The following is a 115,343-nucleotide window of genomic DNA, read 5'->3' as shown; positions in this document are numbered from 1 at the left end:
ATGATTCCATAAAGGTGTCGAAAGTATCGGTTTCACGTAGAGCCGGTTGGCCGTTGATAGTGGTTTTTGCCCACTCAGGGTCAGCTGTAATTGGGCTGGTAATGCCATCCATCACTACATCTTCTGGCAGGATCACTGGCAGTTGATCTTCAGGAACAGGTACAACAGTACCATCTTCCAGTGTTGCCATTGGAATTGGTGCCCCCCAGTAACGCTGACGGGAAACACCCCAGTCACGCAGACGATAGTTAACTTTGCGTTTGCCAACTCCCATTTCAACCAGCTTATCTGCGATGGCATTGAAGCCTTCTTCGTGGCTCAGGCCACTGAACTCACCGGAATTAACCAGAGCATTTTTATCGGTGACGGCAGCCTCCTGAACTGTTGGTACGTTACCATCGTTATCCAGAATAACTACTTTCATTGGCAGGTTGTATTTAGTAGCAAACTCCCAGTCGCGTTGGTCATGGGCTGGAACTGCCATAACAGCACCTGTGCCGTATTCCATTAGTACGAAGTTAGCAACCCAGATAGCGATTCGTTCATTGGTTAATGGGTGGATAACGGACATACCGGTTGACATGCCTTTTTTCTCCATAGTTGCCATGTCGGCTTCGGCAACTTTGGTATTACGGCATTCATTGATGAATTCAGCCAGCTCTGGATTATTTTCCGCAGCTTGTTTTGCCAAGGGATGACCTGCGGCTACGGCAACATAGGTCGTTCCCATAAAGGTATCTGGGCGGGTAGTATAAACGGTCAGTTTTTCTTGGTTATCCGCGACATCAAAGGTGATTTCGACACCTTCAGAACGACCGATCCAGTTACGCTGCATGACCTTAACCTGTTCAGGCCAGTCTTCCAGCTTATCCAGATCATTTAACAGTTCTTCCGCATAATCGGTGATTTTAATAAACCACTGTGGGATTTCTTTGCGTTCTACCTGGCTGTCACAACGCCAGCAGCAGCCATCAATAACTTGTTCATTTGCCAGAACTGTCAGGTCATTTGGGCACCAGTTAACAGCAGAGGTTTTTTTGTAAACCAGTCCTTTTTCATACAACTTAGTAAAGAACCACTGCTCCCAGCGATAATATTCTGGTGTACAGGTTGTGACTTCACGATCCCAATCATAACCGAATCCCAGCTTTTTCAGCTGACCTTTCATGTATTCGATGTTGGAATAAGTCCACGGAGCCGGGGCGGTTTTGTTCTTAACCGCAGCGCCTTCTGCTGGCAGGCCGAATGCATCCCAACCGATAGGTTGTAGTACGTTTTTGCCAAGCATACGCTGGTAACGGGAGATCACATCACCAATAGTATAATTACGAACATGGCCCATATGTAGTCGGCCAGAAGGATAAGGTAGCATAGACAGGCAATAGTATTTTTCTTTGCTGTTGTCTTCGGTCACTTTAAAAGTTTGCTTCTCTTGCCAATGAAGCTGGACTTGTTGCTCTATGTCTTCTGGACGATATTGTTCTTGCATGGCACCGATAATCCTATGGTGAGTAATAAAGCTACGCTTTTAGCGAGCGGGTTTGTTTATGAAATTTAGGATGACATAGCATAGCGGATAGGAATTGGGGCAACAACACTTGTTATAGGAAGAACACGGAAAATTACTGAATTTAAAGTCGGCGGTAAAGTATTATCCGCCGACAGAGGTAAATTAGTGTAGGATTTTCGCCAGAAAATCGCGGGCACGTTCTGATTTAGGGGTGGCGAAGAACTCTTCTTTCTCGCTGTCTTCGACAATAGTGCCTTCATCCATAAAAATCACGCGATGGGCAACTTTTTTAGCAAATCCCATTTCATGGGTAACAACCATCATGGTCATCCCTTCGTTAGCCAGTTCAACCATAACATCCAGGACTTCATTGATCATTTCTGGATCAAGGGCGGAAGTTGGTTCGTCAAACAGCATGGCGATGGGATCCATGCAAAGCGCACGGGCAATGGCGACACGCTGTTGTTGTCCACCGGAAAGTTGGGCAGGAAATTTATTGGCGTGATTTGCCAACCCAACACGCTCTAATAGCTTTAAGCCTTTTTCAGCCGCAGCTTGTTTATCACGCTTTAAGACCTTGACCTGAGCCAGTGTCAGATTGTCTATGATGGACAGATGGGGAAACAGTTCAAAATGTTGAAACACCATACCAACTTTGGAACGTAGTTGAGCCAGATTTGTGCCTTTATCATTTACTTTTGTTCCGTTTACCCAAATTTCACCTTGCTGGACAGCTTCAAGGCCATTGACTGTTTTTATCAGCGTGGATTTACCGGAACCAGAAGGCCCACAGACTACCACTACTTCGCCTTTTTTGACTTCAGTTGAGCAGTCATTCAGAACCTGAAATTGGCCATACCACTTGGATACATTTTTCAGGGAAATCATTAAATAATCCTTTTTTTCAAATAGTTAACCAGCATGGAGGCGGAAAAACTAATCACAAAATAAATAAAACCGGCAAACAGAACCATTTCAATCTGTGTACCATCACGCTCACCGATATTGGCTGCTGTACGGAAAAAATCGGCCAGACTCAATACATATACCAGAGAAGTATCCTGAAATAATACAATGCCTTGTGTTAGCAGTAATGGGATCATCGCACGGAATGCCTGTGGCAAGATGACCAGACGCATGCTTTGCATATGCGTCATTCCCAGTGCCAATGACGCAGATGACTGACCCCGGGAAATACTCTGAATACCTGCCCGAATAATTTCGGAATAATAGGCTGCTTCAAAGAGCGAAAACGCTACCATTGCAGAGATTAAACGGATATCAGTTTTTGGTGATATGCCTAGAACATTTTGCACTAAGCTAGGCACAATTAAATAAAACCATAACAATACCATTACCAGCGGCACAGAGCGGAAAAGGTTGACATATAAGGTGGCAAACCAGCTCAGAACCTTAATGGAAGAAAGTCGCATAACTGCCAGAGCCGTTCCCCAGGCAATACCGATGATAATGGCTATTATGGTAATTTCAGCGGTGATGATTAACCCGTCCAACAGCAGGGGCAGGCTGGGAATAATGGAACTCCAGTCAAATTGATACATTTTTATCGTCCCCCCATGTTGCCCGGTAACCGTACTTTTTTCTCAAGCATACTCATTGCAAGCATGATAACGAGATTGATACCAACATATGCCAGAGTGATTGCTGTAAATGTTTCATACGCATGCGCTGAGTAATCCAGTAATTTTCCGGCTTGTGCTGCCATATCTACCAAACCGATGGTTGAGGCAATCGCAGAATTTTTCACCAGGTTAAGCATTTCTGATGTCATTGGTGGCGTAATGACACGATAGGCATTAGGTAGTAGGACATAACGGTAGGTTTGTGGCAGGGTCAGACCCATTGCCAACCCTGCGGCTTTTTGTCCTCGTGGCAGCGATTGAATGGCTGCACGAACCTGTTCGCATACACGGGCCGCAGTGAATAGTCCCAGACAAATTACCGAGGAAAGGAAAAATTGGATATTGGGATCCAAATCCATCTTGAACCAGTTACTCAGGTTCTTAGGCAGGAATTCTGGTACAACCAAATACCATACAAAAAATTGGACGATAAGAGGAATGTTACGGAACAGTTCAACGTAACAGGTTCCTAACCCTGCCAGAAATTTATTCGGAACAGTACGAAGAATGCCGAAAAATGAGCCGACAATAAATGCAATAATCCAGGCGCAGATAGAAAGAGCAATTGTCACCTGCAATCCAGAAATGATCCACCCAAGATAGGTGGTATTACCAAAAGGGGCTTCTTGCAGAAAGATGCCCCAATTCCAATCAACTGACATACACATGCTCCCTGAAGCATAAAAAAATGAGGTAGGGAACGACTACCTCATACCCGTCGTGCCAATAAAATCGGGATCTTCGGTTTATTAATTTAGAGACTTATCATTTGGTGATTTAAACAAAGCTTTCATTTCGTCTGACAGAGTGAAGTTCAGGTTCAAGTTCTTAGGTGGAATTGGCGCTTTGAACCAGCGATCAAACATTTTTTCTGCCCGGCCAGAAGTTTGTATTTCTGCAACAGTGTCATCCAATAACTTTTTGAATTGAGGATCGTCTTTGCGCATCATACAACCGTAAGCTTCTTTAGATTGGGGTTCACCGACGATAATCCACTGATCAGGTTTTTTCGCTTTTGCACGTTCGCCTGCCAGTAGTGCATCATCAACCATGAAGGCAACAGCACGGCCTGATTCCAGTGTACGGAATGAATCGCCATGATCTTTTGCACTAATAATGCGCATTTTCATTTTCTTTTCGTCATTGAGTTTATTCAGCAATATTTCAGAAGTTGTGCCTGCACTTACAACGACATTTTTGCCAGTTAGATCGTCAAATCCTTTGATCCCTGAATCCTTATTGGTCAGCAGGCGAGTGTTGACGATAAAGATGGTATTGGAGAACGCAGCTTGTTTTTGGCGCTCAGGGGTGTTAGTGGTTGAACCACATTCAAAATCAAAAGTACCGTTTTGTAGCAATGGAATACGGTTTTGAGAAGTGACAGGGATCAGCTTAACTTGCAGGTTGGGCACATTAATTTTTTTCTTAATCGCTTCCACAATTAAATTGGAATAGTCTTGGGCGTAACCGACAACATTCTGTTTACCATCATAGTAAGCAAATGGAACAGAAGATTCTCTGTGTCCGACAGTAACAACACCACTGTCTTTGATTTTTTTTAATGTTCCAGTCAATTCCTCAGCATGGGCAGCCCCTACTGCGCTAAGCAACATCATGGTTAACATCAACTTACGCATATATAGCTCCTTCATTTGGTTGTTTTGCGCAACTTATTTTGTATAGTTTGTTGTGTACAACGGGTTTTCTACAAACTGCTTTGCGCAAAGTTGGGTTTGCTTGCACATATTGGTGCTTCTGTTTTTTATAGAAACGATTTTTTGAATTATTTTGTGTATGGGTTGTAAAAAAATAATTCATAATGTTATTTTTTTTAAACCATATGTTTTCATTTCGCGAGCTACTTCGCACTAAAAATAAACAATTTTTGATTAAGCGTGATTTTGAGGTGAAAAATTTTTAATCTTGTTCACAGTTTGTACGTTTTAGGATTAACTATTTTATTTTGGTTATTATTTGACTTTTTCTTTTATGAAAGCATTTATATTTTGATATTAATTATGATGGGTAATATTTACTGAGGTTATCAAAGTGAGAAAGTGAAAAAAATATAAGTCCAGGTAATAAATTAATCCTCTGGACTTATATTGGTATTTTCTGGAATATCGCTAAATGACTAGCTAGATTTGGCGACGATTGCTTATCAATCCGAATAAAATAAACAATACAGTTATTCCCCAAACTGGCCAATTACCGAAGCGGAAATAAGGTGTAATACCACTGGCTGGCGTGACTTTAGTTTCCAAAACTTGACGAGTAAATTGGGGAATTTCGGCTTGTATTGAACCATCTGGTTTGATTACCGCTGTAATTCCGTTATTTGTCCCTCTTAACAGAGGACGACCCAATTCAAGGGAACGCATACGCGCCATTTGGAAATGTTGCCACGGCCCAATAGAACGTCCAAACCAGGCATCATTGGAAACAGTCAGCAGAAACTCTGTATTGGGTTTGAAGTTATCACGGACTTGCTCGCCCAAAATAATTTCATAGCAGATTGCGGCAGTAATTTCGTGTCCCGCAACAGAAAGCTGAGGTTGTATATAATTTCCCTGGCTGAAAGAGGACATTGGCAGGTTAAAGAAAGGCGCCAATGGGCGCAGTAATGATGCCAGAGGAACAAACTCACCAAATGGAACAAGGTGATGTTTGTCGTAGCGGCTAATCGCCGGATATTGGTAAGGGGTATTTTCTCCCAACACAATGATACTGTTATAGAACTTGTATCCATCTAGTGTAGGACGCGCATCGGGAATACCTGTAATCAGGCTGGTGTTATGTTGCCTGAGCAGAGTATCCAGGTTGGTCAGAAAATTATTCTGATTGTGTTCGTAATCAGGTATAGCCGCTTCTGGCCAGATAATAATAGGGACTTTACCAATAAAAGGCTGGCTATGATCCAGATAAATATCCAGGGTTTTCCCCAATACAGAGGGCTCCCATTTTATTTCCTGAGGAATATTGCCTTGTATCAGTGCTACATCGGTTGATTTTTCCGGCATCAGGGTATACCACTGATAATGTCTCATTGGCCACGGCAGCAGTAATAAGATAATAGCAGCGATGGCAGATGAGAGTTTTTTATGAACGGCAGCAAAAACTAACAAGCCACTGCTCATCATTAGCAGGAAAGTGATACCTTCTACTCCGAAAATCGGGGCAACTGCTTTCAAGGGGCCATCAATCTGGCTATAGCCAAATTGTAACCACGGAAAACCCGTTAATACCCAACTACGCAAAAATTCAGTGCATTGCCATAATGCAGGGCTGGCGATGATTAACCTCATCCTATTTGAGGTTGGGAAAAAGCGGTTAAGCAGCCCGGCAAACAGAGCGGGATAAAGAGCAAGATAAGCGGAAAGCAGGATCACCAAAAAGATATTAATGGCGGTTGGCATACCTCCGAAATTTGCGATACTGACATAAACCCAGTTTATTCCACTGCCAAACAAGCCAAGGCCCCAGCAGAAACCAATAAAGAGCGCTTGTCGGGTAGTCCGGTTAAGTGTCAGGATTTGCAGGCCACAGAGAGAAACAAGGGCTGTGGGCCAGAAGTCGAAAGGTGAAAAAGCCAGTGTTCCACTGACTCCAAAGAAAAGTGCCAGCAAAGCACGCAGCCGCTGGCAACTCATTAATGAGGCTTTGTTCATCCAGATCCTATTAATCTTTATCAAGGCCAGGAACTTCAGCATCATTCGGTATTTTGACATGAACCTGAATGATTTTCCGGCTATCTGCCATTGCTACTTTGAAGTGATAGCCATTGATGTTGATGGATTCTCCACGGGAAGGCAGATGTCCAAATGCCTGCATAACCAACCCGCCAATGGTATCAACTTCTTCGTCACTGAAATTAGTACTGAAAACGTCGTTAAAGTCCTCGATTTGAGTCAATGCCCGCACTGAATAAGTATGGCGGCTCAAGGCACGAATATCGTTATCTTCATCATCATCGTATTCGTCCTCAATTTCCCCCACAATCAATTCAAGTATATCTTCAATCGTGACAAGGCCAGAAACCCCGCCGAATTCATCGATAACAATTGCCATATGATAGCGTTGAGAACGGAATTCTTTCAGCAGTCGGTCAACCCGCTTACTTTCCGGCACCACGACAGCCTGACGCAGCACTTTATCAATGCTGAAAGGCTCTGCATTCGTACGCATAAATGGCAGAAGATCTTTTGCCATCAAGATGCCTTCAATGTGATCTTTATCTTCACTGATCACAGGGAAGCGAGAGTGGGCCGAATCGATAATCACATCCAGACATTCGTCCAGAGATTGATTGCGTTTTAGGGTAACGATTTGTGAGCGTGGGATCATAATGTCACGCACGCGTTGGTCAGCAATATCCATTACCCCTTCGAGCATCTCTCGGGTATCGGGGTCAATCAGGTCGTTCTGCTCAGAATCACGGATCAGTTCAACCAAATCGTTACGGTTTTTTGGCTCACCGTGAAAAATCTGATTAAGAAGTGCAAAAAAGCCTTTCTTAGGACTAGGGTTATCGTTACTAGAAGGATGGTCGTCGCTCATGGCGTTTTAATTAAAATTCCTCATTAATTAAAGTGAGATGCCTGTCGTCTTTCAGATGGCAGCTTTGTTGGCTGCATACTGAAATCTATAGGCTACGGATCGTAATGTTTAACATAAAAATGTTCTTAGGGGTTATTCTTTTTCCGCAAGATAAGGATCAGGATAACCCATTTTTTTTAGGATTTCTGTTTCCAGAGATTCCATTTCTTCCGCTTCTTCATCTTCAATATGGTCATACCCAAGTAGATGGAGACAGCCGTGAACTACCATGTGTGCCCAGTGCTCTTCAACAGTTTTTTGTTGTTCTTTCGCTTCTTTCTCAACAACCTGACGGCATATAATCAAATCGCCAAGTAAGGGCAGTTCCACTTCGGGCGGAGCTTCAAATGGGAAAGATAACACATTGGTTGGTTTGTCTTTCCCGCGATAAGTGAGGTTTAATTCGTGGCTTTCTGCCGTATCAACCACACGGATTGTCACTTCACTTTCAGCCTGAAATTGTGGCAAAACGCCTTCCAGCCAGCGTTGGAAAAGGACTTCCTCAGGAAGTCCTGTTGGGCTTTCACACGCGATTTGTAAATCTAATATAACTGAACTCATTGCGCTTCCTGTCTACGTTTTTGCTCTGTAGCTTCCCATACTTCATAGGCGATAACGACTTTGGCAACTACAGGGTGGCGAACCACATCTTCGCTATGGAGGAAATTAAAGCTCAGCTCATTAACTTCCGACAAGACTTCCATTGCATGGCTCAGACCAGATTTCTGGCCTCTTGGCAGGTCGATCTGGGTTACGTCACCAGTAATCACCGCCTTAGAGTTAAAGCCAATACGAGTCAGGAACATTTTCATCTGTTCGATGGTGGTGTTCTGACTTTCATCAAGAATAATAAAAGCATCATTGAGTGTTCGTCCACGCATATAAGCCAATGGCGCGACTTCAATAACATTTCTTTCGATCAGCTTCTCAACTTTTTCAAAACCCAGCATCTCAAATAGGGCATCGTAAAGTGGACGTAAGTAAGGGTCAACTTTCTGGCTCAGATCGCCGGGTAAGAATCCCAGTTTTTCTCCGGCTTCAACCGCAGGACGGGTCAGAAGTATCCGGCGAATTTCTTGCCGCTCCAGTGCATCAACTGCTGCGGCAACGGCCAGATAGGTTTTACCTGTTCCTGCTGGCCCGATCCCAAATGTAATATCATGGTCAAGTATATTAGCAATATACTGTGCCTGATTAGGAGTACGGGGTTTTACAATACCCCGTTTGGTTTTGATATTCACGGCATTGCCGTAGGCAGGTACGCTTTCTGCTGATTGTTCCAGTACGCGACTTTCTGTGATTGCCAGATGGATCTGTTCAGGTTCAAGATCCGGTATCACGCCACGCACAGGTGCGGTTTCGACATAAAGATGGCGCAATATGCTTGTTACTGCACTGACGCACAGTGGTTTGCCCACCAATTTGAAACGATTGTCGCGGCGGTTGATCTCGACTCCCAGGCGACGTTCAAGTTGTTTCAGATTGTCATCAAGTGGGCCACACAGGCTCATTAGTCGCTGATTGTCTGCGGGTTCCAGAAAAATCTCTTGTGTTGCTACTTGTGGGTTTATCTGTGTCACTGATTATCTCTATATTAGGGCCTGTCAAGACTGGCCTATTTGTTAAAGTTGACCTATTTTTTAGGGCTGATAAATGCCAACGCCGATTTCGTCTTCCTTACGGGTACGGGCAATCACTGACGCAGGCGATTCATGGATACGTAAATCCATTTCATCTTCGGTACGGATCACCTTACCACGCAGGGAGTTGGCATAAACATCAACAATGTCGACATCAACAAATTTACCAATCATATCAGGTGTACCTTCGAAGTTAACCACACGGTTGTTCTCAGTACGGCCAGAAAGCTCCATGATATTTTTGCGGGATGGGCCTTCAACCAGAATGCGCTGTGTGCTGCCAAGCATGGCGCGGCTATAGCTCATGGCTTGTTGGTTAATGCGCTGCTGGAGCAGGTACAGGCGTTGTTTCTTCTCTTCTTCACTCACGTCGTCTGGCAAATCAGCCGCAGGTGTTCCCGGACGTGCTGAATAAATGAAGCTGAAACTCATGTCGAAATTAACTTCGGCAATCAATTTCATTGTTTTTTCAAAGTCGTCTTGTGTTTCGCCTGGGAAACCGATGATAAAGTCAGAACTGATGAGAATATCAGGGCGTGCTTTACGCAGGCGGCGAATAATGCCTTTGTATTCCAGCGCGGTGTGGGCGCGTTTCATCAGGGTCAGAATACGATCAGAGCCACTTTGGACAGGCAAATGCAGGAAGCTAACTAATTCCGGTGTATCTTCATAAACGGCGATAATATCGTCAGTAAATTCGATTGGATGGCTGGTGGTGAAGCGTATACGGTCGATACCATCAATAGCCGCAACCAGACGCAGTAATTCCGCAAATGTACAGATATCCCCATCAAATGTTGCTCCACGGTAAGCGTTGACATTCTGGCCGAGTAAGTTAACTTCACGCACGCCTTGGGCTGCAAGTTGGGCAATTTCAAATAGAATATCATCGCAAGGACGACTGACTTCTTCCCCGCGGGTATAAGGAACAACGCAGAATGTGCAGTACTTATTACAGCCTTCCATGATAGAAACGAATGCAGTCGGACCTTCCGCTCGTGGTTCTGGTAAACGGTCGAACTTCTCGATTTCAGGGAAACTAATATCAACAACAGGGCTGCGGGTGCCTTTTACATGATTAATCATTTCTGGCAGACGGTGTAGGGTTTGTGGTCCGAAGATAATATCAACGCTGGGTGCACGCTGGCGGATGTAATCTCCTTCTTGAGAAGCGACGCAACCACCGACTCCAATGATGACTTCAGGGTTTTTGTCTTTCAGCCCTTTCCAGCGTCCGAGTTGGTGGAAGACTTTTTCTTGCGCTTTTTCACGAATTGAACATGTGTTTAGAAGTAAGATATCTGCTTCTTCGGCGACATCGGTTAACTGATAACCGTGAGTGGTTTCCAGCAGGTCGGCCATCTTGGATGAATCGTATTCGTTCATCTGACAGCCCCAGGTTTTGATATACAGTTTTTTTATCGTCGACATTTTGTGTATCCGGTGTTTTCAGTGAAATAATGCTTCAACACTGAAAAGCGTAGTGTATTGAACCTGCGTATTGAATACAGTGTATTTAGCATCATAATGTTGCTGGCTATTGTAGTCATTTGAGACACCAGTGACCAGACTGTAACACCGGATATTCACAGCCGGAAAGGGAAAATTCCGGTACACTTTTAATCAAGAGGTTAATAATGTGATGAATATGAATAATCCACAACAAAAATTCGATATTGTTGTCGTTGGTGCAGGCATGATTGGTGCAGCAACGGCATTGGGATTGGCACAAGAAGGCTGGCGTGTTGCATTATTGGAACACCAGGCACCACAACCTTACAATGCAGCTCATGAACCGGATGTTCGTGTCTCTTCGGTTAGTTGTGCTTCTGTGAATTTATTGAAACAGTTAGGGGCATGGAAAAATGTTTTACAGATGCGTAGTGCACCTTATCGGACTTTGGAAACGTGGGAACAGAATGACTCCAACGTGATTTTCGATGCAGAAAGTCTTGGTTTACCGGAATTGGGGTACATGGTAGAAAACCGTATCTTGCAGCTGGCATTGTGGCAAGAATTTGAACGGCATTCCAACCTCTCACTTTTCTGTCCAGCGGCACTGAAATCGATGCATCGGCAACATGAGCATAAAACATGGCAGGTTGAATTGGCTGATGGTACGGAATTAAACACACGTTTAATTATTGGTGCTGATGGTGCCCGCTCGCAGGTTCGGCAATTAGCTGGTATCGGTAGCAGGGGATGGCAATATCGTCAGTCGTGTATGCTGATTACAGTCAAAACTGAACAGCCTCAGCAAGATATAACATGGCAGCAATTTTTTCCTTCCGGCCCTAGAGCCTTCCTGCCATTGTTTGAACAATGGGCTTCATTAGTGTGGTATGACTCTCCCGCTCGCATTCGCCAGTTACAGGCGATGTCAATGACACAACTTGAACGAGAAATATTTCAGGCATTTCCAGCCCGTTTAGGTAAAGTAACGCCGGTTGCCACAGGGGCGTTTCCTCTGATGCGCCATCATGCCAGCGATTATGTACGCGAAGGTTTGGTTTTACTGGGAGATGCCGCTCATACTATTAACCCATTGGCGGGGCAGGGGGTAAATTTGGGCTATCGGGATGTTGATACTCTGCTTAATGTATTGATCAATGCTAAGGACTTGCATGAAAAGTGGGATTCTTTGGCAGTTTTGAAGCGTTATCAATGTCGCAGGATGCCGGATAATTTGGTCATGCAGGCGGGAATGGATCTCTTTCATACGGTATTCAGCCATGATTTGCCGGGATTGAAAACCATGCGTAATCTGGCATTGATGGCAGCACAACGTTCAGGTGTGATGAAAAAACTGGCGCTAAAATATGCGTTGGGCGTGTGATTGTTGTTTTCAATAAGATTTGTATATACAAAAATTATAATATAGAAATTTATCCATCTATTAATTACATGGATTATAATGTTAAATTAGAGTGTTTCAGTTTTTTGAAGCTATTTTATGGTATATCTTGTATATACAATTGGCTATGTTTAAAGACGTTGTCACATGAAGCTCTTAATATCATCAAACATCAGATTGAAGTTGGCAGGCAAAAATCCTTTTGTTAATGAAGAAGATATACTCCAGTATTTTTCTAATCGGGTTGGACGTTTTCTTGAGGACACAAGAGAAGACAACAGAACTGAGCCACCAACTAAATGGTTTATATCTGAAATTGATTACGGGGTTAAATTAAAGATAGTTTTTATTTATTACCCTGAAAAAGGGGTAGCGATAAGAACAGCCTATGCACCTAACGAAGATGAATTGAGAATTTACAGAAAATACGGTTTGGGAACAGAGAAATGAGCAAACATCCTGATAAGCGAACAAACCTTGTGGCTTCCACTGATGAGGCATGGGAGAATGGTGAGCTTGGTCGTAGTGCAGCTCACGTTAAAGTATCTGATGATATAACCGACGATCTGATTAACGAGGTATTGGATTTACAGCCAATTTCAATCAGATTGAATAAGTCTCTGATTGAAGACCTAAAAATGATAGCTGACCTTAATGGATTAGGTTATCAACCGTTAATTAGGCAAGTTTTAAACCGCTTTGTCGATAGTGAGAAAAAACGGGTTCTGACAGAGACTCACAGTAAGGTGATGAAAAGAAAAAAAAAGAAAATCAGCGAATAAGCGCCACAAGGTAGCTTAACTAAAGCAACAACGATTAATTTAACCCGCTTCGGCGCTGAGAACAACAGAATGCCTGGTTTCGCCATATAAAATCACTCGGTTGGGATTTTATATGGCGAGTACGCGGGAATACTCAGCTTCGTCTTGAAGCAAAAGGTGAACTCTGGTTTAAATGGCAAGCATTACAAGCCCGTAGTCAGCCAGAATATTTGGGACCCGGCATGCTATCCCGTGCCAAATATGCTCAGTGTGATGGTCATTTTACCTGCATAAAACGCGCCCAAGGGTCGGAAAAATAAGCGTTCTCGTGTCGTATCGTGCGTAAATCACAGGTGCGTGATGGCTATGCTGCCGCAAAAGAGCCGTGGCTCATTTTCAGTAGTACAAATGAATTTAAGCCGAGACAGATTATGAAGTTATACAGTCGCAGAATGCAGATTGGACAGAATTTTCGGAATGAAAAAAGTGAACGTTTTGGCTTCGGGCCTGTTACAGCCACTCAGCCGGACGTTTACTTGTTCTGTGTCTGTTAGCGACACTGAGTACGATTGCGCTTTGGTTATATGGTGTTTATTTATTACTGCTGATTTCTGGGGATCACTCAGCGCTTCGGTGGGTTTTCTGTTTGCAGAAAATTTAGAATTTGCGACTCATCAGATCAACTTTTCGACAAACAAATAGATTGTACGATGTCCAACTATGTTTTAATTGCTATTTGATGGAAATATGGGGAGATGATTTTGTGACTGGAAATGAAATAACCCACCTTTGAGATGGCTTTTACATCAAAGGATATTTTTCCTGTATATTCCTTTTTTGTTCTTTAGGAATAGGCCATTCAATGTGATATTTTGAAAAATCTGGCTGGGGTACCAGGATTCGAACCTGGGAATGCCGGAATCAGAATCCGGTGCCTTACCGCTTGGCGATACCCCACCTGAATTTTAAATGGTGGCTACGACGGGAATCGAACCTGTGACCCCAGCATTATGAGTGCTGTGCTCTAACCAGCTGAGCTACGTAGCCATTTACGTTAACCGTAAGCTTTATGAAAACATTCAGGAATATGGCTGGGGTACCTGGATTCGAACCAAGGCATGCCAGGATCAAAACCTGGTGCCTTACCGCTTGGCGATACCCCACCTGAGTATTCTCATTAAAATCTTGCTGTTACCTGTTCGTTATTTCTGGTTATTCACGCTTTAGTTATTGTTGTTTTCAGGAATATGGCTGGGGTACCTGGATTCGAACCAGGGTATGCCAGGATCAAAACCTGGTGCCTTACCGCTTGGCGATACCCCACCTGAAGACAACACACTAAAACTTAAACCCAAAACAACGTTAGTTCAACTCGATTTAAGTACAACCGAAGAAGTAAATGGTGCGGGAGGCGAGACTTGAACTCGCACACCTTGCGGCGCCAGAACCTAAATCTGGTGCGTCTACCAATTTCGCCACTCCCGCAAAGATGGTGGCTACGACGGGAATCGAACCTGTGACCCCAGCATTATGAGTGCTGTGCTCTAACCAGCTGAGCTACGTAGCCATCTTTTTTCGCTTTGCCTTCATCGGCGGTGCGGGGCGCATTATGCGTATATCAGACAGATGCGTCAACTGCTTTTTTAAAAAAATATGCATAATATCGCTTGTTTGTTTGGCTTGTAATCATATTGATGATAAAAACAACGAGATTGCTGAAATTATCCTCCAAGAAGATGTTGTAACAGTACACCATTGAGCATCGCACGCTTTGTTAAGGCAAATGCACCAATTGCGGAACAGTGATTTAGTTCAGAAACAACGACGGGGAGATCTTCACGGAAGGCTTTTAACGACTGTGTGTTGATGCAGCTTTGAATAGCCGTAAGCAGAACTTGCTCAGCTTCCGTAATATCACCAGCAATAACTATTTTCTGGGGATTAAAGAAGTTAATGGCGATGGCAATAGCTTTACCAAGATTGTGTCCTACCTGCCTGATAACTTCGACTGCTAGAGGATCTCCCTGATTAGCGGCGAGGCATATGTCACGAATAGTGCAGCTATTTAAGGTTAATTTACTTGGAAATCCCTGCCGTAATTGATGCTGTACTTTAGCCTCTATTGCTGAGTTAGATGCAATAGTTTCCAGACAGCCAAAATTTCCGCAATGGCAACGTTCACCCAGTGGATCGATTTGGATGTGACCTATTTCTCCCAGATTACCACGTTTATTGAGCAAGATATTATTATTGACGATAACTCCCGCTCCTGTACCACGGTGAACGCGTACCAGAAGTGAGTCTTCACAATTGCGGGTGGCCCCGAAATAGTGTTCTGCCAATGCAAGGCTGCGAATGTCATGCCCGGTAAAGCAGGAAATATTGAAATGTTTCCGTAGGTTTTGCACCAATGGCCAATTGCTTACTTTTATGTGTGGCATGTAGCGAACGATGCCGTTATCGGGATCCACCAAGCCGGGAAGAATGATTGAAATTGCGATCAATTCACGGATCCGCCGCTGATTTTTGGCAATGAAATTCTCAATGGCGCAGATAATCCGTTTTTCGATTTCCTGTTGTGTACTCTCCTGTACGGAGTAGTGCTCTTCGGCTAATTGTTTCGCACTCATATCAAATAATGCAATTGTCGCATCATGGCGTCCGAGCCGTATGCCAATAGTATGAAAGCGGCTGGTTTCTGTAACGATAGAAATAGCCCGACGCCCGCCAGTAGAAGCTTGCTGGTCAATTTCTTTTATCAGGCCGCGTTCTAATAACTGACGTGTGATTTTGGTGACACTGGCGGGCGCAAGCTGGCTTTCTTCTGCAATTTGAATACGGGATATTGGGCCATGTTGGTCTATCAAACGATAGACCACCGCACTATTGAGCTGTTTAACCAGGTCAATATTACCGATTTGCTTTTGTGCATTATGGTTACTCATCAGACTCTATGCTCACGGTAGTTCGGCTTCATTTGCATTAGCGAAGTTTCCATTATCAATATCTTTGTTGGCTATGTTTCCGTTAACTATGGTCTTGCAGATTTTGAAATTATGTGTGAATGCGGTCAGGTTTGCGACTTTGCCGACTTCAATCGTACCGAGGTGTTTATCAACACCGATGGCTTTGGCTGGATAAAGAGTTGCCATCCGCAATGTTTCATCCAAAGCGATACCGACATGTTCAACACTATTCTTGATGCTCTCTATCATTGTGACTGAGGAGCCGCTTAGTGTGCCATGTTCATCGACACATAATCCATCACGATAATATATTGTTTTATTAGCAAAAGTGAATTGTTCCAGAGTATTTGTCGCTGAATCAAGACCGGCAGGGACGATGGCATCTGTCACAAGAACTAATTTCTCATTTTTCAATCTCTTGGCACTACGGATATTTGGCCATGATACGTGCATGCCATCACAAATAATGCCGGCATAGACTTCAGAAGTATCATAAATAGCGCTGATTAATCCAGGTTGGCGGCCGGAAATGGCAGGCATGGCATTATATAAGTGGGTAGAAAAAGTAATGCCATTACGGAACCCTCGCCGGGCTTCTTCATAAGTTGCATTGGAGTGACCAGCAGAAACAATGATACCCGCTTCAGTTAATTGGTGAATGCATTGCTCTTCGACCATCTCAGGAGCAAGAGTAATCTTGGTGATCACATCAGCATTAATACACAGATAATTAACCATCTCAGATGTTGGTCTGCGTATGTAGGCTGGATTGTGAGTCCCTTTTTTTACCGGATTGATGTAAGGCCCTTCCAGATGTAGCCCAAGTGCCTGATTAGGATGATTGGTTAAGTAGATGCGCATCACTTCAATGGCTTTAATCATCAGTTCATCAGGGCTGGTGATAAGTGTAGGCAGAAAACTGGTACAACCATGACGCTGATTGGTTTCCTGCATGATACGCAGCGTCTCTTCCGTAATGTATTCCAGCCGTTCATTATATTGAACCCCCCCACAGCCATTGACTTGCAGATCAATAAATCCGGGGGAGAGATTTGCACCGTGTAAATCGTGTTTTTCAATATTTTCCGGTAATTCATTTTCTGGGCAGACTTGCTTAATCAAACCATCTGCAATGATGACAGCATGTCCGTCCAGTCTTTCGTGCCCGGTATAAATAATACAGTTAGTTAAAGCGTACATTCTGCTCTCCTAATCGCCTGAATGAGTACTAACTGGCGAACTCATTAAGAATTTCCGCCTCTAGCTGGTGAAAATATTTTACTGTTTTTACTCTTAACTCCATCGTTGCAGGTTCATCACAGACGATGATCGCTTTTGGGTGTATCTGTAAACAGCTTACTGTCCACATATGGTTAACGTTGCCTTCAATTGCAGCTTGCAGGGCCAAGGCTTTTTGGGCCCCCGTCGCCAAAATCAAGATCTCCTCGGCATCCATTAATGTACCTACACCGATGGTTAAAGCATATTGGGGAACTAAGTCCACATTATTATCGAAAAAACGAGAGTTAGCTGTTCGCGTTTCCAGCGTTAACGTTTTAATCCGGGTACGTGAAGAAAGGGAGGACGCAGGTTCGTTAAAGGCGATATGACCGTCATTACCTACACCCCCCATAAACAGATGGATTTTTCCATACGACTTGATCTTATTTTCATAACGTAAACACTCGGCATCAACATCTTTCGCATTGCCATTGAGTAAGTTTATGTTTTCTTTTTGTATATCGATGTGATTAAAGAAATTCTGATGCATGAAAGTGTGGTAACTCTGGGGATGATTTGCAGGAATACCGACATATTCATCCATATTGAAAGTGACGACATGCTTGAAACTGACTTTTCCTGCCTGATATAGCGCGATGAGTTCTTTATAGGTCGCCAGTGGTGTACTGCCAGTGGGCAGGCCGAGAACAAAAGGGCGCTCTGCTGTTGGATTAAATTCGTTGATTTTACTAACAATGTAGTGCGCAGACCATCGACCTACATCACTTGTATTTGTTAGGGGAATCAGCCTCATGATGACCTCTTTAAGTATTATTCATGATTAAAAATGGAACCATACAAACCGTTGTCGAGGAAAGCCGTCTATCATACCTGTTCTCTTTGCGATGGTTCTACTTGTCGAAAGTTGTAATGTTATTTTTTATGGTAAAATAAGGTTTTGATTAAGGCCATATTTTGATTAAAAAAATATCAATTTTGGTGATTTTTATCACATATCAGATGGTTTTAATTTGTGATAAAAAATAATTTTTTTAGAATAAAAATGTTTTAATAAGAAACACATAAGTGATGTCATTACATCATTCATTAAATAAAAGACTCCATTAATGGAGCTTTAAGGGGGCGTGAGTGAACATTCTAAGTTACTTACAACGGATTGGCCGGGCATTGATGGTGCCCGTGGCAACATTGCCCGCAGCGGCAATACTAGTTGGAGTTGGATATTGGATCGATCCAACGGGTTGGGGGGCCGATAACCCTCTGGCAGCGCTGCTTATTTCATCAGGAAATTCCATTCTCGAAAATATGGCAATATTATTTGCGATTGGGATTGCTTATGGTATGTCGAAAGATAAGGATGGTGCTGCCGCATTGACCGGATTAGTCGGATTTATGGTTGTCCTTAAACTATGCTCTCCCGCAGTAATCGCAATGATTAAAAATATTCCGATTGCTGAAGTGCCAGTCGCATTCAGTAAGATCAATAACCAGTTTGTTGGCATCTTAGTGGGCGTTATTTCAGCCGAACTTTATAACCGTTACAGCCATATTGAATTGCCTCAGGCATTATCATTTTTCAGTGGCCGTCGTTTAGTGCCTATATTGAATTCCTTCTTGATGGTCCTGCTCTCTTTTATCTTGATGTTTATCTGGCCTGTGATTTATAGCTGGCTGGTGGCATTTGGTGAAAGTATTACTAATCTTGGCTCAACGGGGGCAGGGCTTTATGCCTTCTTTAACCGTCTGTTAATACCGATAGGTTTACATCATGCCTTGAATTCAGTTTTTTGGTTTGATGTTGCGGGGATCAATGACATCCCTAACTTCTTGGCAGGAGCAAAATCTATTGCTGAAGGGACAGCCATTCCCGGTATTACCGGGCGTTATCAGGCAGGTTTCTTCCCCATTATGATGTTTGGTCTGCCGGGAGCGGCATTAGCGATTTACCACTGCGCGCGTCCTGAAAACAGAGCAATGGTTGGCGGTATTATGATGGCAGGCGCATTTGCTGCATTCTTTACTGGGGTAACGGAGCCACTTGAATTCTCTTTCATGTTTGTTGCACCTGTACTTTATGTCCTGCATGCCATTATGACGGGGATTTCAGTCTATATTGCGGCGACTATGCACTGGATTGCTGGTTTTGGTTTCACTGCTGGCTTTATTGACCTTCTGCTCTCTTCACGCAATCCGTTGGCCGTTCACTGGTACATGCTTATTCCACAAGGTTTGGTCTTCTTCTGTCTCTACTATGTGATATTTCGTTTCACGATCAAAAAGTTCAACCTGTTGACACTGGGACGTGAATTGTTCTCCACCGGACAAACGGATGGTTATGATATCGATATGGCTGCAAAAACCATTGGCCCAGGTAATATTGAGGAAGAAGCGTATAAATATATTGCAGCAGTAGGCGGTTCAGGCAATTTAACGGGTATTGACTCCTGTATTACCCGTTTACGCTTATCAGTAAAAGACTCAGGTTTGATTAATGAACAAGCAGTCAAGCGGCTTGGTGCTTCCGGGATTATCCGTCTGAACAAAGAGAGTGTTCAGATTATTATTGGAACCCGCGCAGAATTGGTTGCCAATGCCATGAAGAAAGTTATCACCAAAGGGCCCATTGCGGCTGAAACGAAACGCCAGGATCTAGAGCCTGACACTCAGATAAAAAAAGATCGTAAGTCGCAGGAAAAAGCCATTTTAACCTTAATTGCTCCTGTAACAGGTGAATTGGTTAAATTAGAGGATGTCCCGGATGAAGCTTTTTCCAGCAAATTAGTGGGTGATGGGATTGCTATTAAACCGACCTCCGATACTGTTTTTTCACCGATTTCAGGTACGGTGGTGAAAGTGTTCGATACTAATCACGCACTGTGTATTGAGGCAGATGACGGCGTTGAAGTGATTATCCACATGGGTATTGATACTGTTTCTTTACAAGGTAAGGGTTTTGAGCGTTTGGTTGAAGAAGGTGTGAAAGTGACAGTAGGGGAGCCATTATTGAAATTGGATCTTGAATACCTGAACACTCATGCTAAATCAATGATAAGTCCGATTGTTATCAGTAATATTGATGACTATGCAGGTGTCAGTATCATGGCTGAACGTCATGTTATTGCTAAAGAATCAAATTTATTTCAGGTAATGAAATAGATTAATGTATTTCTCCTTCCAAGCTAACGGTGATCGTTTCGGCGATCACCGAATTATATAAAAATACTTCATTTGAATAGTTCTAATTTATTGGACAGGTGAAAGAGGAATGGAGTTTGAAAATAAATTTGCCAATTGCACATAATTCATTGTACATAAATCGTTTTTTAGCACTAACTTTGCTCTTTCCGTCCATTTCCCATTAACTAATTGTTGTTTCTCGGTTCAGCTTAATAGATTATAAAGGGTTTATTGAAGCGCTTTTTGCATTAAGGATTAAAACGATGAGTGAGGCAGATGCTCGCCCGACAAACTTTATTCGTCAGATAATTGACGAAGATTTAGCAACTGGTAAACATACATCCGTACATACCCGTTTCCCGCCTGAACCTAATGGCTATCTGCATATTGGACATGCGAAGTCGATCTGCCTGAATTTTGGCATCGCACAAGATTACCAGGGCCAATGCAACCTGCGTTTTGACGATACGAACCCGGTTAAAGAAGATATTGAGTACGTTGAGTCGATTAAAAATGACGTTCAGTGGCTAGGATTTCAGTGGAGTGGTGATATTCGCTACTCTTCTAACTATTTCGATAATCTGTATGAATACGCGCTTGAATTGATCAATAAAGGTTTGGCGTATGTCGATGAATTAAGCCCAGATGAGATCCGCGAATATCGTGGCACGTTAAAAGAGCCGGGTAAAAACAGCCCGTACCGCGATCGCAGTGTGGAAGAGAACCTTGCTCTGTTCGAAAAAATGCGTGCTGGTGAATTTGCTGAAGGTAAAGCCTGTCTGCGGGCAAAAATTGACATGGCTTCTCCATTCATTGTCATGCGCGATCCGGTTCTGTATCGCATTAAATTTGCAGAACATCACCAATCCGGTAATAAATGGTGCATCTATCCGATGTACGATTTCACCCATTGTATTTCTGATGCTCTGGAAAGGATCACTCACTCTATATGTACGTTAGAGTTTCAGGATAACCGTCGTTTGTATGACTGGGTATTGGATAACATCACAATTGATTGTCACCCACGTCAGTATGAGTTTTCCCGCCTAAATCTGGAATACACGGTAATGTCCAAGCGTAAACTTAACTTGCTGGTGACAGAAAACATTGTTGATGGCTGGGATGACCCACGTATGCCAACGATTTCCGGCTTGCGTCGTCGTGGCTATACTTCTGCTGCGATCCGTGAATTCTGCCGTCGTATCGGGGTGACTAAACAGGATAACAACGTTGAAATGGCCGCGTTGGAATCTTGTATCCGTGATGATTTGAATGAAAACGCGCCGCGTGCTATGGCAGTTCTTGATCCGGTAAAATTGGTGATTGAAAATATGCCGGAAGGTGAAGTCATTCTGACAATGCCTAACCATCCAAATAAACCAGAAATGGGTAGTCGTGAAGTGCCTTTCAGCCGTGAAATTTATATTGATCGCGCAGACTTCCGTGAAGAAGCAAACCGTCAATATAAGCGTTTGGTACTCGGTAAAGAAGTTCGCTTGCGTAACGCTTATGTGATTAAAGCTGAACGTGTCGAAAAAGACGAAGAAGGTAATATCACCACTATTTACTGTCACTATGATGAGCAGACGCTGAATAAAGATCCGGCTGATGGTCGCAAAGTGAAGGGGGTTATTCACTGGGTAAGTGCCGCACATGCTGCCCCTGCGGAATTCTATTTGTACGACCGTCTGTTCAGTGTACCGAATCCAGGGGCGAAAGAGGATTTCCTGTCTACGATTAATTCAGAGTCATTAGTGGTACGTAAAGGTTTTGTTGAGCCGGGACTGGCAAAAGCACAATCGGAAAAAACGTATCAGTTCGAACGTGAAGGGTATTTCTGTGCTGACAGCAAACTCTCAAGTCCTGAACGTTTAGTGTTTAACCGTACTGTAGGCTTGCGTGATACTTGGGCGAAAATCTCTAAAGAATAATGTCAGTTGAATACACGAAAAGCGCGATTATTATCGCGCTTTTTTTATGATTAAAAGTCTCGTAATGAAAATTAACTCCTCCTGCCAAGATTAAAAATTGCCTTATAGTCACATTTTGTATAGGGTTATTTCGCATTGATGCTATGTTGTACAAAACTGTTGTACAAAACCGTCGTACAAAACCGTTTTGTGATATCAAAGACAGCCTTCTGTTCTGGGCCAAAATAAGAAACTCGGACGAGGTCATTAATGAAAAGCATTAAATTACACACTTTAGCAGCAATTATCATAGCGGCTGGGTTCACGGCAGGTACTTATGCGGAAAATATTCATGCGAAAATGTTATCACAGCAGATAGTGGATTCACTTAGTCAGTTAAATGTGAATTTCAGCATCGTAGACAACCAGGCCGGATCACATGGGACTGATTGTGCCATCTTAGGTGCAAATGGGGCCGCTTGTAATCGGGTTAATATCACATTGACCAATGGTGATCAGGCAATTGATTCCGCCGATTGGGCACTTTATTTTCATAGCATTCGCCAAATTCTGAAAGTTGATCATGAGCAATTCAAAATCACGCATATCACAGGTGATTTGTATAAATTAGAACCGACAGAAAAGTTCACGGGGATCAAGGCCAAAGAAAAGGTCTCATTGCCAATTATTGGCGAATACTGGCAGATTTATAGTACAGATTTTATGCCGCGCTGGTATGCCACTTCCGGTGATGCTATTCCCAAGGTATTGACTAATACTGATACTGAGGATCTGAGTGCGTTTTTATCTGATTTTAAAGGGGAGCAGTGGAAACGAACGACGACGGATAACAATATCCTGATGACACCTGAAAGCCGTTTTGAGAAAAACAGCCAGATGTCATTAATGGATGAGGATAAACTGCGTGGGCAAATTATCCCGACGCCCAGAAAATTATCCATTCATTCACAGGATGTCAATTTATCTCATGGAGTGAGATTGGAACTGGGAGGGTTGAGTGACGCTTCAATTCGGGTTATTCGAGAGCGTTTTGCTGATTATAACATTAAGTTAACCGACAGCGGTTATCGGGTTGTAACTCAGATTAATGCTGACAATTTTACCGGTGATTGGCGGGTTAAAGGGGCTTATTCCCTGAATATCACTACTAAGGGAACACAAATTGTTGCTTTTGATGAGTCCGGTGTATTTTATGGCCTGCAATCACTGTTTTCCCTTCTTCCGGCCAATGGTGTACCGAAAATAGCCACATTAACAGCAAAAGACGCACCCAGATTTGAGTATCGGGGGATGTTTCTTGATGTCGGACGGAATTTCCATAGTAAAGAAGCTGTCTTGCGTCTGTTCGATCAAATGGCGGCTTATAAACTGAATAAATTCCATTTCCATTTGAGTGATGATGAAGGCTGGCGCCTGGAAATTCCCGGTTTACCGGAATTAACAGAAATTGGCAGCAAACGTTGTCATGATTTAACTGAGACACAATGTTTGTTACCACAATTAGGCTCAGGGCCAACAAGTAATAATATGGGAAGTGGCTATTTTAGCCGTCAGGATTACATTGATATCTTGAAATATGCTAAGGCTCGTCAGATAGAGGTGATCCCGGAAATTGATATTCCGGCCCATGCTCGTGCAGCGGTAATGTCTATGGAAGCCCGTTATAAGAAGTTGATGGCAGAAGGAAAGGTACAGGAAGCCAATGAGTACCGTTTGCTCGATCCGACGGATACCTCAAATACGACATCTGTACAGTTTTACGATCGCCATAGCTATCTGAACCCGTGCATGGATTCTTCCAAACGTTTTGTTGACAAAGTCATCAGTGAAATCGTTGCCATGCACAAAGAAGCCGGGGCGCCACTGAAAACATGGCATTTTGGCGGTGATGAAGCGAAAAATATTCGTTTAGGGGCGGGTTATCAGGATAAAGATGGCCCAATTGAACCGGGTAAGGGGATTATAAATAAAAAAATCGAAGACAAACCATGGGCAAAATCTCAGGCTTGTCAAAAAATGATTACGAAGGGCATTATCAAAGATGTTGATGAGCTGGCCAGTTACTTCGCAATTGAAGTGAGTAAGATTGTCAATGCTCATGGTATTGAGACAATGCAGTCATGGCAGGATGGCCTGAAACATGCGAAATCGGCTAAAGACTTTGCTACTCAGCATGTTACGGTAAACTTTTGGGATACGCTCTATTGGGGAGGTTATGATTCCGTTAATGACTGGGCAAACAAAGGTTATCGTGTCGTTGTTTCCAGCCCTGATTATGTTTACCTAGATATGCCGTACGAAGTCAATCCGAAAGAGCGGGGCTATTATTGGGCATCCCGTTTTAATGATGAAGCCAAAATCTTCAGTTTTGCACCAAATAATATGCCACAAAATGCCGAAACTTCGGTGGATATCAATGGTAACTATTTCAATACCACCAGTAATAAACGTTGGCCAGGGGCGTATGGCGTATCAGGGCTGTTATGGAGTGAAACGGTGCGTACTGATCAGCAAATGGAATATATGATTTATCCGCGTTTGCTGCCGCTGGCGGAACGTGCGTGGCATCAGGCTGAATGGGAACAGAATTACCAACAGGGCAGGGAGTATAAAGGCGGAGTCACACGGTATGTTGAAACCGATAAACTCAATAATGATTGGCGTCGTTTTGCCAATTTAATGGGGCAACGTGAAATGGCAAAACTGGATAAAGCGCATGTTGCATATCGATTACCAATACCGGGAGCAAGGATTGTGTCAGGGACATTGGAAGCAAACATTGCCTTGCCGGGGTTGGCAATTCAGTATTCATTGAATGATGGCAAAACTTGGGAAATTTATGATGACAGACAAAGACCGCACGTTGAAGGTAATGTGAAAGTCCGTTCTGTTAGCACTGATGGTAAGCGTTTTAGTCGAATTGAAGACGTATATCAAAAATAACCACCTGTAAAAAAAGCAACCTGCCGATTAGCTTAAGCTAATCGGCAGCAGCTCCTTTTGACAAGAGCAGATATTGGAAGTGAGTAGCATGTATCACTTCTTATCGTGTCTTCTTATCATGCTTTCTCATCATGTAACGTACTATCTTTACGGCAATCACCTGTAGTACAGTGACCATACAAATAGAGACTATGATTTGACAACTTGATTCCATGACGTGCAGCAATATCTTTCTGACGTTCTTCAATGGACTCATCGCTGAACTCAATCACTTTACCACAGTCGAGGCAAATCAGATGGTCATGGTGATGTTGCTGAGTGAGTTCAAAAACCGATTTACCGCCTTCAAAATTGTGGCGAGTGACAATGCCGGCATCATCGAACTGGTTCAACACGCGATAGACAGTGGCGAGGCCAATCTCTTCACCGATATCAATCAGTTTTTTATAGAGATCCTCCGCACTGACATGATGGCATTCTGGGTCCTGTAGCACTTCCAGAATTTTCAGGCGAGGAAGTGTTACTTTAAGTCCAGCATTTTTCAATGCTTTATTGTTGTCGGTCATGCGGATTCAGTCCTGTAACTTGAGTTTAGTGAACTTGTGATACTTGGGGTATCGTGAGAGAATTATGATTTAGTTTCACGCTGTAAATTATAGGCATGGATATTGAAAATGAAAACCATGCCCACTTCGCTATCATGACACATAATTTAAGAATTATCCCGTGTAAAAGGTAATTGTTTCCTTAATACACACACGAGGGTATCTTTTATGCGCCGAGGATCTCTGATAGGCTCATTTCAGCCTTAATCTGCTGTACCCAAGCATCAACACGCTCTTCGGTCAATTCTGGTTGGCGATCTTCATCAATAGCAAGACCAATGAAGTGATTATCGTCAGCCATACCTTTAGATACTTCAAAGTGATACCCTTCAGTTGGCCAGTGTCCAACAATGATTGCACCACGAGGTTCGATAATATCGCGGATGGTGCCCATAGCATCACAGAAATATTCTGCATAATCTTCCTGATCACCACAACCAAACAGGGCAACTAACTTCCCTTCAAAATTGATCTCTTCCAGAGTTGGGAAGAAATCATCCCAGTCACATTGAGCTTCGCCGTAGTACCAGGTTGGAATGCCTAGCAGCAGGATATCGAAGGCTTCAAGATCTTCCTTGCTGCTTTTGGCAATATCGTGAACTTCCGCAACATCAGCACCGCCCAGTTTTTCTTGGATCATTTTGGCAATGTTCTCTGTGTTGCCAGTGTCGCTGCCGAAGAATATACCTATTATTGCCATAAAGTAGATTAACCTCTTGTTCTATTAGTGTATTAAATCTATACACGTCACGCTGAAATCAGCAGGAAAAATAGCAGTTTTATTAAAATGAAAAACGTTATTTTGACCAAACATCAGTGACAAGTCTGTCAGATTTGTGTGGTGACGCCGCTTCATTCTGTTGAATTAAAGCCGTTAATTGGTAAGGCGATTCTCTGTTGCCAGTTGAGCCAGCAACATCTGTTCAATCAATTCACTGCGGCTGATATTGCGCTGTTTTGCCAGATGGTTGAGAGCACCAACAGCATCTTCATTGAGTTTGAGTTCCACCCGACGCAGTCCTTTGACTTTATCCCGGCGCAACTGGTTGCGTTTATTGATCCTAAGCTGTTCATCTCTGGACAGCGGATTTGTTTTAGGTCGCCCTGGCCTGCGTTCATCTGCGAACAAATCCAGTGTGGTGCGATCAGTTTGTTCTTTTGCCATAAATTCGATTGATAAAGGGCGTGTACCAATAATATAGCGGGCAATGATACCTTAGCTGGACGCGTGTCGCTACTGGTTGATGGGAGAGATTGTTGGTTGATAAGAGAGATTGTTGGGTTCAGCCAAAATTCAGACATAATAATGCCGGGAAAGTGGTGTATAGCGTGATGTATAACAAGTACGGTGTGAAAAGAAATAAAATGGAGAAAAAAGAGTTGTGTTGGTCTGATTAAGGCAAATGCCTTAATCAGAAAACGGTTGTAAGAGTTATGGAGTAAAGGCTTTTCGTATTAAATAAATAAGAGCATCAAGGCTTTCACGCCATTTAAAATCAGAGCCCATGATTTGCCTTCCGATAGCGCCATCAACGACGATCATTAACCAGGAAGCAGTCTGTTCAGCATTAATTTTTTGATCAATTTCCCCATTTTCAATGCCTTTATTGAGTAGTATCGCAAAACGCTCTCGGACTTTTTTCTCATTCTCGATAAATATCTTATTAATAGCAGGATTCCGGCTAGCCTCAGCGATAATCTCAATACTGAGGCGCGCATAGCCGGGTTCGTTATAGAGCTGTATCAGCTTTTCCAACAATTTTTCTATTGTGGCAACCACTGAATTTTCATCATGACAGGCAGCCAAAATTTCGTCATAGTCGTGGCTGTCTTCTTCTGCAATTGCTTCAATAATGGCACTCTTGGTTGGATAATAATGAAACAGGTTTCCGGGACTCATACCTGCTGCTTTGCAGATTTCTGCTGTTGATGTTGCATGAAATCCCTTCTCGATAAAACAGGAGATAGCCGCATCAATAATATGTTTACGTTTGGCTCGCTGTTTTTCGGTCTGTTTTTTCACCTTATATTCCTCCAAAGGCTAGATACAGAATCAAATTGATTCATCTATCAATGATAATTGAGATCGTCTTTTGTTACCGATGACAATTTTCTAAGATATGGAATGATATAGTTTTTAAAATCATCCACATAACTGTAAATAACGGGCACAAACAGCAAACTTAGCAATGTTGAACTGAGTAACCCACCAATGACGGCAATCGCCATCGGCGCACGGAAACTGGTATCTGCGCCGCTGGTGACCACCAGAGGGATCATCCCGGCAATCATGGCAATTGTTGTCATGATAATTGGCCTGACACGCTCTCTTCCTGCCTGAATAATGGCGTCAGTTCGTGACATACCAGAGCGGGATTTTTCGAGAATAAACTCAACCAGTAAGATTGAGTTTTTGGTGACAATTCCCATTAGCATTAATATGCCGATAATAACGGGCATATCAATCGTGGCATTATAGATAAGTAAAGCGATAATGGCACCACCGATAGCAAATGGCAGGGCAATCAGAATCGTCATTGGTTGTAAGAAATCTTTGAACAGAATCATCAGAATAGCCAATACCATCAGGATACTAAGCATCATGGTGGTAGAGAAGCGTTCAAACATCTCATTCATGTATTCAATATCACCATATTGGATTCTTTTAACTTCTGGCGGCAATTTTTTCAATGTTGGTAATTGATTGATCTGCTCTAGTGCGGTGCCAATTGCGATACCGTTAAGATCAGCCTCAATCACAGCTTTACGTTGTCTGGAAATGCGTTCTATAGTGTCAGGCCCTGAACCAAAGGAGATATCAGCGACCGATTTTATAGGGACATTAACCCCAGATGTGCTGTTAACGTACATATTACTTAGCACGTTCAGATTATTCCTGTCCTCTTTGGATAATAAGACACGGATCGGAACCTGCCTGTCTGGTAAATTAAATTTAGAGACATTGGCGTTGATTTCACCGATGGTTGCGGTCTTGATCACTGCACCAATAGCATCTGTTGTGACTCCCGCTCTGGCAGCCTCAGCAATATTCGGAGTGATGATAATTTCCCGTTTAGGTAATGGTTGCAAAATTTGAATATTCTTTAATCCATTCAACTGCATCATTTCCTGACGTAACTTTCTTGTTGTCTGAGCCAGAATATCTGGATAATCACTGGCTAAAACAATCGAAACATCCCGGTTTCCATCACTGCTGCCAAAGGTATAGCGAATATCTGGTGTTGCATCTAAGATAGGCGTCAGTGACTGTTCAAACTCTTTTTGTGATAATTTGCGATCATTGATGGGCACTAAATTGACGATAATAGTGCTTTTGCTTTGATTAATATCGCCGGCTGTTCCTTCAACACCTGCAATAGAGAAAATATCTACAATTTCTGGGCGGGCTTTAAACTGTTTAATAATCTGCTGTAAAAGTTTATCGCTTTGCTCCACCTGTGTTCCGGGTGGTGCTTCAATATCTATTCTAGCGATACTGATATCGGATTTAGGTAAAAAGCCAGAGGGTAATAGCTCAAGCAGACTTAGTGAACCAAACAAAAAAACGACAGCTAGTGCTAAGGCTGTTTTGCGAAATCTTAGTGTCTTATCCAGAATGGTAACATATTTCTTGATCCATTTCGGTGTCTCGGCTTTACCTGTTTCACTGTTTTGTTCAGACAATGCTTTTTTCGTTGATGCCTTTTTCGGTAATGCCTTTTTCGGTAATAGCAGATAAGCGGACATCAAAGGAGTCACCATTCTGGCAACCAGTAAGGATGATAAAACCGCCGCGGATACGGTAATACCGAAGGGGACAAAATATTTACCCACGAAACCGCCAACAAAGCTGACCGGCAGGAAAACAGCGACAATCGTAATAGTAATCGCGATGATTGCGAACCCAATGGCATTGGATGCCTTGATCGCTGCAATATAAGGTCTTTCTCCTCTTTCAATATATTTTTCTATATTCTCTATTTCGACTATAGCATCATCAACTAAAATACCGATCACCAGCGTTAATGCTAATAGTGTGATGCTATTTAATGTGTAGCCAAACAAATGCAAAATAACAAATGTGGGTAAAATAGATAATGGCAATGCAATTGCTGCAATTAAAGTAGCACGCCAGCTTCTCAGGAAGAAAAACACCACAATGACTGTTAATATCGCACCTTCGATTAATGTCTGCATGGTGGCGTTATAACTGGCCACTGTGTATTTCACATTTGATGAAACAAGTTTAATATTAATATCAGGGTTTTCGTTTTTAATTCGCTCTAATGCTTTTGTGACTCCTTTTTCTACCACGGTATCACTTGAACCTTTAGTGCGGAACACAGCAAAACCAATAACAGGTTTACCATTCAGACGGGAAATAGACGTTGTTTCTGAATGGGAGTCTTTAATCGTAGCAATATCGCCCAAAGTGACCCAGCTATTATTCTCTAAAGGAAACTTTAATTTACGCAGATAATCTAATTGATTTTTGGCCCCTAAGATACGGATAGAATGACCTTGCTTTGCTATAACCATTCTCCCGCCAGGAATATTGACATTACTCTGGAGTAATAACCGGTTAATATCTGCAACACTGATCTTTAACGCAGCCAGTTTTACCGGATCGGGTTCAACCAGTATTTCTCTGTTTGTCCCCCCTGAACGGCTTATTTTTTGTACCCCTGGTACAGTTAAAAGATGTTTACTTAATTTGTCATCAACAAACCAAGATAATTCGGTTAAATTTTTATTCTTTGCCTGAACGGCATAATTCAGAATAGCCCCGCCTTCTACATCAATACGGTTTATTAAAGGCTCATCTATATTTTGGGGTAATTCTGCCCGAATTTGAGTAATTTGCTCACGAATATCATTAACGGCGACATTAGGATCAACTGTTAAATTAAATTCAATAACCGTAATAGAGACACCATCAGTAATGGTTGAGTTAATATGCCGAATTCCCGGTAAGCCAGAAACTGCCCGTTCGATAGGTTGAGTCACTGCATTTTCTAATTCAGAAGGTGAAGCACCACTTTGTGAAGTCGTTACAGTCACAACCGGAAAATTAATCACAGGGTTGGCATTAATGGGTAACTCAGAAAAGGAAAATAACCCGGCGATAGTGAGAGCCAAGAAAATAACAATAGTGGGAATTGGCTTTCTGATGGCCCATTCTGATAATTGAAACTTCATCTTATTTTCCCTGTGATTTAATGGAAACAGTATCCATCTCTTGTAGGAATGGAGATGCAGAGACTACAACTTTATCGCTTGCTGATAATCCAGACTTTATTTCAACCCATTTATCAAAAATACGTCCTATATTGACCTGTTTTTTCTCCACCGCATTATCTTTACCCACAACATAGACATCTGCTTTGTTTCCATCAGTGATACTCACTGCACTATAAGGAATGGCATTAATCTTTTCTGGCTTAAGCTGAAAGAGAGCATAACCGAAATCGCCTAGTTTGATATTTGCGGGAGCGTTATCAAGCGTGATCCTGATGAGTCCGATTTGAGTAATAGGATTAATCTTTGGTGATATATATCTCACCTTACCCGTTATTTTATCCCCTTCAGTAAGAGAAATGGTTGCAGGTGAGCCCACCTGGATCTGTTTTAAGTCAGAAATATAGGCTTCAGCCGAAAATTCGTATTGGTTATTGTCGATAAGCTTAAACAGGTAATTACCATCAGTGGTCATACCAACTGTGGCAACACGCTCACTGATAATTCCTGCTTTGGGAGCCAGAATAGTTGTTTTGGCACGCTGGCTTTTTTCTTCCTGTAATTGTGCCTGTAATTGCCGGTATTCGGCTTTTGCTGCATTTAAGGCGGCTAATGCGGAATTTGCCTCCATTTTATATTTTTCAAATTCACTGGCAGTAATTACGCCAGTTTTGATCAGCGGTTTTGCCCGTTTCAGGTCGGATTGTGCCCGATCGTTCATGGCCTCATTCTGTTTTATCATAGCCAAAGCTTGTTCCAGATTCGCTCTGGCCTGTTTGACTTTCTCGTCCTGAATGGGCGTTTCCAGTGTAGCCAGAACATCACCTTGTTTGACGTGATCACCTTCTTCGACTAGGACATCAGTAATGATATGTTGGGTCAGGGACGGGCTTATGACAATTTCATTCCTTGCTACAATAGATCCTAATATATTAATTGAAGGAACAAAGGGAACTGCCTGCATCGTTGTTGCTGAGACACGCATCTGTTCTTGGGATGCTTGGGCATTTGTAGTGAAAACGAGCATAAAAAAACAAAAGCCAAGAAGAGATAACAAATTTCTTGCCATTTATCGTCCTTACTAATGACTGATGATGATCGCCTAAATTAGCGCCTATATTTTAGATAGATTAGTCTATCTAAAATTTGCATGCAACATATTTTAATCATGCTTTGTGTTAACTATATTTTACCCAGAATCCATCCTCAGATGATTTATAATAGGAAATCAGCCATTATGGTGATATTTTTGCCGATACTCTTTTGGTGTCAGCCCATTACAGCGTTTAAATAACTCTCTGAAATAACGGGTATCTTCATAACCCACTTCATGACTGATTTCTTCGATGGTTTTTTGCGATTTTTCTAACCAATGTTTGGCCTGCGACAGACGTATCTGTTGGATATACTGGATCGGTGTCTGTCCTGTGGCAACTTTGAATCTGCGTTTCATTTGTCGCTCACAAAGATGAATTTTATTTGCCAAATCAGCGACCGATAAAATTTCAGAGGGGGAAGAATGCATCCAATCTTGCAGCTTGTGAATGAGTGGATCTGAATGTTGACGATAAGGGACAAAACTGACTGAATCCTGGTTCTCACTTTCTCCAAACAGGAAATGTGCACAACGTTCTCTGGCGTATTGTCCATAAATCAGTTCCACAATATTCATCATGTAACGGGCATTTTCATAAGCACTGGAAATGCAGAACCGATTACTGTCGCAAGTGATTTTTTTATTGGTATACAGAGGAATATGAGGAAATAGCTCTTTGAATTCAGCAGCGAAATGAGGATGAATAGTTGCACTTGTTTTCAGTAAGCCTGCGCTGGCCAGCATGAAAGTGCCGGAACAGATGGAAACAATAGGAATGTGCTTTTCACCCATGGCTTTCAGCCAGTCGATTATTTCCTGTGAACAGTGATGTGGTTGCCATTCAGGAAAGCCTAGTGAGCCGACCAGAATAAGGTCGGGTTGTGTATCATGATAAAGGCTACCCTGAAAAGTTGAGGCAAATCCAATCAACAGATCATGGGGTTCATCCATTCCCTTCTGAGTGGGATAAACAATACGAACATTAGGAATAGGACCGCCAATAGCATTAGCGGCAATAGTCAGTATTTCAATCGGCATAGCAACCGATGTGACTGAAGTATGTGAAAATACCAGCGCTGTGATAGAGAATTGTTTCATAGCCATATTCTCTTCCTTAAGAACACATTACAATATTGTGTTAATTTTGTTATTAAGATGAAGCAAGCCTCCTGCCTTCAATGAATTTTTCAGGATGATAGTTAGCTAGTTTGTTGGTGCCAAAGTTGTGCATAGAGCCCATTTTGTTGTAATAGATCATCATGTGAGCCTGATTCGATTATTTGCCCTTGATCTAAAACGAAAATTTTATCTGCGTGGCGAATGGTGTTCAGTCGGTGCGCAATGCTGATAATTGTTCGATCCCGGCGGATCTCAGGCATATTGCTCATAATGGCAGCTTCGGATTCATAATCCAGTGCGGAAGTTGCTTCATCCAGAATCAGGATTTTGGGTTCATTCAGTAATGCTCTTGCCAAAGCGATACGTTGCCGTTGGCCACCAGACAAATTGCTGCCTTTTTCACCGACCGGATGGGTGAATTTATGGGGAAACTGATTGATAAAATTGATAGCCCCAGCCAGAGTTGCTGTCTGATAGAGTTCTTCATCACTGGCATTGGGTTTACACAGACGGATATTGTCGGCAATGCTACCAGAAAACAGAATACTTTCTTGTAATACCACGCTCATATTACGTCGCAGCGAGACCGGATCGGCAATGGCCAAATCCATGCCATCCACTAAAACCTGGCCATGTTGTGGTATATACAAACGTTGCAGCAATCGGGTCAGGGTGCTTTTGCCTGATCCGGATGGCCCTGTGATACCGATAAATTCTCCTGCCTTGATCGACAGTGACAGATTTACCAGTACTTCGGGTGTATCTTCATGATAACGAAAGCGGATATTTTTGAATTCAATCTGACCAGCCAGCTCAGGAGAAGAAGCTAATCCTTGTTTACTGTTCTCCATGGGTTCATCAAGAATATCGCCGACACGTCTCAGAGCGATCAGAGTATGCTGGAAATCCTGCCATACTTGTGCCAATCGCAGGATCGGTTGTGTGACATGTCCTGCCAGCATATTGAAAGCAATCAGCTCTCCGGGAGATAGCTCTCCTGCAAGTACACTCTTGACTCCCCACCATAGCAATAGTGCTGCGACAATTTTTTGGATCAAAGTGATCCCCTGTCCTGCGGCAAGCCCGCTTTTCTGGGTTGCAAAGCGCTGGATTAACTGTCGGCTCAACACTTTTTGCCATTGGTGCAGAAAACGTTTTTCCGTTGCTGTGGTTTTGATCGTTTCAATACCCGTCACGGCTTCCGTTAAGAAACTGGTAGCATTGGCATCAGCTTCGTACTCCGCTTCTACTTTATGCCGGATGATTGGTCCTACGGTGATCCAGAGCAGGAAATAGAGTATCAATGAGCCGATCACTATCCATGACAGCAGGCTGGAGTAATGGAACATGACACCAAGGAATAGGATGATAAAGATCAGATCGAGCAATAACATCAGGGTGGAACCTGTCAGAAACTGGCGAATTTGAGCCATTTCTCTGACACGGGCGATGATTTGCCCTGTTTGACGTTGTTTGAATAGGGCAGGGGTAAACCTACCAGATGGCGGTAAAGTCTGCCGGAGAGTTCTGCGTTGATTTGGCTTGCCATATGTCCAAACACAGTGTTGCGTAAAAAACCGTACAAAGGTTCTGCAATAGCAAGTGCCAGCATTGCCAGACCGAGAACATGCAGACTGGAAAGACTACGTCCTACCAACACCTTATCGATAATGTTTTCAAACAACAGAGGTGATGCCAATGCAAAAAGTTGCAGCACAATGGCCAGCAGGAAAATATCCTGTAACTGTTTTTTCTGTCTGAAAATGGAGGGATAAAACCAGCTTAAGCCAAATTTGACCTGCTTTTTAGTTAGATTTTTTTCAGCGACAAGCAAGATCTTATATTGGTCATGCAAATCCTGAGTTTTTTGTTTTCCCGTAATAGGATTGAGAACCGTAAATTGACCAGCGTTGGCATCCAACAATACCCACCAGCACTGTTCCAGTTCAACCAGTGCTGGCAGAGGTAAAGTTGCAGCCGTCTCTGATGTCAGCAAATCAAATTTACTGTGTAGCCCGATAGCATCAGCAGCTTCCCGCAGTTGCCAGTCTGTCAGTTGCAGGGAATCTAACCCCAGTGCATGGTGCAATTGCCTGGCATCAGCAACTTTGTGGAATTGTTTTCCCAGATAAGCGACACATTCCAGTGCACGATTATTAGCATGATTTTCCGTATCGGTGCTATTTTTATTAATATTATTTGTAAAGGAAAAAATCTCTGCCATATTATTTTTCCCTCAGCGCTTCAGACTGATATTCCCGAATCGGACTGAGCAGGTAATCAATCACTCGCCGTTGATCAGTTTTGATGTCTGCAACAATCGACATCCCTGCCGTAAGCTCGACAGGTTTGTTATCAACCATAATATTGTTTTGCTTAAGGCTGATTTGGGCCGGAAAAACTAATCCTAATCGTTCATCGATAGTGGAATCACGGGAAATACTCAGTAGTTTTGCTTCAATAGTGCCATAGCGTGTATAAGGGAAAGCATCGACTTTCACTGTTACCGACTGACCGGGACGAACGAAGCCGATATCTTTATTCAGGATCTGGATTTCGGCGAGTTGTACATGGTCATCTGGAACGATCACCATAAGATTTTGCGCGGGTTGCAGCACTGCTCCAAAAGTATGAACACTCAATTGCTGAACAGTACCCGTAACAGGAGAACGTACAACAGAAAGTTCTTCCCGCTCTTTCATTTTTGATAGCTCTTGTTTCAGTACAGCCAGTTGTATTTCGGCCTGCTTTCTTTTTTCAAACCAGTCCCGTTCTTTTTGTGCTTTGAGACTTTTCAGGCGCTCTTCAAAGCTCTTGTATTGAGTCATCAGGACATTAAGTTCTGATCTTTGTTGAGTCAGCAGCCGTTCTGTTTCCAGTAATTCCTTTTCCTGTTCCAGATATTCCATTCGGCTTATAACTTGCTGTTGACTCAGTGTCTTTCTCGCTTGTAAGCGTTGACTAATATTTTGCCGCAGATTAGTCAGCGCCTTAATATCGCTTTCTTTGGCTTTTTGGGAAGATAGATTGACATCCATTTCAGCATAGGTATTGGTAATAATAGTGTCGAATTCCTGCTTCTCATGAGAGTAATGTGCCAGGATTTTTTGCTGTACAGATATCGGCTGCTGCTGGAAAAGAGGCGAAGATTTAGGGTCATGCTTGTCCAGCAATGCCTGATAACGGATCTCCTCTCCAATAAAATATTCGCGCTGCTCAAGCAGACGTGTAATATCCTGATTCACACCGAGTGTATTTAATGTCAGTAGCTCAGCTCCTTTTTCAACATGTTGCCCGTTGGTAACATGGATCGCGATCAGACGACTCTGTTCATAAGCCTGGATCATTTGCGAACGACCAGAGACGATCAGGCGCCCGGTTGCTGTTGCCTGTACATCTAATTTTCCCAGATATGCCCACAGGAGAGCTGCCAGTACACCAATGCTGAGTATAATCGCCGTATAGCGAGCAAACGGAGAAGGTGGACGTTGTGACAATGCCAAATGGGTTGGCAGAAAATCATAATGTATTGAAGGAGCACGCAGGTGTTTTAGCCCCTTACGCAAGATGGCCTTAAACATGGGAGGTTCCCTCCTGTTTCGATTCCTGTTGTAGTTCTTGTTGTAGCTGCCAGAGTTTTCGATAGTGTTTGCCATGCTGCAAAAGTTGCTCATGACTTCCTTGTTCGGTGATCTGGCCTTGATGCAGCACAATTATCCGGTTGCACTGACGTACAGTGGACAATCGGTGTGCAATGGTGATGACAGTTCTACCTTGTGCAATATTTGCCATATTGGATTGAATGATGGCCTGTGATTCATCATCCAATGCGCTGGTGGCTTCATCGAGGATCAAAATTTTGGGATCAGAGAGTAGGGTTCTGGCAATCGCCAGACGTTGTCTCTGTCCGCCTGACAAAGATTGCCCTCCTTCTGCAATAACGGTGTCATACCCTAGTGGTAGTTTGAGAATGAAATCGTGAGCACCGGCCAGTTTTGCCGCTTCAATTACAGCGGACAATGAGGCATCCGGCCGTGATTGCGCAATATTTTCCTGTACGGTTTTATTGAACAGAAAGTTTTCTTGCAGCACGATACCTATTTGCTGCCTTAATGATGCAATATCAATTTGTTGCAGCGGGATACCATCTAAGGTGATTTTTCCATGTTCCGGGGTATAGAGGCGCAAGAGCAAGCAGGCAAGGGTGCTTTTTCCTGAACCAGATGTACCAACAACGCCAAGCGTTTCTCCTGCCCTGATATTCAGTGTGAATTGGTTAATGGTAGGCGGAAGATCAGGTTGGTAACGGAAAACGATATCAGAGAATGAAATTGCGCCCGTTAGTGTCACCTGCTCTTTACCTGATTGTTGTTCTGTCGGTAAATTCAGCATATCCCCTAACTTATCGACAGCAATGCGTGAGCGGATAAATTGTCCCCAGAGTTGCACCAATTTGGTCAATGGTTGTTCGGTATGATTGACCATCATATTGAAAGCAATCAATTGACCGATAGTCATGTGCAAGGAAAGAACTTCTGAGGCACCAAGCCAGATAATAATTGCGCTGGTTACTTTTTGTAACAGCATCACCAGATGGCTGGAACGGTTGTCCCATTGCTGAACTTCATAACTGGTACTGACCATATTTTCGGTTTGGTTATCCCAGCGGTGTGTAAAACGTGGCTCAGCGGCAAGGCTTTTCAGCGTCTCGGCTCCTGCAACGGTTTCAGTCAGAAAAGAGGTATTGAGTGCCGCATGAGTGAATTGTTTCTCTACGGCTTTTTCGATCTTGGGTGTAACCCACCAGGCAAGTAAGGCATAGAACGGTATAGTGAGCAGAAAGATCAGGGTTAATGTCCCGGAAATCAGACTCATAACGTAAATAAAAACGAACATGAACAGGACATCGATACATAATGTAAACATCGAACCTGTCAAAAATTCCCGGATAGTTTCCAGTTCCCGTACTCGCGTAACAATTGCTCCCACCTGGCGGGTTTTGAAAAACAGTAAAGGCAGGCCAAATAGATGCTTGACCAGCTTCAGCCCCAGTTTGATATCAATCCGATTGGCCGTATGAGCATATTGGTATTCGCGCAATCCCCTCAGGACAACTTCAATCAGTCCGGCGACCACCAAACCAAATATCAAGACATCCAATGTGGAAAGTGCCTGATGTACTAATACCTTATCCATGACAACCTGAAGGAATAACGGAGAGATCAAGGCTAAGATTTGCAAAACGAAAGAAAACAACAATATCTCAGACAGATTTTTCTTCTGTCTGACAAATTCTGGGATAAACCATTGGATATTAAATTGGCTACTGTTTTGTTTTATTTTTATCCAGCGGCCACTCCATGAATTGATAAGGTCTGCTTTATCTAATATTTCTGGTTTTTCTTGATGGGGCTTTTGAATTAACACACGATGTTCATCTGATTTTGCCAGAATAAAAGGGTTCCCATCATTATCGAATAAAATAGCTGGCAAAGATAATGTATTAATTTTCTTATTTATTGAACGCTTATTCTTAATAGATATATGGTGTTTTTTCTTTAATTCATTTAAAGAATTATGGTAATTATCATTATTATTGCTTATGTTTTTATCGGATATAATCGAGTGTTCGCCATTAGATATCATTATTATTAATTTGATTAATGATAATGTCGTTTTTTCTATTTTATTCATGCATGGAGATCTATTTGTAACAAAAGTCAAAACTCAAATTAAATAAGCAACAAGAGAGATAGTATGGGATCTCTCGATAAAAAATCTTAATGAATTTAATAATGAATATTATCTGCTATTAATAGGGATATTAACGTGGGTAATTAGGACAAAATGCGGTGGTTAAAAAGACATTTTAATATTTATATATTGATTTTAAAAAGTAAATAGATATATTTTCGATCAAAATTGTCAATAGATTACTTGGTTTTCTTCTCGCTTGTTTCACTTGTCATTTTGTAATTTATGTTGAAGTGTATGTATGTTTGTAACCTTCAACACTCATTAATTAACTCATGTTGTCACGGTGTTTTTGATGCTACTTAACCTATTAGGTAGCTGTAATAAAGGGATTTAATGATAAAGATATCCTAATCAAGATAGGCTTCATTTATCATGTTTTCTTTTGATTTAATATCTTTTTAACATTGGATTAATATTTATTTAATGGATAACAGTATGTCTGAAAAATTCGTTCAAACAATTTCAAGCGTTAATTACAATAAAGGTGTGTTTTCTCTTTATTTTGTTGGTCAAGATCCTCATCAAATGGCAAATGGGGTACTGGCGGAAAACGATAAAGAATTGGAGTTAAAACAGGTTATCCATATGCCGGTATCAGGTTTTATGTATATGGTTTCTATGGTGAAAAGTATGCTCGAAGATCCACGTATGGAAGCTGAAATCAATAAGTTGATTGCTGCTGGATTTTTGCCGATGCCAGAGATGAACGAAAATACAGCACCTGTTGAAGCTGAACAGTCTGTAAAACCGACAGCACGTAACACGAAGAAATCAAAATAAAATCAGTAAAATCCTACCAGATAGTTGCTCGATTATGATGATCACACATCAACCAGCAACACTGAGTCAGACTGAAATACAAGCATTAATTGGTGGGGTGATGTTACTTTGTCAGCATTCTCCCCTGCATCGACGCTATTTAGTTGCAGAATGGCAACAACGTATTTTACCGTCATTTCAGCTCAATCAGTTTTGCTATTACGAAGATGAATACCAACGCCCAGTTGCTTTTTGTAATTGGGCTTTTTTGTCTGACCGCAGTCGGGATGCAATCCTTTCCGGTGAACGGGAAATTATGCATGAAGACTGGCGCTCTGGTCAGCATATCTTTTTTCCAGAAATGATAGCGCCTTTCGGACATGCGCGTGACATTGCCTGCGATTTACGCCGACGTGTTTTTGCAGCGTGGAAAGGGCAGAAAGCCTGTACTGTCCGGTTTTGCCCAACACCAGGAATATTTATGGGGAAATCATCTAACCGAAGTACTGAATACTTCTTTACCGGTAAATACGAAGATGATAATGACGGCAACACAATACACGCCATCGGCGTTGGTGGCGTCATCAATGCGTACGGTGGTAATGATTACATTGTCGTCGGATCAATTGGGGCTACAGTCAATACTACATGGGGACATGATACTATTGTCGGTGGCGCGGGTTACCTGAATATCAATGACACAAGTGGCTCCCTGACCGTAAAAGGCGGTGCGGGATACGCTACTATTAATAAAACACATAACGGAACGGTGGAGTTTGCCGGGGCTGCCGGTGGGTTGCAAATTCACCACACAGGTGACAATGGTGCCATCAATTACTCTGGTATATCTGGATACAATGGCATCACCCGCAAAGGTGTGCGAGGAGATATCCAGTTTAAGGGTGCTGGTGGTTATAACAACCTGTACTCCGATGTTGAACAGGGAAATATCCATTTCACTGGTGCAGGCGGTTATAACAAGATTGTTCGTAAAGGCGCTGACAATGATTTCAGCGGTGAAGGGATAGAATACGCTGATGCCGGAGAAATCGTCCTGAAAAATGCCACCATGAATGGTTCATGGATTGGCAGCGCTCATCAGGTATCAGGCCTGAAATCAACACGAGAGCCGAACACGTATCTGTTTGCTTTTGCAGATGGTACTTATACTAAAATCAATAAAGTTCAGCTTCGTAATGATCCGGCAACGGGAAAACTGATATATCACTCAACCTCTTGGTATAAAGAAGGAAATCACCTTAAAGGGCTTGAGAAACAAGATATTTCTGCTCAGGGTGGTTTTGTGGATGTCAATCTTGACGGCGCATATACCCTGTCAAATCTGGTTGTTGAACGTCAGCAACTTGTCACAATTCAGGCAGTACAGCAGAATCTGACTGAAAACGCATGGGTGACTTACGGTAATGGTATCCAGGTTAATGCGGCTGATATTGTTTTGTCAGATGCCAGAATGGGTGGATATGCAATTTATCAGGATGGCACGACTGTCGATGTAAAAGCGGTCAAATCTAACCGGATGCCAAACACCTATGTGTATGCCAAAAAACTGGGCATATACACCAAAATTGTGGTAGTTGAGTTAAGGAATGATCCCGCAACCGGAATACTGCAATACATCGCCCGCCCTTGGTATAAGGAAGGTGATCACACTGCCAATCTGACAAACGAAATCATTTCCGCGGGCAATGGTTATCACAGTATGGGCACAGGAGGTTATTCACTGAGTGATCTTCATTATAGCGCCAGAGTAGTACATACAGTGAGTGACCGTGTTGCCAGGACACATGAATATAGCGAGCAGTCACTATTTCCGGCTACTGAACGACGTGAAAGTTCGGGAGATGTCCGTTATGAAGGTGCTGGTGGTGGTAACGTTATTAAATCTAACGTGACAAGAGGTAATGTCTACTTTGATGGTGCCGGTGTTGCCAATTTTATTGAACATACTTCCGAATTCGGTAACACAGAATTTAAGGGTGCCGGTGGCGCAAATGTCATCATCAAAAAAGGCCAGGAAGGAAACCTGAGCTTTAATGGTGCCGGGGTTGCCAACGTACTTCTTCATCAGGGGAAACACGGGGATATGGAAGTCAATGCTGGCGGGGCGGCAAACGTACTGGTTCGCGTTGGTGATGGCCGCTATCTTGCTCATCTTCTGGCGGTCGGCAATATCTCTATCCACAAAGGTAATGGCAATAGCCGCGTTTCAATGGCAGGGGGTTTCAATACTCATACTCAAATTGGTCATGGGGATGCGGTCTGGTCTGGTGTTGGTGGCGCCAATATCCTGACTAAAATGGGACAGGGCCATGTTTCTTCTGTTCTGGCCGGGGGAGCTAATATCCTGACCAAGATAGGAGAAGGTGATCTCGAATCTGGCTCGTTCGGCGGTGCCAACATTATTACCCATATCAGCAGTGATAGTGATACTCCTAATCTACTTTCTTCTGATACAAAAGCAATCGCACTGGGCGGTGCCAATATTCTGACCAAAAAGGGCAAGGGTAACCTTTTGGCTGTTATGGGAGGTGGTGCTAACGTCCTGACTCATGTTGGTGATGGAACAACTTCCGGCATCATGTTAGGTGGTGCCAATATCCTGACCAAAGTTGGCAATGGCGATACTACCGGCATCATGTTGGGGTTGGGTAACGTCTTGACTCATGTTGGCGATGGACAAACATTGGGTGTGATGGCTGCGGCGGGTAACATCTTCACTAAAGTGGGAGACGGTGAAACCATTGCCGCCATGTTGGCAGTCGGCAATATTTTTACCCATGTCGGAGAAGGGAATGCGTTCGCAATGATGGCGGGCGGCGGCAATATCTTTACCAAAGTGGGTAATGGTGATGCGCTGGCGTTAATGTTGGCATTTGGCAACGTATTTACTCACATTGGTGATGGCACCAGCGTTGCATTGATGATCGCCAAGGGCAACATTGCGACTAAGGCCGGTAATGGTGACGCACTGGCTGCGATGATCGGCAAAGCCAATATCTTTACTCAGATTGGTCACGGCTCCACTTTTGCCGCCATGATTGGCGGTGCAAACGTTCTGACCAAAGTCGGCCATGGTCTGACGGCGGCATTAATGATAGGCAAGGCCAACATTTATACTCATGTTGGTGAAGGAACCAGTATCGGTTTGTTTGCCGGTACAGCTAACATCATGACCAAAGTCGGTGATGGCACAACATTAGCTGCCATGTTCGGCAAGGCCAATGTCATGACTCACGTCGGTAATGGCCTGACAGGTGTGCTCGCATTGGGTAAAGCCAATATCGTGACAAAAATCGGTGACGATTTTATGGGCGTCGTTGCTGCTTCAGAGGCCAACGTAGTAACGCATGTTGGCGAAGGAACTACGGCCGCTTTGCTGAACGGTAAAGGAAACATTCTGACTAAAGTGGGTAATGGTACTGCTGTTGGTCTGTTGGTTTCTAAAATCGGCAATATTATGACTCATATTGGTGACGGAACCACAGTCGGATTTGCCAAAGGTGAAGCCAACATCATTACCAAAGTGGGTAATGGCTTGGGCGTCAACGCAGTTTGGGGCAAAGCCAATATCCTGACCCATTATGGTGATGGAGATCGCTACAACTTTGCCAAAGGTGAAGCAAATATTATCACTAAGGTGGGGGACGGGCAGGAAATCACTGTTGTCCAGGAACAAGCCAATATTGTTACTCATGTAGGTAATGGGGATGATTACACTGGTGTCTGGGGCAAAGCGAATGCGATCACGAAAGTGGGTGATGGACGTAATGTCGTACTTGCTAAAGGTGATGCCAATATTGTCACTCAGATTGGCGAGGGATATAGCTTCAACGCGTTATGGAGTCAGGGTAATCTAGTCACCAAAGTGGGTGATGGCACTCAAGTGACTGCGGCTAAGGGCAAAGGCAATATCATCACGACAGTCGGTAACGGATTGAGTGTAACGGCGACGCATGGTGACCTGAATGTGAACACCAAAGTGGGTGATGGCGTCTCTGTCAACGTGGCTTGGGGGAAATTCAACGTCAATACCCGTGTGGGGGATGGCCTGAATATCTCCGTCATGAAAGGGACAGGCAATGCTAATATCCGTGTCGGTGATGGCCTGAACGTTAATGCCTCTTATGCGCGAAACAATGTGGCAGTTCAGGTCGGTAACGGTGATTTCTACAGCCTTGCCGTAGCCGAAAGCAATACCCAGAGCAATAAATTGGGTGCACTGTTTGATAACATTAAGCAGACAGTGCTCGGCACTGCTGGTAGCCAGGGCATCAATTATCTGGTTAATGGTGATGAAGCCAATACATCGGGAACCCATAAAGGGCGTGGTGCCATTGACCTGCCAGAGGTTTCCTCACTGAGTGGTTTCAGACTGACAGAGATTGATGAAGTGACTTCTGAGTTGGGCAACAGCCTGAAAGGAACAGTATCAGAGGTAAATACGCCAGACACTGATGCAATCCAGAATGCTCTGAGCAATGAAAAGCAGGGACACAACTTAATTACCAATGGTGATTTTGAGCAGGGGTCTGTGGGATGGCAGTCCACGAATGGGGTTGAAGCTGATTTTTCTGCTGAGTCTTATGGGCTAAATAAGAAAGGGCACGGTGAGCGTGTCAGTGAACTTGATACCAATACCAACACCCGTATTTACCAGGATATTGACAACCTTACCGAAGGCGAGTCCATCACAGTTAGTTTTGACTTCGCAAGGCGTACCAATATTTCTGCTGATAATGGGATGTATGTATTCTGGAATGGCGAAATTGTTTTTTCAGTTTCCGCAGGTGAGGCTGAATGGAGTAACAAAACTTTAACTCTGAAAGCACAAGAGGGAAGTAACCGGCTCGAATTTGCAGGTACTGGCAGAAGTGATGGTTTGGGTTACGTTTTGGATAACGTTGTTGCTCAATCTGAACTGTCAGGCAGTGGCATTGCTAAGCATGTGAAACAGGATAAAGCAGCCCAGAATGCCTTACAGGATAAGGAAAAAGCAGAAGCCGATCGTCAACGTCTGGAGCAGGAAAGAGATAAACAACTGGCTGCGGTTTCTGGTACTCAAGCACAACTGGAAAATACCGATCTGGATGCACTGGAGGCTAATGGTCAATCGCAGCGTGATGCTATCAATGATGAAGCACAGGCAATAACCAAGGCGTTGATGGCGAAAACTAAAGGATTAGAAGCGTTGAATGATCATGCGACGCATCGTGGACAATCTGGCAGTCAGTGGCGTGATCAGTTTGCTGATGGTTTGTTAGGAAATCTGCAATCTCAACTGGATATTGCAAAAGAGATTACACAGCAGCAACTAGATCACTCCCAGCAAGCCTCTTCAGAACGACTGGGGGATATTAAAGACGCAGTCGCCAAATCTGAGTCAGGTGTCCTCAAAGGGGAACAAAACCATCAACAGTCTTTACAGGACATCAAGAAGACCCGTGCCGACATAGAATTGCGGGAACAAGAAGCGATAGCTCGCATGAAACAGGCTGAGCAGGCTGCCCGTGATGGAAAATCCGCAGTACAAAAAGCAGAACAGCGTGGTCAACATGCAGTGTCTGCGGCGGAGATAAAAACGGCACAAGTACAATCTGATGCTAAGGGTGCGAAACTTGATGGCAATAGCCAGCCGAACCGCGCGCTAGCAACGGGAAGCGGATTGTCAGTTAAGGGGCAATCCGCGACTTATACTGGAAACGTGGTTGAAACAACGGTCGAAAATCACGCCGAAAAAGCCAATAGCTATATTAATTCCGACTCTTCTGTTGAAACAGAGGAAGGACTCAGTATGGAGTTGCAATATCTGGAAGAAGATCTGAACGAACTTGACGATGCAAAAGAAGCGTTGGATCGTTTACAGATTAATGCCGGAGTGCGTATCAGAAAACGACATACTAATCTGAATGCCCAAAGTGAGGAAACTGCGCCGCCATCGGCTGATAGTCACGTTTCCGTCAATATTCCTGTCAATACTTTTACTGATACATCTATTGATACATCTGCCGACAGTATGGCTGATATACCTGTTAGTTCTGTCAGAAAAGAACAGAAAATTTCTGGATTGGATCTCAGCGGGTTAAAAGCACTGGGGGAAACTCAGGCGCAGCCAGAACCGGCAGAGACATCAACAGAGTCTGGGGCAGCGATCAGAGCACAGAAAGTGGCTGACGTTTACCGCTGGCTGGACAGCGATAACGATGTGGCGACCGAAAACTATATTCCAGTACCGGGCTTTGAACGTGTGGATGCGGATATCCCTGACGATCTCAGACAAAAAATGGCGGATTTTGTTGAAGGTTACCTGAACGGTACTGAAAACAGTGTGCCGGAAGAACAGAGATCTTCACTGGCGAAACTGTTCGTTGATGCCACAATCGACTATGACTGGGATAAGCGGGTCGAATTTATTTCAAGACTTGAGCACTATGGCTATAGTTTTGAGCCTGCACAGGGTGATAAAAGCATCGTGTCGTTCTGGTCTGGCAAGAACTTTAAACAATACCGCGACATTCTTGATGCAGCCCAAACAGACGGTAAAAAGGTCGTTTACGATACAGATGTAGAAGGTAACTCTTTTGCTATTCAACTCAACAAGATATTGATGCGTTGGGGCAACATTTTCCTTGATTCAGATAATGCACAGCAGAATGCACTACAATCAGTCATTAACGCATCTACACTGAGTAATACGGGTTTCTGGAGTTCCCTGTATGCAACCGGATCACGTGATGATGTCTATGTCATTGCTGAGGGTGGCCTGCGTTTGGGCAACTATTTCTGGAATGTTGAATTACCCGTGTTGCGTCAATTACAGCGTGAAGGATTAGTGGGAGAAATCCGTCTGCTGGATAAAGCAGCCAAAGAGTATCAGGGCGTACCGCTTGAAGAGATTGGCCGCAGGCTGACAGAAGCGGGCGTTTCCGTAAAAGCACGTTTTGACTTACTTAGCCTTAAAGAACAGGAAAAACGCCTTGCGTTGAACCCTGACAGATATCAGCCGGATACACTGATTGATCTGAATATCAAAACCAGTGCTATCGACAATCTGCTGAATCAGGCATTGCCATTCTATGGATTACGTACAGAGCGTAATTTGCTGGTACGTGAATCTGATGATGAGGAAGGTTTTGAAGTCCGCCCTTGGCCGGGCAACCGTGATAATGGTTCTGAGAATGCAAGCTTCAAGACCATTATTGTAGAAGATCAGGATGATGCAGCTCAGATTAAAGCTATTGAACGCTTTATCCTCGCTAACTATGACAATTACGCTCAACTGCCTGATAAGTTATATCTGGTGGATGATCGCATTGTTTCCCATGATAACGGACGTACCCGTATTCTGGCTGAAAAAGTGGAAGGTAGCTGGCGTTACCAACCGAAAACAGACCTGATGTCTGTCAGTGAATTGCAGGAAGCAGCTTACGTTAAAGGCAAAATCCGTGGCGACAGTTATCAGAATGTACTGGATGCGCTCAGAAACTATGAAAATGTGCTGCAAGAAAGTAAAGATTATGACCTGCATTCTATTGAAAAACTTGCTGCTTTGCGTCATCAGGTGGAAGGCTATCTGTTGGGACATCCGGATTCAGAACGTGCGCCAACACTGAAAAACCTGTTGTCACAAATTAACGTGCGGATTGACGAGTCAATGACGCTTGCAGAATCTACTGTAGGAAGTTCTGGGAAGGGCAGTTTCAGTGAACTGTACAACAAACTGGGCAATGCCAACCTGAAAGATTCGAAACATCTTTATATTGATGAGCAGGGAGATTTTGTTACCCGTGGTAAATCGAATATTCAGATTGCCACGAAAGCAGAAAGTGCAGAAAAAGCGATTGAGCAAGTCAAGGCATCTGTCGCCAGAGAATATGGCCAGTCAGTGACAGAAACTGTCTTCTCAAATCTGAATACCCGTGATTTGGCGAAAGATGGTAAGGGAATTGATGTCTCTGGTTTGAAAAAGATACATCAGGCCATTGAACAGCAATTATCTCCGATCAGCGCCACTTTGTTTATCTGGAAGCCAAGCGATCACAGTCGGTTAGGACATGCAGCCCTGCAAATCGGACATGGACGTATTGAAGTCAGTGCAGAAAATGCTGAAGCGTTGAATGAGAAAAACTATGTCAGTTGGTGGCCGAAAGGTGGCAAGTCAACCAACTTTAGTCGTATTTTTAATGTCTCTACGGCGGAACATCCGGACGTAAGACTCCGCTGGCGTGACCTCAGCCAACCGGCAGGACAAAGTGGAGCGCTGGAGCTGGATGTCTCTTCCGAAGAAAATGATAACTTTGGCTTGCAGGATGGCGCACGCAAGCTAGAAAGATTTATTGAAAAATTACAGGCAGCAAAAGGCGTTGATGCAAGATTTGAAGACATCAGCGAAGGCTTTGCTATGGCTGCTTTGGCGAATCCTAATCTATTGAAATCTGCCGGCATACCGGAGCATATTTCGCGCCCGTATATGCAACAGTGGGAAGATGGCAGCATAGATATGTTTGAAGTGGGTAAGGGATTTGCCGAAGCACTGCGGACAGCAGCAAAACAGCAGTCACCTGAACTGACTGAAAAACGCATTGCCAATGTTATTCGTCAATTTGCAGAGTATGAACTGATTAATATTCAGGACTTTAAGGCCAGTGAACCGGATCAGGGACGTGTCTTCCGTATTAATCTGGCAGGCTTGGATGCGGCAGCGATGCAGGCTGAATGGCATAAAATCAGTCAGAATCCTGACGCCCGTTACCAGTTACTGACAGGTAACTGTTCAAGTATTGTTGCCAGAGTTCTCAAAGCGGGAGGAGCGGATCAGGTCATCGGACATAAATGGCGGCCACATTTTGGCATTTGGACACCAACTGAGCTGTTCAATTATGCACAGGCATTGCAGGAAGCTCAGGCTGAGCACACGGTCAAAAAGCCAAACCGTCAGATCGGTGAAGATTTGATAGCGCCGGGTAGCAGCGAAAGCAAAGATAAAAATAAGGTACTGGAAAATGTCGCCATTGATAATGACGGTACGCCACCACGTGAGCGGGAACCGTTTAACCCGATAGCCCGTTTTCTGAATAACGCACTTTATGGTGCCGAAGATGCCCGCCGTAATGTCAATGAAGATACCCAGGTATTGCTGGATCACGCGGTTAATAACGGGACGGCAGATAAAGTGACCTTACGAGGCAGTGCCGGACGCCTGACAGGCTATTACCATCTCTCTGCTCAGGAAACCGAGACATCTACAGAACAAGGTATAACGAAAAAAGTTGTACTTTTTATTCATGGTTCTGGCTCATCAGCGGAAGAACAAGCCGATGCTATCCAGCTTCACTACCAAAAACAGGGTATTGATTTGCTGGCGGTCAACATGCGGGGTTATGGTTCCAGTGACGGACATCCGAGTGAAAAAGGGTTATATCAGGATGCCCGCACAATGTTCCACTATCTGGTAAATGATCGTGGCATCAAACCAGAAAATATCATCATCCATGGCTACTCAATTGGAGGCCCGATTGCGGCAGATCTGGCCCGTTATGCAGAACACAGTGGACAGCCAGTATCCGGCTTGTTACTTGATCGCCCAATGCCGAGTATGACCAAAGCCATTACAGCCCATGAAGTAGCAAATCCTGCTGGGATCACCGGGGGACTGGCAAAAGCGGTGAATGGTCAGTTTTCAGTGGAGAAAAATCTGCAAGGTATCTCGAAACAGACCCCAATCATGTTGTTGACCGATAATGAAGGATTGGGGGCTGAAGGTGAAAAACTGCGTTCCAGACTCGTCGCAGAAGGTTATCAGGTGTCGGGTGAACAGACTCCCTATGACCATATCGCCAGTAATCGGTTAATGAACAAATATGCTGAGCAGATTGTGTCTGGTCTGTTCTCTGTAAAAGAGCAGCCTGATGATCCAGTGGAATTAAGAGGCGCCAATGACAAGCTGAAACATGATGTTGAGGCTATTGATGGGGCGAAAGTTCCTCTTAACGATAACGCCTCAGAAGGTAGTGATCGGATAGTTAACAACCAACAGGTTGGATCCTGGGAGCAGGTGGTTGTTAAGCCACAGGGGGAAGGTGGCGAAAGCCGCTTTGATGGTCAGATTATCATCCAGACAGAAAATGATCCGACAGTCGCCAAAGCGGCGGCGAGTTTGGCAGGTAAACACCCTGAGACCAGTGTTGTTGTCCAGCTTGATGCAAATGGTGAGTATCGTGTGGTTTACGGTGATCCTGCTAAATTGTCTGGCAAATTACGTTGGCAGATTGTCGGACATGGGCGTGATGAACCAACTCAGCATCTGACTCTCATGGCGGGATACAGCGCTGACGAATTAGCACTGAAACTGAAACAATTCAGTATAAACTTCAAACAGGCGGGAATACCGGAACATATCAGCCTTGTGGGCTGTTCATTGATCCGCGATGATAAACGTGACGGTTTCGCCCGACGCTTTATTTCAGCACTTGATGAGCAGGGGATCCGCACGACAGTGTCAGCACGCAGCAGTGAAGTTGCAGTAGACAGCATTGGCCGTAAACATACCCGTGACGTTCAGGGACAATGGGTTCATAGGCTGGTAGACAACAAAATTGTGTTCGGCTGGAATGACAAAGGAGAGGTGGAAACTCATTCTGAACGGATCCGCCGCGGCATCTCTGAAAACGATATTACTCTGTCCCGTGTGGGGTACAGCAATGTAGAGGCCAAACCGCAAGGAGCGATTGCAGAAAACATCGAAACATTCCATGCGCCGAAGCCGTATGAGAATGACAAGGCAATGCAAAATAATAATGCACCGAATGCAGTATCTTCTAACCAGCATCTGAGCTACTCCGGCAATATTCAGGTACAAGTAGGGGATGGAGAATTTACTGCTATCAACTGGGGAACCACGAATGTCGGGATAAAAGTGGGAACAGGCGGCTTTAAATCTCTGGCTTTCGGTGATAACAATGTGATGGTTCATCTGGGGAATGGTGACAGCAAACACAGCGTCAATATTGCAGGTTATCAGGCATTTGAAGGTGCACAACTGTTTGTGGGTAACCGAAACATCAGCTTCAACCTGGGACGTAGTAATGATTTGATTGTGATGTTGGAAAAAGCCATTCCGACACCGCCATTGGTTAACCCATTTGATGGTGCGGCACGTATTTCCGGCGTATTGCAAAATATTGCCGGCTCACAAGGTTCATCGGATTGGCTGACAGAGCAGGATCAACAATGGAGTCTGGAAGGGGCGAAGAAGTATGTCAGCGATCTGTCTGGCCTCGATCTGACCAGCAGTGTCAAATATGAAACCCTGACTGAGCTCAACGCAGAGAATGAGCGTAGCAGTCGTGGTCTGAAAAGCGATCTCGAAAGTACCCTGAACAAAAAATACAACCAATGGCTGGGGGGAGCGGGTAATAAACCTGAAGCGGGAAGCCTCAGCCGGGCAGATAAGTTCCGGCAGGCAAATGAGAAACTGGCTTTCAACTTTGCCGTTGGTGGGCAAGGCGCTGATATTCAGGTGACAACCGGCAACTGGAACTTCATGTTTGGTGACAATATTCAATCGATACTGGATACCAATCTGGGTTCACTGTTTGGTTTGATGACTCAGCAATACACCTCAACAGGTATGGCAAAAACCACCTTTACGTTCAGTCCGACGGATCTGCCACGTCAGATCAAGAACAAGCTATTGGGAAATCTTGCTGGCGTCAAAGCTGATACTACATTGGCAGATATTTTTGGTGTCGATTACACACCAGATGGACGCATTGTTTCCCGTTCCGGTCAACCCGTGGATGGTGTTGCTATTTTGCGAGAAATGCTGGAGATCATCGGGGAATTCAGTGGTGCTCAACTGAAAGCATTCACTGATCCGGACAAATTACGCGATGGCTTAAAAGCGGGGTTAAATACGGGTGCTGATGGTATTAAAGCCTTCGCAGAAAACCACGGATTGAAAGCGAAAGCGCCTGTTGACGCAGAGGAAGGCAAAGTATCCCTGAGTGAAGGTAATAAGCTAGCTGAGCAAACCGAAGCTGAACGCCCAGAACGTGCATTTGGATTTAACGCTCTGAACCTGCCAAACTTGTTTGCGACTTTATTCAATCAGGATAAACAGGCTGAGATGAAATCTCTGGTCACTAACCTGAAAGAGAACCTGACCGCCGATTTGTTGAACATGAAGGACAAAACGTTTGACTTCCTGCGCAACAGCGGTCATCTGCAAGGTGACGGTGATATTCACATCTCCCTCGGTAACTACAACTTTAACTGGAGTGGTGACGGTAAAGATCTTGGTGCGTATCTGGGAGATAACAACAACGTCTGGGGCGGTCGTGGTGATGACGTCTTCTACTCTGTAGGAACCTCCAATATTTTCACCGGTGGTGAAGGTAATGATATGGGCGTTCTGATGGGGCGTGAAAATATGATGTTTGGTGGTGCAGGCAATGACGTTGCTGTGCTGGCCGGACGCATTAACTACGCTTACATGGGGGATGGTAATGATCAGGTCTTTGCTTTCGGTGAAGGTGGAGTGATTCAAGGCGACAAAGGACGCGATTATATCGTGGCGTCTGGTAACTTCAACCGTATTGATGCCGGTGAAGATCAGGATTATGTCGTCACTATTGGTAATAACAATCAGGTGGATTTGGGAGAGGGTGACGACTTTGCGATCGTATTTGGTAACTATAACCAAATTGATGGCAACAGCGGCAGTAACTCTATCAAACTGATGGGATATCATGCGGTAATCAATGGTGGTACGGATAATGATCATCTGATCGCCGATGTGGTTTCCAAGTTCAGCCAATTTAATGGTGGTGACGGCGATGATCTGCTGGTACTGGGTGGATATCAGAACCGCTTTAAGGGAGGAACGGGTGTCAATAGTTTTGTGGTTAGCGGGAATGTCATTGATAACGTGGTTGAAGATATCAAACAAGGTGACAAGATCGTTTTCAACGATATCAACTGGCAAAACTTGTGGTTCCAGCGTAGTGGCTACGATTTGGTTCTGTTGACCAACCGCAATGTCCGGGATAGTTCGGTACAGGGGCAGTTTGAAACGGTAGGCTCTGTGACCTTCAATAATTACTTTAATGGTAATCGTGCGAATATTGTTACCTTGATGGGCGATAAAGATGCACAAGGTGAACGCGAATATAAAGCCCTGTCTGACAATGCTGTAGATACGTTGGTGCAGGCGATGAGCGGATTCTCCCCGAATATCGGTGCCAGCAGTTTTATTGACTCGTTTGATAGCCAGACGAAGTCAACCATCATCACAGCTTGGACTGATACGACAAACGGGAAGTCTAAACTGGCCTGATGGCGGGCTGGATTTGATTTTTCAGATTTTCTCATTAATAAAAATGGCTCACAGTAGTGGGCCATTTTAGTTTACTGACAAAACCATGATTCAAAATTAAATGTAATATAAATTCATAATATTTATAAAATATACTGTATTTGTTGTTTTTTATGGAGTTTTATTCTGATAAATGTCTTTTTATAAATTTGAGCTGTCCTTTGGATAATATCAGTAAGTTTATATATAATTGGCATCTAAATGTTCATAACTTTTAAGCAGTAGCTATATGGCACAGACTAAACATGAAATATTTTATCCTAGCAGTCATGGTGAAGTTCCAATACGAACTATAGAGCGAGATGGTAGAATATTGTTTTGCTTTCTTGACGTTATTAGAGTTTTAGTGAAGGATAACGTAAACCTTGATAAATATAATAAATCTTCCAGAACAAAAAGAAAGGGGTTTAGTGGTCTATTAAGCAAGTTATCTTCTGTTTTGAAAGAAAAAGATAGAGTTATAATAACATTAGATAAAAGAAATGAATTCGAAGCAAATTTCGACTTTTATGTCACTGAAGCAGGTCTGTACCGAATCGTTACAATTGATGAAAGTGAAGCTGCTTTACGATTTCAAGACTGGGTATTTGAAGATGTTTTGCCTTCAATCAGAAAATATGGTGTTTATCCTCCACCAAAGGAAGGTGCATCTGAACTAAGCACTTTGGTGTCTTTACTTCAACAAAATGTAAATTTACTAGCGAGCTGTATTTGAAATTAAAGAACTACCATCATAATGAGAGGGAATTTGCTTTGAATACCGTGGAAAAAGGAAACAAATTTGAAAATGAAGTTTTCTTGTTGATTCAAGAATATGTGAACAGTGGGAATACTTGGTTAAATCCTAATTTATGCACATTCCATCAGAAGAAGCCTTATTCTTCTAAAGAACGAGAAAGTAATATAATTGTAGATATTTCGATTGAATGCTTTATAAAAGGTAAAGAAAAATATTCGCAATTAGTTATCATTGAATGTAAAAATTATTCTAGCTCAATACCTGTTGACGATATAGAAGAGTTCAATTCAAAAATGAGACAAATTGTGGGCTCTAATGTTAAAGGAATGTTTTTCAGTAATTCAGAATATCAGAAAAAAGTGTCTTTACTGTAGCAAAAAATACAGGTATTGCACTTGCACGTATCCTACCTGATTCAAAAATAGAATGGATTTTAGAACGCAAACCGATTTCTGTAAACAAAATCGTACGTGAAAAAGAAGATTCTTCTATATCTATAGAAGCTCTACTCAATCCAGATTTTATAGCTAATTCACAAAATATCTTTAGTTATTATGATGGTCTTTTTACATCTTCCTTTATAGATTTATTTAATAAATTTATTTTTAATGGAACAAAAATTGAAAAATATATTAACCATGGAAAAGTAAAGATTGCAAAAAATAGAACACACAATAATTTAATTTATCTCGGTTACAATGAATTAGATAAAATCACTTTATCTTTATTGGACAAATCATCTTGTAATAATTCTGTGTCTCCCATAGATCTTACGAAATTGATGTCTTACATGAAAGAAATATATAGTGTAAACTTTATCTTTACAGAAGATTTAGGTAAGCATGACATTAAAGGACTAGTGCTAGGTTGCATGGATTTGAAGAACAATGTTATTAAAATTAGTAATACGTTAGAAACTAATTCACATCGCTGGAGATTCACATTAGCACATGAAATTGGTCATTATATTCTTCACTCTAAGTTTATCTCTAAACAATATAAAATATATAATGAATATGAAAAAAACTTCTTGGCTTTAAGTAATAATGAATTGATGGATAAAACTATTTGGAAAAAGCTAGAGTGGCAAGCAAATATGTTTTCTAATTGTATGTTAATGCCTAAGTCTGATACTTTTCGTATTGTTGAAAGATTGATAGGAAAATTAAATATTAAAAATTTCAGTAATGGGATTATATATGTGGATGATCAGATATGTAATATTCATAATTTCAATTGTATAATTTCAAAGTTAAAAATAACATTTAATGTGTCTGCTTCAATTGCAGCAATTCGTTTAAGACAACTAAGAATATTAAATGATGTTAGAACAGTAAATACACAGAATATGCTTAGTGCTCCATTACCCTGTGTTCCACGCAGGGGTAAGGAATACTCCTATCATTTTGAAAAGTTATATAGTATGACTGTTGGAAGATTACTGGAAAAGTGCTATTTTTTTATTCTGGAATTTGCTTTCATTAAGTTTCATTAAATAAATGGAGTTTGTCGCCATGTTAAGAATAGGGTTATGTATTCAACGTGTTGATAGACTCTAAATACAACATTCTCTTTCGATAACAGTCCCGATGACTTTGTCATGTATTTCCAGCGATTTTGAATAACCGAGTGTTTTACGGTTCAACCTTTTAATTCGATTTCGTAGGAGCTGCGTAAATGTTTTTCCAACGAGGGGTTTATTCGTCGGTAACATATTGTCAGCTTTGAAATTGTCTGTGCAACAGAAGACTACGTTGAATCGAGAGGGCTTTTTTAAAAGTCTTTTGCGCGTTTTCTTATTTCGTTTTCCGAAAGTATGTGCAATGATGCGCTTTAGCCGCGATTCCCAAGCATACCATAGCCAACGTTGTTGCTTTTTGTTTCCAACAAAAGACTCCATTTCGTCAACTTCGCAGATAAGATGAATTTCCATGTTATCCAAAGGGAACGTTATTACACATCGTGGGCAGAGTTTTTAAAGTGCGAACAATAGCATTAATGTTGATATGTAATGTCCGGGCTGTATCCCGAATACCTGTATTATTCATGGTGAGATCAATGATCTGTTCTTTAATTCCGGCCTGGCAGGCACGATAGGAATAGTCAAGTTAATACATACCCACAACTGGGAATACTAAACTGATTTGACGGTTTTATTAACTAAATATGATTAACGAAAATGGCTCACATCAGTGAGCCATCATTCTTTTACCATCAATTTAAAAATAACACCGTCATTATTATCTGATGATTGATTAGATATGAGCTATATATTTTTTATAAGTAATATAATTAAAAATATTATCAGATGTTTTTTATGTCATTTGAGTGGGAGTATTGGGACTAAGTATGGTGGTTAAACAGACTTTGTAATTTAACTATATTGATTTTAAACGTAAAAACGGGGTACTTTCCAATTGATAATTTCTGTCTGCTGGCTAACTTATTTTTATGTATCAATCTAATAAATTGACCAGATTAAATATCATCGATTTCAATTTATTCTTGAAATATTCATTTTTTAAATCTATTTAAATACTGATGCTCAGTTACGTTTTGTAACTGGGTTTTTTTATCTTCAATTTTGCATTTATTCCGGGATTTATTTATGGGAAAACCATTTTGGAGAAGTGTTGAATACTTTTTTACAGGAAATTATTCCGCCGATGATGGTGATAATAATATCGTTGCCATCGGATTTGGTGGTCAAATACATGCTTATGGCGGTAATGATCATATTACATTAGGCTCTATTGGTGCTTCGGTTTATACCGGTTCAGGTAATGATACCGTCGTTGGTGGCTCTGCCTACCTGAAAATTAGTGATACTACTGGCAATCTGAATGTCAAAGGTGCGGCGGGATATGCGGAAATCAATAAAGAAGGGGAAGGAACAATTACTTTCTCTGGTGGGGCTGGTGGGGTAGTTATTCAGCATGATGGGTATTCTGGTAATGTGCACTATTCAGGGATAGCAGCTTATAATGATTTATATCGTCGGGGAAACAGCGGAGACATTATATTTGAAGGGGGGGGCGGTTATAACCATCTCTACTCAGATGTCACCCACGGCAATATTCATTTTATCGGAGGGGGAGGTTATAACCAAATTACCCGTAAGGGACTGGCTGATTGTTTCAGTGGTGAAGGCATTGCTTACGCAAAAGCAGAAGAAATTGTACTAACCACCGCAACGATGGGAGGAAACTGGATTGAAGAATCACAGAAAGTCATTGGTGTTAAATCCACGCGAGACATAAATACCTATCTATTTGCATTTGCTGATGAGGAATATACAAAAGTTAATAAAATTCATCTTCATAATGATCCTAAAACGGGCAGGCTGAAATATTACACCACGTCTTGGTATAAAAAGGGAAATCATCTCAAAAATCTGGCATCTCAAGATGTTTCTGACTACGGTGGTTATCAAGTGGTCGATATTGATGGTGCCTATACCTTGTCAAATCTGACGGTTGAACAACACCAGCCATTTACGGTACATGCGATGGAAAGTGAGCTACCGGAAAATGAATGGGTAACGTATGCCGGTGGTGTCCAGATCGCAGCGGAAAACATTACTTTGTCGGATGCCCGAATGGGCGGTTATGCGGTTTCAACGGATGGTTCGACCGTTGCTGTCAAGCCGGTGAAATCCAACCGGATGGAAAATACCTATCTGTACGCCAAAGTGTTGGAAGGATACACCAAAGTTGTGGTCGTGCAACTAACTAATGATCCTAAAACTGGTGAGCTGAAATACATTGCCACACCTTGGTATAAAGCCGGTGATCAAACAGCAGATATAGCAAATCAATTTGTTGATATTCGTTCTGGCTACAAAGTTCTCGGTAAAGGCAGTTACACACTCAGTGATGTCCATTACAGTGTAAATACTGTCCGTGTGACTTCTGAGCGGATTGACAATATACATGAGTTCAGTGAACAGGAATTGTTATCCCAAAAACAGGATGACAGTCACGGTGATGTCCGGTTTGAAGGTGCAGGCGGCGGCAATGTTATTAAATCCAATGTGGCCCGTGGCAATGTTTACTTTAAGGGCGCAGGGTTGGCCAATGTGATTCTGCATAATTCAGAAACCGGTGACACTGAGTTTGATGGCGCTGGGGCTGCCAATGTTATTTTCAAGAAAGGCAGAAAAGGGCAACTGCGTTTCAATGGGGGCGGTTTTGCTAACGTTATCACCCATATCAACCTATCTCCTGCCCTTTCATTACAGGCTCCTTATGACAGCCAGACTAAAGTTGTCGCTCTGGGCGGCGCCAATATCCTGACCCGAAAAGGGGAGGGTCAGGTTTTTGCCGTCATGGGCGGTGGGGCCAATGTATTGACCCATATCGGGCAGGGAGAAACCACCGGTGTAATGATGGGCGGGGCCAATATCCTGACCAAAGTGGGGGACGGAGAGACTACCGGCATGATGTTCGGTGTCGGCAATGTGCTGACCCATGTCGGTAACGGCAGAACGCTGGGGGCGATGGGCGCAGCAGGCAATGTCTTTACCAAAGTAGGGGATGGTGAAACTGTCGCCGCCATGCTGGCCGTCGGTAATATCTTTACCCATGTCGGCCAGGGGGATGCGTACGTCATGATGGCCGGCGGGGGCAATATCTTTACCAAAGTGGGGAATGGCCAGGCTCTGGCGCTGATGGTGGCCCTGGGCAATGTCTTTACTCATGTGGGGGATGGCCTGAGTGTCGCGCTGATGGTGGCCAAAGGCAATATAGCGACGAAAGTGGGGAACGGTGAAACCCTCGCCGCCATGATAGGAACTGGTAACAGCATGATCCACATTGGTGATGGCAATACCTTTGCCGCGATGTTGGGTGAGGCGAATGTTTTGACCAAAGTTGGTCGTGATCTGACGGCGGCGTTGATGATAGGCCAGGTTAATATTTATACCCATGTGGGTAACGGCACCAGTGTGGGGCTGTTTGTCGGCAAGGCCAATATCATGACAAAAGTCGGTGATGGCACAACGCTGGCGGCGATGTTTGGTCAGGCCAATATCCTGACTCATGCCGGTCAGGGCATGACGGGGGTATTGGCCCTGGGTGAAGCCAATGTGGTGACGAAAGTCGGGCATGATTTTCTGGGGGTTGTCGCGGCAGCCAAGGCAAACGTGATAACTCATGTCGGGCAGGCCATGACAGCCGGTTTATTGTTAGGTAAAGGCAATATCCTGACGAAAGTGGGCGCGGGGACAACAGCCGGCCTGCTGGTTTCTCAATTTGGCAATATCATGACCCATGTGGGTGACGGCAATACGGTGGGATTTGCTAAAGGTCATTTGAATATTCTGACCAAAGTGGGCGCGGGGCTGGTTGTCAATGCCGCGTGGGGGGATGCCAATAGCATGACCCACGTGGGGAAAGGCAATCACTATAGCTTTGCCAAAGGGAAAGCCAATATCGTTACCAAAATTGGGGACGGGCAGACGGTCAGTATTGTGCAGGGAACAGCCAATATCCTCACCCATGTGGGCAAGGGGGAGGATTATATCGGTGCCTGGGGAAAAGCGAATATTATTACGAAAGTCGGCCAGGGGCGCCAAGTTACGCTGGCGAAAGGTGATGCCAATATCGTGACACAGGTGGGGCAGGGCGACAGCTTCAGCGCCTTGTGGAGTCAAAGCAATATCGTCACCAAAGTTGGCGATGGGATGCAGGTTATCGCTGCAAAAGGTAAGAGTAATTTCACGACCAGCGTGGGGAATGGCTTAAGTGTCGTGGCCACCCACGGTGATTTGAATGTGAATACCAAAATCGGTGACGGTGTTTCTGTCAGTGTGGCGTGGGGGCAATTTAATATCAACACCAAAGTGGGGGACGGCCTGGTTGTTTCGGTAATGAAAGGGACAGGCAATGCCAATATCCACGTGGGCGACGGGATGAACATCCACGCCTCCTATGCTCGCAATAACGTTGCGGTTCAAATCGGTAATGGTGATTTTTACAATCTTGCGCTGGCTTCCAGTCACACCGAAAGCCATACATTGGCAACGATGTTCAGTGAATTAAAACAGACGTTATTGGGCGTGGCGGGCAGTCAGGGCATTAATTTTCTGGTATATGGCGATGAGGCAAATTCATCCGGCAGTTACCGGGGACGTGGTGCCATTAATCTGCCGGAAGTCAATGCGCTGAACGGTTTCAAACTGACTGAAATGGCGGAAGTCAGGTCAGATTTAGCTACGGATTTGCAGGCTTCGGTGAATCAGCTCAATACGCCGGACGTCAGCAAACTGAAAAACATCATGAATGCCGATGAACAGCCGCTGAAAACACAAAAACCCAATCTGATTATCAATGGTGACTTTGAAGCGAGAGAGCTAGGTTGGGCATCTGCCGAGGGTATGGAAGCTCAGTATTCCGCCGACACTTATGGCTTGAGTAACTATGGACACGGTAAATATGTCACTGAGCTGGATGCGAATACGAATACCACTATTTATCAGCAGCTCCGGCAACTTGAAGCGGGTGAAATCATCACCCTTGATTTTGATTTTGCCAGGCGTGCAGCCAGTACTGATGATAACGGTCTGGAAGTCCTCTGGAATGAGCAGGTGGTTTTCTCATCTTCTAATGATGAAATCACCTGGCAACACAAGCAACTGGTGTTGGTTGCGCAGGCGGGCAGTAACCGGCTGGCGTTTAAAGGCACCGGTAACAGTGATGGCAGTGGTTATATTCTGGACAATATCGTTGCAACCTCAAATCGTTCTGACAGTGCACAAGTGAAACGCACGTCACAAATGTCGGTGGCGGGTGATGTGCTGCATGATAAGGCAAACGCAGAAGCAGACCGTCAACGTCTGATGCGGGAAAAAGAGAAACAACGGGCGGCAATTGCAGAAACACAATCTCAGTTAGAGGCGACTGATTTTTATGCCCTGAACACCAACGGACTGTCACAGCTTAGTGCTATCAAGGAAGAAGAGCAGGCTGTGACGGATGAATTGCTGGCAAAAACCATAGCACTTGACAGTCTGAATAACCCAACATACGCAAGCTATCAGGGAGAATCAGGGGCACAGTGGCGTCAGGATTTTGCTGGCGGATTATTGGACAACCTTCAGACACAACTGGATAGGGAAAAAGAAACGGCAGGACAGCAACTGGATAATGCACTTTCCACTATTTTAAAACAACAGGATCAGATAGAAATCGCGCTGGATAAATCAGAAGTCAATGTCGCTAAATCTAAACAGGATCAACTGAATGCGCAGAAAGATGTTGCGGATGCTCAGGCTAAGGCAGAATACCGGAAAGAAGAGGCATTGACACAACAGAAACAGGCTGAAAAAGCCGCACAGAATAGTTATCAGACTCTTCAGGAGATTGAGGCTGAGGTAGAAACCACAGCGAAGGACAATGCGCATAAACCGAACTTTACCAATGCTGGCAGTGGCCGGTCAGGTAAAGCCTATGAAGCAAAAGGCGCCGGTAATACAGCCAGCCATATTGGCTCTGGTTCCTTAATGCAGGGACTTGGCACTTTCAGCCAGAAGTTGCAAGAGTCAGATAAGGATTTGTCTGCACTTGCAGATGCTAAACAAGCTGTCGAACGTCTACAGATCAATGCAGGTCTTCGTGCCGGGCATACGAACACCATTCATGTGCCACGGCCATTACACACACCGCAGTCATCACATCAATCAAATAATAGTCATTCGTCTGTTGGCGTATTTGAACCGATAACCAATGTATCAGGATCGGAAAACCGAAAAGAACAACCTATTTCCGGTCTGGATTTGACTGGGCTGAAAGCGTTGGGAAGGACAGATCCCCGTTCAGGCAGCACCTCTCAAGTTGCACAAAGCAGTCAGAGTTCCCAGCAAAATGGAGCGACATATCCTTTTATTGCTGCAAGGGCGGCGAAAGTAGCGGATATCTACCGTTGGTTGAGCAAAAATAATGATCGGAGCGGAGAGCTTTCACAAGATAACTACATTCCTGTACCGGGCGGTGAACGTGTTGATATTGAGATAAATGACAACATCAGGTATGAACTGACTCACTTTATTGAGAATTTTTTTAATGTTATTCGACACACCATCCCTAAAGATCAAATTGCACCGCTGGCGAAGTTGTTTGTTGATTCCACCATTGATTTTGACTGGGATAAGCGCGTTCAATTTATGACTAAATTGGAACGTTTTGGTTATAGCTTTGAACCCCCTCATGGTGAGAAAAGTATTGTTTCATTCTGGTCAGGCCTGGAGTTCAGTGCCTACCGCTATGTACTGGATGCTGCGCAGAAAGATGGTAAAAAAGTGGTTTACGATATTGATGTGAAAGGGAACGTACTTGCTCTTGAACTCAATCGGAAATTGCAGGATTGGGTCAATATTTCTCTTGATCCTGATGACTTAAAACAACAAAACCTGCACGCTGCCATTAATGAAGCTGCACGAAGTAATATCGGATTCTGGAGTTCTATTTATGCGACCGGTGCACGTGACGATATTTATGTCATTGTGCCGGGAGGGTTGCGTTTAAAGAATTTCTTCTGGAATGTTGAATTGCCTGTATTGCGTCAATTGCAACGTGAAGGACTGGTCAATGAAATTCGCTTGCTGGATAAACCAGTATATTACTACCGGGACAAGCCATTGGAATCCATTGGCCGTAGATTGACTGATGCCGGTGTCAGAGTAAAAATACGTTTTGATTCACTGAGCACGGCTGAGCAGAAAAGCTATCTTGAACAAGATCCTGATGGTTACCACGCCAATTCACTGATAAATCTGGATATCAAGTTGAGTGCTATCGATAGCATGTTAAATCAAGCGATTCCATTCTATCGTTTACGGACTGAACGTAATATTTTGATACGCGAAGGCTTACATAACAGCTTTGAAGTTCTTCCCTGGGCGGAAAACCGATCTACTCTGTTTAAAACCATAAAAGTTGATAATCCGAAAGATCCAGCACAGATGAAAACCATCGAACATTTCATCTTTGCTAATTACCAAAACTATGAGCAACTCCCTGCTGAGTTGCGGCTGGTGGAAAATCATATTATTTCCCTTGAAGGAGGTCATACCCGTATTCTCGCGGAAAAAGCGGATGGTGTCTGGCGTTATTTGCCTGACATCAATTTGATGTCAGGTGATGAGTTACAGAAAAAGGCTTATGTTAAAGGTAAGCCACTGGGGGAAAGTTACCGCAAGGTGATTGAAGCACTGCGTGCTTATGAGCAAGTCCTCCTGGAAAAGCCGGATTACTCACTGGATGCCATTGAAAAATTAACTGATTTACACCAACAGGTGGAAGGTTATTTGCTTGGGCATTCTGAATCTGGGCGGGCACCAGCGATGAAACTGCTGCTTTCCCAAATTAACACACGCCTGACGGAATCATTGGTACTGGCAGAGCCGACATTGAGAAGCTCAGGCCAAGGTGGTTTCAGTGAATTGTACAACAAACTGGATAACGCCAATCTCAAGGATAGCAAACATCTCTATCTGGATGCACAGGGCGATTTTGTGACACGTGGTCAGTTCAGTTTGCATATTTCCAGAAATACCGCTGATGCCGGGCTGCAACAGGTTATGACAGCCGTGACCAAAGAGTATGGTCAAGATGTCACAAATGCGGTCTTTTCCAAACTTTCGCCCCGTGATCTGGCGAAAGATGGCCGGGGCATTGATATAGCTGGCTTGAAAAAAGTCCATCTGGAGATTGAACAGCATTTATCCCCTGTCAGTGCAACACTGTATGTCTGGCGGCCAAGTGAGTACAGCACCCTTGGCCATGTAGCATTGCAAATTGGTCAGGGACGTGTTCAGGTCAATGCAGATGATGCCAAGCATTTGAATGAAATAAATTATGTCAGTTGGTGGCCGGCAGGGAGTAAAACGGTCGATATACGCGAGATGTTTGATATCTCAACACAAGATCAACCGGATCTGCGGCTTCGTTGGTATGACCTTAGTCAACCCGCTTTTCAGGCTCCAACGTTAACATTCGATGTTGAGGCTGAAGAGGGCGACGATTTCGGGTTGGTTGATGGTTCTGCTGAACTGAAAGAGTTTATTGAAAAACTGAGAATAGCCAAAGGGGTCGATGCAAAATTCAAGGATGTCAGTGAAAGTTTTGCGATGGTGGCCCTTGCTAATCCTGAACTGCTTAAGTCTGCTGAAATACCGGAATATATTTATCGGCCATTTCTTGCGCAATGGGCTGATCCCGGTATAGATATGCACGAAATCGGCCGGAATTTTGCCGAAACCTTACGTATGGCAGCGCAAAGGCAGACATCTAAACGTATGGAAAGTGCAATTGCCGACGTCATGCATCAATTTGCTGAAAGAGAGCTGGCAGAAATTACCGATTTCAAAAACAGGAAAACTGAACCTGCTCGGGTATACCGCATCAATCTGGAAGGGCTTGATGTGGCAGCAATGCAGGCTGAATGGAATAAAATCAGCAGTGATCCGGATGCCCGTTATCAGTTACTGTCCAAGAATTGTTCCAGTGTCGTTGCTCGTATTCTCAAGGCGGGAGGCGCGGAGAAAGTGCTCGGCAAGACCTGGCGACCAACCTTTGGTGTCTGGACACCAAATGATCTGTTTGACTTCGGTCGGTCATTGCAGCAAGCAGTTCATATTGAACGAGTTAAACAAAAACATCTTCGTCTCAATGGAAAGCCATTTGAAGCAATTCTGAATAATGAAACCAATGAGTATGAACTGGAGAGAGTTGCTATCTCAAACGATGGATCGTTACCGCGTGAGAGAGAACCGCGTAATCCATTGACTTGCTTCATAAACAATGAACTGTATGGTGCAAAAGAAGAACGTCGCCGGATCAGTCAGGAGGTACAAAACAAGATCAATTTGGCAGTAAACCAGGGTGTTGCACAAAAAGTTACCTTACAGGGTGAAATCGGGCGCTTAGAAGGTTATTACTATCGGGTACAAAGTAATCGTGAGCAAAATAATCAGGCACAAAGTTCGTCACATACAAGCATGACAAATAAAGTTGTGCTGTTTATCCATGGCTCCGGTGCGTCCGTTGAAGAGCAAACGAGTAAAATTCAGCCGCATTATCAACAACAGGGTATTGATATGCTCTCGGTCAATATGCGGGGTTACGGCACCAGCGATGGCTATCCGGGGGAATCAGGCATGTATCAGGATGTACGTACTATGTTCCGTTATCTGGTTAATGATCGTGGTATTAAGCCGGAAAACATCATTATTCACGGTTATTCAATGGGAGCGCCAATTGCGGCAGATCTTGCTCGTTACGCTGACAGACAAGGTATGGCTGTTTCCGGTTTACTGTTAGACAGGCCGATGCCAAGCATGACTAAGGCGATCACTGCTCATGAAATACCGAATCCCTCTGGCCTTACTGGTGTATTGGCAAAAGCGGTTAATGGTAAATTTTCGGTAGAACAGAATCTACGGGGGATTTCGAAGCAGACGCCAATTATGTTGCTGACCGACAATGAAGGTTTAGGTAATGAAGGTGAAAAACTCCGTACCAGATTAATGACAGACGGTTATAACATTTCCGGGGAACGAACTTATCATGGTCATGAATCTAGTTATCAATTGATGAGTCAGTATGCCGATAAAATTGTTTCTTACCTGTCTGGCCCCAATCAGCAAGTACAGGAAAATACTGTTCTTAAAGGCATCAAGAGTGATTTGAGACGCTATATGCAGGCACTGAAACCTCAGATTGATGAAGTGGGCATAGAGCGCGATCTGCGTGTGACGAAGGATTTCCTGTCGGGTTACAAACATAACCATGCTGAGCGTATTGTGGATGGCTTCCATTCAGATATGGACATCAAACAACTGGTGGATCTGTTGGTCAAAGGGAACTGGACAGCGGAGCAGAAAGGGGCATTGGCATGGGAAATTGAAAACCGGGTACTGAAAATTACTCTTTGGCCAAAAACAGAGAAATATAGCCGGCTGTTTCGTGATATTACTTCCACTGGCGCAGTAGATCCTAAGGCAAGTGAACATCTAGCGCCACAATTGCTACTGCTGAATTTGTCCAATGATGGTTTTGGCGGACGCTGTGTACCGTTATCTAAATTAGTTCTGCTGGCAAAACAGCTTGAAAATGACGGTCAGGAAAATGTTGGCCGTGACTTGTTGAATAAACTTTACTCTGCCGCTTCGGTACTCAGCCATCCAGAGTTGTATTCCGAAGTTGAACAAGCCAACGCCAGTAAGTTATTGGGTACATTGTCTGCACTCTATGCCAGAGATCCGATGTTAGACAATACTTTCAAGGTATGGAAAGAGAAACTGCACGGTGAGAAGGCTCTAACCGTAAAAGGTATGATTGAAAAAATCACTGCCACCAGTGTAGATGGTCAACCGATTCTGCTGGAGCTGGATACATTGGATCATGCAATGGCGGCATGGTCAAAAGGCAGTGGAGAGAACCGGATGTATGGATTCTATGATCCGAATGTCGGGATTGTGGAGTTTTCATCTGTGGAAAAATTCAGTAAATACGTTACACGTTTCTTTAGCCGTTCAGGCCTGAACATGGCAGAAGGCTATAAAATGTCCAAAAATGGTCAGAGGGAAAGAACTTTCGATCGTGTGATTGTGCTGAATGGTCAGACACTGGCATCTTATCGTCCGGTAATTGGCGACAAAACAACCATGAAAGATATTTTGGCAATGGAAATCTTTGATGGCTCACCAATGAGAAATACGCTGGAGAGACTTCGTCCATTGAATAACCAGGATGTCAATACGTGGGAAGTTGTTGATGTCTTTCCGAGATTAGAACGCAAAAAAATGCGTTTTGATGGTCAGGTCATTATTCAGCTTGAAGATGATCCTATTGTGGCCGACTCTGTCTCTTATCTGACCGGTAAGCACCCAAACGAGAGTGTACTTGTCCAGCTTGATATCAATGGCCAGTATAAGGTGGTATACGGTGATCCAAACTTGTTGAACGGTAAAATACGCTGGCAGGTTGTTGGGCACGGCGGTGATGATATTGATGGATTTAATCATACGACTCTAAGTGATTACACTGCGTCTGAGCTAGCGATGCGGTTAAAACAGTTTAAAAATAGCTTCCAATATGGAGGGGAGCTCAACCATATCAGTCTGGTAGGGTGTTCTCTGCTCAGTGATGATAAGCGGGATGGCTTTGCTTATCGCTTGATTTCAGCTCTTGATGAAAATGGGATCCGTACCACGGTATCTGCCCGTCGCACTGATGTTGTGATCGGTAAATCAGGGCGTAAGTATACGAAAACAGAACATAATACGCTGGAAAATAAGATCTTCGACAATAAAATCGTTTTGAACTGGAACGAGAATGGAGAATTGGAAGGTCATTCAGAACGTATACGCAATAATGTCTCTGAAAACGATGTTTCGCTTGCTCGTGTAGGCAATCTGCGTACAGATAGCAGAAAAAACCGGGCACGCGGGGTTATTACAGACAATACCGAAGTATTCCATGCACCGAAACAATATCAGTATGAGGATTACCCTGTCGAAATGACGTCCAATAACCCGATGAGTTATTCCGGTAATGTACAGGTACAGGCAGGAGACGGCGAATTTACAACCATTAACTGGGGAACTACCAACGTTGGTATTAAAGTCGGCACGGGTGGTTTCAAATCGCTGGCCTTTGGTGACAACAATGTCATGGTTCATCTGGGGAATGGTGACAGCAAACACAGCGTCAATATTGCAGGTTATCAGGCATTGGAAGGCGCGCAACTGTTTATCGGAAACCGGAATATCAGTTTCAATCAAGGCCGCAGTAATGATCTGTTGGTCATGATGGATAAATCCATCCCGACACCGCCGATGCTTAATCCATTTGATAGCGTCTCCCGCATATCGGGGATCTTGCAAAATATTGCCGGCTCATTCTCTGCCCCTGACTGGTTGTCTGAGCAGGAAGCACAGTGGACGGTAGAAAGTGTGAAGAAATATCTACAGGATATGTCAGGGCTTGATATGACCAGTAACGTGGATTATATGTCGCTGACTCAGATTGATTCCCAATATAAACGTAGTGGCCGTGGCCTAAAGAGTGATATCGAAAGCACACTGAATAAAAAATACAATCAATGGTTAAGTGGTGCGGGGAATAAACCTGGGCTAGGTAATCTCAGTCGGGCAGATAAGCTCCGGCAGGCAAATGAGAAATTATCCTTTAATTTCGCTGTTGGCGGGCAAGGTGCTGATATTCAAGTAACAACCGGTAACTGGAACTTTATGTTCGGTGACAATATCCAGTCAATTCTGGATATCAATCTTGGTTCACTGTTTGGTTTGATGACGCAGCAATACACCTCAACAGGAATGGCAAAAACCACTTTTACTTTTAGTCCGACGGATTTGCCTCGTCAGCTTAAAAACAAGTTGTTGAGGAACCTTGCCAGCGTGAATGCAGATACGACATTAGCCGATATCTTTAACGTGGATTATACATCGGATGGCGCTATTGTTTCCCGCTCAAATCAACCGGTGGATGGCGTTGCTATTCTGCGGGAAATGCTGGAAGTTATCGGTGAATTCAGTGGCAGCCAGTTGGAGGCATTTATTGATCCGGAAACACTACGTAATGGTTTGAAGACAAACCTGTCGGCAGGAGCAGATGGATTAAATTCTTTCCTTGAAAATCACGGAATCAAAGAAAAAGTGCCAACTGAGCAGGTGGAGCCAACTGAAAATGTTGGTGCTGTACCGACAGCAGAAGATGAGCACTCAGAGCGTCCATTCGGGTTTAACTTCCTGAACCTGCCAAACCTGTTTGCAACTCTGTTCAGCCAGGATAAACAGAAAGAAATGAAAGAGTTAGTTTCCAACCTGAAACAGAACCTGACTGACGATCTGCTACATATGCAGGAAAAAACGTTCGATTTCCTGCGCAACAGTGGTCATCTGCAAGGTGATGGCGACATTCATGTCTCTCTTGGTAACTACAATTTTAACTGGGGTGGAGACGGAAAAGATCTGGGCGCTTATCTGGGAGATAACAATAACTTCTGGGGTGGCCGTGGTGACGATGTTTATTACGCTTTAGGAACCTCCAATATCTTCACCGGTGGTGAAGGTAATGATATGGGGGTTTTGATGGGGCGTGAAAACATCATGTTTGGCGGCAAGGGTAATGATGTCGCTGTAGTTGCGGGGCGTATTAACTATGCCTACATGGGGGATGGAGATGATCAGGTCTTTGCCTTTGGTGAAGGTGGTGTGATCGAGACTGGCAGAGGACGTGACTATATCGTCGCCTCCGGTAACTTCAATCGCATTGAAAGCGGAGAAGGGCAGGATTACGTGATTACTATCGGTAACAACAATCAGGTTGATTTGGGTGATGGTCATGATTTTGCTACGGTTTTCGGCAACTATAACCAGATTGATGCTGGGGTGGGTAACGATACTATCAAGCTGATGGGTTATCATGCTCTGATCAATGGCGGGGCTGGTGATGATCACCTGATCGCGGATGTCATTGCTAAATTCAGTCAATTTGACGGCGGCGATGGTGACGATCTGTTGGTGTTGGGCGGATATCAGAACAACTTTAAAGGCGGCGCAGGGGTTAACAGCTATGTAGTCAGTGGAGATGTGATTGATAATGTGGTTCAAGATATCAAACACGGTGACAAGATCGTTTTCAACAATCTTAACTGGCAAGACTTGTGGTTCCAGCGTAGTGGCTACGATCTGGTTATGTTAACCAACCGTAATATTGAGGATACTTCTGAGCAAGGACAGTTTGAAGCAATCGGTTCGGTGACGTTTACTGACTACTTCAATGGCAACCGTGCGGACATTATCACACAAATGGGCAGTAAAGACGCACGTGGCGAACGTGAATATACGGCACTCTCTGCCAATGCATTAGATTCATTGGTTCAGGCAATGAGCGGTTTTGCGCCAGCAATTGGCGATAGTGGTTTTATTGATTCATTGGATAGACAAACTCAATCTTCTATCATGATGGCCTGGTCGGATACCACCACCGGGAAATCCAAACTGGCTTGATGGTTTTCTTAACTGAACTTAATTAATCAAAATGGCTCACCAATGTGGGTCATTTTTTATTTAACTTCAAATGGTTAATTTAATATGCTTATGTTTTTTTAACGGGACATTATGATGGTTTTAACAATAGAATTGCTTCGTCGGGATGAGATTAATTAAACCTTGAGGAGTTATAAACAGATGTTAGAGATTGCCCTTGAAGCGGTCAATATACTTCCCGTGATTTTATCTTTGTCAATGATTGTTATCAACATGCCTGGTTGCTGCCGGAAGGTTACATTGTGCTATTGATACAATAATGAAACCGTGGGATAGCGCTGCAATTTTGCCTTGTATTAAAGAAGCAGGTGGTGATTTTTGTACACTGAATAGTAGCCGGGAAAAGGTGATGTTTGGTGGTAGACTGGTATCGGCATGTAATTCAGAATTACTTGATCGGGTAGTGGAGAGAATGAATTCTTTTGTTACTGGTTAAGTTATTCAGAATTTTCTTAGTAAATAAATAGTCTATATTCTTAGGTCGTTTATTTTTTCTCAATTTAAATCCCCTTCATCTTTCAAATTATCATTTTATTGGTACATTTTGAAAGATGAAGAGATAAATTATTTGATAGTTATTTGATAGTGTTAAAACTGACAAACAAATGCTATATCATGACAGTTATTCTGGAAATCATCCCAAAAACCCGGTGGGTAACTATCAATATCGCTTTGTAACAGCGGGGGTTTATGCCATGTTAATTGTGTCAATCCTGCTTTATTGCACGCTTCTTTATGTTGTTCGTGACTCCATTGATACATGGTAAAAGGGCTGGGTGGGGTGGTAAGAAATTCTGCCTTGACGAGAGCGCCTTCTTTCCAGGGTTCTTGACTAAGAATATTGACGCGATAATTTATACAGTTTCCTTTTGCTAACCGATAGTCAGGATCAATGGTATAAGCGATAAGTTTACCATTAGGTGCTAGATTCTTTGCGACTGAACGAAACATCATTTCAAGGTCTTCAAGTGATAGCGCATTACAGAATAACCAAGCTGCAACTATCAGATCAAATTTTCCGAATGATTCCATATTGCAGGCATCTCTTACATGAAATTCGATATTATCACCGTATTGTTGCGATTTGCTTTTGGCAATCTCAATCATGTTATGTGATATATCGACCCCCACAACTTTTGAAGCACCGTGGTTTCTGAACAATCGGCTAAAAAGACCATATCCACAGGCTAAATCTAACACGGATTTTCCTTGTATATCCCCTGCCAGATTGAGGATAGTCCGAATTTCGATGTTGATTTGGGCGGCAGAGTCTGAAAAACTCTCATATAGATCTGCGATAGGATTATATACGTTTTTAGGATCCATGGTTTTTATCCTTTAATTAATATCAATTGAAGGGGGATGTTTTTCACTTGGTAAAAATGAAATTTATTATTGGTGTGGTTTTTCCTGATATTTATTTCGTCACAGAACATTAGTGTATAAATAATCATTTAGATATAATTATTTTTGTATTAGTTATATAGTTTAATAGGTATGGAAATAAAGATTTAATGAGCAGAATATTAAAAAATAACTTATTGGCGATAGTATTGAATATATCTTTTGTTGCTATCAACAGCGTTCAACCCACGTTTACAGGTGGGTTGATATGATGATTATTCTATTCCTAAAAATCGATGAATTACCCTGAGTACGGCTTCGGGTTTTTCTGCATGAACCCAATGCCCGGCACCAGCTATTACCCATGCGCTAGCTTTTGGGAATTGTCTGATAATATCCTGCCGATATTCCTCGGTAATGTAATCTGAATTTCCACCACGAATGAACAGGGCTGGTTTATGCCATGCCGGGATCATTTCCCAACTAATAATCTTTTCATATTCTTTTTGCAATACAGGCAGGTTGAATTTCCACTCTCCCTGGCGGAAGGATTTTAGCAAAAACTGGATCACGCCATCTTCCTGAATATTTTGTCGCATGATATCTGTTGCCGCCTGTCGGGTTTGTACCCCTGCTTCGGTCACTTTGTTCAGTGCTGTGAAAATGCCGTCATGTTGCCGAACTTGATAAGCCACAGGTGCCATGTCAATGACGACAATCTTTTCAATTCGTTCCGGGGCAATCGCTGTCATACTCATCGCAATTTTGCCACCCATAGAATGTCCTATGATGATAGCCTTCGGCACATTTAGTTCATCAACAAATAGTTCATCAACAAGTAGTTCATCAAGAAGTGCTAAAACATCCTGAGCCATATCGTGGTAATCCATATTTTCCGATCGGGGAGAAATACCGTGATTGCGCACGTCAATTTGAATAACCGGATAATATTGCTGTAGATCTCGACCTAATATTCCCAAATTGTTCGAATCACCAAAAAGCCCATGGATAAGAATAATTGGTGTGGAGGACAGCGGGGTTTCCGGTTTGTGTAAATGATAATTTAATTGATTGTTTGACTTCATACTTTGCCTGAGTTTAATGCCATTCATACAATGTTTAATATTGTAGAGTTTAATATCATGACACATTAGCATGGACAAACAAAATGGGAAAAAATGACTGTAACTGATTGATTTATTTTAGGTGAAAAGCGACTTTTTTTTCAATTCTCAATTGTGGAAAGAATCACTTTAAGTTATTGAAAGTTTAATTGTTTTGTTTTGTTGCATTATATCTTATAATCCGGGGATAATTTTTTCATTAAGAACAGTACTGGATAGAAATGAAAACGATAGAAGTTGATGAAGAACTTTACCGCTTTATTGCAAGCCAAACCCTGCATATCGGTGAAAGTGCATCTGATATTTTACGGCGCATATTGAAATTGAACGCCGGGCAGCCAGTACAAACTACACAGCCTGCCAGCGAGCCTGTCCCTGTCGATAAAGTACCAGTTGTACGTTCCCGTGATACTGTTCGTGTTATGCGCGAATTGTTGCTTTCCGATGAATATGCTGAAAAGAAAAAATCTGTTGAGCGTTTCATGTTAGTGTTATCTACATTGTACAATTTGGACAGTGAAAATTTCTCCAAAGCAACAGAAGAGATGCATGGCCGTACCCGCACTTATTTTGCAGGCGATGAACATACGTTGCTGGCCAGTGGTAAGCAGACCAAACCACGTCATATCCCCGGTACCCCTTTTTGGGTGATCACCAATACCAATACTGACCGCAAACGCAGCATGATTGAACATGTTATGCAGGGGATGAGTTTTCCAGCAAATTTGATTGAAAAGGTGTGTAGTACTATCTAGTTTAGCGACCTGATTTAGCTAGTTAGTTAACTCTTTAAACTACTCAGCTTATCTGTTCTATACTGCACTGGAGGGGAACCCAGTGCAGCCTTTCAGGAGAAATTAAAGTGGCAATTCATCCAAGGGCAGGGCAACTGGCCCAGCAGCATGATTTAATCAATGTTGCACTTCTCACTTCACAGTATTACACCGTACAACCATATCCAGAAAACCCGGCACATAACGTTAAGTTCGGTACTTCCGGTCATCGTGGCAGTGCTGGACGCAATAGTTTCAATGAAGCACATATTCTGGCAATTTCTCAGGCTATTGTGGAAGTTCGTCAGCAGCACGATATCACGGGTCCATGTTATGTAGGGAAAGACACTCATGCGCTTTCTGAAGCTGCATTTATTTCAGTGCTGGAAGTGCTGACAGCAAATGGTGTCGATGTAGTTGTACAGGAAAATAATGGTTTTACACCAACTCCTGCTATTTCTCATGCAATCCTGTCTTATAACCGCCAGCGGAAAAATTTAGCCGATGGGATTGTGATCACGCCATCCCATAATCCACCAGAAGATGGTGGTATTAAATACAACCCACCGAATGGTGGCCCCGCGGATACGGATCTGACTTCCGTTATTGAGAATCGTGCTAATGAATTGTTGGCAAATAACCTGAACGGGGTTAAACGTCAGCCTTATGAGCAGGTACTGAAAAGTGAATATCTGCATCCACAAGATTTGGTTGAACCTTATGTGACTGCATTAGGTGAAGTTGTGGATATGGCTGCCATTCAAAAGGCGGGTTTGAAAATTGGCATTGACCCATTGGGTGGTTCAGGTATTGCTTACTGGCAACGCATTGGGGAGTACTATAACCTCGATCTGACATTGGTGAATGACAATATTGACCAAACGTTCCGTTTTATGACGCTGGATCGTGATGGTGTGATCAGAATGGATTGCTCATCACGTTGGGCGATGGCGGGTTTACTGGAACTACGTGATAAGTTTGATTTAGCTTTTGCTAATGATCCCGATTATGACCGTCACGGGATCATTACTCCAGCAGGCTTGATGAACCCTAATCATTATCTGGCGACAGCAGTGGATTATCTATTCCGTCACCGTCCACAATGGTCTGAAAAAGTTGCAGTGGGTAAGACATTGGTTTCCAGTGCTATGATTGATCGTGTTGTGACTGATCTGGGACGTGAATTGGTGGAAGTTCCTGTTGGCTTTAAATGGTTTGTTGATGGGCTATATAAAGGCGAATTGGGCTTCGGTGGAGAAGAAAGTGCAGGCGCATCTTTCCTGCGTTTTGACGGTACACCATGGTCAACAGATAAGGATGGTATTATTCTTTGTCTGCTTGCAGCAGAAATGATGGCGGCTACCGGAGAAAATCCACAGCAACGCTATGATAAATTAGCTGCGCGTTTTGGTACACCGAGTTATAGCCGCCTTCAGGCACCGGCAAGCCATCAACAGAAAGCACAATTGTCCAAATTGTCACCGGAAATGGTTAAAGCTGATACATTGGCGGGTGATCCCATTACGGCCCGTTTGACAACTGCTTCAGGCAATGGTGCTTCCATTGGTGGGTTGAAAGTGATGAGCGACAATGGCTGGTTTGCTGCTCGTCCTTCTGGCACAGAAGAAGCTTATAAAATCTATTGTGAAAGTTTCCTTGGTGTTGAACACCGTGAAAAAATTGAGCAGGAAGCTCAGGAAATTGTCAATCAAGTGCTCGCTGCGGGTTAATTGACGTTTAACAATGATAAAAGGAAAGCCGTAGTTGTGACTGCGGCTTTTCTGTTTTTATATCTGTTATTTTTCACTTGCTATAGAAAATGGCAGGTATATAGATAGAAACCAACGTGTTAAAGCCTCTACTCGTAAACCTGCTGTTCGCAATCCTTATTTATAGCTCTGGAGATTACTCCGCAGTAGAACAAAGCGGTAAGGAAAAATGGAAGCTGGCTCCTCCTTTTTCATTATCCGTTGCCCATATTTTTCCGTTATGAATTTCAATGATGTTATAACAGATCGTCAACCCTAATCCGGCATTGGGTACAGTCGATTTTCGGTGATTATGTGAGAATTTATCAAAGATAGATTGTTCTTGCCCTGCTGGAATACCTGAACCTGTATCCCAAACTTCAACATTAACTTGTTTTTTTTCAACAATGGCTTTGATGCCTAATGCTGAACCTTGATTAGTATGCTTGATGGCATTTTCCAGTAGATTGATAAATACACGCTCTAATAAGGAAGCGTCACACTGTAGCATTAAATTAGGGGGCAGGGAAAGTTCTACAGGATAACGGCTAAGTGTATAACTTATTGAATGAAGAGCATTATCAACAATTTTTTCCAACGAATAACAGCCAAAATTGGGCTGAAGACTGCCTGATTGAATACGTACTATATCCAGAACGTTATTCACCAGATGTGAGGTATTGAGGATTTGCTGGTGAATTCGCTGGAATTGCTTGGCATGATGAGAATTTTCAATGGATAAATCTAATCTTAGTGCTTCTGTCTGTTCAGTGAGGATTGTCAGTGGCGTCAGTAAATCGTGGGACAGTGCCGTCAGAAATGCGTTGCGCAATTGTTTCCATTTGTTATCTAATTTGGCTGTTTCTGCACCACGGGCCAAATGTAATCGTTCTAAAGCGTTAGCAATAATTCCAGTAAAAATATGCAGTAACCGCTGTTGTTCTGGTACTAGTAATTGACGAAGATTAGGCGATTCAATCGCAAGAACAGCAAATACTTGTGATGGAGTCGCTATGGGAATTAACTGATAAGGTACGCCCGGCAGGGTGTCCGTACCAGCTCCGGCAGGTTGTTTTTTCTCAAAACACCATTTGGCAATGGCTTCATCAACCAGCATTTGCCCACCATTATAGGATTTCACCTGATATAGACGGTTGTTGTTATCCGGTAGTAACAGTCCTGTTTTGGCCTGAAAGCTATTCGATAAAAAGTGGTAGCTGATCCGGGCAACATCTTCTTCATTCAAGGCCCGGCTGAGTTCACGGGTAATTTCATATAAGTGCCGTGTCCGCTGTTCACGATGGCGGGCAACTCTGGCTTGATAACGTATACCCGCGGTCAGGTTTCCCACGACAACCCCGACGATCAACATGACGATAAAGGCGAGCAGGTACTGCATATCTTTCACTGCCAGTGACAAATGTGGCTGAACGAAAAAGAGATCGAAACTGACCACATTGATAAAAGCGGCAAAGACTGAAGGCCAACGCCCATAAAACAGGGCGATGACAACAACGCCGAGTAGGTAGAGTGTCACCAGATTAGCTTTATCAAGAGGCAGTAAAACAGCACGGGAAAATATGGTGATTAAAGCGCACAGTATAATCGCCATCACGAAGCCTTGGATCTGACTGAGCCATTTTTCATTAAATGAGCGGTGATCGGTATGTTCTTTACTGTGAGTATGCCAATGCCTTTTGTCTTCCAGAGCAATAATAATGATATCCAGATCGGGGCCAAGTTTGCCTAAACGTTCAACGAAATCAGCGCGCCATCTGCGGTTAAAAAATTTTGAATACAAACTATGGTAGCGCCCCACTATGATTTTACCGAGGTTATGTTCTCTTGCGTAACGAAGAATAGCCCTTTCTTTATGAGGCTCAGAAAGTGTAGCGGTTTCTGCTCCCAACTCTTGGGCCAGCCTTAATGCTTTTAAAATAGTACGCCGTTTGACCTCTGGCAGACGGTGCAGTTTAGGGGTTTCAACGTAAACAGCATGCCAAATACAATCCAGTTTTGCGGCAAGCCGGGCAGCTTTGCGGATCAGTTTTTCATTTCCTTCATTATCACCTATGCACAACAGTAAGTTATCCCGTGTATGCCACACGGGCTCTTTTCCCCGTGTATCACGGAAAGCACGCATCTGATCATCCACACGATCTGCGGTACGACGTAAGGCAAGTTCACGTAAGGCGATCAGGTTTCCTTTACGGAAAAAATGTTCAATAGCCCGTTCCGCCTGACCTGATATATAGACTTTACCTTCGTGGAGCCGCTGGCGCAGATCGTCAGGGGGAAGATCGACTAAAACAACATCGTCCGCACTATCAAATATGTGATCGGGAATAGTTTCCCGCACCCGGATGCCGGTAATGCCACCGACGACATCATTCAGGCTTTCAAGATGTTGTACGTTAATGGTGGTCAGGACATCAATGCCTGCTTCCAGAAGCTCTTCCACGTCTTGCCAACGTTTAGGATGACGGCAGCCTTGAGGATTACTGAATGCTAATTCATCCATCAAGATAATGGCCGGTCGGCGGGCGATAGCAGCATCAATATCGAATGCTGCTATTCTGCGTTTAGCATAGTGGATATGTTTTGGCGGCAGTTGAGGCAGGCCTTTCAATAGTGCTGCGGTTTCCTGCCGCCCGTGTGTTTCAACGACACCGATAATGACATCCAAACCCTGAGTCAGTAAACGTTGGGCTTCCTGTAACATGGCATAGGTTTTACCGACTCCGGCACAAGCACCAAAAAATATTTTCAGCTTGCCACGTGGTTTCTCATTCGCCAGTGTTAGCAGATTGTCTGGGTCCGGGCGTTGTGGTTCGGTCTGATCCATAAGTTAGCGGCCTTGTGGTTGCAAGTTATCTAATGCCAGATTAAGTTTTAAGACATTGACTACAGGTTGACCAATGTAGTTCGGCAGTGGAAAAGTTGTGTTTTCCTGAATCAGTTTATTAATGACATTTATTGGTATATGGCGGGTCGTGGCGATGCGCTGTGCCTGGAATTTGGCTGCTTCAGGTGAAATATGTGGGTCAAGTCCGCTACCGGATGCCGTCACTAACTCGACAGGAATTGGCAGGTTTTCCGGGTAGTTAAATAAACGGATTTTAATAATCTGTTGTTGTATTTTATGAAATAAAATCGGGTTAGTTGGTGACAGATTGCTTCCCCCGGATGACAGTGCATTATAGGGCTGTTGGGCGGTCATGGAAGGGCGCCCATGAAAATAGACGGCTTTGGTGAATTCCTGTCCGATTAATTCAGAACCGATCAATTTTCCATTCTGTTCAATCAATGAACCGGTAGCCTTATGGTGAAACAATGTTGCTGAGATCCCGGTGATCAGCAGCGGATAAGCAATACCGGTGATCAGGGTAAGAAATATCAACAAAACAATGGAAGAACGTAACCCAATCATTTTTGTCACCTTACTTGATAGTCAAACTCAGAATCTAATGATTTGAAAACTGCATTATTTGAAATTGTTTTATTCAAAATTTGTGTTACTTAAAACCAAGTGCAGTAAGTAGCATGTCGATAAGTTTGATGCCCGCAAAAGGCATAAGCAAACCACCAAGACCATATATCCATAAATTACGCCGCAGAAGCGACAGTGCATTCATCGGACGATAACTGACACCTTTCAGAGCCAATGGCAGTAAAAAGATAATGATGATCGCATTGAAAATAACCGCCGACAGTACTGCCGATTGGGGTGAATGGAGGTGCATGATGTTCAGAGTATTAAGCTGTGGATAAGTGACGGAAAATGCAGCAGGAATAATGGCAAAATATTTGGCAATGTCATTAGCAATACTAAATGTGGTCAAAGAACCTCGGGTCATCAGCATTTGTTTACCAATACGTACCACTTCAATTAATTTGGTGGGATTAGAATCCAAGTCCACCATATTGCCAGCTTCTTTGGCAGCCTGAGTACCTGAATTCATAGCAACGGCAACATCAGCCTGAGCCAGAGCGGGAGCATCGTTTGTACCATCACCCGTCATTGCAACCAAGCGCCCTTCAGATTGATATTGGCGGATCAACGTCAGTTTTGCTTCAGGTGTAGCCTCTGCGAGAAAATCATCAACCCCTGCTTCTGCGGCGATGGCCGCAGCGGTCAGATGATTATCGCCGGTGATCATGACAGTCTTGATCCCCATCCTACGCATTTCATTGAAACGCTCCTTAATACCACCTTTGATAATATCTTTTAGGGCAACGACTCCCAGAACCCGCTGATTTTCAGCGACAACCAATGGCGTCCCCCCTTTGCTTGCTACTTGCTGTACCAGTAAGTTAATAGCTTCAGGAAATTGACTACGGTTGGCTTCAATATGGCGGCGGATAGCATCAACTGCTCCCTTGCGGATCATTCGGTCATTAATGTTGACCCCACTCATGCGGGTCATGGCAGAAAAAGGAACAAACGTAGCGTTTAAGGTACGCAGATCACGTTCACGCATATTAAAACGTTGTTTTGCCAGGATCACGATGCTACGCCCTTCAGGTGTTTCATCGGCAAGTGAGGAAAGTTGAGCGGCATCAGCCAGTTGTTGTTCCGTCACACCGGGAGCAGGCAAAAACTGAGATGCCTGACGGTTGCCTAATGTGATCGTGCCAGTTTTATCCAGCAACAGAACATCTACATCACCTGCGGCTTCAATGGCACGCCCACTGGTGGCAATGACATTGGCTTCCAACATGCGACTCATACCCGCAACACCGATAGCAGAAAGTAATCCACCAATGGTGGTGGGAATTAAACAAACTAACAGTGCGATCACCACTGTGACCGTAATGGGAGCACCAGAATGGTTGACTTCAACACTGAATAAGGAAAAAGGGAATAAGCTGGCGCAGGTTAGCAGGAAAATGATGGTGAGAGCAGTAAGTAAAATCGAGAGGGCAATTTCGTTCGGTGTTTTTCGCCGTTTAGCGCTTTCAACCATCGAGATCATTCTGTCGAGGAAGGTTTCTCCCGGATTGACAGAACATTCTACGATTAGCCAATCTGATAACACTTGAGTACCTCCCGTTACGGAAGCAAAATCTCCTCCTGACTCCCGGATCACCGGGGCTGATTCCCCTGTAATAGCACTTTCATTAACAGAAGCGCCGCCTTCAATGACTTCTCCATCACAAGGGATAATTTCACCCGCTTTTATAAGTACAATATCTCCTTTGCGTAAACTGTCTGAAGTGACTTTCTCTTTTGTAGCATCGTGACTGGGCGCAGAAAGTCTGGTGGCCCAGGTTGTTTGTTTTACCCCTTTCAGGCTGGAAGCCTGGGCCTGACTGCGTCCTTCTGCCAGCGCTTCAGCAAAATTGGCAAACAATACAGTGAACCATAACCATAAAGCAATTGATCCAGTAAAGAGTGCATCACCCTCTGCCTGACCGATTAATATACCGAGCCATAACAAGGTAGTTAGGCAGCTACCAAGATAAACAACAAACATAACCGGATTATGCCACTGAATGGCTGGATGACATTTTTTTATTGAATCGATAATCGCTTGGCAAATGAGATTCGATTCAAATAATGCCTGTTTTTTATTTCTCATTACTTATCTCACAATGTATCTCACAACTTCACCTAACGTGATAGTTGCCAAAGTTGTAAATGTTCAGCAATAGGACCAAGAGCCAATGCGGGGATGAAAGTGAGGGCTCCAATCAATAAGATGACCAAAATTAGTAAACCAATGAATAAGGCACTATGCGTTGGTAGCGTACCGTTACTGATCGGCTGGCGTTTTTTACTACTCATGGAACCGGCGATGGAGAGTACAGGCAAAATGACACCAAAGCGCCCAAGAAACATCACTATTCCTAAGAGCAGATTATAAAATAGGCTGTTGGCTTCCAGGCCGGCGAAAGCACTACCGTTATTATTTGCCGCAGATGTGACAGCATAAAGTATTTCTGTGAAACCGTGCGCTCCGGGATTGGTGACGGCAGCCCGTCCCGCATCAAACGAAACGGACAGTGCCGTTCCTAGCAAGATAAGAGAGGGTGTAACCAGAATTGCAAGAGCGACCATTTTCATTTCATTAACATCAATTTTTTTGCCCAAATATTCAGGAGCACGACCTATCATCAGACCCGCAATAAAGACGGCTAACAGAACAAATAGCAACATGCCATAGAGCCCGGCGCCTACACCACCAAATACGACTTCGCCAATTTGCATTAACCAGAGTGGAATCATGCCTCCTAATGCCGTGAAAGAATCATGCATTGCATTGACTGCTCCACAAGAGGCTGCTGTCGTGATTATGCTGTAAAGAGAGGAAACAAGAATACCAAAGCGGCTCTCTTTTCCTTCCATATTGATATTGCTGTTGACTCCTAATTGTATGAAGTGGGGATTACCCACAGTTTCGGCGTACATCACAACAGATACAGAAATAAGGAAGATAATGCTCATTGTCCAGAGTAAGGCATAACCCTGGCGATTATCTCCGACAACCAGACCAAATGCGAAACACAAGGCGCTGGGGATCAGGAAAATTGCAAGCATTTGTACAAAATTACTGATGGCATTTGGGTTTTCAAAAGGATGTGCTGAATTTGCTCCAAATACGCCTCCGCCATTTGTTCCCAGTAATTTGATAGCTTCCTGAGAAGCAACCGGCCCCATAGGAAGCAATTGTTGCTGCCCTTCAAGGGTATGGATTGCAACATAGGGAGAGAAATTTTGAATCACGCCTTGGCTGGCAAAGATAAGAGCAAAAATGACCGCCAGAGGTAGCAGTAGATATAGAGTGATACGCGTGATATCGACCCACGCGTTCCCCAGCGTTTTTACACCCTGACGGGAAAATGCCCGTATTAAGGTAAATGCAATGGCAATACCTGTTGCAGCCGACAGGAAGTTCTGCACTGTTAATCCTGCCATTTGGCTCAGATAACTGAGGGTATTTTCGCCACTGTAGGCTTGCCAGTTAGTATTAGTAATAAAGCTAATTGCTGTATTGAGTGCCAAATCCCATTTCATCCCCGCAAAATGTTGTGGATTGAGTGGCAGATATTTTTGACTTATCAGCAGGATAAATAATAACAACAAGCCTGCAACATTGAATATAATAATGGCAAATGCATATTGCCACCAGTTCATTTCTTTGAAGCTATTGCCAGGTTTTTGTAAACCACAACAACGCCATAAGATTATTTCTGTATTTGTAATCCAGCGAGGTAATTCTCCTTCGATTAGGTTAGCGATAAAATTTCCAAGAGGTTTACTTAATATAAATAGAAATAATAAGAAAGTGGCTATCAGCAGAAAAGAAGAGGCTTCCATTTAGAAATCCTCCGCATTTAATAGCGCATAAATCAAATAGAACAGTAATAGCACTACCAGGACCGCGCCAACAATAATGAGTAGTTTATTCACCACTTATCTCCTTGTTTACTTCTTAATAACTGTTTGCTTCTTAATAGCTGTTTGTTTCATAGCAACAGACGGTTGAAAATAAAAGTGACTATATAAAGAAGATTAAAAAGAGATCCTACAAACGTAAAATATAAATAAATTTGATTGATTCAATGTTATAAAAAATAAGTTTAGCAAATTTCAATAGGTTAATTTTATGTTTTTAAAATGTTTGTTTTGTTTCTGTTTAAGTATTTTTTTGTAATTAAATTACGTACCGACAAAAAAAGAGTGATTTTAAGCACTAAAAAAGTGGTCTGATCAGTAGTAAAATTTCATTTCATTGAGTAAAATTTAGTATATCTTACAGGTTTGCCCATTTAGGAGGGTCTTTATGTCTACATATCGTGAATATTCTCGGCATCAGGTTCTCTTGCGGCGTGTTGGCGTTGTCGCAGTAGGTGTTATTGCACTTCCTGTTATGTTATTTAGCCGAAACCGTGCCCGTTTTTACAGCTACTTACATAAAGTATGGGTAAAAACAAGTGATAAACCCGTATGGTTAGAACGTGCAGAAATTGCCTCTGACACGTTAATTCCCTGAATCTTCTACTCTGTAACTGATTGTTCTTCGTTTTTTCTGCATAATGTTTTCTGACTGATATAGCCTACTGAATATAGTATTAAGTATAGTATTCTGACACCTTGCCAGCTTAGGCTGGCAAGGTATTTTGCTCTTATTGCTTATGACTACTGATGTTGTGACTTAATACATATATATCACTTTGGCTAAGCGAAGAATAGGTACGTCTTCTATGGTGAAAAAGCTAAATAATAAGGGGTGTGTAATGAATAATGTTGAATTAGAGCATGTACTCAATACGGAACTGAATGTTCGTGAGTTTCAGGATTATGCCCCTAATGGATTGCAGGTGGAAGGACGCCGTCATATTCAACGGGTTATAACGGGTGTGACAGCATGTCAGGCTCTATTGGATGAAGCTGTTCGTTTGGAAGCAGATGCTGTCATCGTACATCATGGGTATTTTTGGAAGAATGAATCGCCTGTTATCCGAGGTATGAAACGCCGCCGTTTACAAACTTTACTCTGCAATGACATTAACCTGTATGGCTACCATCTCCCGCTGGATGCTCATCCTACATTGGGCAATAATGTTCAGTTAGCACGTCAGATGGGCGTGAAAATCATAGGAACGATTGATCCATTACTTCCTCATGGTGCATTTGATCAACCGATTACTCCGGCAGAATTGGCTGAGCGCCTTGAAAAAAGACTGGAACGCAACGTACTGCATTGTGGCGATAACGCCAGGGAAGAGATCCGCACTATCGCATGGTGTACAGGTGGTGGACAAAGTTTTATTGAGCAGGCTGCTGAATTTGGTGTTGATGCTTTTGTTACTGGTGAAGTATCCGAAAAGACTATTCATGTTGCCCGTGAAATGGGGTTACATTTTTATTCGGCAGGGCACCATGCCACTGAGCGCTATGGCATCAAAACGCTTGGTGAATGGTTGGCGAATCATCATGGGTTGGATGTCACTTTTATTGATATTCCTAATCCGGCTTGATATGTATCACAGATTTTTCAATGACAGAGGCTATTTAATCAATAGCCTCAGTTTTTTATTTATCAGGGTATTACTTATTACGTGATAAAAAGATAATTATGACTCCACTGTAGATCAATATCGTACCTAACGCTTGACTCCAACCAGCAAAGGCTAATCCAGCCCCTAACAGTAAATAGTAAAACAATCCTAACAAGGCACCTGCTGTGCCCAATTTATCTGTATAGCGATTTAATGCAGATGCCAAAATATTGGGGATGGCAAGGCCATAAGCAATCACAATACCCAACATAGGGAAAATAAACAGCCAACTATTTTCAAGCAGATAAACACCAATCCCGTTTAATAAGACGAGCCATGCCGCAAGGGATATGATTTTTTTAGTTGGCCATTTCTTTATTAAAAATTGCTTATTAGATACTGAACCTACCCCAACACCGAGAGTGAAGAGTAGTCCTGTATAACCGAAAAGCTCTGGTGATAATCCGAATTGTGCAAAGCGGAAAGGAGCCAGTTGATAGTAGCTGAATAGGCAAACATTGAATAAAGCGATGAGAAACGCACTTCGCCAAATAGCAGTATCTTTCAACATCATGCTGGCGGTATCAGATAGCGCAACGTTTGTTACAGTTACCGGACGTGTTTCTGGTAAGCGAATAACAGACCAACTGGTCAAAATAGCAGCTAAAATAGTCAATCCTGCGAATACGGCCTGATAACCGCCAAAGTGATTCAGTACAGAGCCGCTGATCATACCCACGGCAGGACTGGCAGCTAAGGCAATGCCCATAATGGAGAAAACACGTGCCAGCTCTTCACCCTGATAACTATCGCGCATGACAGTTTGTGTCCCGATTGAGCTAGCCGCCGCTCCGAAAGCGGATAATATTCTGGCAACCAGCAGTAACCAGAAGTGCTCTGTTAATAGAGCCATAACACAAGCCAGACCATAGAGTAATAATCCGGCAATAATAGCAGGACGTCTGCCAATAACATCACATATGCGACCCCATACAACGACACCAAAAGCAAAGGCAAAAAAGTAAAGTGACAAGGTTTGCGAGGCTTGTTTTGCACTGACAGCAAAACTATTGGCAATATTGGTCAGGGCGGGACTATAGATAGTTTCCACAATTTGAGGAAACATCATTAAAGCAATAGCGAGCCAAAGTGATGGTTTAACTTGCATGGTATTTTTTCTGATCGTCAATGATTGATGACCAGAAGGTTAGCATTCGGCTGTTTGTCTAATTATGATAAAAAAGACAATAAATTTATATAATCGGACATTAATTTAACGGGAGCTAACATGGCATGGTTGAGGCAAAGTGATCATTTTGACCCTGACAGTTTGAATGTACCTGTAGTAGGCATTGCGGCAGAGTTGGGACAGCACGATTCTGGTTTTCATCAACATAATATGGGGCAGCTATTGTTTACTCAGCGGGGTTGTATCAGGATCACTTTGGCTAATCAAATTTCTGTTTTACCTCCGACCAGAGTGGCGTGGATCCCGCCAAAGACATTACATCGGGCGGAAATGCGAGGTTCTGTTGGGTATCGTTCTATCTATATTGATGTTTCTGAAATGGATTGGATACCTGACAAGAGTGAAGTACTGGAAGCTACACCATTGCTACAGGCAGTTTTGGAACGTGTTGCAATATCACCTTTTAATACTGACTGGAATCAGGGAAAAGAGGCACACTTATTGGCGGTGTTTTTTGATGAAATTTGTGAGGCACGTCGAGAGCCAACTTTATTGCCTTTACCTCTGGATCGACGTTTGGCTCGTTTGTCGTTTGAGCAATTACCTCCACCACTACAAGAAATGGCTACTTATATCGGTGCCAGTGAAAAAACCATTACCCGCATATTTCAGCGTGAAACGGGAATGGGTTACCAACAATGGCGGCAACAATGGCGATTGATTAAGGCAATTGAATTATTAGCACAGGGTAAGACGATATCTTATGTGGCTCAGGAGTTGGGGTTTGCCAATGACAGTACCTTTGTCACGTTCTTTCGCAAAATCATGGGAAAGCCGCCACGTGAATATATGGCAGGCTAAGGGGCAAAACCAGTTGCAGGGAATGAGGAGAAAAAACTGAGAGTTTCACCAGTAGAAAGCATCATAATCGTTGAAATAATAACGGATATCATCACATAGCGGATACTGCACCTCACTGTCAGGTGGCAAGCCAATTGTGGTGGATTGGCAGGTAAGGTGCAGTATATACACGCTTCAGAATATGAAGTATGTCAGTAAGTTTGTTAGATTATTTTTGAATCTGACTTGTGAAGTCGCGCTTAGCATGACCAGTATAAAGCTGGCGAGGACGAGCGATCTTCAAGCCATCGTCATGCATTTCATTCCAGTGTGCAATCCAGCCAATTGTACGGGCAATGGCAAAGATGACGGTAAACATGGAGGATGGAATCCCCATTGCTTTTAGAATAATACCGGAATAGAAATCGACATTCGGATACAGTTTTTTCTCAATAAAGTACGGATCGTTCAGGGCGATGCGTTCCAGCTCCATAGCAACTTCCAACAAACTGTCATTCAGACCAAGTTCATCCAGTACTTCATGACAGGTTTCACGCATCACGGTTGCGCGTGGGTCATAGTTTTTATAGACGCGATGACCAAAGCCCATCAGACGGAAAGAGTCATTTTTATCCTTGGCGCGAGCGACAAATTCAGGAATGTGATCGACAGTCTGGATCTCTTCCAGCATACGCAGACAAGCTTCATTTGCGCCACCATGTGCAGGCCCCCACAATGATGCAATCCCCGCTGCGATGCAGACGAATGGATTCGCACCAGAAGAACCCGCGGTACGTACTGTTGAAGTTGAAGCATTCTGTTCATGATCCGCATGTAGAATAAAAATGCGGTCCATTGCTTTTTCCAACACCGGATTGACCTTATATTCCTCACAAGGCGTTGAGAACATCATATACAGGAAGTTACCGGCATAAGAAAGATCATTACGAGGATAAACAAAAGGTTGACCGATGGAGTATTTGTAACACATTGCTGCCACAGTTGGCATTTTGGATAGCAGACGATATGCAGTGATTTCACGGTGTTGAGGATTATGAACATCCACTGCATCGTGGTAGAAGGCAGCAAGAGCGCCAGTCACACCGCAAAGTACAGCCATAGGGTGAGAATCGCGGCGGAAACCGTGGAACAGACGGGTAATCTGTTCGTGGATCATCGTATGACGTATCACAGTTTTTTTGAATTTTTCATATTCTTCGGGTGTTGGTGGCTCCCCGTACAGCAGAATATAACAAACTTCCAGATAGTTTGATTTCGTTGCGAGCTGATCGATGGGAAAACCACGGTGCAGCAAAATGCCTTCGTTGCCATCAATATAGGTGATTTTCGACTCGCAGGAGGCAGTGGAAGTGAAACCGGGATCGTAGGTATAGAAGCCTTTTGAGCCGAGGGTACGCACGTCAATCACTTCAGAACCTAGGGTTGGCGTTAGTACGTCTAGTTCGATAGCAGCTGAACCATTTATGGTCAACGTAGCCTTTTTATCAGCCATTTACATCTCCTTAGCGCTTATTTTTTATAACCCCTAACAACCTTCAGATAGGCGCAATTTTTTACTGTGCCGACGGCATTGTGCTACCGGAGAGAATTAAAAAATCAGGCTGTATACATTATAGTGCTGAAATCTCATTTACGGACGACAATCGTTTTCAGGTTGTTAAAAAGTTTCTGGATGTCATATCTAAAGTATTTTTAACATAAAATGTTACTATTTTGTGTCATAATGCTACTTTTACAAAGCTCGCGTTTTTCGTGAAGTTTACTTTTTCATCGGAAAACGACGGTGGATAATATGTACCGCCATATATGTAAGATAAATGTTTAATCTTTGTCAAACAAGATAGTGGTTTTTATGATAAATGTTTGAAGCGTGATCTTACTCACTGTTCAAGCTAAATGTTAATAATCATATTGTGTGGGAATTGTAATAACAATGTGAAGTACTTATACTGCGCTAAGGTCTCCGGATACCTGATGTAGGAGCACCCAGCGTAATCAAATCACAACGTTTGATGAACAGTAAGGATTGTTAAATTAATTATGTTGTGTCCTCTTAACGCTGTCTGATTCCCACCCAGGGCCGGAGGATGGAAAATAAAAAAAGCTGTGTGGGCAAAATTGTGAAAAAACAAAGACCTGTCAACCTCGATCTGCGGACGATAAATCAACCCGTCTCCGCGATAGCTTCGATCTTGCACCGTATCTCAGGCGTCATCACCTTTATAGCAGTCGGCATTTTGCTGTGGTTGCTAGGTATGTCACTGTCTTCGCAAGAGGGCTTCCAGCATGCATCTGAAATTATGACTGGCTTTTTCGCCAAATTTATCCTGTGGGGGATATTAACGGCATTGGGTTACCACATTTGTGGTGGGATCCGCCATGTTTTGATGGATTTTGGCTTTTTGGAAGAGAGCCTTGCTACTGGTAAAACTTCTGCCAAAGTGGCAATAGTGATCGCAGTTATTCTGTCTATTCTGGCTGGGGTATTAATATGGTAAGCAACGCATCCGCATTGGGGCGCACGGGTATTCAGGACTGGCTGTTGTTACGTGCATCTGCAATCGTTATTGTTTTATATGTTCTTTATCTCGTTGGTTTTGTAGCAACAACGTCAGACATCACCTATGAAGTCTGGAGTGGTTTTTTTTCTTCATCTCTCACTAAAGTGTTCACCATATTAGCACTGATTTCTATTCTGGTTCACGCATGGATCGGAATGTGGCAGGTGCTGACAGATTATGTGAAGCCACTGGCACTGCGTCTGGTGTTGCAACTGGTGATTATTGTTGCGCTGTTGGCTTATTTGATTTACGGAACAATTGTTGTGTGGGGTGCATAAATGAAACTGCCGGTAAGAGAGTTTGACGCTGTTGTTATTGGTGCTGGCGGTGCAGGTATGCGTGCTGCGCTGCAAATTTCACAAATGGGCTTGTCTTGTGCCCTGATTTCTAAGGTTTTTCCAACTCGATCCCATACAGTTTCAGCACAGGGTGGCATTACCGTTGCTCTGGGTAACTCTCATGATGATAACTGGGAATGGCATATGTATGACACGGTAAAAGGCTCCGACTATATCGGTGACCAGGATGCCATCGAATACATGTGTAAAACTGGCCCTGAAGCGATTTTGGAACTGGAACACATGGGCTTGCCATTCTCACGCTTGGATGATGGACGTATCTATCAGCGTCCATTTGGTGGGCAATCCAGAAATTTTGGCGGCGAGCAAGCTGCCCGCACAGCTGCTGCTGCTGACCGTACTGGTCACGCATTACTTCATACCCTTTATCAGCAAAATCTAAAAAACCAGACGACCATTTTTTCTGAATGGTATTCTCTGGATCTGGTAAAAAACCAAGATGGTGCTATTGTTGGCTGTACAGCCATCTGTATTGAAACAGGTGAAGTTGTCTATTTCAAAGCCAAAGCAACAATTCTCGCAACAGGCGGTGCAGGCCGTATTTTCCAATCTACGACTAATGCTCACATCAATACTGGTGATGGTGTTGGTATGGCATTGCGTGCTGGTGTTCCTGTTCAGGATATGGAAATGTGGCAATTCCATCCGACAGGAATTGCGGGTGCTGGTGTATTGGTGACAGAAGGCTGCCGTGGTGAAGGTGGTTATCTGCTGAATAAAGATGGTGAACGCTTTATGGAGCGTTATGCACCCAATGCTAAAGATCTGGCTGGTCGTGATGTGGTTGCACGCTCTATGATGATCGAAATCCGTGAAGGTCGCGGTTGTGAAGGCCCATGGGGACCTCACGTGAAATTGAAGCTGGATCATTTAGGTAAAGAGGTTCTGGAATCGCGTCTACCGGGAATTCTTGAACTGTCCCGCACTTTTGCCCATGTAGATCCTGTAAAAGAACCGATTCCGGTAATCCCAACTTGTCATTACATGATGGGTGGAATTCCAACTAAAATTACTGGTCAGGCACTGACTATTAATGAGAAAGGCGAAGATGTTATCATTCCGGGCTTATTTGCTGTGGGTGAAATCGCTTGTGTATCTGTTCATGGTGCGAACCGTTTAGGTGGTAATTCATTGCTGGATTTAGTGGTTTTTGGTCGTTCTGCTGGTTTGCACTTGAAAGAGTGCCTGATGGAACAGGGAACCAGCCGTGATGCCAGCGAGTCTGATGTTGAAGCAGCACTGCAACGTTTGAACCGTTGGAACAATACCCGTTCAGGCGAAGATCCAGTTGAAATCCGTAAAGCATTGCAGGCTTGTATGCAGCACAACTTCTCTGTATTCCGTGAAGGCGATGCGATGGCGAGAGGATTAGATGAATTAAAAGTCATTCGTGAACGCCTGCAAAATGCCCGTTTGGATGATACATCATCAGAATTCAATACCCAGCGCATCGAATGTCTGGAATTGGATAACCTGATGGAAACCGCTTATTCGACCGCTGTAGCTGCAAATTTCCGTACAGAAAGTCGTGGAGCACATAGCCGTTTCGATTATCCAGAGCGGGATGATGCAAATTGGCTGTGCCATAGCTTGTATTTACCGCAGACTGAGAGCATGACCCGTCGTGAAGTTAACATGCAGCCAAAATTGCGTGAAGCCTTCCCGCCAAAAGTGCGTTCTTACTAATTGCGTTGGTGATGTTCCAGTTGCGGAGAAATAGATTATGAAACTTGAATTCTCAATTTATCGTTATAATCCGGATGTAGACAACGTACCCCGTATGCAGGATTACACGCTGGAAGCTGAAGAAGGGCGTGACATGATGCTGCTGGATGCACTTATCCAGTTGAAGGAACAAGATCCTACGTTGTCATTTCGCCGTTCGTGCCGTGAAGGTGTATGTGGTTCTGACGGTCTGAATATGAATGGTAAAAATGGGCTGGCTTGTATTACTCCTGTCTCAGCACTACGCCGTGGTAACAAGAAGATTGTTATTCGTCCGCTGCCTGGTTTGCCAGTCATTCGTGACCTGGTTGTTGATATGGGGCAGTTTTACGCACAATATGAAAAAATCCGTCCTTATTTGCTCAATGACGGTAAAAATCCACCTGCACGTGAACATCTGCAATCACCAGAACAGCGAGCAAAATTGGATGGTCTTTATGAATGTATCTTGTGTGCCTGCTGTTCGACGTCATGCCCGTCATTTTGGTGGAACCCGGATAAATTTATTGGGCCAGCGGGTCTGTTAGCTGCATATCGTTTTCTGATTGATAGTCGTGATACTGAAACCTCATCCCGATTGGATGGACTGAATGATGCTTTTAGTGTCTTCCGTTGTCATGGGATCATGAATTGCGTCAATGTGTGTCCTAAAGGCCTTAACCCGACAAAAGCAATTGGGCATATTAAGTCGATGTTGTTAAGACATAGTGCTTAATTAAAATATTACTTAATTAAATATACTGACAATGTATAGATAGTGCATAAATAACACATAAATTGTGTGTAAATAATGCATATAAGGTTGCCCTCCACAATTTTGAAATAAATATCAAAACAGTGGGGGGCATAAAGAATGAAAGATGATAAATTGCCTGCTGCTAATGACGGCGCATGTTATTGGAATAAAGGAACCTTTAAAAACTGCCTCTCAGTTTTTAAAGGTTCCTTGAAGGGTAGGATAACCCAAATAGAGAACATGCATTAAGCACGTCCAAATGAACCTTTTATCAACACTGCTTATTAATAAAGCGGTATTTGTTAACCACGGCGAAAACTAAAGCTTTTAAAGCTTAAGGGATCACAATGCAGAACGGTGCAATGAAGGACTGGCTGGACTCAAGCTTTCTGGCTGGTGCAAACCAGTCTTACATAGAGCAAATCTATGAAGACTATATAACCGATCCTAATTCTGTTGATGCAGGTTGGAGAGAAATTTTCCAACAATTACCGGATGCAGGACTTCACGGGGAACAACTTCACTCACAGACACGTGATTACTTCCGTCGTCTGGCAAAGGATGCCACTCGTTACCACACTTCAGTCAGCGATCCAGCAATGGATGCAAAACAAGTTAAGGTTTTGCAGCTTATCAACGCATTCCGCTTCCGCGGTCATCAACATGCGAATCTTGATCCATTGGGATTATGGAAACAGGAACCTGTATCGGATCTCGATCCTGCTTTCCATAATTTAACAAAAGCTGATTTTGAAGAAACGTTTAATGTAGGCTCATTTGCTAGCGGCAAAGAGACAATGAAATTGGCGGATTTGTATGACGCACTGAAACGCATTTACTGCGGCTCTATTGGTGCGGAATATATGCATATCACCAATACAGAAGAAAAACGCTGGATCCAGCAGCGCCTGGAATCTGTCTCTGTCAGCTCACAATTCAGCGCAGATGAAAAACGTCGCTTTTTGGCGGAGTTAACTGCGGCGGAAGGTCTGGAACGTTATCTGGGGGCTAAGTTTCCAGGAGCGAAACGTTTTTCTCTGGAAGGCGGTGATGCGCTAGTTCCAATGCTGAAGGATTTGATCCGTCATGCAGGCAAGCAAGATACACGCGAAGTTGTACTTGGCATGGCTCACCGTGGTCGCCTCAATGTTCTTATTAATATCTTAGGTAAAAAACCTGCTGATCTGTTTGATGAATTTGCCGGAAAACATAAAGAACATCTCGGAACAGGTGATGTGAAGTATCATCAGGGTTTTTCCTCTGATTTCGAAACCGAAGGCGGTTTGGTACACTTAGCGTTAGCATTCAACCCATCTCACCTTGAAATTGTCAGCCCTGTAGTTATTGGATCAGTGCGTGCTCGCCGTGACCGTCTTGATGAAGGCCAGAGCAACATGGTGTTGCCGATAACTATTCATGGTGACGCAGCGGTAACAGGGCAGGGGATTGTTCAGGAAACACTGAACATGTCTCAGGCTCGCGGCTATGAAGTTGGTGGTACTGTTCGCATTGTGGTTAACAACCAGATTGGTTTTACTACTTCTAACCCAAAAGATGCCCGTTCAACACAATATTGTACTGATATTGTGAAAATGGTTCAGGCACCGATTTTCCACGTAAATGCTGATGATCCGGAAGCTGTCGCTTTTGTTACCCGCCTGGCCCTGGATTTCCGTAATACCTTTAAACGTGACGTGATGATTGATTTGGTTTGTTACCGTCGTCACGGTCATAACGAAGCTGATGAGCCAAGTGCAACTCAGCCACTAATGTATCAGAAAATTAAGAAACACCCGACTCCACGTAAGATCTATGCGGACAAACTCATCGCAGAAGGTCTGCTGTCGCCTAATGATGTGACTGAAATGGTCAACTTATATCGTGATGCATTGGATCATGGTGAATGTGTTGTCGATGAATGGCGTCCAATGGGGTTGCATTCGTTTACCTGGGAGCCTTACCTGAATCACGAATGGGATGAAGAGTATCCACATAAAATGGATATGAAGCGTCTGCAAGATCTTGGCAAACGCATTAGTACCATTCCTGCCGAAGTAGAAATGCACTCTCGTGTTGCGAAAATCTATGCTGACCGTGCAGAAATGGCCAACGGTAACAAACTGTTTGACTGGGGTGGAGCAGAAACACTGGCTTATGCAACCTTGGTTGATGAAGGTATTCCAGTTCGTCTGTCTGGTGAAGACGCTGGCCGTGGTACATTCTTCCACCGCCATGCGGTTATCCATAATCAGGCTAATGCTTCTGTTTATGTCCCTCTGGCAAATGTTCACAACGGTCAGGGAGTATTTAACGTATGGGATTCAGTCCTGTCAGAAGAAGCTGTACTGGCATTTGAATATGGTTATGCAACGACAGAGCCTAGAGCATTGACTATCTGGGAAGCCCAGTTTGGTGATTTTGCTAACGTAGCACAGGTTGTAATTGACCAGTTCATCAGTTCTGGTGAGCAAAAATGGGGTCGTATGTGTGGTCTGGTCATGCTGTTGCCACATGGCTACGAAGGGCAAGGTCCTGAGCACTCATCAGCACGTCTGGAACGTTACCTGCAATTGTGTGCAGAACAGAACATGCAGGTTTGTGTGCCATCAACTCCGGCTCAGGTTTACCACATGCTGCGCCGTCAGGCACTGCGTGGTATGCGTCGTCCCCTGATAGTCATGTCACCTAAGTCGTTGTTGCGTCATCCATTGGCAGTATCCAGCCTGGATGAATTGGCTAACGGTAAATTTGAAACAGTGATTGGTGAAGTTGATGCGTTGGAGCCAAAAGGTGTGAAACGCGTTGTACTTTGCTCCGGTAAAGTTTATTACGATCTGCTGGAACAACGTCGTAAGAACGAGCAGACCGACGTCGCCATTGTGCGTATTGAACAACTGTATCCATTCCCGCGTCAGGACATGCAGACTTTACTTGAGCAGTATGCTCATGTGCATGATTTTGTCTGGTGTCAGGAAGAGCCACTGAACCAAGGGGCTTGGTATTGCAGTCAACATAATTTCCGTGAAGCGATCCCATTTGGGGCTTCTTTACGTTATGCAGGGCGTCCGGCTTCTGCTTCCCCGGCTGTGGGCTATACATCTGTTCACCAGCAGCAACAGCAAGCTCTGGTTAATGACGCACTGAACGTTGAATAAATAAGGATAGAAAATGAGTAGCGTAGAAATTCTGGTTCCAGACCTTCCTGAATCTGTTGCGGATGCCACTGTTGCGACATGGCATAAAAAACCAGGTGATACCGTAGAGCGTGATGACATTTTGGTTGAAATCGAAACAGATAAAGTGATTTTAGAAGTACCAGCAAGTGAAGCGGGTGTTCTGGAATCTATTCTGGAAGAAGAAGGTGCCACTGTACTGTCTAAGCAACTGCTTGGCCGTATTAGCTTGAGTGACAGTACGGGTATGCCGGCTGTGGTGAAAGAACAAACAGAAGCAACACCAGCACAACGCCAGACAGCGTCTTTGGAAGAAGAAAGCAATGATGCACTGAGTCCGGCAGTTCGTCGTTTGATTGCTGAGCATGATTTAGACCCTGCTGCGATTAAAGGCAGTGGTGTAGGTGGCCGTATTGTGCGTGAAGACGTAGAAAAATATATTGCTGCGAACAAAAAAGAGAGTACTAAAACCGCTGAATCTGCTCCAGCGGCTCAACCATCTCAGTTGCCTCATCGCAGTGAAAAACGCGTCCCAATGACGCGTTTACGTAAGCGCATTGCAGAACGTTTGCTCGAAGCGAAGAACAACACTGCAATGCTGACGACTTTTAATGAAGTCAATATGAAGCCAATTCAGGAATTGCGTAAGCAATACGGTGATGAATTTGAAAAACGTCACGGTGTTCGTCTGGGTTTCATGTCTTTCTATGTGAAAGCTGTTGTCGAAGCGCTGAAACGTTATCCAGAAGTTAATGCTTCTATTGATGGCACTGATGTGGTTTATCACAACTATTTTGATATCAGCATCGCAGTATCTACACCTCGTGGTCTGGTGACGCCAGTACTGCGTGATGCAGATGCATTGAGCATGGCTGATATTGAGAAAAACATCAAAGAGCTGGCTATTAAAGGCCGTGACGGCAAATTGACCGTTGAAGAACTCACCGGTGGTAATTTCACTATTACCAATGGTGGTGTTTTTGGTTCCTTGATGTCTACTCCAATCATTAACCCACCACAAAGTGCGATCCTTGGCATGCACGCTATTAAAGATCGCCCAATGGCAGTAAATGGTCAGGTTGCGATCCTTCCAATGATGTATCTGGCTCTGTCTTATGACCATCGTCTGATTGACGGGCGTGAGTCTGTGGGCTTCCTGGTGACTATCAAAGAAATGCTGGAAGATCCAACACGTTTGTTGCTGGATGTATAGCATCACCATCAGGGCGGAGGGTGTTAAATTCCGTCCAGTCTGAAGTCAAACGATGTTGATGTAAAAAGTGCTGATGTAACAAATTATGCGGCCAGCCTTCGGGCTGGTCATATCCAGAGCAACAAAATAGAAGGTAATTTACCTTTCTTAGATTAAATTATGGATAGAACATCATGAATTTACACGAGTATCAGGCAAAACAACTTTTTGCACGGTATGGCTTACCAGCACCTGCTGGTTATGCCTGCACTACACCGCGCGAAGCAGAAGAAGCAGCATCCAAGATTGGTGCAGGCCCTTGGGTCGTTAAATGTCAGGTTCATGCAGGCGGTCGCGGTAAAGCCGGGGGCGTGAAAGTCGTCAATAGCAAGGAGGATATCCGTGCTTTTGCTGAACAGTGGCTGGGTAAACGACTGGTAACTTACCAGACAGATGCACAGGGGCAACCTGTCCATCAGATCCTGGTAGAAGGGGCTACCGATATTGCTAAAGAGCTGTATCTTGGTGCCGTTGTTGACCGTGGTACACGTCGTGTAGTGTTCATGGCCTCTACCGAAGGTGGTGTCGAAATAGAAAAAGTGGCGGAAGAAACGCCCGAACTGATTCATAAAGCAATCATCGATCCACTGGCTGGCCCTATGCCCTACCAAGGCCGTGAACTGGCGTTCAAGCTGGGTCTGACTGGTAAGCAAGTCAACCAATTCACTAAAATTTTCTTGGGATTGGCAAACCTTTTCCTTGAACGTGACCTGGCTCTAGTCGAAATTAACCCGTTGGTTATTACAACTCAAGGTGATCTTGTCTGTCTGGATGGGAAGTTGGGTGCGGACGGTAATGCTATGTTCCGTCAGGCCGAATTGCGTGAAATGCACGACCCTTCGCAGGAAGATCCACGTGAAGCTCAGGCTGCACAATGGGAACTGAATTATGTTGCGTTGGATGGCAACATTGGTTGTATGGTAAATGGTGCTGGTTTGGCGATGGGAACTATGGACATTGTCAAGCTGCACGGTGGCGCTCCGGCTAACTTCCTTGATGTAGGCGGTGGTGCGACAAAAGAGCGTGTTACTGAAGCCTTCAAAATTATCCTGTCGGATGAAAATGTGAAAGCTGTCTTGGTAAATATCTTTGGTGGGATCGTCCGTTGTGACCTGATTGCTGACGGTATTATTGGTGCGGTGGAAGAAGTAGGTGTTCACGTACCTGTAGTCGTTCGTTTGGAAGGAAATAATGCTGAACTGGGTGCGAAGAAACTGGCTGATAGTGGTTTGAATATCATTGCAGCAACCAGTTTGACAGACGCAGCTAAACAGGCAGTCGCAGCAGCGGGGAACAAATAATGTCTATTTTAATTGATAAAAACACCAAAGTGATTTGTCAGGGTTTCACTGGCAGTCAGGGTACTTTCCATTCAGAACAGGCGCTCGCTTACGGTACTCAAATGGTTGGCGGTGTAACGCCAGGTAAAGGTGGTACGCAACATCTTGGTTTGCCCGTCTTTAATACTGTCCGCGAAGCAGTTGAAGCAACAGGTGCGACAGCTTCTGTGATTTACGTGCCAGCACCATTCTGTAAAGACTCTATTTTGGAGGCTATTGATGCAGGTATTAAACTGATCATTACCATCACTGAAGGCATTCCAACGCTGGATATGCTGGCAGTTAAGGTAAAACTGGATCAGACTGGCGTGCGTATGATCGGCCCTAACTGTCCGGGTGTTATTACTCCGGATGAATGTAAGATCGGTATTATGCCTGGTCATATTCATAAGGCAGGTAAAGTAGGTATTGTGTCTCGCTCAGGGACTTTGACCTATGAGGCCGTGAAGCAAACAACTGACGCAGGATTAGGCCAATCCACTTGTGTTGGTATCGGCGGTGACCCAATCCCAGGTTCAAACTTTATTGATATTCTGAAACTGTTCCAGGAAGATCCACAGACTGAAGCTATCGTCATGATTGGTGAAATTGGTGGTACAGCAGAAGAAGAAGCAGCTGCGTATATCAAAGAGCATGTTACTAAACCGGTTGTAGCTTACATTGCCGGTGTAACAGCACCTAAAGGTAAGCGAATGGGACATGCAGGAGCGATTATTGCAGGTGGTAAAGGTACGGCGGATGAAAAATTCGCAGCACTGGAATCCGCGGGAGTGAAGACTGTCCGCAGCCTGGCTGACATCGGCGATGCAGTTAAGGGTTTATTGACCAGTAACTAGTCACAAAATAAGCTATTTTTATAGAAAAAGGCTGCTTTAAAGCCTATCTCTTCTACACAAATCCCTCGATTGAATCGAGGGACTTTTTTGAACCTTTTTCTACCTGGCTGATCTCAATAAGAAATACTACGTTGAGGTCACGTATGATGTTTTCAACAGATGCTGAGCCATGGGCAAAAGACACTTTTCAATATGCTGATTTAGGGGATAGCCGCCGCACTAAGCGGCTGATCAAACTGACTTCTTCTCTTGCCAATCATTTAGGACAGTCTCTCGTGCAATCTTTAAAATCACCTGCGGATATCGAAGCTGCTTATCGCTTCGCTCGCAATCAAGCCATTAATCCTCAAGCTATCGCAGAAGCTGGCTTTGTCGCCACCGCTGAGCAGGTTAAGCACTATGATTGCCTCCTCGCGCTTGAAGATACGACCTCGCTGGAATTTATCCACCCTACGGTTCGAGATGAGATGGGGCACACCACATCCAATAAGTATTCCAGAGGGATGCATGCGCATTCCGTTCTGCTTTTTGCACCTGATAAGCAACAGGTCGTTGGACTCATTGAGCAGGCACGTTGGACCCGAGACCTTCAGGCTTACGGGCAAAATCAATATCATGCGAGCAGAGCTTATAAAGACAAAGAAAGCTATAAATGGGAACGGGCTTCACGCGCAATGGAAGCCCGCCTCGGTGCTGACATGCGAAAAGTTATCTCGGTCTGTGACCGGGAAGCAGACATTATCGAGTACCTGACCTATAAGGTCTCAAATCATCAGCGCTTTGTCGTTCGCTCTATGCAAAGCCGTTGCATAGAAGAAAGCAGCGACAAGCTTTATCATTACAGTGGCGCCTTGGTGTATGCGGATACGAGAACGGTTCAAGTGAGGCAAAAAGGCGGGCGAAAAGCGCGTGATGCACACTGCGAAGTGCGTTATGCGGCGGTGACCGTAAAAATCCCGGCGAATAAAACCGGTGACGGCGTCCCACTGTACTATGTCGGTTGTCAAGAAACGGGAAATCATGATGGCTTGAGCTGGCACATTCTGACCTCAGAACCCGTGAAAACAAAAGAAGATGCCCAGCGTATTCTCGATTACTACGAAAAACGGTGGCTGATTGAAGAATTTCACAAAGCGTGGAAAAGCGGTGGCACTCAGGTTGAAGAGTTACGCATGCAAAGCAAAGAGAATTTAGAACGCATGGTAGTGATACTCGCGTTTATTGCAGTCCGTCTTCATCAATTGCGCTATCTGGGGCTTAATAAAGAGGAAGCAGAAAAGCAGAGCTGTGAAATGATCCTGAGTCCGCTAGCGTGGAACTTACTGTGGTCAAAGCAAAACAAATCGAAACCACCGAAGAAAGCCCCAAGCCTCTACTGGGCCTATATTAACCTCGGCAAGCTTGCAGGTTGGTACGATTCAAAACGTAATGGTCGAGTAGGATGGGAAAGGCTATGGGAAGGATGGTTCATATTACAAACCCTCCTTGAGGGTTACTTGCTTGCACAGTCTCTTGAGCTATAGATGTGATCAAGAGACAGGCTTTAAAGCAGCCTTTTTATTTCATTTATAAGATAAACAGTAGGTTAGTCTTTTTATATGGAGAGGTGTTTTTAAATTTAATTGAACTTATTTTAGAAAATTCTATTTAATCAATTAATTTAATTATAAATGTTAGAAAAATATATTTTTCTCATAATGAAAATGAAAAGTTAATTTTATAATGCTTTTTACAGCAAAAAATAAATTAATCAGTATTGCGGGAAACAAATTATTAACACTAAATCAACTGTAATGAAATAATAGTTGTAATGATTAACAAAGAACAGAAAAAATTGACTAAAATCAATTTATTAATATGGAATGTGTTCGCTAAACTTGATTTAATTGTTCTAAAATAAATGGTATTACCTCATAAATGAGCGGCAATACTGGCCTATATTGAGAATTCCAATCTTAGTCATGTAAAAGCTATTTATTGTGTGCGAATATAGGCGTAATATCATTGGGGTATTTACTGAATTTTGATTTACTTAATAATTTTTTGTTGTGTTTGAGGCATTTATTGCTGGTAGTTACGAGATTTTCATTTTACGAAAGTCGGGTTGCCGCAAGTCGGTGTCTTCCTGCTAGGAGCAAGGAGTCAAAATGTTTGATATTGTCGAACTGTCACGGTTACAGTTTGCCTTAACTGCTATGTACCATTTCCTATTCGTACCATTAACACTCGGTATGGCGTTTTTGCTTGCGATTATGGAAACGGTATATGTCCTGTCTGGTAAACAAATCTACAAAGATATGACGAAATTCTGGGGGAAGTTATTTGGTATTAACTTTGCTCTGGGGGTTGCAACAGGTTTGACTATGGAGTTCCAGTTCGGAACAAACTGGTCATATTTCTCACATTACGTTGGTGATATTTTTGGTGCACCATTGGCCATTGAAGGTTTAATGGCTTTCTTTCTTGAATCCACATTTGTTGGTTTGTTCTTTTTCGGTTGGGATCGCCTGAGCAAGAAACAGCATTTGGTTGTAACTTGGTTGGTTGCATTAGGTTCTAACTTCTCTGCATTATGGATTCTAATTGCGAATGGTTGGATGCAAAACCCGATTGCATCTGATTTCAATTTTGAAACCATGCGCATGGAGATGGTGAGCTTTAGCGATCTGGTTCTGAATCCTGTTGCTCAAGTGAAATTTGTTCATACTGTAGCTGCGGGTTATGTGACAGGTGCGATTTTCGTCTTGGGGATCAGTGCTTATTACTTGCTTAAAGGGCGGGATATTCCGTTTGCTAAACGTTCATTTGCCATTGCATCAAGTTTCGGTATTGCAGCAGTCCTGTCCGTCATTGTACTGGGGGATGAATCTGGATATGAAATGGGGGATGTGCAGAAAACCAAACTGGCTGCCATTGAGGCAGAGTGGGATACGCAAACTCCTCCGGCTGCATTCACGCTGATTAGTATTCCTGATCAGGATAAAATGGAAAACAAATACTCCATCCAAATTCCTTACATATTAGGCCTTATCGCTACACGCTCTACTGATACTCCGGTTGTTGGCTTGCGTGACTTGATGAGTCAGCATGAGCAACGTATCCGTAATGGCCTTAAGGCATATGAATTGCTGGAAGAGCTGAGTGCAGGTAACACTGATCCGGCAGTACGTAAGGCATTCAACGAAAGCAAAAAAGACCTTGGTTACGGCATGCTCGTAAAACGTTACACCTCAGAGGTAGCAAACGCGACAGAAGAGCAAATTAAAGCCGCTGCGAAAGATTCTATTCCACGTGTGGCACCGCTTTATTTTGCATTTCGTATTATGGTTGCTTGTGGCTTCATCATGTTATTGGTTATCGGCCTGGCATTCTTCAGCGTTATCCGTAATCGCATTGGTCAACAAAAGTGGTTATTGCGTGCGGCGTTATTTAGTATTCCATTACCGTGGATTGCGGTTGAAGCTGGTTGGTTTGTTGCAGAGTATGGCCGTCAGCCTTGGGCTATTGGTGAAGTATTGCCAACCGCAGTGGCAGCTTCGACACGCAGTACTGGTGATCTGATTTTCTCAATGGCACTGATTTGTGGTCTGTATACCTTGTTCCTGATCGCCGAAATGTTTCTGATGTTTAAATTTGCTCGCCTTGGTCCAAGTAGCCTCAAGACTGGGCGTTACCATTTTGAACAGAAAACCATTTCTTCAACCAATAATTCTTCAGCGAATAATATTGAGTAAGCAGGGGTCCACATATGCTTGATTATGAAGTGTTACGATTTATATGGTGGCTGCTGATTGGTGTATTGCTAATCGGGTTTGCAGTGACCGATGGTTTTGACATGGGTGTTGGTGTCCTGCTGCGGATTATCGGCAAAAATGACACTGAGCGCCGTGTCATGATTAACTCAATTGCCCCTCACTGGGACGGTAACCAGGTATGGTTAATTACAGCGGGTGGCGCACTGTTTGCTGCCTGGCCAGCAGTATATGCTGCCGCTTTCTCCGGTTTCTATGTAGCGATGATTTTGGTGTTGGCTGCGTTATTCTTCCGGCCTGTAGGGTTTGACTATCGTTCAAAACTGGAAAACAGAAAATGGCGTAACATGTGGGACTGGGCGTTATTTGTTGGCAGTTTTGTACCTCCATTGGTCATTGGAGTTGCATTCGGTAACCTGCTACAAGGCGTACCACTGATGATAGATGTAGATCAGAGGGTTTCCTATGAAGGGTCATTCTTTGAGTTGCTGAACCCTTATGGGCTGCTGGCAGGTATCATCAGTTTGATGATGATTACGACACAAGGGGCAACTTACCTGCAAATGCGTACTACGGGTGAATTGCATTTGCGTTCCCGTACTGCGACACACGTTTGTGCATTGATAACCGCAGTGGCTTTCTTACTAGCGGGTGTGTGGCTGATATATGGCATTGATGGTTATGTTGTGACTAGCGGTCTGGATGTGAATGGAGTATCTAATCCATTGCATAAACAAGTTACTCAACAGGTTGGGGCATGGCTGATCAATTTCAATAATCAGCCAATATTGTGGTCAATACCTGTATTGGGTGTCATTCTTCCTTTGTTGACTATGCTGGCAACTCGATTGGATAAAGGTGCCTGGGCGTTTCTATTTTCATCACTGACAGTTGCTTGCATTATTCTGACCGCAGGAATATCCATGTTCCCGTTTGTGATGCCATCAAGCCTTAATCCGAATGTCAGTTTGACTATGTGGGATGCGACATCCAGTCAGTGGACGTTGCAAATTATGTTCGTTGTTGCGCTTATCTTCGTTCCTATTATTCTGTCATACACCATTTGGTGTTACTACAAAACCTTTGGGCGTTTGGATAAGAGCTACATTGAAAACAACAAACACTCACTGTACTAATCACTGTACTAAAGGAGAATAGAACATGTGGTATTTTGCTTGGATTCTGGGGACGCTCTTAGCTTGTAGTTTTGCAGTTATTGCTGCTTTGGCACTTGAGCATAGTGAATCAGAAAAAGTCACTGAGAGTGACAAAAGATAATGTTGGTTGACAAATTTTACCAACTGATGAGTAAGGGTCTGCTAAGGGCCCTTATCCTTATTATGGCTCTTATCTGACGTCTTTTTTTCATCCATTACCTGCTTTTTGATTCTGATTTTTGGCTTATATCATTTCCTTAAGTAAACTATTTATGATTTTATAGGACGCTGGCCTATAAATTTTTTTGATTTCTTTAATAACAAGTCATTCCAAAGCGCTATTGTCTTGAGTATAGTGACAGCGTCAATTTGCCTGATTAGGATTATATGTGAGTAATATGTTGTTCCGTTGGCCTATCCGTGTTTACTACGAAGACACAGATGCTGGTGGTATAGTCTATCACGCTCAATATTTGGCTTTTTACGAAAGAGCACGTACAGAGATGCTGCGTGATAAGGGCTTCCACCAAAAGTATATGTTGGATGAACAAATTGGTTTTGCTGTCAGCCGCATGACCGTTGACTACCGGAAACCAGCAAGGCTGGATGACCAGCTAGTTGTGGAAAGCGAGATCACGAATATCCGTGGTGCTTCACTGACATTTATCCAACGAATTATTGATTGTAATGATGTAGTTATCAGTAACGCAGAATGCCTGATCGTCTGCGTAAATTCATCTCAAATGAAGCCTATTGCGCTTCCAAAGTCTATTGTCGCGGAGTTTAAGCAGTGACTGACATGAACATCCTAGATTTATTTCTGAAGGCAGGCTTTTTAGTGCAGCTGATCATGTTAGTCTTGATTGGCTTCTCTGTAGTTTCTTGGGCAATTATTATTCAACGAACAAGAATTCTGAATGCTGCTACCCGGGAAACGGAAGCATTTGAAGATAAATTTTGGTCTGGGGTTGAATTATCCCGTCTTTATAAAGAAAGCCAGTCACGCCGCGAATCTTTAAGTGGCACTGAACAGATTTTCTATTCTGGTTTTAAAGAATTTGCTCGCTTACATCAGGCAAATAACCATGCACCAGAGGCTGTTATTACGGGAGCTTCCCGCGCTATGCGAATTTCAATGAATCGTGAATTAGAAACATTGGAAAATCATATCCCATTCCTGGGTACGGTGGGTTCTATTAGTCCCTATATCGGCCTGTTTGGTACAGTCTGGGGGATCATGCATGCTTTTATTGCTCTGGGAGCGGTAAAACAGGCAACATTGCAAATGGTCGCGCCTGGTATTGCGGAAGCTTTGATTGCAACAGCAATTGGTTTGTTTGCTGCGATTCCGGCGGTGATAGCTTATAACCGTCTGAACCAGCGTGTCAATAAACTGGAACAAAGTTACGACAATTTTATGGAAGAATTTCTGGCGATTTTGCATCGTCAGGCTTTTGTTTCTAATTCCAATAAGTCGTAATTCATTGTAAGGGGAAAAAGCGAATGGCGCGCACTCGTAGTCGCAGACGTGAGCTAAAATCCGAGATCAATATCGTCCCCTTGCTGGACGTGTTGCTGGTTTTGCTGCTGATTTTTATGGCAACTGCCCCGATTATCACACAAAGTGTCGAAGTTGATTTACCTGATTCGGTGGATTCCAAAACCGTCTCCAGTTCTGATAATCCACCGGTTATTGTAGAAGTTTCCGGGGTAGGGCGGTACAACATGGTTATTAATCAGGAGCGTTTAGAATTACTACCTGAACAGCAAATTATTGCTGAAGCTCAAACCTTGATGAAAGCTAACCCAAAAACAATTTTCTTGATTGGGGGTTCAAAGGAAGTCCCTTATGATGAAATCATCAAGGCACTTAATATGCTTCGTCAAGCGGGTGTGAAATCGGTTGGTTTAATGACTCAGCCTATTGGTGCCTGATGGTGGCTTTTACTTAAAGTTTCTGGATGTCGAGCGTGGGAAAGACAAACAAGCAAAACAGTGGGCTAAATCGTGCCGTTATCATTTCAATTATTTTGCACATTATCCTGTTCGGATTTTTGATTTGGGGATCTTTGAAGCAAAAAACGGAAATGGGAGGCGGTGGAAATAGTGGTACGGTGATTGATGCCGTTATGGTCGATCCGAATGCGGTAGTTCAGCAATATAATCAGCAACAGCAACAGCAGGCTAATGCAAAGTTGGCTGAGCAGCAACGGAAGAAAAAAGCTGAACAACAGGCAGCCGAATTGCGTGCTAAGCAGGCAGAAGAGCAGGAGCGGCTGAAAGCCGCAGAAGAAGAACGGATAAAAGCACAGCAAGTCGCGGAAGAACAGAAAAAGTTGGCTGATGCTGTGGCGGCTAAGGCCCGTGAAGAGCAAAAGATTGCCGAAGAAGCCGCTGCTAAAGCGAAAGCGGAGCAAGAAAGAATTCTGAAAGAGCAGGCAGAAGCTCAGAAAAAAGCAGAAGCCCAAGCTAAGAAAGAAGCAGAAGAAGCTGCGAAACGAAAAGCTGAAGCAGAAGCGAAGGCAAAAGCAGAGGCTGAAGCAAAGGCTAAAGCTGAAGCCGCGGCTAAAGCAAAAGTCAGAGCTAAGGCCGAAGCCCAAAAAGAGGCTCAGGCAGTTGATGATCTGCTTGGGGGATTAACTTCTAATGCGCCTAAACAGCAAGGTGGAGCATCCGCTGCGGGTAAAGGTGGTAGTAAGAAAAGCGGCGTTTCTGAATCGGATATCAATAATTATAAAGGGCAAATTCGGGCTGCGATCCAGAGTCATTTCCGTGATCCGAGTTTATACTTAGGGCGTACTTGTGACTTGAGCATAAAACTGGCATCAGATGGTATGTTGATTAGTGTTCAAGCTAATGGAGGCGATCCCGCCTTATGTAGGGCGGCAATTGCTGCGGCGAATCAAACTAAAATGCCACGTCCACCAAGTAAAGAGGTTTATGAACATTTCAAGAGTTTCTCACTAGACTTTAAACCACAGTAAAGTAAATATTTGGTGGGAATGTGTTATTTATTAGGTGAAATTTCGAATAATTTACTTGTATAAATAAAATTATTAGATTTTATTTAGGTATCTGGTTTTGTTTGTTGGCGTTTGTTAGAATCCGGCGGATTATTGCGGCCATATCGATCGCGATAAGGGAGAGATGATGAAGCAAACTTTTAAACTGACGTTTAAAGCATTATTGGGTTTTCTGGTGCTATGGGCAACGTTTGCTCATGCAGAAGTTCGCATTGAAATTACAGAAGGTGTTGATTCTGCCCGTCCTATTGGTGTTGTTCCATTTAAATGGACGGGGGCAGCAATCCGCCAGAAGAAATTGGTTCAATTGTTGCTGCCGATTTGAGGAACAGTGGGAAATTCAATCCTATTACTCCCGATCGTATGCCACAACAACCTACCACAGCCTCTGAAGTAACACCTGCGGTATGGTCTGCTCTTGGAATAGATTCTGTAGTCGTAGGGCAAATTCAACCTGCTGCTGATGGTAAATTTTTGGTTTCCTATCAGTTGGTTGATGTGGCTGGAACGCCCGGTTCAGTATTAGCGCAGAATCAATTTTCAGTTGAGAAAAAATGGCTACGTTATGCTGCGCATACAGCCAGCAATGAAGTATTTGAAAAGCTGACTGGCATTAAAGGCGCATTCACCACTCGTATCGCTTATGTGGTTAAGAAGGTTGCTACGAATAAGTATTCGTATGAACTGCGTGTTGCTGATTATGACGGTTATAATGAAACTCCGGTACGTAGTTCAGCAGAACCTTTAATGTCACCAGCATGGTCACCAGATAATTCTCAACTGGCATATGTGACATTTGAAGGAGGCCGTTCTCTGGTGATCCAAACATTGGCAACAGGAGTGATTCGTCATGTAGCTTCATTCCCTCGTCACAATGGAGCGCCGGCATTTTCCCCTGATGGAGCTAAACTCGCTTTTGCTCTATCCAAAACAGGTAGTCTGAACTTGTATGTGATGGATTTGGCTTCAGGGCAAATTCGCCAAATAACAGATGGCCGCAGTAATAATACTGAGCCAAGCTGGATGCCGGATAGCCAGACACTGGTCTATACCTCTGATCAGGGTGGTCGTCCACAATTGTATAAAATCGATATTAATGGCGGTGCTCCACAACGACTGACTTGGGAAGGTTCACAAAACCAAGATGCTGATGTGAGTCCAGACGGTACTTTTATCGTTATGGTTAGCACAGCGAGTGGCAGTCAGCACATCGCCAAACAGGATCTGGTAACGGGATCTGTCCAAGTTTTGACAGATACGTTTCTAGATGAAACGCCGAGTATCGCACCTAACGGCACTATGGTTATTTATAGCTCCACTCAAGGGCTGGGGACTGTATTGCAGCTAGTTTCGACTGACGGACGTTTCAAAGCGCGTCTTCCGGCTACCGATGGACAGGTTAAATTTCCTGCCTGGTCGCCGTATCTGTGATGCATAATAAGTATGTATGGCAAACTATAAAAGGATCAAAGAGATGCAACTGAACAAAGTGCTAAAAGGGCTGATGTTAGCTTTACCAATCATGGCCGTAGCAGCGTGTACTAACACTAACAAAAATGGCAACAATGATCAGTCTGGTGTAGGCACTGTTGATAATTCTTCTAAAGCAGGTCTGTCTGCTGAAGAATTAGCACGTCAGCAGATGCAAGAGCTGCAAAACAACAATATCGTATACTTTGGTTTCGATAAATACGACATTAACAGCGAATTTGCTCAAATGCTGGATGCGCATGCTGCATTCCTGCGTAGCAACCCATCTGTTAAAGTAACTATTGAAGGCCATGCAGATGAGCGCGGTACTCCGGAATACAATATCGCTCTGGGTGAGCGTCGTGCAAATGCAGTTAAAATGTATCTGCAAGGCAAAGGTGTTTCAGCTGACCAGCTTGCTATCGTTTCTTATGGTAAAGAAAAACCAGCTGTACTTGGTCATGACGAAGCAGCATACGCTAAAAACCGTCGCGCTGTAATCGTATACTAAGAGTAAGGCATGAACAGTAACTTCAGACATTTTGTATTGGGTCTGTCGTTATTGGTTGGCGTAGCGGCTCCATGGGCCGCTACTGCCCGAGCGCCAATCAGTAATGTCGGCTCAGGCTCCACAGATGAGCGCCTTTCCCAATTAGAGCGTATTTCCGACGCTCATAGTCAGTTATTAACTCAACTCCAGCAACAGCTTGCTGATTCTCAGCGTGATATTGATACACTCCGTGGTCAGATTCAGGAAAATCAATATCAATTAAATCAGATCATTGAGCGTCAGAAAGATATTTATCAGCAGTTGGATAAAATCACTAACCCTTCAGGTTCAGAAAATGATAATGCAGTGACCCCAGCGGAAAAGGGAACTGATAATCAGCCCGCAGTCGCCACCAGCACAGGAAGTGAAAAGGGAGATTATGATGCCGCTGTCGCTTTGGCTATCAACACTAAAGAATACGATAAGGCCATCGTAGCATTCCAGAATTTTGCTAAAGCTTATCCTAAGTCGAAATATTTACCGAATGTCAACTATTGGTTAGGTCAGTTGAATTACAACAAAGGTAAGAAAGATGATGCGGCTTATTATTTCGCGACTGTAGTGAAAAATTATCCTAAATCACAAAAAAGCAGTGATTCTCTGTATAAAGTTGGTTTGATTATGCAGGAAAAAGGGCAAAAGGATAAGGCGAAGGCAGTTTATCAACAGGTGGTTAAGCAATACCCCGGCACTAGTGCGGCTAAAATGGCCGAAAAAAAGATTGCAGGAATGTAATAATTATCCCCAAGAGGTTATTTATCAGTCTTTTTGGGGATAGTTGGTCGATTAATAGGCGCTTAAACGGGGCTTGATAAAATAAATATTGCGCCCAACAGCGAAATCAGTATTATATGCCGCCGTTGGCAAGCAATTAAGAAAGCAATGCCAGGCAAGATTTAGATGGGTCGTTAGCTCAGTCGGTAGAGCAGTTGACTTTTAATCAATTGGTCGCAGGTTCGAATCCTGCACGACCCACCATCTAAATTTTCAATCAAACATTCCCCCAGATGGGTCGTTAGCTCAGTCGGTAGAGCAGTTGACTTTTAATCAATTGGTCGCAGGTTCGAATCCTGCACGACCCACCATCTAAATTTTCAATCAAATATTTCCCAGATGAGTCATTAGCTCAGTCGGTAGAACTGTTGGCTTTTAATCAATCTCTCACAGGTTCGGGTCGAAAATTTATTTCTCCTTTTATACGTTAAGATCTCTAAAATACTTAAAGACTTTTGCTTAATAATTCGCTATCTTGTTTAGCATTTAAAACAATTAAGGGCCAAATAGTCGATTTTCATCTTAATTCTACGTTTTTTGTATTGATATACTAAACAACATTTATGGTAAGGATAAGAAAGCATGGATTTTTTCAACATTCATAACATATTAGTACATATTCCGTTAGGAACAGATGGTTATAACCTCTCATACATAGAAGCTGTTGGTACAATTGCGGGTTTATTATGTATTTGGCTCGCCAGTCAAGAAAAAATCATTAATTACCTGTTCGGTTTGATTAATGTGTCATTATTTGCTGTGATATTTTTCCAAATTCAACTTTATGCCAGTCTTATCCTACAGATCTTTTTCTTCGCTGCTAATATTTATGGTTGGTATGCTTGGAGCCGAATCAACGAACAGAAACAGATAGAATTAAAGATCCGTTGGTTGAAACCTAAACAAATGCTTAGTGTTGCGGCAGTTTCTATTCTTTTTATCCTGATCATGACATTCAATATTGATCAGATCTTTGGTTATATGGCAAAAATTGTGGTCCTTGTTTTACAGGGTATGGGCTCCAATATTACTATGCCGAATTTACAGCCAGATGCGTTCCCATTTTGGGATTCAATGATAACAGTGCTATCGATAGTGGCAATGATTTTAATGACTCGTAAGCATGTGGAAAATTGGCTGATATGGGTGTTCATTAATGTTATTAGTGTAGTGATTTACTTCTATCAAGGTGTTCTGGCTATGTCGTTGCAGTATATTATCCTGACGGGGATCGCTCTGAATGGTGCTCGTTTGTGGATAAAAGCAACAAAAAATAATGAATGAAGTGTGATCGATTAAAAACATAAACTAACAGTTAGCGCAGGCCATAAGTCATTAATCAGCTTATGGCTTGTTTATTGATATTTCATTTATTTTCTCCATCTTGTAAGTTCCTGCCTTATTAATTTACTCACTGAATTTACATAATTTTTATGTATATTCTTACTCTTCTATGAAAAAAACTCTTTTCTTACCCGTAAAGATTATTTACAGCACAGCGCCTAACAGTTAGATTGAGATCACAAAATTATTTCAAATAACTGTAAACACATTAGGTGGAAGGTCGATGAATTACCAGAATGACGATATAAAAATAAGGAAAATAACAGAATTATTACCACCAGTTGCATTGCTCGAAAAATTTCCTGCGACAAAAGCTACTGCTATTACTGTCCGTGAAGCCCGTGAAGCTATTCATAACATTTTAACTGGTGAAGATGATCGTCTATTGGTAGTAATTGGCCCGTGCTCAATTCATGATCCAAAGGCTGCATTGGAATATGCAGAGCGCCTGAACAAATTACGTAAGGAATTGAAGGCAGATTTGGAAATCGTGATGCGGGTTTATTTTGAAAAACCTCGTACCACAATAGGTTGGAAGGGGTTAATTAATGACCCGAAAATGGATTGTAGTTTTGATATCAATGATGGATTACGTATAGCACGTAAGCTTCTAATAGATATTAACGATATGGGATTACCCGCAGCAGGTGAATACCTTGATATGATCACACCTCAATATCTTGCAGATCTCATGAGTTGGGGAGCGATAGGAGCGCGTACAACAGAGTCCCAGGTTCATCGTGAGTTAGCATCTGGTCTTTCTTGCCCGGTTGGTTTTAAGAATGGTACTGACGGTACAATAAAAGTTGCGATTGATGCCATTAATGCAGCCAGCTCATCACACTGTTTCCTGTCAGTGACTAAATGGGGTCACTCAGCGATTGTTAACACTGTAGGTAATCAGGATTGCCATATTATTCTGCGTGGTGGTAAAAAGCCGAATTATAGTGCTGAACACGTCGATGCTGTCAAAGAAGATTTGAAAAAAGCAGGATTAGCACCACGGGTAATGATTGATTTCAGCCATGCAAACAGCGCGAAGCAATTCAAAAGGCAAATGGATGTTGGTACTGATGTTTGTGGTCAGATTTCCGCAGGAGAAACTGCGATTATCGGCGTGATGGTTGAAAGCAATCTGGTTGAAGGCAACCAAAGCTTGGATGGTGACGAACCTCTGGTTTATGGACAAAGTGTGACAGATGCCTGTATTGGCTGGGATGATACAGAGACTTTATTGCGGCAATTATCTCGGGCTGTCAGGGCTCGCCGGGGTTAAACCAGTATGAAAAAAGCCGGAGTGACTTCCGGCTTTTGCTTATTATCTTTAATAGATAGTCTGAATTACTTTGCCTTACCTTGGTTTGCTACTGCGGCTGCTTTTGCAGCGATCTCATCTGCATTACCTAGATAATAGTGTTTGATTGGTTTCATGTTTTCGTCAAATTCATAAACCAATGGCACAGCAGTTGGGATGTTCAATTCAAGAATTTCATCTTCGCCCATGTTGTCCAGATATTTCACCAGCGCCCGCAGGGAGTTGCCATGAGCGGCAATAATGACTTTTTCACCATTTGCAACACGAGGTCTGATAACTTCTTCCCAATAAGGAACAACACGTTCGATAGTGGTTGCCAGACTTTCTGTGACAGGAAGTTCTTCTGGTTTCAGGTTTGCATAGCGAGGATCATGACCAGGATAACGTTCATCATCTTTAGTCAAGTCTGGAGGCGTGATTGCAAACCCACGACGCCACAATTTAACTTGATCATCACCGTATTTAGCCGCTGTTTCAGCTTTGTCCAGACCTTGCAGTGCACCATAATGACGTTCATTCAGTTTCCAGCTTTTTTCAACTGGCAGCCATTGCTGATCGACTTGGTCCAAAATATTCCACAAAGTATGAATGGCACGTTTTAAAACAGAAGTGTAGGCAAAATCAAAAGTAAAACCTTCTTGTTTTAGCAATTGACCAGCCTGTTGTGCTTCAGAGCGGCCTTTATCAGACAATTCAACATCAGTCCAGCCGGTAAAGCGGTTCTCTTTGTTCCACTCACTTTCACCATGCCTTACAAGGACCAGCTTAGTTACAGCCATAGCTTAAACTCCTATCATTAACTTTTTAATACAAAATAAAATGGTCGCTGGGGGCATTATATGGCGCGATAGACCGAAACGGCAAACAATAGTCTCGGAACATCTGATTTAAATCATGTTTAGGCACATCTGAAGACAGTTGCAGCCTGATTATTTCTGCCATTTTTCAAGTGCAGCTTCATTGGCGGTGTTCACTCATCCCGGTTACATAGATCTATATTCCCTGGAGTTTGTTCCCTTGCCGTTGAACCGCATCTTGAAATTTATTGAGCATGGCTGCAACTGGAGATTGGTTGGAATCAGATTCCGTTTAGCTGATGACTGCTTTTATCGGATAAGTGTAAAACAGCAGATGTAACACATTAAGCGTAAAGTGGAATCCGACAGCTACCCATAAACGTCCACTCCACATCCATGCTATACCATAAATCAGCCCCGCCAGTGTTGCGAAAGCCATCAGCAGGACACCGCCAGCAAAATGAGCAACACCAAATATTAGCGAAGTTATGAGAAGTGCAAAATAAGGGTTCATCCACTGGCTGAGTTTTTGTTGAATATAACCACGGAATAAGGCTTCTTCTGCCAATGAAACGAATAAGATATTGGCAGCAACAAATGCAGGAAACCAGCTAGGGAGATGGAGTTCAACGGCTAATCCACCGAGAACAGTCGCGAGCCCTAATAATGCAGGTATAGTTGCGATTAACAGTGCCCAACCATGTGCCGGAGCATTAACCATCGGATTGCGGCGGAATAAACTTGGCATGCAGCATAATAAAATAAAAGGGATCAATGCCTTATCAAAATTAAAATACATGGAAAAAGGTGCGCTGAGTGGCCCAACCTGTACTTTATCCAGATATTTCAGGTTATGAAAACCGGGGATGTAATGTATAAATAACAAAATACTCACAATAACCAATAGCAATTCGGTCATATTTTTACCGATAGTATGCTTTTTGGTGACAGTATGCTTTTGGGTATTGAAATAGATATGTGTTACACCCAACACGCTTATTATTAATAGTGAGATAATCGCTGGGTAGGCCAGCACATGAGTACTGATCCCAACAACAATAGCTAAAAATGCAATGAAGAAAGCGATTTTTTGGCGAATATCTAGCAGTGCCAACGAAACGGCAAGTAAAGTCCAGCCCATACAATTCTCGGTTATTTTTGAAAAAAATAGGTAAATAGTCTAAAAATAGACCGAGATTTTATAGCAAGAGAGAGAAAATTCAAAAAAAATAATAAAAAATACCAAAAAAGTGTTCCGTACCGTTCTGCGAGCGGGTAAACCATCTTCTTCATTCGAGAGACGGTGCAGTGTGTAAACTTACCCCCCTCTTAGTGTTATTTGAGAGAGGGGGGATTGTTAAGTACTCACGAAAGGGAACGAGAAGTCAGCTCTGTTTCATATCGGTAGACATCACCATCAGGAATAAATTTCAGCCGATGAGTAATACATTCAGGCGCATCTTCCTGGTGGTGAGAAACAAACAAAAGTTGTGTATCACCACTTCTAATCATGATGTCAATGAAGCGCAAAACTAGTTGACGATTGAGTGGATCAAGCCCTTGTAATGGCTCATCCAGAATTAATAATGCCGGATGTTTCACTAAGGCGCGGGCAATCAACACTAACCGTTGTTGTCCCCATGACAGGCTATGAAATGGACTGTTTGCAGTAGCGCCAGATAATCCTAATAGCACTAGCCATTCATCAGCTAATTGTTGTTGGCGATCTGAAACTGCCTGATAAAGCCCAATAGAATCAAAGAAACCGGAGAGGATAACATTACGGACGCTGGTACTGACACGATATTCGAGATGAATACTATTGCTGACATAACCGATATGACGTTTTATATCCCAGATAGTTTCACCACTTCCTCGTTGGCGGCCGAATAAAATCAGGTGATTGTTATAACCTTGAGGATGATCACCAGTGATCAGGCTGAGAAGAGTGGATTTTCCGGCACCATTTTCACCGATGATTTGCCAGTGTTCACCAGGCTTAACCTGCCAGTTCAGTCCATGCAATATTGGTTTATCGTTGTATTGAACAACCATATTGTGCATTGATATTAAAGGTTGATCGGTGGGGAGTTGTTTATCAGCCCGGCATTCGTCTGGCTCTGGTAGTTGAATATTTTTTAGAGCCTCACTGTGTGCCAACTGTGCTATAAGAGATTCAGCCAAAATATGCTTTTTTTCTCCGACTAATGTCAAATGACAATCAGCCAATACACCAATTTGTTCTACAAAATCAGGGATCTGGTTAAATCGGTTTAAGATTAAAACCAGAGTGATGCCTTTTGTGGTCAGAGTCTCTAATAATTGAGATAACTGATTTCTGGCATAAGCATCTAGCCCATCAAAAGGCTCATCAAGGATTAAAAGGTCTGGATCGGCCATTAATGCTTGGCAAAGCAATACCTTGCGTACTTCTCCAGTAGAAAGATATTTAAAACGGCGTGAAAGCAAGTCTTTAATGCCAAAGTATTTTGTGAGTTCAAGGCACAACTCATTGTCTTTGTGATACATTTGGATCACTTCTGCGGCAGTACGTCCCGTATCTTCTTCATCCTCACTGAGTAAATCTGTATTGTTGCGTTGCCATTCTTCATCGATCAACTGTTGAAGCTGCTCGAAAGAGATTCGTATCGGAGTATGAAAAGAGCAATGTGTTTCACCTGTCAGTTGAGTTAATTCATTTGATAAAACACGAGCCAGAGAAGACTTTCCACTGCCATTAGCGCCGACAAATGCCCAGTTTTCCCCGGAAATAATTTTTAGTGACGGTAGCCGCAGAATACGGGTGTCACTTAAACGGAAACTACTTTGCTTTACTTGCAATTCAGACATTTCTATTCCTTTTTAAGCAACATCAACTAAAGGATCACAGAAATAAGCGGAATAATCTTCAATGTCAATGAGTAGTCGTCTGTTATTCGTTATGGGTTGATATTTTGGGAAGGGAGGTACAAAAATTGTTACAGCAATCGTTACAACAGCCATTACAACAACAGTACAGATACCCCCTGACAATAAGTATCAGGGGGCAAGTATCAATAACATATCGCTAATTAATATAATGCTGCAATGATC

Annotated in this window: 74 protein-coding genes, 8 tRNA genes and 3 pseudogenes (2 of these 85 cut by a window edge); 42 read left to right on the top strand and 43 right to left on the bottom strand. The window is 43.3% G+C overall.

Features of this window, described 5'->3' with window-relative positions; translation table 11 throughout:
• The 10 genes from leuS to miaB form a co-directional block, all read right to left on the bottom strand.
• Positions 1-1,489, bottom strand: the 5' portion of a protein-coding gene (gene leuS / locus AAC852_RS09010; RefSeq protein WP_340620740.1) for a leucine--tRNA ligase. Its footprint begins 1,106 nt before the window's first position; the window shows 1,489 of its 2,595 coding nt (coding positions 1-1,489); it begins with the start codon at positions 1,487-1,489; the stop codon falls past the left edge of the window.
• A 183-nt stretch (positions 1,490-1,672) separates the two neighbouring features.
• Positions 1,673-2,398, bottom strand: coding sequence for an amino acid ABC transporter ATP-binding protein (locus tag AAC852_RS09005; RefSeq protein WP_340620739.1), 726 nt, complete (start codon positions 2,396-2,398; stop codon positions 1,673-1,675).
• Positions 2,398-3,072 carry a glutamate/aspartate ABC transporter permease GltK gene (gltK, locus tag AAC852_RS09000; RefSeq protein ID WP_340620738.1) on the bottom strand — a complete coding sequence of 225 codons (675 nt, stop codon included), beginning with the start codon at positions 3,070-3,072 and terminating at the stop codon, positions 2,398-2,400. Before gltK ends, AAC852_RS09005 begins: the two co-directional genes overlap by 1 nt.
• Positions 3,073-3,074: 2 nt before the next feature.
• Complete coding sequence (locus AAC852_RS08995; RefSeq protein ID WP_340620737.1) at positions 3,075-3,815, bottom strand: amino acid ABC transporter permease; 741 nt, start codon at positions 3,813-3,815, stop codon at positions 3,075-3,077.
• An 87-nt stretch (positions 3,816-3,902) separates the two neighbouring features.
• Positions 3,903-4,790 carry a glutamate/aspartate ABC transporter substrate-binding protein gene (locus AAC852_RS08990; protein WP_340620736.1) on the bottom strand — a complete coding sequence of 296 codons (888 nt, stop codon included), beginning with the start codon at positions 4,788-4,790 and terminating at the stop codon, positions 3,903-3,905.
• Between the two features lie 501 nt (positions 4,791-5,291).
• Complete coding sequence (lnt, locus tag AAC852_RS08985) at positions 5,292-6,821, bottom strand: apolipoprotein N-acyltransferase (protein WP_340620735.1); 1,530 nt, start codon at positions 6,819-6,821, stop codon at positions 5,292-5,294.
• A 10-nt stretch (positions 6,822-6,831) separates the two neighbouring features.
• Complete coding sequence (corC, locus tag AAC852_RS08980) at positions 6,832-7,710, bottom strand: CNNM family magnesium/cobalt transport protein CorC (RefSeq protein WP_047683184.1); 879 nt, start codon at positions 7,708-7,710, stop codon at positions 6,832-6,834.
• A gap of 132 nt (positions 7,711-7,842) precedes the next feature.
• Positions 7,843-8,310: an rRNA maturation RNase YbeY gene (gene ybeY, locus AAC852_RS08975; RefSeq protein ID WP_340620734.1), complete on the bottom strand. Its 468-nt coding sequence runs from the start codon at positions 8,308-8,310 to the stop codon at positions 7,843-7,845.
• Complete coding sequence (locus tag AAC852_RS08970; RefSeq protein WP_340620770.1) at positions 8,307-9,260, bottom strand: PhoH family protein; 954 nt, start codon at positions 9,258-9,260, stop codon at positions 8,307-8,309. Before AAC852_RS08970 ends, ybeY begins: the two co-directional genes overlap by 4 nt.
• Positions 9,261-9,389: 129 nt before the next feature.
• Positions 9,390-10,820, bottom strand: coding sequence for a tRNA (N6-isopentenyl adenosine(37)-C2)-methylthiotransferase MiaB (miaB, locus tag AAC852_RS08965; protein ID WP_340620733.1), 1,431 nt, complete (start codon positions 10,818-10,820; stop codon positions 9,390-9,392).
• Positions 10,821-11,037: 217 nt separating this feature from the next.
• On the opposite strand from miaB, the gene ubiF reads away from it, so the two are divergent.
• The 4 genes from ubiF (at position 11,038) to AAC852_RS08945 (ending at position 13,558) form a co-directional block, all read left to right on the top strand.
• The gene (gene ubiF / locus AAC852_RS08960) at positions 11,038-12,225 is read left to right on the top strand and encodes a 3-demethoxyubiquinol 3-hydroxylase (RefSeq protein WP_340620732.1); all 1,188 of its coding nucleotides are present in this window, start codon (positions 11,038-11,040) and stop codon (positions 12,223-12,225) included.
• A 165-nt stretch (positions 12,226-12,390) separates the two neighbouring features.
• The gene (locus tag AAC852_RS08955; RefSeq protein WP_340620731.1) at positions 12,391-12,693 is read left to right on the top strand and encodes a hypothetical protein; all 303 of its coding nucleotides are present in this window, start codon (positions 12,391-12,393) and stop codon (positions 12,691-12,693) included.
• A complete protein-coding gene (locus AAC852_RS08950) occupies positions 12,690-13,025 on the top strand; it encodes a hypothetical protein (protein WP_340620730.1) in 336 nt (111 codons plus the stop codon). The genes AAC852_RS08955 and AAC852_RS08950 overlap by 4 nt, the downstream gene beginning before the upstream one ends.
• Before the next feature lie 317 nt (positions 13,026-13,342).
• Positions 13,343-13,558, top strand: coding sequence for a hypothetical protein (locus AAC852_RS08945; RefSeq protein ID WP_340620729.1), 216 nt, complete (start codon positions 13,343-13,345; stop codon positions 13,556-13,558).
• 328 nt (positions 13,559-13,886) lie between these two features.
• On the opposite strand, the gene AAC852_RS08940 is transcribed toward AAC852_RS08945, so the two are convergent.
• The 9 genes from AAC852_RS08940 to nagB all read right to left on the bottom strand — a co-directional run bounded on the left by AAC852_RS08940 (position 13,887) and on the right by nagB (position 18,005).
• Positions 13,887-13,961 (bottom strand) — tRNA-Gln (locus AAC852_RS08940).
• Positions 13,962-13,974: 13 nt separating this feature from the next.
• Positions 13,975-14,051: transfer RNA gene (locus tag AAC852_RS08935), tRNA-Met, on the bottom strand.
• Positions 14,052-14,092: 41 nt separating this feature from the next.
• Positions 14,093-14,167: transfer RNA gene (locus AAC852_RS08930), tRNA-Gln, on the bottom strand.
• An 85-nt stretch (positions 14,168-14,252) separates the two neighbouring features.
• Positions 14,253-14,327 (bottom strand) — tRNA-Gln (locus AAC852_RS08925).
• Between the two features lie 77 nt (positions 14,328-14,404).
• Positions 14,405-14,489: transfer RNA gene (locus AAC852_RS08920), tRNA-Leu, on the bottom strand.
• Between the two features lie 5 nt (positions 14,490-14,494).
• A tRNA-Met gene (locus AAC852_RS08915) sits at positions 14,495-14,571 on the bottom strand.
• Positions 14,572-14,725: 154 nt separating this feature from the next.
• On the bottom strand, positions 14,726-15,949 hold the full coding sequence (nagC, locus tag AAC852_RS08910; RefSeq protein WP_340620728.1) for a DNA-binding transcriptional regulator NagC: 1,224 nt from the start codon (positions 15,947-15,949) through the stop codon (positions 14,726-14,728).
• Between the two features lie 12 nt (positions 15,950-15,961).
• Entirely contained in the window at positions 15,962-17,170 is a 1,209-nt protein-coding gene (gene nagA, locus AAC852_RS08905; RefSeq protein ID WP_340620727.1) for an N-acetylglucosamine-6-phosphate deacetylase, read from the bottom strand.
• A gap of 28 nt (positions 17,171-17,198) precedes the next feature.
• Positions 17,199-18,005 (bottom strand): glucosamine-6-phosphate deaminase, encoded by an 807-nt coding sequence (gene nagB, locus AAC852_RS08900; protein WP_340620726.1) that lies wholly within the window; start codon positions 18,003-18,005, stop codon positions 17,199-17,201.
• Between the two features lie 341 nt (positions 18,006-18,346).
• Between nagB and nagE the strand changes: the two genes are divergently transcribed.
• The 3 genes from nagE (at position 18,347) to AAC852_RS08885 (ending at position 25,263) form a co-directional block, all read left to right on the top strand.
• Positions 18,347-20,368, top strand: a complete 2,022-nt coding sequence (gene nagE / locus AAC852_RS08895; RefSeq protein ID WP_422824280.1) for an N-acetylglucosamine-specific PTS transporter subunit IIBC — start codon at positions 18,347-18,349, stop codon at positions 20,366-20,368.
• A 284-nt stretch (positions 20,369-20,652) separates the two neighbouring features.
• A complete protein-coding gene (glnS, locus tag AAC852_RS08890) occupies positions 20,653-22,320 on the top strand; it encodes a glutamine--tRNA ligase (RefSeq protein WP_340620724.1) in 1,668 nt (555 codons plus the stop codon).
• Positions 22,321-22,569: 249 nt separating this feature from the next.
• Positions 22,570-25,263, top strand: a complete 2,694-nt coding sequence (locus tag AAC852_RS08885) for a beta-N-acetylhexosaminidase (RefSeq protein ID WP_340620723.1) — start codon at positions 22,570-22,572, stop codon at positions 25,261-25,263.
• A gap of 116 nt (positions 25,264-25,379) precedes the next feature.
• Here AAC852_RS08885 and fur read toward each other — a convergent pair whose 3' ends face one another.
• From fur to AAC852_RS08835, 10 genes and pseudogenes are all read right to left on the bottom strand, one after another.
• Positions 25,380-25,829: a ferric iron uptake transcriptional regulator gene (gene fur / locus AAC852_RS08880; RefSeq protein WP_038259894.1), complete on the bottom strand. Its 450-nt coding sequence runs from the start codon at positions 25,827-25,829 to the stop codon at positions 25,380-25,382.
• A gap of 205 nt (positions 25,830-26,034) precedes the next feature.
• A complete protein-coding gene (fldA, locus tag AAC852_RS08875; protein ID WP_340620722.1) occupies positions 26,035-26,568 on the bottom strand; it encodes a flavodoxin FldA in 534 nt (177 codons plus the stop codon).
• Positions 26,569-26,742: 174 nt separating this feature from the next.
• Complete coding sequence (gene ybfE, locus AAC852_RS08870) at positions 26,743-27,033, bottom strand: LexA regulated protein (RefSeq protein WP_047678744.1); 291 nt, start codon at positions 27,031-27,033, stop codon at positions 26,743-26,745.
• 267 nt (positions 27,034-27,300) lie between these two features.
• Positions 27,301-27,891: a TetR/AcrR family transcriptional regulator gene (locus AAC852_RS08865; protein WP_340620721.1), complete on the bottom strand. Its 591-nt coding sequence runs from the start codon at positions 27,889-27,891 to the stop codon at positions 27,301-27,303.
• A 47-nt stretch (positions 27,892-27,938) separates the two neighbouring features.
• On the bottom strand, positions 27,939-31,067 hold the full coding sequence (locus tag AAC852_RS08860; protein WP_340620720.1) for an efflux RND transporter permease subunit: 3,129 nt from the start codon (positions 31,065-31,067) through the stop codon (positions 27,939-27,941).
• Position 31,068: 1 nt separating this feature from the next.
• Positions 31,069-32,175, bottom strand: coding sequence for an efflux RND transporter periplasmic adaptor subunit (locus AAC852_RS08855; protein ID WP_340620719.1), 1,107 nt, complete (start codon positions 32,173-32,175; stop codon positions 31,069-31,071).
• Between the two features lie 159 nt (positions 32,176-32,334).
• The gene (locus tag AAC852_RS08850) at positions 32,335-33,300 is read right to left on the bottom strand and encodes a GlxA family transcriptional regulator (RefSeq protein WP_422824279.1); all 966 of its coding nucleotides are present in this window, start codon (positions 33,298-33,300) and stop codon (positions 32,335-32,337) included.
• A gap of 101 nt (positions 33,301-33,401) precedes the next feature.
• A pseudogene (locus AAC852_RS08845) lies at positions 33,402-35,545 on the bottom strand (type I secretion system permease/ATPase).
• A gap of 1 nt (position 35,546) precedes the next feature.
• Positions 35,547-36,902 (bottom strand): HlyD family type I secretion periplasmic adaptor subunit, encoded by a 1,356-nt coding sequence (locus AAC852_RS08840; protein WP_340620717.1) that lies wholly within the window; start codon positions 36,900-36,902, stop codon positions 35,547-35,549.
• Positions 36,895-39,015: a peptidase domain-containing ABC transporter gene (locus AAC852_RS08835; protein WP_340620716.1), complete on the bottom strand. Its 2,121-nt coding sequence runs from the start codon at positions 39,013-39,015 to the stop codon at positions 36,895-36,897. The genes AAC852_RS08840 and AAC852_RS08835 overlap by 8 nt, the downstream gene beginning before the upstream one ends.
• 498 nt (positions 39,016-39,513) lie before the next feature.
• On the opposite strand from AAC852_RS08835, the gene rtxH reads away from it, so the two are divergent.
• The 5 genes from rtxH to AAC852_RS08810 all read left to right on the top strand — a co-directional run bounded on the left by rtxH (position 39,514) and on the right by AAC852_RS08810 (position 55,464).
• Positions 39,514-39,858, top strand: coding sequence for a protein RtxH (gene rtxH / locus AAC852_RS08830; RefSeq protein WP_340620715.1), 345 nt, complete (start codon positions 39,514-39,516; stop codon positions 39,856-39,858).
• Positions 39,859-39,892: 34 nt separating this feature from the next.
• A complete protein-coding gene (gene rtxA / locus AAC852_RS08825; RefSeq protein WP_340620714.1) occupies positions 39,893-53,191 on the top strand; it encodes an MARTX multifunctional-autoprocessing repeats-in-toxin holotoxin RtxA in 13,299 nt (4,432 codons plus the stop codon).
• A 268-nt stretch (positions 53,192-53,459) separates the two neighbouring features.
• Positions 53,460-53,945: a BRO-N domain-containing protein gene (locus tag AAC852_RS08820; protein WP_340620713.1), complete on the top strand. Its 486-nt coding sequence runs from the start codon at positions 53,460-53,462 to the stop codon at positions 53,943-53,945.
• A 47-nt stretch (positions 53,946-53,992) separates the two neighbouring features.
• Positions 53,993-54,343: a restriction endonuclease gene (locus AAC852_RS08815; protein WP_340620769.1), complete on the top strand. Its 351-nt coding sequence runs from the start codon at positions 53,993-53,995 to the stop codon at positions 54,341-54,343.
• A 416-nt stretch (positions 54,344-54,759) separates the two neighbouring features.
• Positions 54,760-55,464, top strand: a complete 705-nt coding sequence (locus AAC852_RS08810; RefSeq protein ID WP_340620712.1) for an ImmA/IrrE family metallo-endopeptidase — start codon at positions 54,760-54,762, stop codon at positions 55,462-55,464.
• Positions 55,465-55,524: 60 nt separating this feature from the next.
• On the opposite strand, the pseudogene AAC852_RS08805 reads toward AAC852_RS08810, so the two are convergent.
• Positions 55,525-56,077 (bottom strand): annotated as a pseudogene (locus tag AAC852_RS08805) (IS1 family transposase); the annotation flags it as partial.
• A gap of 500 nt (positions 56,078-56,577) precedes the next feature.
• Here AAC852_RS08805 and rtxA (AAC852_RS08800) point away from each other — a divergent pair.
• Positions 56,578-70,002 (top strand): MARTX multifunctional-autoprocessing repeats-in-toxin holotoxin RtxA, encoded by a 13,425-nt coding sequence (gene rtxA / locus AAC852_RS08800; RefSeq protein WP_340620711.1) that lies wholly within the window; start codon positions 56,578-56,580, stop codon positions 70,000-70,002.
• A gap of 298 nt (positions 70,003-70,300) precedes the next feature.
• A complete protein-coding gene (locus tag AAC852_RS08795; RefSeq protein WP_340620710.1) occupies positions 70,301-70,477 on the top strand; it encodes a hypothetical protein in 177 nt (58 codons plus the stop codon).
• Positions 70,478-70,629: 152 nt separating this feature from the next.
• Here AAC852_RS08795 and AAC852_RS08790 read toward each other — a convergent pair whose 3' ends face one another.
• Together AAC852_RS08790 and ybfF are read right to left on the bottom strand one after the other, a co-directional pair.
• Positions 70,630-71,367, bottom strand: coding sequence for a class I SAM-dependent DNA methyltransferase (locus tag AAC852_RS08790; protein WP_340620709.1), 738 nt, complete (start codon positions 71,365-71,367; stop codon positions 70,630-70,632).
• A 293-nt stretch (positions 71,368-71,660) separates the two neighbouring features.
• On the bottom strand, positions 71,661-72,470 hold the full coding sequence (ybfF, locus tag AAC852_RS08785; RefSeq protein WP_340620708.1) for an esterase: 810 nt from the start codon (positions 72,468-72,470) through the stop codon (positions 71,661-71,663).
• A gap of 260 nt (positions 72,471-72,730) precedes the next feature.
• On the opposite strand from ybfF, the gene seqA reads away from it, so the two are divergent.
• Together seqA and pgm are read left to right on the top strand one after the other, a co-directional pair.
• The gene (gene seqA / locus AAC852_RS08780; protein WP_340620707.1) at positions 72,731-73,264 is read left to right on the top strand and encodes a replication initiation negative regulator SeqA; all 534 of its coding nucleotides are present in this window, start codon (positions 72,731-72,733) and stop codon (positions 73,262-73,264) included.
• Between the two features lie 107 nt (positions 73,265-73,371).
• Positions 73,372-75,012, top strand: coding sequence for a phosphoglucomutase (alpha-D-glucose-1,6-bisphosphate-dependent) (pgm, locus tag AAC852_RS08775; RefSeq protein ID WP_340620706.1), 1,641 nt, complete (start codon positions 73,372-73,374; stop codon positions 75,010-75,012).
• A 175-nt stretch (positions 75,013-75,187) separates the two neighbouring features.
• On the opposite strand, the gene kdpD is transcribed toward pgm, so the two are convergent.
• The 5 genes from kdpD to AAC852_RS19985 form a co-directional block, all read right to left on the bottom strand.
• Positions 75,188-77,875, bottom strand: a complete 2,688-nt coding sequence (gene kdpD, locus AAC852_RS08770; protein WP_340620705.1) for a two-component system sensor histidine kinase KdpD — start codon at positions 77,873-77,875, stop codon at positions 75,188-75,190.
• Between the two features lie 3 nt (positions 77,876-77,878).
• Positions 77,879-78,460 (bottom strand): potassium-transporting ATPase subunit KdpC, encoded by a 582-nt coding sequence (kdpC, locus tag AAC852_RS08765; protein ID WP_340620704.1) that lies wholly within the window; start codon positions 78,458-78,460, stop codon positions 77,879-77,881.
• Between the two features lie 85 nt (positions 78,461-78,545).
• The gene (gene kdpB / locus AAC852_RS08760) at positions 78,546-80,612 is read right to left on the bottom strand and encodes a potassium-transporting ATPase subunit KdpB (RefSeq protein WP_340620703.1); all 2,067 of its coding nucleotides are present in this window, start codon (positions 80,610-80,612) and stop codon (positions 78,546-78,548) included.
• Positions 80,613-80,644: 32 nt separating this feature from the next.
• Complete coding sequence (gene kdpA, locus AAC852_RS08755; protein WP_340620702.1) at positions 80,645-82,351, bottom strand: potassium-transporting ATPase subunit KdpA; 1,707 nt, start codon at positions 82,349-82,351, stop codon at positions 80,645-80,647.
• Positions 82,352-82,405, bottom strand: coding sequence for a potassium-transporting ATPase subunit F (locus AAC852_RS19985; protein WP_422824278.1), 54 nt, complete (start codon positions 82,403-82,405; stop codon positions 82,352-82,354).
• Between the two features lie 412 nt (positions 82,406-82,817).
• On the opposite strand from AAC852_RS19985, the gene AAC852_RS08745 reads away from it, so the two are divergent.
• Both AAC852_RS08745 and AAC852_RS08740 read left to right on the top strand, forming a co-directional pair.
• Positions 82,818-83,027, top strand: coding sequence for a DUF2517 family protein (locus AAC852_RS08745; RefSeq protein ID WP_340620700.1), 210 nt, complete (start codon positions 82,818-82,820; stop codon positions 83,025-83,027).
• Between the two features lie 244 nt (positions 83,028-83,271).
• Positions 83,272-84,015, top strand: coding sequence for a type 2 GTP cyclohydrolase I (locus tag AAC852_RS08740; protein ID WP_340620699.1), 744 nt, complete (start codon positions 83,272-83,274; stop codon positions 84,013-84,015).
• Between the two features lie 70 nt (positions 84,016-84,085).
• On the opposite strand, the gene AAC852_RS08735 is transcribed toward AAC852_RS08740, so the two are convergent.
• A complete protein-coding gene (locus AAC852_RS08735; RefSeq protein ID WP_340620698.1) occupies positions 84,086-85,204 on the bottom strand; it encodes an MFS transporter in 1,119 nt (372 codons plus the stop codon).
• Between the two features lie 120 nt (positions 85,205-85,324).
• Here AAC852_RS08735 and AAC852_RS08730 point away from each other — a divergent pair, with 120 nt between their 5' ends.
• Positions 85,325-86,086 carry an AraC family transcriptional regulator gene (locus AAC852_RS08730; RefSeq protein WP_340620697.1) on the top strand — a complete coding sequence of 254 codons (762 nt, stop codon included), beginning with the start codon at positions 85,325-85,327 and terminating at the stop codon, positions 86,084-86,086.
• Positions 86,087-86,294: 208 nt separating this feature from the next.
• Here the strand turns inward: AAC852_RS08730 and AAC852_RS08725 are convergent, their stop codons facing one another.
• Positions 86,295-87,578: a citrate synthase gene (locus tag AAC852_RS08725; protein WP_340620696.1), complete on the bottom strand. Its 1,284-nt coding sequence runs from the start codon at positions 87,576-87,578 to the stop codon at positions 86,295-86,297.
• A gap of 616 nt (positions 87,579-88,194) precedes the next feature.
• Between AAC852_RS08725 and sdhC the strand changes: the two genes are divergently transcribed.
• From sdhC to aroG, 23 genes and pseudogenes are all read left to right on the top strand, one after another.
• Positions 88,195-88,584, top strand: a complete 390-nt coding sequence (sdhC, locus tag AAC852_RS08720; RefSeq protein WP_047682427.1) for a succinate dehydrogenase cytochrome b556 subunit — start codon at positions 88,195-88,197, stop codon at positions 88,582-88,584.
• Positions 88,578-88,925 (top strand): succinate dehydrogenase membrane anchor subunit, encoded by a 348-nt coding sequence (gene sdhD, locus AAC852_RS08715; protein WP_099134517.1) that lies wholly within the window; start codon positions 88,578-88,580, stop codon positions 88,923-88,925. The genes sdhC and sdhD overlap by 7 nt, the downstream gene beginning before the upstream one ends.
• Positions 88,926-90,692, top strand: coding sequence for a succinate dehydrogenase flavoprotein subunit (gene sdhA, locus AAC852_RS08710; RefSeq protein WP_340620695.1), 1,767 nt, complete (start codon positions 88,926-88,928; stop codon positions 90,690-90,692). It abuts the gene before it with no gap.
• A gap of 37 nt (positions 90,693-90,729) precedes the next feature.
• A complete protein-coding gene (locus AAC852_RS08705) occupies positions 90,730-91,446 on the top strand; it encodes a succinate dehydrogenase iron-sulfur subunit (RefSeq protein ID WP_340620694.1) in 717 nt (238 codons plus the stop codon).
• Positions 91,447-91,814: 368 nt separating this feature from the next.
• Positions 91,815-94,622 carry a 2-oxoglutarate dehydrogenase E1 component gene (sucA, locus tag AAC852_RS08700; RefSeq protein WP_340620693.1) on the top strand — a complete coding sequence of 936 codons (2,808 nt, stop codon included), beginning with the start codon at positions 91,815-91,817 and terminating at the stop codon, positions 94,620-94,622.
• A 13-nt stretch (positions 94,623-94,635) separates the two neighbouring features.
• Positions 94,636-95,853, top strand: a complete 1,218-nt coding sequence (odhB, locus tag AAC852_RS08695; RefSeq protein WP_340620692.1) for a 2-oxoglutarate dehydrogenase complex dihydrolipoyllysine-residue succinyltransferase — start codon at positions 94,636-94,638, stop codon at positions 95,851-95,853.
• Positions 95,854-96,026: 173 nt separating this feature from the next.
• Positions 96,027-97,193, top strand: a complete 1,167-nt coding sequence (gene sucC / locus AAC852_RS08690) for an ADP-forming succinate--CoA ligase subunit beta (protein WP_340620691.1) — start codon at positions 96,027-96,029, stop codon at positions 97,191-97,193.
• On the top strand, positions 97,193-98,068 hold the full coding sequence (sucD, locus tag AAC852_RS08685) for a succinate--CoA ligase subunit alpha (RefSeq protein ID WP_340620690.1): 876 nt from the start codon (positions 97,193-97,195) through the stop codon (positions 98,066-98,068). The genes sucC and sucD overlap by 1 nt, the downstream gene beginning before the upstream one ends.
• A 146-nt stretch (positions 98,069-98,214) precedes the next feature.
• On the top strand, positions 98,215-99,591 hold the full coding sequence (locus AAC852_RS08680) for an IS4 family transposase (RefSeq protein WP_340620768.1): 1,377 nt from the start codon (positions 98,215-98,217) through the stop codon (positions 99,589-99,591).
• A 624-nt stretch (positions 99,592-100,215) separates the two neighbouring features.
• Entirely contained in the window at positions 100,216-101,802 is a 1,587-nt protein-coding gene (cydA, locus tag AAC852_RS08675; RefSeq protein WP_340620689.1) for a cytochrome ubiquinol oxidase subunit I, read from the top strand.
• Between the two features lie 14 nt (positions 101,803-101,816).
• Positions 101,817-102,956 carry a cytochrome d ubiquinol oxidase subunit II gene (gene cydB, locus AAC852_RS08670; protein WP_340620688.1) on the top strand — a complete coding sequence of 380 codons (1,140 nt, stop codon included), beginning with the start codon at positions 101,817-101,819 and terminating at the stop codon, positions 102,954-102,956.
• A gap of 25 nt (positions 102,957-102,981) precedes the next feature.
• Complete coding sequence (gene cydX, locus AAC852_RS08665) at positions 102,982-103,098, top strand: cytochrome bd-I oxidase subunit CydX (protein WP_340620687.1); 117 nt, start codon at positions 102,982-102,984, stop codon at positions 103,096-103,098.
• Positions 103,099-103,366: 268 nt separating this feature from the next.
• Positions 103,367-103,771, top strand: coding sequence for a tol-pal system-associated acyl-CoA thioesterase (ybgC, locus tag AAC852_RS08660; protein WP_340620686.1), 405 nt, complete (start codon positions 103,367-103,369; stop codon positions 103,769-103,771).
• A complete protein-coding gene (gene tolQ / locus AAC852_RS08655; protein WP_340620685.1) occupies positions 103,768-104,457 on the top strand; it encodes a Tol-Pal system protein TolQ in 690 nt (229 codons plus the stop codon). Before ybgC ends, tolQ begins: the two co-directional genes overlap by 4 nt.
• 23 nt (positions 104,458-104,480) lie before the next feature.
• Entirely contained in the window at positions 104,481-104,912 is a 432-nt protein-coding gene (gene tolR, locus AAC852_RS08650) for a colicin uptake protein TolR (protein WP_340620684.1), read from the top strand.
• Positions 104,913-104,947: 35 nt separating this feature from the next.
• Positions 104,948-105,961, top strand: coding sequence for a cell envelope integrity protein TolA (gene tolA, locus AAC852_RS08645; protein WP_340620683.1), 1,014 nt, complete (start codon positions 104,948-104,950; stop codon positions 105,959-105,961).
• Positions 105,962-106,124: 163 nt separating this feature from the next.
• A pseudogene (gene tolB / locus AAC852_RS08640) lies at positions 106,125-107,431 on the top strand (Tol-Pal system beta propeller repeat protein TolB).
• A 43-nt stretch (positions 107,432-107,474) separates the two neighbouring features.
• Complete coding sequence (gene pal / locus AAC852_RS08635) at positions 107,475-107,981, top strand: peptidoglycan-associated lipoprotein Pal (RefSeq protein WP_340620682.1); 507 nt, start codon at positions 107,475-107,477, stop codon at positions 107,979-107,981.
• Positions 107,982-107,990: 9 nt separating this feature from the next.
• Positions 107,991-108,755, top strand: coding sequence for a cell division protein CpoB (gene cpoB, locus AAC852_RS08630; RefSeq protein WP_340620681.1), 765 nt, complete (start codon positions 107,991-107,993; stop codon positions 108,753-108,755).
• Positions 108,756-108,922: 167 nt separating this feature from the next.
• A tRNA-Lys gene (locus AAC852_RS08625) sits at positions 108,923-108,998 on the top strand.
• Between the two features lie 31 nt (positions 108,999-109,029).
• Positions 109,030-109,105, top strand: a tRNA-Lys gene (locus AAC852_RS08620).
• Between the two features lie 271 nt (positions 109,106-109,376).
• Positions 109,377-110,078 (top strand): nicotinamide riboside transporter PnuC, encoded by a 702-nt coding sequence (pnuC, locus tag AAC852_RS08615; RefSeq protein ID WP_340620680.1) that lies wholly within the window; start codon positions 109,377-109,379, stop codon positions 110,076-110,078.
• 283 nt (positions 110,079-110,361) lie between these two features.
• Entirely contained in the window at positions 110,362-111,414 is a 1,053-nt protein-coding gene (gene aroG, locus AAC852_RS08610; RefSeq protein ID WP_340620679.1) for a 3-deoxy-7-phosphoheptulonate synthase AroG, read from the top strand.
• A gap of 65 nt (positions 111,415-111,479) precedes the next feature.
• Here aroG and gpmA read toward each other — a convergent pair whose 3' ends face one another.
• The 4 genes from gpmA to modE all read right to left on the bottom strand — a co-directional run.
• On the bottom strand, positions 111,480-112,232 hold the full coding sequence (gene gpmA, locus AAC852_RS08605; RefSeq protein WP_340620678.1) for a 2,3-diphosphoglycerate-dependent phosphoglycerate mutase: 753 nt from the start codon (positions 112,230-112,232) through the stop codon (positions 111,480-111,482).
• 310 nt (positions 112,233-112,542) lie between these two features.
• The gene (locus tag AAC852_RS08600; protein ID WP_340620677.1) at positions 112,543-113,391 is read right to left on the bottom strand and encodes a CPBP family intramembrane glutamic endopeptidase; all 849 of its coding nucleotides are present in this window, start codon (positions 113,389-113,391) and stop codon (positions 112,543-112,545) included.
• Between the two features lie 224 nt (positions 113,392-113,615).
• Entirely contained in the window at positions 113,616-115,100 is a 1,485-nt protein-coding gene (modF, locus tag AAC852_RS08595; protein ID WP_340620676.1) for a molybdate ABC transporter ATP-binding protein ModF, read from the bottom strand.
• A gap of 221 nt (positions 115,101-115,321) precedes the next feature.
• Positions 115,322-115,343, bottom strand: partial view of a molybdenum-dependent transcriptional regulator gene (modE, locus tag AAC852_RS08590; protein ID WP_340620675.1) — the end only. Its footprint extends 785 nt past the window's final position; 22 of the gene's 807 nt are visible here — the last part of the coding sequence; its start codon lies beyond the right edge, outside the window; the stop codon is at positions 115,322-115,324.

The organism is Xenorhabdus siamensis (assembly GCF_037996745.1).
Taxonomy (GTDB): domain Bacteria; phylum Pseudomonadota; class Gammaproteobacteria; order Enterobacterales; family Enterobacteriaceae; genus Xenorhabdus; species Xenorhabdus indica.
The sequence above is the reverse complement of the archived record's forward strand: the minus strand, read 5'-3'. Positions and strand labels throughout refer to the sequence as shown.

What these genes read in the sequence shown, in the direction of transcription:
- cydX (WP_340620687.1), top strand. Translation starts at nt 102,982, where the DNA reads ATGTGGTATTTTGCTTGGATTCTGGGGACGCTCTTAGCTTGTAGTTTT.
- AAC852_RS08740 (WP_340620699.1), top strand. Translation starts at nt 83,272, where the DNA reads ATGAATAATGTTGAATTAGAGCATGTACTCAATACGGAACTGAATGTT.
- ubiF (WP_340620732.1), top strand. Translation starts at nt 11,038, where the DNA reads ATGAATAATCCACAACAAAAATTCGATATTGTTGTCGTTGGTGCAGGC.
- miaB (WP_340620733.1), bottom strand. Translation starts at nt 10,820, where the DNA reads ATGTCGACGATAAAAAAACTGTATATCAAAACCTGGGGCTGTCAGATG.
- ybfE (WP_047678744.1), bottom strand. Translation starts at nt 27,033, where the DNA reads ATGGCAAAAGAACAAACTGATCGCACCACACTGGATTTGTTCGCAGAT.
- AAC852_RS09005 (WP_340620739.1), bottom strand. Translation starts at nt 2,398, where the DNA reads ATGATTTCCCTGAAAAATGTATCCAAGTGGTATGGCCAATTTCAGGTT.
- AAC852_RS08855 (WP_340620719.1), bottom strand. Translation starts at nt 32,175, where the DNA reads ATGGCAAGAAATTTGTTATCTCTTCTTGGCTTTTGTTTTTTTATGCTC.
- nagC (WP_340620728.1), bottom strand. Translation starts at nt 15,949, where the DNA reads ATGAGTAACCATAATGCACAAAAGCAAATCGGTAATATTGACCTGGTT.
- AAC852_RS08600 (WP_340620677.1), bottom strand. Translation starts at nt 113,391, where the DNA reads ATGGGCTGGACTTTACTTGCCGTTTCGTTGGCACTGCTAGATATTCGC.
- AAC852_RS08745 (WP_340620700.1), top strand. Translation starts at nt 82,818, where the DNA reads ATGTCTACATATCGTGAATATTCTCGGCATCAGGTTCTCTTGCGGCGT.
- kdpA (WP_340620702.1), bottom strand. Translation starts at nt 82,351, where the DNA reads ATGGAAGCCTCTTCTTTTCTGCTGATAGCCACTTTCTTATTATTTCTA.
- AAC852_RS08955 (WP_340620731.1), top strand. Translation starts at nt 12,391, where the DNA reads ATGAAGCTCTTAATATCATCAAACATCAGATTGAAGTTGGCAGGCAAA.
- lnt (WP_340620735.1), bottom strand. Translation starts at nt 6,821, where the DNA reads ATGAACAAAGCCTCATTAATGAGTTGCCAGCGGCTGCGTGCTTTGCTG.
- AAC852_RS08860 (WP_340620720.1), bottom strand. Translation starts at nt 31,067, where the DNA reads ATGAAGTTTCAATTATCAGAATGGGCCATCAGAAAGCCAATTCCCACT.
- AAC852_RS08840 (WP_340620717.1), bottom strand. Translation starts at nt 36,902, where the DNA reads ATGTTTAAGGCCATCTTGCGTAAGGGGCTAAAACACCTGCGTGCTCCT.
- odhB (WP_340620692.1), top strand. Translation starts at nt 94,636, where the DNA reads ATGAGTAGCGTAGAAATTCTGGTTCCAGACCTTCCTGAATCTGTTGCG.
- AAC852_RS08950 (WP_340620730.1), top strand. Translation starts at nt 12,690, where the DNA reads ATGAGCAAACATCCTGATAAGCGAACAAACCTTGTGGCTTCCACTGAT.
- AAC852_RS08725 (WP_340620696.1), bottom strand. Translation starts at nt 87,578, where the DNA reads ATGGCTGATAAAAAGGCTACGTTGACCATAAATGGTTCAGCTGCTATC.
- aroG (WP_340620679.1), top strand. Translation starts at nt 110,362, where the DNA reads ATGAATTACCAGAATGACGATATAAAAATAAGGAAAATAACAGAATTA.
- modF (WP_340620676.1), bottom strand. Translation starts at nt 115,100, where the DNA reads ATGTCTGAATTGCAAGTAAAGCAAAGTAGTTTCCGTTTAAGTGACACC.
- pal (WP_340620682.1), top strand. Translation starts at nt 107,475, where the DNA reads ATGCAACTGAACAAAGTGCTAAAAGGGCTGATGTTAGCTTTACCAATC.
- ybeY (WP_340620734.1), bottom strand. Translation starts at nt 8,310, where the DNA reads ATGAGTTCAGTTATATTAGATTTACAAATCGCGTGTGAAAGCCCAACA.
- AAC852_RS08990 (WP_340620736.1), bottom strand. Translation starts at nt 4,790, where the DNA reads ATGCGTAAGTTGATGTTAACCATGATGTTGCTTAGCGCAGTAGGGGCT.
- AAC852_RS08705 (WP_340620694.1), top strand. Translation starts at nt 90,730, where the DNA reads ATGAAACTTGAATTCTCAATTTATCGTTATAATCCGGATGTAGACAAC.
- rtxA (WP_340620711.1), top strand. Translation starts at nt 56,578, where the DNA reads ATGGGAAAACCATTTTGGAGAAGTGTTGAATACTTTTTTACAGGAAAT.
- gltK (WP_340620738.1), bottom strand. Translation starts at nt 3,072, where the DNA reads ATGTATCAATTTGACTGGAGTTCCATTATTCCCAGCCTGCCCCTGCTG.
- sdhA (WP_340620695.1), top strand. Translation starts at nt 88,926, where the DNA reads ATGAAACTGCCGGTAAGAGAGTTTGACGCTGTTGTTATTGGTGCTGGC.
- AAC852_RS08730 (WP_340620697.1), top strand. Translation starts at nt 85,325, where the DNA reads ATGGCATGGTTGAGGCAAAGTGATCATTTTGACCCTGACAGTTTGAAT.
- pnuC (WP_340620680.1), top strand. Translation starts at nt 109,377, where the DNA reads ATGGATTTTTTCAACATTCATAACATATTAGTACATATTCCGTTAGGA.
- AAC852_RS08680 (WP_340620768.1), top strand. Translation starts at nt 98,215, where the DNA reads ATGTTTTCAACAGATGCTGAGCCATGGGCAAAAGACACTTTTCAATAT.
- AAC852_RS08885 (WP_340620723.1), top strand. Translation starts at nt 22,570, where the DNA reads ATGAAAAGCATTAAATTACACACTTTAGCAGCAATTATCATAGCGGCT.
- kdpD (WP_340620705.1), bottom strand. Translation starts at nt 77,875, where the DNA reads ATGGATCAGACCGAACCACAACGCCCGGACCCAGACAATCTGCTAACA.
- AAC852_RS08810 (WP_340620712.1), top strand. Translation starts at nt 54,760, where the DNA reads ATGAAAGAAATATATAGTGTAAACTTTATCTTTACAGAAGATTTAGGT.
- tolR (WP_340620684.1), top strand. Translation starts at nt 104,481, where the DNA reads ATGGCGCGCACTCGTAGTCGCAGACGTGAGCTAAAATCCGAGATCAAT.
- fldA (WP_340620722.1), bottom strand. Translation starts at nt 26,568, where the DNA reads ATGGCAATAATAGGTATATTCTTCGGCAGCGACACTGGCAACACAGAG.
- nagB (WP_340620726.1), bottom strand. Translation starts at nt 18,005, where the DNA reads ATGAGGCTGATTCCCCTAACAAATACAAGTGATGTAGGTCGATGGTCT.
- kdpB (WP_340620703.1), bottom strand. Translation starts at nt 80,612, where the DNA reads ATGAGAAATAAAAAACAGGCATTATTTGAATCGAATCTCATTTGCCAA.
- AAC852_RS08790 (WP_340620709.1), bottom strand. Translation starts at nt 71,367, where the DNA reads ATGGATCCTAAAAACGTATATAATCCTATCGCAGATCTATATGAGAGT.
- rtxA (WP_340620714.1), top strand. Translation starts at nt 39,893, where the DNA reads ATGATGATCACACATCAACCAGCAACACTGAGTCAGACTGAAATACAA.
- corC (WP_047683184.1), bottom strand. Translation starts at nt 7,710, where the DNA reads ATGAGCGACGACCATCCTTCTAGTAACGATAACCCTAGTCCTAAGAAA.
- AAC852_RS08850 (WP_422824279.1), bottom strand. Translation starts at nt 33,300, where the DNA reads ATGAAACAATTCTCTATCACAGCGCTGGTATTTTCACATACTTCAGTC.
- seqA (WP_340620707.1), top strand. Translation starts at nt 72,731, where the DNA reads ATGAAAACGATAGAAGTTGATGAAGAACTTTACCGCTTTATTGCAAGC.
- AAC852_RS08795 (WP_340620710.1), top strand. Translation starts at nt 70,301, where the DNA reads ATGAAACCGTGGGATAGCGCTGCAATTTTGCCTTGTATTAAAGAAGCA.
- AAC852_RS08820 (WP_340620713.1), top strand. Translation starts at nt 53,460, where the DNA reads ATGGCACAGACTAAACATGAAATATTTTATCCTAGCAGTCATGGTGAA.
- AAC852_RS08735 (WP_340620698.1), bottom strand. Translation starts at nt 85,204, where the DNA reads ATGCAAGTTAAACCATCACTTTGGCTCGCTATTGCTTTAATGATGTTT.
- sdhD (WP_099134517.1), top strand. Translation starts at nt 88,578, where the DNA reads ATGGTAAGCAACGCATCCGCATTGGGGCGCACGGGTATTCAGGACTGG.
- sucA (WP_340620693.1), top strand. Translation starts at nt 91,815, where the DNA reads ATGCAGAACGGTGCAATGAAGGACTGGCTGGACTCAAGCTTTCTGGCT.
- glnS (WP_340620724.1), top strand. Translation starts at nt 20,653, where the DNA reads ATGAGTGAGGCAGATGCTCGCCCGACAAACTTTATTCGTCAGATAATT.
- fur (WP_038259894.1), bottom strand. Translation starts at nt 25,829, where the DNA reads ATGACCGACAACAATAAAGCATTGAAAAATGCTGGACTTAAAGTAACA.
- cydB (WP_340620688.1), top strand. Translation starts at nt 101,817, where the DNA reads ATGCTTGATTATGAAGTGTTACGATTTATATGGTGGCTGCTGATTGGT.
- sucD (WP_340620690.1), top strand. Translation starts at nt 97,193, where the DNA reads ATGTCTATTTTAATTGATAAAAACACCAAAGTGATTTGTCAGGGTTTC.
- kdpC (WP_340620704.1), bottom strand. Translation starts at nt 78,460, where the DNA reads ATGATTGGGTTACGTTCTTCCATTGTTTTGTTGATATTTCTTACCCTG.
- AAC852_RS08970 (WP_340620770.1), bottom strand. Translation starts at nt 9,260, where the DNA reads ATGAGCCTGTGTGGCCCACTTGATGACAATCTGAAACAACTTGAACGT.
- AAC852_RS08835 (WP_340620716.1), bottom strand. Translation starts at nt 39,015, where the DNA reads ATGAATAAAATAGAAAAAACGACATTATCATTAATCAAATTAATAATA.
- gpmA (WP_340620678.1), bottom strand. Translation starts at nt 112,232, where the DNA reads ATGGCTGTAACTAAGCTGGTCCTTGTAAGGCATGGTGAAAGTGAGTGG.
- sucC (WP_340620691.1), top strand. Translation starts at nt 96,027, where the DNA reads ATGAATTTACACGAGTATCAGGCAAAACAACTTTTTGCACGGTATGGC.
- AAC852_RS08995 (WP_340620737.1), bottom strand. Translation starts at nt 3,815, where the DNA reads ATGTCAGTTGATTGGAATTGGGGCATCTTTCTGCAAGAAGCCCCTTTT.
- nagA (WP_340620727.1), bottom strand. Translation starts at nt 17,170, where the DNA reads ATGTACGCTTTAACTAACTGTATTATTTATACCGGGCACGAAAGACTG.
- rtxH (WP_340620715.1), top strand. Translation starts at nt 39,514, where the DNA reads ATGTCTGAAAAATTCGTTCAAACAATTTCAAGCGTTAATTACAATAAA.
- cpoB (WP_340620681.1), top strand. Translation starts at nt 107,991, where the DNA reads ATGAACAGTAACTTCAGACATTTTGTATTGGGTCTGTCGTTATTGGTT.
- ybfF (WP_340620708.1), bottom strand. Translation starts at nt 72,470, where the DNA reads ATGAAGTCAAACAATCAATTAAATTATCATTTACACAAACCGGAAACC.
- cydA (WP_340620689.1), top strand. Translation starts at nt 100,216, where the DNA reads ATGTTTGATATTGTCGAACTGTCACGGTTACAGTTTGCCTTAACTGCT.